The organism is Pontibacter roseus DSM 17521 (assembly GCF_000373265.1).
Taxonomy (GTDB): Bacteria; Bacteroidota; Bacteroidia; order Cytophagales; family Hymenobacteraceae; genus Pontibacter; species Pontibacter roseus.
Genome location: NZ_KB890761.1, coordinates 1,201,030 through 1,316,372, shown reverse-complemented (window position 1 = coordinate 1,316,372; position 115,343 = coordinate 1,201,030). Strand labels below are relative to the sequence as shown.

Sequence of the window (115,343 nt, the reverse complement as noted above, 5' to 3'; positions counted from 1 at the left end):
GCCCGGCAACATGCAGGACAAGGTATACACGATTCGCTACCAAGGGCAGATGGCGGGCATCATCGGTTTCAAGGCCATCGACCGTGTGAACAAAAGGCTGGAGATAGGCTACTGGCTAGGCGAGGATTTTCAGGGAAAGGGCATCATGCTGCGGTGCTGTCAGGCGCTGCTGGCACAGGCCTTCGACCACCTGCACATGAACCGCATTCAGATACGGGTGGGCGTAGGCAACCACAAAAGCAGCGCCATACCTAAAAAACTCGGCTTCCAACTGGAAGGTATAGAACGGGCAGGGGAATGGCTGCGGGGCGCGTTCATCGACCTGGAGGTATACAGCCTACTGAAGCGGGAATGGGAGCAGCAGAAAGCCTGATTTACTTTTTTAGCACCTTGTTTACCACTGCCGGTTTTGGCTGTTTCACGTGGCTGCCCAGCAACAACGACAACGGCCTCAGCTCCCTGTGCTTGTCGGCGATAAGCTTGAGGATGGCCAGGAACGGCACGAACAAAATCATGCCGGAGGCTCCCCACAGTATGCCACCCGCCACAATGGCCAGCAGCGTGAACAGCATGTTGACCTGCAACCGGTAGCTCACAGCCCAAGGGAAAATGAGGTTCGCCTCCAGGTACTGCACCACCGAGAACACGATAACCACCCCAAGCGGGTACCACACCGAGTCGTACGTAATCCAGGCTACGGCCATAGGCAGAATAGCCCCGATGGAGATGCCCACATAAGGTATGAACGTCAAGAGAGAGGCCACAATCCCAAAGAAGAAAGCGTGCGGTATACCCAGTAGCAGCAGGCCCAGGCTGTTGAGCAGGCCCACCACGGCGTACACGATGAGCATCCCTTTGATGAAGTTGTAATACGTGGTGATGGTTTCGCGCAGGATGCTGCTGATGGTGCGGTGCTCTGACTTGGGGAACATGGAGAAGAGCGCTGCGGCCAGCTGCTCCCGGTTGTACAGAATGAGCGCGGCATAAAGCGGAATGAGCAGCAGTAACACCACCGACACAGCCGAGGTATAGAGCACCCCCTGCACCACGTTGAAGACTGTGGAAGTCGCGTCTGTCACCAGGCCCTCCATCCAGCTTACCCGCTGCACATCGTCCACCCCGAACTGCTGTTCCAGGTATAGACTCAACTTGCTCCAGGCACCCAATAGCTTTTGCTGCAGCGCAGGCCACTCCTGCCCGAAGTCCAGCATCTGGCGCACCAGGAGCCAGGCCAGCACCCCCACCAGCACGAAGAGGAGCAACAGACAGAACAGGATAGCTCCCCAGCGGGACCAGCCTTTCGTCTCCATCCAACGCACGACAGGGTATAGCACAAAGCTGATGAGCAGCGAGAAGCTGAGCGGAACAAAAAGATTACGCCCAAAGTATAACAGCACCGAAACCAGGACAGTGTACTGCAGCAACTTTAGCCAGTTTACTTTGGGGCTGTTCTCCATAATTGCCTATATTGGACGGTCAGTTGGAATGCACTTTCCCAAGGCCGCTTTCACCCTGACAATATTCCTAAAAATTCCACAAAATCCTAATCGTGAATATCGCTATACCTATGCCCCGAAAGAAGCTGGTCGCAGCTGCTTTGTCCCTTTTTCTGAGCGCTTCCCTTTCCGCTCAGGACCTCACCGCCATCACCCAGGAAGATGCCAGCCGCATCCTCAAGACCCTGAGCGCCGATGACATGCAAGGCCGTGCCACCTTCTCCCCTGGCATTGAGAAGGCCGCTGATTTTATAGAGGAAGAGTTTCACCAGGCGGGCCTTGTTCCGCTCAACGGCAGCAGCTCCAGCCAAGGCCCTTCCTACCGCCAGACTTTTTACGTGTACCGGTTCAAACCCAAGCAGACGGACGTGAAGCTGGCAGGTAAAAAAATAGCGCCGGAAAAGGTGCTGGTCAGCAGTGGGCAGGAGCGCCTGGAGTGGAAGCAGAAGGACAAAAAAGAAATCATCCGTATCAAAGAGGGCGACAACTTCAGAACGGCTTTCATGGAGGCCAACGCCAAGGAGCAGGACGCGCTGGTGCTCATCCACCCGAGCCATGCTGAGGCCTTCAACATGTATAAGAACCGACTGGACCGCGGCAGCATCAAGCGGGAGACAGGCAAAGGGAGCAGCAAGGTATACCTGCTCACCGACCAGACATCGGCCAAAAAATACCAGGTCAAGTTCGAGAACACCGTGGAAAGGCTGGAACTCTCCAACGTGGTGGGCATGATAGAAGGAAAGCGCAAAAACGAATTCGTCGTATTCTCGGGTCACTACGACCACATTGGTATACAGAAGCCCATTGATGGCGACAGCATTGCCAACGGAGCCGACGACGATGCCTCTGGCACCACGGCCGTGATGCTGCTGGCCCGTCACTTCATGGCACAGCCCCAACCCGAGCGTACCCTCATTTTCGCGGCTTTCACTGCCGAGGAGATTGGCGGCCACGGTTCCCGCTACTTTTCTGAGAAGCTCAACCCCGACCAGATTGTGGCCATGTTCAACATCGAGATGGTGGGCAAGCCCTCTAAGTTCGGTCCCAACAGCGCCTACCTCACCGGTTTCGAGAAGTCGGATATGGGTAAGCTGATGCAGAAACGCCTGCAGGGTACCAGCTACAGCATCCACCCAGACCCTTACCCGGAGCAGAACCTGTTCTACCGCTCCGACAACGCCACCCTGGCTCGTTTGGGTGTGCCGGCTCATACGATTTCTTCGGTGCAGATAGACCAGGACAAGACCTACCATACCGTGCAGGATGAGTTCGAACTGCTCGACATGCCGCACTTCACCAGCATGATTAAAGCCATAGCACTGGCAGCCCAAGGCGTGGTTTCCGGCGAGGACACGCCTCTGCGCGTGGACAAGGCGCTGGTGAAGTAAAGAGGCTTGAATGGTATTGCAGCAGGCATTTTGGCGGCTCCGGGTCCAACCACCCCTGCCCCTACTAAGTAGGGGACTCCCCTGTACGAATCCCATCAAGCATTATTGTCATTCACGAAAGGAAGAATCTCACGTCCTACGGGCCGAACATCCAACGCCAGCGCAGATGCGGCTTTTCTGAGGAGAAGGGAACAGAGGAACAACCTAGGTGCAAAATAGTCCGCATCTTTCACCACCGGTTCCCGCTGCGCTCGCACCGGCGGTGGCTATGGTAACAGATTCCTCCTTTCGTCGGAATGACAGAACGGGTGGAATAATGAGAGAGTGGAGTGACAGGTGTTGCAAGGCAAAGGACAGGGAGTAGGTATAGCCTTAACACCCCTCTTACTCCCCTCAAGGGGAGAGTTTCCACAGCAGCCAAGCAGCAGCGGCATCAGCTAGGTGCACCTACTGACGATTTTTTGTTTGAGCGTCAGCGAGTTTAAAATCGTCTTGATTTTTTTGCTTACTTTTTTCATCAAGGAAAAAAGTGAGGCCCCGCCGGCCAGGCGAAGCGATGCAACAACAAAGGTATAGGTATAAAAAGGATAGCAGCTACGAAACAAGATGAACACCATCATAAACCAGAAGGTCCAGCCTGTACCAGGTTGGACCTTCTGGTTTGATATACAATCTGCTATACCTCTAATTCCTCACCGCTATCATCAACCCCAACTCCTTATAACGCATCCCGAACCGCTTGGCGATTTGGGAGTTAGTCAGGCTGCCTTTGTAAATGTACACACCGCTGCGGTAATGCTCATTGGTGAACAGCACCTCGTTGATGCCCCCAAACTTAGAGATTTCGGTGAATATTGGCGTGAAGATGTTGCTCAGCGCGTTAGAGGCCGTTCGGGGAACCCGCGAGGCGATGTTCGGCACACAATAGTGAATGATGTCATACTTGCGGTATACCGGACGGCTGTGCGAAGTCAACTCGGAGGTCTCAAAGCAGCCTCCCTGGTCAATGCACACGTCGATGATGATAGAACCCGGGTTCATCTGGGCCACTACCCCTTCCTCTACCATACAGGCCATACGCCCTTCCTCTGCCACCAGGGCTCCTATCACGACGTCGGCCTGCTTCAGTTCGTTGTACAGGATAGATTTGTCGAGCGTAGAAGTAAAGATTTGTGCCCCGATGTTGTGCTTCAGGCGGCGCAGTTTGTAGATGTGGTTGTCAAACACTTTCACCTCGGCGCCAAGGCCCAGTGCAGCGCGGGCGGCATATTCGGCTACGGTGCCGGCGCCCATGATGACCACTTTGGACGGCGCAACCCCTGTTATACCTCCCAGAATAACGCCCTTGCCATCGTTGCTGCTGCTCAGGAACTCGGCTGCAATCAGCATCACGGAGCTGCCTGCAATCTCGCTCATGGCACGCACCACCGGCTTCGACTCCGACTTGTCGCGAATCAGTTCAAACGAAATGGCGTTGATTTTCTTGCGAAGCAGGGCATTGACATAATCAGCGGTCAGGTTGCCGAAATGGAGGGCCGAAATCAGGGTCTGGCCGGGGCGCAGGAACTCAATCTCGTCGTAAGTAGGCGGCGCGATTTTGAGTACGATGCTGGCCTGGTAAACCTCCTCGGTAGAGTACACGATTTTGGCGCCGGCCTCTGAATAGTCGTTGTCAGAGTATTTGGATGGACTTCCAGCTCCGGTCTCAATCCATATTTTGTGTCCGTGGTCGCACAACTGCTTCACGGCGTCAGGAGTGAGGCCGATACGGTTCTCCTGAAAAGACGACTCCTTGGGGAGCCCGATGAACAGGCTGCGATGGCGCTCCTCCACTGCCAGCATCGACTCCTTTGGGTAAAGGGCAGGGCTGGCTGCCAGTTTTCCTAGCTCAACGGCGAATCTCTCCGTCATATCATACGCGGTTTATAGTCATGGTGCGCTCCTCGCCTTCGGCTGCTGGCTGCAGCGAAACAAGCAGGTAATGCTCCGGCAATAGGTTGGGAATCAGAGAGGGCCACTCAATCAGGCAGGTATGGCCGGAGTCAAAATACTCCAGCGCCCCAATGGCAAGTGCCTCTCGCTCCTCGTTAATCCTATAAAAGTCAAAATGGTAAATTAGGTTCCCGGTGTTGGTCTCGTACTCGTTCACCAAGGCGAAGGTGGGACTGCTTACGTTCTCCTCTACCCCCATTTGGCGGCACAACTCCTTGATAAAGGTGGTCTTGCCGACCCCCATGGGCCCCTCAAACAGTATAACCGGCTCCTGCCGGGACTCCTCTAAAAGCACAGAAGCCGCCGCTGGTAAATCCTCCAACGACGACATCCTGAAACTTGCCTTTTCAACTCCTGTGTTATACATTCTTAGGCGTCAGCGTGACAAAAGGTATGATACACTCCTCCAGTGACACACCTCCATGCTGAAAGGTGTCCTTGTAGTAGTTCACGTAGTAGTTATAGTTGTTTGGGTAGGCGAAGAAGTAGTCCTCAATCGCAAACACAAACGTAGTGGAAACATTGGCTTTTGGCAAGAAAAATCGCTCTGGCTTTCGTACTGTGAATACGTCCTTATCGGTATAGCCCAGGTTCTTACCGTGCTTATACCGGAGGTTGGTGTTCGTCTGCCTGTCACCGATGATTTTGAAAGGCCTTTTCACCCGGATGGTGCCGTGGTCGGTGGTGATGATGAGGCGGGCCTTGCGGTCGGCTATCAGCTTCAGCGTCTCAAACAGGGGCGAGTGAATGAACCAGGATTTGGTGATGGAGCGGTAGGCCGACTCATCCGGGGCCAGTTCGCGCACCATGTTGCTGTCGGTCCGGGCATGTGACAACATGTCCACGAAGTTGTAGACAATCACATTGAGCTTGTTGTTGTCGAGGTTGTTGAACTTGCCTATCAGGTCCTTGCCGGCAGCCGGATTGGTGATTTTGTGGTAGCTGTGCTTGTCGGTGATGCGGTTCTGCTGCAGTTGTATCTCCAGAAAATCCGGCTCGTTCAGGTTCTTGCCCTCCTCCTCATCGTCGCTCACCCACAGGTTCGGGTACTTCTTAACGATTTCGGTTGGCATCATACCTGAGAAAATGGCATTCCGGGCATAGGCCGTGGTGGTAGGCAGGATAGAGTAATACATCTCCTCCGAGTCTACGGTAAAATAGTCAGAAATGAGCGGCTCCAACACCTTCCACTGGTCGTAGCGCAGGTTGTCAATCAGCAGAAAGAAGACCGGCTTGTCCGATTCCTTCATCATAGGTATGACACGCTCTTTGAACAGTTGGTGCGACATCAGCGGCGCATCGTCCGAATCCTTGTTAATCCAGTCTTCATAATTGTCCATGATGAACTTGGCAAAGTTGGAGTTGGCCTCGTCTTTCTGCATGTTGATGACATCGGCCATGCTCTTGTTCTCCGTCTCGTCTATCTCCAACTCCCAGAATACCAGCTTTTTGTAGATATCAGCCCACTCGCCCGGACTCAGGCGCTCGCCAAAGGCCATGCCCAGCTGGCGGAAATCGCGCTGGTAGCTCGAATTGGTTCGCTCCGACACCAGGCGCTTGTTCTCCAGCACCTTCTTCACGGACAACAGTATCTGATTGGGGTTGAGCGGCTTGATAAGGTAATCGGTTATTTTGGCCCCAATGGCCTCCTCCATGATATGCTCTTCCTCGCTCTTGGTAATCATAATCACAGGCATGGCCGGGCGGATGGTCTTTATCTCGTTCAGGGTCTCCAATCCGCTGATGCCGGGCATGTTCTCATCCAGGAACACCACGTCGTAGCCCTGCTCCTGCACCTTCTCGATGGCATCGGCGCCACTGTTCACAGGGGTGATGTCGTAGCCCCTCTCCTCCAGGAAAAGAATGTGTGGCTTGAGCAGGTCGATTTCGTCATCGGCCCATAAAATCGTATATCTTTGCATAGTTTTATTTGGTTGCGTGCTTACGGCTAATTGGCTTGTCAGTTAAATGGTTGTAAAGCGAAAACTGGTTCTTTCGTGCAGTTTCACTGGGTAGTGGTACTATAAGTTTACTGTAGCCTGCGCGTTAGGTTACCTCATACCTACGTATTCAACCGCATGTGGTCTGCATTGGTGCTGCGCTGAACAACTCATTACTGAATAGCAATTTAACGATTAAAAACCTCGGTTCTCTGTGAATAAGAAAAAAATATTGAACGACCCGGTTTACGGCTTCATCACGGTGCCGACCGAATTGCTGTTCGACATCATAGACCACCCTTACTTCCAGCGCCTGCGCCGCATCAAGCAATTAGGCCTTACCGAGATGGTATACCCGGGGGCTTTGCATACCCGTTTTCACCACGCCCTAGGCGCCATGCACCTCATGAACACGGCCCTGCAGACGCTGCGCAGCAAGAACAACGAGATATCCGACGCGGAGTTTGAGGCTTCGCTCATCGCCATCCTGCTGCACGATATCGGCCACGGTCCCTTTTCCCATGCTCTGGAGACGGCCATTTTCCAGGAGGTGCACCACGAACACTTGTCGCTGCACATCATGCACCTGCTCAACGAGGCCTTTGGGGGCAAATTGAGCCTGGCCATCCAAATATTCACTGATACCTATGAGCGCCGGTTCTTCCACCAACTCGTCTCCAGCCAGCTGGACGTGGACCGTCTCGACTACCTCAACCGCGACAGCTTCTATACCGGGGTATACGAGGGAAAGATAGGCGCCGACCGCATCATCAAGATGCTGGACGTGGCCAACGACAAGTTGGTAGTGGAAGAGAAGGCCATCTACAGCATCGAGAACTTTTTGGTGAGTCGCCGCCTCATGTACTGGCAGGTATACCTGCACAAAACCGTTATCAGCGCCGAGAACATGGTGCTGCGCACGGTGCAGCGAGCCCGCGAGCTGCTGCAACAAGGTATAGAAGTGCCAGCCAGCCCCTGCCTGACCTTCTTCCTGTCCTCCAACCTTACCATGCAGGACTTCCTATCAGACAACACCATCCTGGAGCGTTTTGTATCGCTTGACGACCACGACGTATGGAGCGGCATTAAGCAATGGGCCTCTCACCCCGACCCTATCCTCTCCTACCTGTCCACGAACATACTGCACCGCAGGCTGTTCAAGGTGATAATAGCAAGCAAACCGATTGACGAGGAAATGATGCTAGGTATAAGTGAGTTGGTGCAGGAGCGATTCCATGTGACCCCGGAAGAAGTAAAATACCTGATGATATCGGGCAAAATCAGCAACAACGCCTACCAGGCGGAGGGCCAGTCCATTGACATGCTCACCAAAACGGGTTACGTGATGAATATTGCCGATGCCTCTGACCTACCTAACATACAGGCTCTGAGCAATAAAGTGGAGAAGTATTATGTCTGCTACCCGAAAGAGGTGGCGGCTCTTTAGTTCCTTTCTTTAGGTTATATCCGGCAAGGTATACCTTCGCCTATACCTGAATTAGCGCATCTGATTTTAGGGGAATCTGCATGGTGTTTGCTTCGCTTCCCCACAATCTAGTGGCGGAATGTGGCGGTGCTGCCCGAAGTTTTTGTTAAGTTTGCGCCCCCAAAGCATTAGCACATTTAATTTTTTGCTCTAATTTTACAAGATGGAATTTACTGTTCAACAGATTGCGGACCTATTGCAGGGCAAGGTTGAGGGAGACAATTTAGTAAAGGTCAGCACATTAGCCAAAATAGAGGAGGCCACTTCGGGTGCCCTTGCATTTCTGTCTAATCTGAAATACGAATCCTATTTATATACCACCGGAGCAAGCGCTGTCATTGTTTCCGATACGTTAGAGCTCAAAAAACCGGTTTCCGCTACGCTCATCCGTGTAGGGGACCCCTACTCCGGTTTCTCCACCTTGCTAGCTTACTACCAGCAGGCTGTCCTGGCCTCCAAGACAGGCGTTGAGGAACCATGCTTCCTGGGCGCAGGCAGCACCATCGGCCAGAACCATTACCGCGGTGCCTTCTCCTACATTGGGCAGAACTGCCAGATAGGTGAGAACGTGCGCATCTACCCGCAGGCCTACATAGGTGACAACGTGAAGATTGGCGACAACACCACCATTTTTGCAGGGGCCAAGCTATACGCCAACACCGTAGTAGGCAGCAATTGCACCATACATGCCGGGGTTGTGCTTGGAAGTGATGGCTTTGGGTTCGCGCCGCAGCCGGACGGCAGCTACAAAGCCGTACCGCAAATAGGCAACGTGGTGCTGGAAGACAACGTGAACATCGGCGCCAATACCACCATCGACTGCGCCACCATGGGCTCCACCATCATCCGCAAAGGCACCAAGATTGACAACCTGGTACAGATAGCACACAATGTGGAGGTTGGCCAGCATACGGTCATCGCCTCCCAGACCGGCATCTCCGGTTCAGCCAAAATCGGCAACAACTGTGTGATTGCGGGACAGGTAGGTATAGTAGGCCACATCAACATTGCCGACAAAACCACGATAGGCGCGCAATCGGGTGTATCTAAATCTGTTAAGGAAACCGGAACCATTATTCAAGGTTCCCCGGCATTCGACTACAAGCAGAATCTCAAAGCCATCACAGTGTTCCGCAAACTCCCAGACCTGCAGCGCGTTCTGGACGAACTCAAGGAAAGAAAGTAACCCCTTATCATACCTGCTGTCTGTCAAATAAAAAATTGGCAGGCAGTGTATAAAGTCTTAAGTTTGCAGGCGCAATGTATGTAGCACCTGTGACTCAGCCTGTAAACTGAAACCCACAGTGCTCTCCTGCGCTGCTAGGAAAAACATTTATAAATTAATGAATTATAAACAGCACACCATCAAGGCTCCGGTTACCGTATCGGGCGTTGGTTTGCACACAGGTGTTGTGTCCAACATGACCTTCAAGCCTGCTGCTGCCAACCACGGCTACAAGTTCCAGCGCATTGACCTGCCTGGTCAGCCCATTGTGAATGTAGACGTGGAAAACGTAGTGGACCTTTCCCGCGGCACCACCATCGAGCAGAATGGCGCACGGGTGAATACGGTTGAGCATACCCTGGCGGCGCTGGTTGGCTTGCAGGTAGATAACGTGCTGATTGAACTGGACGGTCCAGAACCTCCTATCATGGATGGCTCTTCCATCGAGTTCGTGAAGGCACTGCTATCTGTGGGGCTGCAGGAGCAGAATGCCCTGCGCAACTACTTTGAGATAACAGAAGGCATCAGCTATAAAGACGACAAGCGTGGCGTGGAAATCGCCGCACTGCCACTCGACGACTACCGCCTCACCGTGATGGTGGACTATAACTCCCCTGTTCTGGGCAGCCAGCATGCTTCTATCACAGACATGAGCCAGTTTGAGGAGCAGATTGCTCCTTGCCGCACGTTCTGCTTTCTGCACGAACTAGAGGCGCTCTATAAGCAGAACCTGATTAAAGGTGGCGATTTGAACAACGCCATCGTGATTGTGGACCGTGTAGTGGAAGACGGTGAACTTACCTACCTGGCCGACCTGCTGGGCAAGCAGAAAGTAACCGTAGAAGAAGAAGGCATCCTGAACAACACGGAGCTTCGCTTCCGAAACGAGCCGGCCCGCCATAAGCTGCTGGACCTGATGGGTGACCTTGCCCTTATTGGCCGCCCTATCAAAGGACAGATTCTGGCTGCTCGTCCGGGACATGCCGCCAACATCGCGTTTGCACGCCGTGTCAAGAGACTGATTCAGGAGGCTTCTATCAAAAACGTACCTACCTACGACCCGAAGAAGCCACCGGTGATGGACATTAACCAGATTGCGGCCACACTGCCGCACCGGTACCCTTTCCTGCTGATAGATAAAATCATACACCTAGACGAAACCACGGTGACGGGCGTTAAGAACGTGACCATGAACGAGCCTTTCTTCCAGGGCCACTTCCCTGGCAACCCCGTGCTGCCAGGCGTGATTCAGATTGAGGCTATGGCGCAAACGGGTGGCATCCTGGTGCTCAACACGGTGGAAAACCCAGAGGACTACTGGACTTATTTCCTAGGTATAGACCGCTGCCGCTTCAAGCGCAAGGTGATTCCTGGCGATACAATTATTTTCAAATGTGAATTGCTTGCCCCTGTGAAGCGGGGCATTGCCAAGATGTCTGGCCAGGCATTTGTGAATGGCCAGTTGGTGATGGAGGCAGAGATGTCAGCAAGTATAGTAAAGAAAGACGCATGANCCAGCCGTTAGCATACATCCACCCCGAGGCTAAAATCGCCCAGAATGTGGTAGTAGAGCCTTTTTCGACCATCTACAAGAACGTAGAGATTGGAGAGGGCACCTGGATTGGCCCCAATGTGACCATCATGGAAGGAGCCCGCATTGGCAAGAATTGCAAAATCTACCCGGGAGCCGTTATCTCCTCTGTGCCGCAGGACCTCAAGTTCGCTGGCGAGGAGACGACCGCCATCATCGGAGACAATACAGTTATCCGGGAGTGTGTGACGGTGAGCCGTGGCACCATCGACAAGATGAAGACTGTGATTGGCAGCAACTGCCTGATTATGTCATATGCCCACATTGCGCACGACTGCATCGTGGGCGACAACTGCATTGTGGTGAATGCCGTGCAGATGGCAGGCCACGTGGAGATGGGGGATTACGCCATCATCGGTGGTTCGAGCGCGGTGCACCAGTTCGTTAAAATCGGGGCGCACGCCATGGTTTCAGGCGGTTCGTTGGTGCGCAAAGACGTGCCTCCTTATGTAAAGGCCGCCCGTGAGCCACTTACCTACGCTGGTATCAACTCCATTGGGCTGCGTAGAAGAGGCTTCAACAGCGAGCAGATAAACGAAGTGCAGCAGATATACCGCATCCTGTTCATGAACGGCCTCAACAACACCGAGGCGCTGGACAAAATAGAACTGGAGCTGGCGCCAAGCCGCGAGCGCGACGAGATTCTGAACTTCGTGCGCAACTCAGGCCGTGGCATCATCAAGAGCTACTTTGCAAAAGATGCAAATTAACCTAAGCAATTTAGGTAAACGATACAACTACGAGTGGATTTTCCGGAACCTGACCTATACCTTGGAGTCAGGCACCTCTTATGCCATTTTGGGGCATAACGGTTCCGGGAAATCCACTCTTCTTACTGTTATAGCCGGCCACAACCTGCACAGCGAAGGTGACATTACCTATCTGCTGGACGGCAGCCCTGTGGCCCCTGAAAAAGCTTACCGGCAGCTGTCCCTCACGGCGCCATACCTGGAGTTGGTGGAGGAACTCACCCTGCTGGAGATGCTGGCTTTCCATACCCGCTTCAAGCCCCTCCGTGGCAACCTCTCCCACATAAATTTGGTGGAGCGGATGGGCCTTCAGAAATCGCGCAACAAGTTCGTCAAAGACTTCTCCTCAGGCATGAAACAGCGCCTGAAGCTGGGCCTGGCCATCTACTCCGACACGCAGCTGTTGATTCTGGATGAGCCCACAACCAATCTGGACCAGGAAGGTATAGCCTGGTATCAGGAGCATGTGGAGCAGAACAAGGCCGGCCGATTGATTATTGTCGGCTCCAACATAGCCCACGAGTACAGTTTCTGCGAACAGCACCTCTACATCACGGATTACCATGCGCCAACGCGGCAGGCGAAAAGCCGCCTGGATGCGGACACGTGAGCAGGTATAGGCGCAAACACATAAGGATTTTAGCGGAAGCAGTACCAAATTAGAGCGAAGCTCCCTAAATTTGCCATACATATACTTAACCAGACACCATGGGAAGAGCATTTGAATTCAGAAAAGCCCGCAAGTTCAAGCGTTGGGACAAAATGTCGAAGGCGTTTACGCGCCTGGGCAAAGAGATAGTGATGGCGGTGAAAGAAGCTGGTCCTAACCCGGAAACCAACTCCCGACTCCGTACGGCCATCCAAAACGCGAAAGGCGTGAACATGCCGAAGGACCGGGTAGAAGCGGCCATCAAACGTGCCTCTTCCAAAGAAGAGAAAGACTACGAAGAAGTAGTATATGAGGGCTATGGTCCGCATGGTATCGCTATTCTGGTTGAAACTGCCACAGACAACATCAACCGCACCATCGCCAATATGCGTGTTTACTTCTCGCGTGCAGGCGGTGCCGTAGGAAAAACCGGCTCGCTGGACTTTATATTCACCCGCAAAGGCATTTTCAAGATAGCGTCCGAAGGACTTGACATCGAAGAGCTGGAACTGGAGCTGATTGACGCCGGCGCAGACGACATTTACGAGCATGAGGGTGAAATCATTGTGGAGACCGCCTTCACAGACTTCGGAGCGATGCAGAAAACCTTGGAGGAGAAGGGCCTAAACGTAATCAGCGCCGAGCTGCAGCGCATCCCTAACACCCGCACTGAACTGACAGACGAGCAGGCAGAGGAGATAGAGAACCTGGTGGAGAAGATTGAGGAAGACGACGACGTACAGGCTGTGTATCACAACATGGCATAACTCCCAAGCTACGAACAAAGTATAGGAAAGGCTGTCAGGCAAATGCTTGGCAGCCTTTTTATTTGGTTCTTCTTGTAACGGTACTTTGTTTCGGCCCTAAACCAATCCCATACCCTCAGTTATGCTACTCTACATCTTGTTCATACTTGGTTTCGTGTTTTTGATAGCAGGAGCAGACATGTTGGTTTCAGGCGCCTCTTCGCTGGCCAAGCGTTACAATGTGTCGGACATGGTGGTGGGGCTGACTATCGTTTCTTTCGGCACCTCGCTCCCCGAGCTCATTATCAACATCCTATCAAGTGTACAAGGGCAATCTGAGCTAGCCATTGGCAACGTGTTTGGCAGCAACGTGGCCAACCTGTTGCTCATCATTGGCATCACGGCCATCATTTGTCCACTTCCCATCAGGCGTAATACCATCCTCACCGAAATCCCCTTTTCCCTTATTGCCACGCTCTTGGTAGGTTTTTTGGCCAATGCCGTGCTGTTTGGCGACAAGACCAGCCTCTACATCAGCCGGGCAGATGGAGGTATACTCCTCTTCTTCTTCGTGCTGTTCATGGCCTACATCTACAACATCGCCAGGACCAACAAAGACGAAGTGCTGCCGGAGGAGGGAGTGGCCATGATGCCTATACCTAAGTCTGTCCTGTACATAGTGCTGGGAGCTATTGGGTTGTTCCTGGGAGGCAAATGGGTGGTAGACGGCGCCGTGAGCATCGCGCAGTACTTTGGCCTCAGCGAGTCTTTCATTGGACTGACGGTAGTGGCAATAGGTACCTCACTTCCTGAATTGGTTACGTCCGCTATGGCCGCTTTCAGGCGCAACATCGATATTGCAGTGGGCAACGTGATTGGTTCCAATATTTTCAACCTACTCTGGATACTAGGTTTAAGCGCCCTTATCAACCCGCTGCCCTTCAATGTGGTGAGTAACTTCGATATCATGATGATGATTTTCGCGAGCACATTGCTGGTGCTGGTCATCCCCTTGGGCAAGAAAAACAACATTGACCGCTGGAACGGCGTGTTCTTCCTGTTGGTGTACATTGGCTACATTGTGTTTCTGGTGCAAAGGGGATGAGAGAGTTTGGGTTGAGGAGTTATCAGGTTAACCTTTAAAGTGTTTAATAAACGGGGAAGGCCCGGCATGAATGCCGAGCCTTCCCCGTGAGAAGCCTTTTACCCCTAATTCTTTAACTCCTCAACTTCTAATAGTTCCAGGGGTATAGCTCTGGTTCCTTGGCACCCCGTGTTTTCATGTGGAGCGGGTGCACACCTTCGGTTTCGTCAAAGTACAGGAAGGCGTCGTAACGCTCGGGTATGATGGTGGGTACATAGTTGCCGAACTGCTCAAACTTGGGGTCATACACCACCCCGATGGCCCGGTGTGCGATGTGCTGTTGCAGCTCTGGCACGCTCCGGAGGTCTTTTGATAGAATGATTTTGTCGTCGGTGCTCATTTCGTGCAGCATGTACTCCCAACTCCCTTTGCGGGCAGGAGGCACCTCCATCTTCTGCATGGGCGCTCCCCAGGATTTGCCCGCTATCACGGTGCCCTGGTAGGTACCAAAACCCACAAGTTTCACCTGCTCCCGGCCATATTTTTCCCTGGCCAGCTGCCCGATGTTATACATGCCGTCGTTGGCCATATCGGTATAGCTGGCATCACCAATGTGCGTGTTGTGCTCCCAAACAATGGCCTTAGAGTTTGGCCCATGGAAGTCGAGCAGCCGGTCCAGTGTCTCCATCATGTGGGTATCCCGCACGTTCCAGGAGTTGGCGCCGCCCCTAATCATGGCCCGGTAGTACTTCTCGGCATTGACAGCGACCAGCGCGTTTTGGGTGGCGCTGAACTCATGCTCTGGGTCGTCGGGATAGATGGGCCGTTTAGACACCTGCTCCAACAGGCGCACCACCTCCTCCTCACAATCCGTGGGCACGAAGGCAGTGGCTTGGGCATAGGTCTGCGGGTCTCGGTTGAAGGGTTCGAAGCACTGCACCGCGTGTCGGGCCGCTTCTGCCGCCTTCCCGTTCTTCTGTTCCATATATTTGAGTACCTGCTCCAGCGATTCCCACAGGCTGTACACATCCAGTCCATAGAAGCCTGCTTTCTCGTTTACGTTACGGAGGTGGTTGAAATCGCGTATCCACTCCACCAGGGCCGCCACCTCCCAGTTGGCCCACATCCAGGTTGGCCAACGGCGGTATACCTCCAGCACCTCGGCTATCTTGCGTCCTGAGTTCTGGTAGCCCTTCACGAAGCGGTTCACGGCATAGCACTCCGGCCAGTCCCCTTCCACCGCTATAAAGTTGAACCCCTTGTCCTCAACCAGCCTCCGCGAGATGGCTGTGCGCCAGGTATAGTATTCAGAGGTGCCATGCGAGGCCTCTCCCAGCATGACGATGCGTGCATCCCCAATCTCCTCAATCAGGATATCCAAATCCTTCTCTTTGGTGATGGGGCTATATTTAAACAGTTTGTTTTCCATAAGTGGGAGCAGTTAAACTACTAGGTAGCTGAGAACTAAAAATTTGCTGTATTGTACTTTTAATACAAGTTTTATGTTTTGCAAAAAAAATGCCTGCTCCCCTAGACGAGGGAAGCAGGCATTGGATAGTGACTCAGGTATAGCCGCCTAAGACTGGTTCTGCTGGGAGAACACGCGGCGCAGCAGCTCCGTGGTGCGGGCAATCGGGTTCTCGCGGATGTTCGCCTCCTCCTGCGCAACCAGCAGGAAAAGCCCATCCATCGCCTTCTGGGTCGCATACTCATCCAAGTTCGGGTTCACCTTCTGCACCAGCGGAATCTGGTTGTACTGGTTCACCAGGTCGGCGTAGTATTTGGTTGCGTTCGTCTTCTCCAGCGACTGCCGTATCACCGGCATAAAAGCGTTCTGCAGCTGTGTGGAGGTGGTGCGCTTCAGGTACTGGGTGGCCGCGTCTTTGTCGCCTTTCAGTATGCCCCAGGCATCCTGGATGGTCATCTGCTTGATGGCGCTCACAAAAATAGGCACAGCGCTCTTGGCCGCGTCCTCGGCACCCCGGTTCAGCGTCATCACGAAACGGTCCACCTCATTGCCGAGACCCACCTTGCGTAGTGTGTTCTCCACTTTCTGCACATCTGCCGGGAACGGGATGCGTATGAGAGAGTTTTTGTAGTAGCCGTCGGTCTGCGATGCCTGGCTGGAGCCTTTCTTGATGCCGACCTCCAGGGCCTGCCGCAGCCCAGAGGCCACTTCCTCGCGGGATAATGTGGTGGCTCCACCAGTGCCGGCTATGACGCCATCCACGGTGCGCTGCACTTCGGCCACAGTACAGGCCGATGCTCCCAGCGTAAGGGCTATGAGGGAAGAGTAAACGAGTCTTTTCATATGAATTGGTTTTTAAAGCCAAGTGATGGCTGGGCTATACCTGCAAATATGGATGAAATTAGAGAAAATAACCGCAGGCATAGGCCATATCACCCGAACATCTTTAACTTGAAACAGTTTTTCATACCTACGCACAAATCAGACCAAATTTAAAGCCATGGAAGCAGTACATGCAGAAATAATAACAGTGGGCGATGAAATCCTGTTCGGGCAAATAGTGGACACCAACTCCGCCTGGATGGGCACCGAACTGACCAAAATAGGGGTCAGGGTAAAGCAAATCACCTCCATATCCGATAATGCCGAACACATTGTAACAGCCCTCGATGACGCCAGAACCCGCGCAGACATCATCCTGATAACAGGCGGCCTCGGCCCCACCAAAGATGACCTCACCAAAAACGTGCTGGCGGACTACTTCCATACAGAGCTCAAATTGCACAAACCTTCCTTGGCCGATGTGTCGGCAATCTTCAAGAGCCGCGGTTATGAGCTAACGGAGCTGAACCGACAGCAGGCCTTTTTGCCCGCCTCCTGCACCCCGGTGCGCAACGTGCTGGGCACAGCGCCAGGTATGTGGTTCGAGGACCAGGGGAAAGTCTTCGTGTCGATGCCAGGCGTACCCTTTGAGATGAAGCGGATGATGGAAGACATCGTATTGCCGCAACTCAAGGCCTATTTCAAAACGCCGGAGATTATACACAGAGTCATACAGACAGTGGGTATACCTGAGTCGATGCTGGCAGAAAAGCTGGAGGACTGGGAAGACAACCTGCCGCCGCACATCCGGCTGGCCTACCTGCCCCACCTGGGCGGCGTGCGCCTCCGCCTGACTGGCACAGGGGAAAACAAGCAGCAGTTGGAGCAGGAACTGGACCAGGAGGTAGCCAAATTGACGGCACTTATACCTAAGTCCATCTTCGCCTATGGCGAAGTGCCGCTGGAGGAGGCGCTGGGGCAGCTGATGAAAGAACGAAAACTGACCATTGCCACCGCCGAAAGCTGCACGGGCGGCTATCTGGCCCACAGAATAACCAGCGTTCCGGGTAGCTCGGCCTACTACATGGGCAGCATCATCGCCTACCACAACGACGTGAAAATACAGGAACTGGGTGTGAAACCTGAAACCCTTCAGCAGCATGGCGCCGTAAGCGAGGCTACCGTGCGCGAAATGGCCGAGAACGTGCGCGCTAAGCTCAAGGCGGACATTGGGGTGGCCACCAGCGGCGTAGCCGGGCCAGACGGCGGTACGGCCGAGAAGCCGGTTGGCACCATCTGGATAGCCTATGCCGACAAGAATGGCACAAAAGCAAAACTCCTCCAATACAACAAAAACCGTCAGCTCAATATTGAGTATACTGCCTTGGCCGTGCTCAACCTCATCCGCCAAACTTTGAATATAGCGGTTGAGGAATAGGCTAAAATCACTAACTTTGTCTGGGTTTTGCAGAAAAAGACCTTATTGACCAAGGATGCAAGCTGTAGGTGAATCCCCTATCTCTTCTGTCCGGCATCTTTATACCTAAATCAAAAAAGACCAAAATAAAATATGGCACTTGTAGAAATGGTGATGCCCAAAATGGGCGAAAGTATCATGGAAGGTACCGTCTTGAAATGGCTCAAAAACGTGGGTGACACCATTGAGCAGGACGAATCGGTGCTGGAAGTAGCTACAGATAAGGTGGATACGGAAGTACCTGCCATCCAAGGCGGTGTGCTGAAAGAGATACTGGTAAAAGAAGGTGACGTGGTGGCCGTAGGCGCGCCGATTGCCATCATCTCTACCAATGGCGAAGATACAGCTGCGGCCCCTGCTGCCGCTCAGGCTCCAGCCGCCGCACCTCAGGTGGATGCACAGCCCGCAGTTGCCGCTTCGGCCCCTGCCACCGCTTCGCTAGCGAAGCTTGACCAGCCTGCCTCTAGCCGTTTCTACTCCCCGCTTGTGCTCAACATAGCCCGCGAAGAGGGTATTTCCATGCAGGAGCTGGAATTCGTGCCAGGTACCGGCAGCGAAGGCCGTGTATCCAAGAAAGACATTCTCGCCTATGTAGAGAGCCGCAAAAACGCACCGCAGCAAGCCGCTGCTCCACAGGCCCAGCCACAAGTTCAAGCTCCAGCTGCTGTGCCTCAGCCTGCTCTGGCACCTGTTGCTCAGCCTCAGGCTGCCCCTGTCGCCGCCAAGCCGGCTGCTTCTTACAGTGGCAACGTAGAGATAATCGAGATGGACCGCATGCGCAAGATGATTGCTGACCGCATGGTGGACAGCAAGCGCATCTCCCCGCACGTGACTTCGTTTGTGGAGGCCGATGTGACCAACATCGTGAACTGGCGCAACAAGTGGAAGAACGACTACAAGCGACGCGAAGGCGAGAACCTGACCTTCACGCCTATCTTCATCGATGCCATTGCCAAGGCGATTAAAGACTTCCCGATGATTAACGTGTCCGTGGACGGTGGCAACATCATCCGACACAAGGACATCAACATAGGTATGGCGGTGGCCCTGCCAAGTGGCAACCTGATTGTGCCGAACATCAAGAACGCCGACCAGCTCAACCTGAACGGCCTGACCAAGAAAGTAAATGACCTGGCGAACCGCGGCCGCATCAACAAACTGACGCCGGACGATTTGGCTGGCGGTACCTATACCGTCTCCAACGTGGGCTCATTTGGCAACGTGATGGGCACGCCTATCATCATGCAGCCGCAGGTAGCTATCATGGCCGTGGGTGCTATCAAGAAGAAGCCAGCCGTGATTGAGACGCCGGAGGGAGACCTGATAGGTATACGCCACTTCATGTTCCTGTCGCACTCCTATGACCACCGCGTGGTGGACGGCTCTCTGGGCGGTATGTTTGTGCGCCGCGTGGCGGACTACCTGGAGAACTTCGACGTGAACCAGAGCATCTAAGGTATAGAACATCCCATAGACCCTGCCCCGGTAAACCGGGGCAGGGTTTTTTGTTGCCTTTGCAACCCTTTTATTTTAATCCCCGAATCTTACAACTGCCACAATTCACTAACTTAGCTGCCGTAAATCTTCAACACCCGATTCCCGTTTACAGGAGATATCACTAACTACCCAACACTATGAGAAATGCCATTGCCTGGATTGTGGCGGCTGTTTTTCTTTTCGCCGCCCTGTATTTCTATTGGCAAAAGAATGAAGCGGAAAGCCGCCTGCGCATAGCCGATAATAAGCTAGCTGAAACTGACCAGCAACTGGAGCAGGAAGAAGCCGAAACTGACTCGCTGGAGGAGATGGTGCTCCCGCCGGATACCATGGCCGTGGTACCTCCCGGAGGAACTGAATTTGTGGATGAACTGGGTAGCTTGAGTGAGATCGACATACAGAAACTCAGACAGAAAGGCCTGCGCAACCCCGAAGCAGATTTAATGAACGACTTGAACCGGAAACAAGGCCAGTTGATTCCTGCAGAGGGAGTATTGGGCGGCAAGATGGCCATACGCGACAGCCGCATCCTGAACGACCGCTATGCCATGGCCTACTTTGAAGACGGACACAACGGCGGCTATATGGTTCTAAAGTATGAGGTAAAAGACGGGAACATCACCTGGAAAGTAGTCGACAGCTCCCGGCTGTAGCCTCTAGCACAGAATTTGAGTATAGGAAAAAGGCACCAACCCTACTGACATGATTCACCTTCACACGCTTCTCCCTGTACTCCTTTCCTTTCTTCTTTACCAGGTAGCTGACCTGCAGCTGGCACGGGACATCAACAAGGATGCCCAGATACTGGACAGCACCTCCGTCTACATCAGCGATAATGCCTCGCTGAGCCCTTCCCTACAAACCGTAGCCAACGACCTGCAGCTGTTCCAGGTGATGGCAAGCATAGACCTGTCTCAAAGCGGGTACACCAGCCAGCAACGCGGCAAGCACCTGGTCCATACCTGGCGATTCGGTGAGGGTCCTATCAAGGCCATCCACCAAATTGAGACCGCCATCGCCTTAGACACGGTGGTGACGCAGCGCTACCTCGAGAACCGGGCACCTACGCAGCAGCGCATCATGAACAAATTCACGTTCAGGACTTATGCTGTTTCTACAGCTGCTGCTCCTATCAAACTCTACTACCTTACCGAGGAGGAGCAGGGACTCCTGGAATATAAAATAGATGAACGCCAAGTGGAACTCATATATCCCAAGAAAAAGCAAGGCCTGAGTGACATCATGCCGAAGCTGAAGGATGAACTGGACAGGTTGGTAGTGGAGCTGAGTAAGGGGGGAAAATAGCGAGTTACTGACTGTCGTTGGTGGCTGACCTTCGTTTCATAGCTTCTGCTGTTCTAATGCCTTAGCACCTTTTGTTCCTTTGCTTTGGCTTTGGCATTCCATCCGTGGGTGCTTAGTACCTAGTCTAAATAATTGTTCCCGCTCTGTTTAGCCCTGAAATGCCGGGTCCACCCTCCTGCCCCTCCTTGTTTAAGGAAGGGAGTCTGCCGTTACTGCTGGCTAGGTATAGGAGTTGTAGCGATGGTTTTGTGCACGATTGACATCCCCCTGCCCCCTTCGAAGGGGGACTTTCTGCCGCTGCAGTTCGTCACATCGAAGCGTTGTAGTGCATGAACACAGCCAGGCATAGCATACATTCTTGCTCTTCCGCTACGGAGCAGCGGCACCGGCCAGGCGCACCTTCCGGCGCTCCACTGTTCGAGCGTTCAGCGAGTGGGGGTAGGGGCCCTCGAGAAAGGAGCGCCTTTTCTTTTTTGCCTCCTTTTTGTGTCAAGGACAAAAAGTGAGGCCCGCCCGGCCAGGGCAAGCTACGGAGCAATTCAGCGGGCAAACTGTAAGGGCTGCCGCTACTCCAGCAAAAGCAGGTATAGGAACAAAACAACAGCGGCCGTTCCCAAACGAGAACGGCCGCTGCCATTAACTAATGCTATACCTTAAAGCGACGCCAAACTCTGCTCAATCGCATGGATTTTAGCCTCGGCATCCGCCTGTTTCTTCCGCTCGTTGGCGATGACCGCTTCCGGTGCTCCGCTCACGAAACGCTCATTGCTCAGCTTTTTCACCACTGAATTTAGGAAGCCTTTGGTGTACTCCAGTTCCTTCTGCAGACGCTCGCGTTCGGCCTCTACGTCAATGTTGCCCTCCATCGGGATGAAGAACTCGTCACCGGCCTCCACAAAGCTGATAGCACCTTCCAGATTCTCCTTCACAAAGGATATCTCGTTGATGTTCGCCAGTTTGCGGATGATGCTGAGGAAATGCTCATACCCATCTTCGTTCATCACCTTGATGGCCAAGTCTAGCGACTTGGTGTGCGGGATGTTCTTGGAATTGCGGATGTTGCGGATAGCGGCTACTACCTTGAGCACACTCTCCATCTTATCCGTCAGCTTCTTATCGAACTTCTCCTGTTTCGGCCAGGCCGCCACAATCAGGTACTCTTTGTCCTTGCGCTCCCTCAGGTCGTGCCAGATTTCCTCCGTGATGAACGGCATGAACGGATGCAGCACCTTCAGTACCCGCTCCAGGTACTCCACCGTCGTGTCTATCGTCTGCTTGTCGATAGGTTGCTGGTAGGCGGGCTTAATCATCTCCAGGTAGCTGGAGCAGAAGTCATCCCATACCAGTTTGTACACCGCCAGCAGCGCGTCCGAAATGCGGAACTTGCTGAAATGGTCCTCAATCTGAACGAAGGCCTCGTTGAAGCGGGAATCGAACCACTGCATAGCCGTCTCATTCGGGCAAGGCAGGCTCTCGTCCACTTCCCATCCTTTTATCAGGCGGAAGGCATTCCAGATTTTGTTGCTGAAGTTACGGCCCTGCTCCACTAGTTTCTCATCAAACAGCAGGTCGTTGCCGGCTGGGGAGCTGAAGAGCATGCCTGCACGCACGCCATCGGCGCCGTACTGGTCAATCAGGTCAAGCGGGTCGGGCGAGTTGCCCAGCGACTTGGACATCTTGCGGCCCTGCGCATCGCGCACGATGCCTGTCAGGTATACGTTGCGGAACGGCGGCTCCTTGCGGAACTCGTAACCGGCCATGATCATACGCGCCACCCAGAAGAAGAGAATCTCCGGAGCCGTCACCAGGTCATTGGTCGGGTAGTAGTACAGGATGTCTTTGTTGTCCGGGTCTTTGAAGCCATCAAACACCGAGATGGGCCATAGCCAAGACGAGAACCAGGTATCGAGCACATCTTCGTCCTGGCGCAGGTCGCTCAGTTGCAGCTGCTCGTTTCCATTTTCCCTACGGGCCAGTTCCAGAGCCTCTTCGGCCGTTGTGGCTACCACAAACGAGCCGTCGGGCAGGTAGAAGGCAGGTATACGCTGTCCCCACCACAGTTGGCGCGAAATGCACCAGTCGCGGATGCCTTCCATCCAGGAGCGGTACATGTTCTTGAACTTGGGTGGGTGCAGTCGGATTTCGTCGTTCATCACGGCATCCAGGGCTGGCTTGGCCATGGCATCCATCTTGCAGAACCACTGCATGGACAAACGTGGCTCAATCACGGCACCCGTACGCTCTGAAGTCTGCAGTACGCTGGCGTACTCCTCCATCTTCACCAGCAGTCCTGCTTCCTGCAGGTCCTTCACGATGTTGCGGCGGGCTGCAAAACGGTCCTGGCCCACGTATAGCTGCGCCTGCTCGTTCAGGGTGCCGTCGTTGTTCAGGATGTCAATGATAGGCAGCTTGTGCTTCTGACCCAGTTCGTAGTCGTTCAAATCGTGCGCTGGCGTCACCTTCAGGGCACCCGTACCGAACTCAATGGACACATATTCATCCAAAATCACCGGAATCTCTTTGCCGAGCAACGGGATGCGCACTGACTTGCCGTGCAGGTGGGTATAGCGTGGGTCGTTCGGGTTCACGGCCACGGCCACGTCGGCCATGATGGTCTCCGGGCGCGATGTGGCCACTGTGATGTATGTTGGTTCCGAAGCACCTACCACTTCGTAGTTCAGGTGGTACATTTTGGCCATGGTGTCCTTCGGGATTACCTCTTCGTCCGATAGAGCGGTACCGCCCAGCGGGTCCCAGTTCACCATGCGCACACCGCGGTAAATCAGGCCTTTGCGGTACAGGTCCACGAACACTTCGATTACGGCAGCAGACAAATCGTCTTCCATTGTGAAGCGGGTGCGGTCCCAGTCGCAGGAGGCGCCCAGTTTCTTGAGCTGCTCCAGGATGATGCCGCCGTACTTCTCTTTCCACTCCCAGGCATAGGTCAGGAACTCCTCGCGGGAGATGTCTTTTTTGTCGATGCCTCTTTCCTTGAGCATGGCCACCACTTTCGCCTCAGTGGCGATAGAAGCGTGGTCGGTTCCCGGCACCCAGCAAGCCTCCTTGCCCTTCATGCGCGCACGGCGGATGAGCACGTCCTGAATCGTGTTGTTGAGCATGTGGCCCATGTGCAGCACGCCCGTTACGTTAGGCGGCGGTATGACGATGGTATAGGGCTCTTTCTTCGGGTTGGGCTTGGAGCGGAAGAAGCCGCGCTGCATCCAGCTGCTGTACCACTTCTCCTCTACTTCTCTGGGGTTATATTTGGTTGAAATCGACATCGTATGGGATCATCTAATGGGAGGACAAAATTAGGAAATTTGAAGCAATTATAACTCACCTATTCCAGCATAGTAGCTAAGCGAAGTTGTAGGTTGCGCCTCAGGCTATTGCCTTATGCGACAGCGGCTTACTCTATCCGGATATCATACTTGGACAAGAGCCCGCTCAGACCGCTTTGAGAGAACCTGGCTTTCCGGATGCTGTTCACTTCCGGGTCGATGGTATAATTGTAAGCCGTAACCAGGTCGGCTTCGTTGAGCTGCGTCCGCTCGAAGACCGCACCGGCCAGGTCTGTGTTGTCAAAGACGGCCTTCGTGAGCGTTGCCTGTTCAAACACGGCGTTCTTCAAAGATGTGTTGAGGAATTGGGTTTTCGGCATTTTGCGCTTCAGGAAAGAGGCATAGTCCAGCAGGCATCCTTCGAAGCGAACCGTGAACAGAAACTCCTCCGTCTCGCCGAAGCTTATACCCGTCAGTTTGCATTCTTTGAACGTCACGTTGTTTAGCGTGGACCTGTTCAGCTTGAGCATGGCGAGGTTGCAGCCTACGAACTGGCAGTCGGTGAAGCGGTTCTGGGAAAAATCCCCGTTGGAGAAATCACAGTTCTTGAAAACACAGTCTTCAAACTCCCTGCCCTTGATTGGCTTGCCGGGGTATAGGACTTTCTCGAATGTCTTGTTCTGATGCAGGAGCTCGTTCATGGGTTTTGTTTTAGGTCCTTGAAAATGCAAAAGCCCGCCGGAGAGGCAGGCTTCTGTGTTTTGGTTTGTGCTATACCTAGCTGGCCTGGTGCAGCCAGTCCTTCTTAGCCAACAGCTCTTCCTCTGTCTCGCGGTAGTCCGGGTCATCGACGCAGCAATCCACGGGGCAGACAGCGGCGCACTGCGGCTCCTCGTGGAAGCCCATGCACTCTGTACACTTATCAGACACAATGTAGTAATACTCATCCGAGATAGGAGGCTGTGGGGCATCGCCAGGTATCACCTCGCCGCCGTCAATCTCCACTTCCTTCAGAGCCGTGCCACCGCCCCAGGTCCACTCCGCACCGCCTTCGTAAATGGCAGTGTTCGGACATTCTGGTTCGCAGGCGCCACAGTTTATACATTCATCTGTGATCATTATCGCCATAATCGTATCTCCTGTATATTTTTAGTACTTTTGTATCTAGTTTGCTTATTCTCGAACAAAATTAGGAACATTAAGTATCCCTATCAAATAAATTTTAAACCACGGCAGGCCATGACACTAGAGAACAGGATTGAAGCTTTCGTAAAACTGGGCAATCAGCTGCGGGACATGACGCCGGAAGAGCGCAAAGCCCTGTCTTTTGTGGCACAGGCCCGGAACCCGTGGTTCGACGAAGAGAACGTTTCAGCTGCCCTGCATGGCGTTACCCTGTTGCTCGATGAGCAGTACCTCCGTGAATGGCTTTACCCGTACCACCTCAAACAGGTTACACCAAAGAAGGTTGGCGTGGTCATGGCAGGCAACATACCCATGGTGGGTTTCCATGATTTTCTGTCGGTGCTGCTGAGCGGCCACCACCTGCTGGCTAAGTTGAGTTCCGATGATGATGTACTCATGCGCCGCCTGGCCAGCATGCTGGTGGCCATTGAGCCGGCCTTTGCCAACCGGTTTGAGTTCGTGGACATGCTCAAAGAGGCCGATGCCATCATCGCGACTGGCTCTGACAATACGGCGCGCTATTTCGAGTACTATTTTGCCAAGCGCCCGCACATCATCCGCAAAAACCGCACGAGCATAGGCATACTGACTGGCCACGAGGAAGAGGATGACTTGCGTAACCTGGGGGAAGATGTTTTCCGCTACTACGGCCTGGGATGCCGCAACGTGTCCAAGCTGTATGTGCCGGAGGGCTATACCTTTGACAAGTTCTTTGAAGCCAATGAGCACCACAAAGGTATATTGGAGCACCACAAGTACCACAACAACTACGACTACAACAAGTCCATCCTGCTGGTGAACCGCGAGCCGCACTTCGACAACGGCTTCATGCTAGTGCAGCCAAGCCAGCAGCTCGTGTCTCCTATTTCCGTGCTGTTCTACGAGACCTTTGACTCTCTGCCGGACCTGCGCCAGAAACTGACTGCTGTTAAAGAGAAGACGCAGTGCGTGGTATCCGCCCACGGCTGGCTAGAGGGTAGCATTCCGTTCGGTGACGCCCAGTGCCCTATGCCATGGGACTATGCTGATGGTGTGGACACGATGGCGTTTCTGCAGAAGTTGTAACGAGACCCAAAGTATCTCATGCGTAGATGGCTAGTTTGGGCTTTTGTAGTCTTCATCGCCTCCACCCTCACAGGATGGTGGGTATACAATATATACAAACCAACCTATACCTTCACTAAACCAGCTCAAGCGGCCCTTGTCATTAGTTTTGATGACCGCTATGTCGAGGCGTGGCATAAACATCGTGACCTCTTCAAGAGGTATGGCGTACGGGCCACCTTTTTCATTACCGTTACTGACCAGCTGACAGCAGCAGAAGTACAGATGCTGCGTGATTTGTCAGCTGATGGACATGAAATTGCCAGCCACAGCTTCACACATATTAATGCTCCAAAATTTGTTAAGCAGGAAGGCATGGCAGCTTATGTGGAGCAGGACATTATACCTTCTATTAAAACTCTCCAATCACAGGGATTTTCCCCTGTTACTTTTGCATACCCCTACGGTGCCAGGAGCAGAGAACTAGACCGCGAATTGTCTAAATACTTTTACCTCCTCCGGGGAGATTCTTGGAAGGATGCAGGTAAAGGTATAGACGAGCTTGATAGGATTTACTACACTTTTAGTGGCAGGCGCGTCATACACGCTTTAGGTATAGATGCTAACAGCGGTGTCAGTTTGCAAGACCTTGAGGCAGGATTCGCACGCGCCTCACGCAACAAAGAGGCTATTAATATTTATGCTCATAATATTTCCGAGGATTCGGCAGGGTATAGTATTTCACCTCACACCTTGGAGAAAATATTTAAACTCGCGAAGCAATACCAGCTCCAGTCACTCACCTTTCGTGACCTAGTATTGTAAAACAACTAGGATTTTCTGTTTGCTCATTCAAGCATACCGGTTTCTGTTGTCTCTTCTTCCGGCCAACTCCTTTGTTGTTGATAGGATTTCATAAACCCGGCTGCTGCAGAACCAATGTGGCTCCATGGCTTGTTTTGTGGTTGTATATTCGCCATCACTAAGCAGCATGACTATGAAGAGAACAGAAAAGAAGGCAAACCTGATTGAGAAGGAGCGCATCCCGATGCTCCACTTCAGCCAGGAAGATGTACTCAAAGACCCCGCCGCGCGCAGCATCCGCTACTACGAGGCAAACCGCGCCACCATACTCGGAAATGTGTACCACAACAAGGCCCTTATCACTTTCTGCACCGACGACGGCGATGTGAAGCAAGTGGAAACCACCATCTGGAGCTACGATGACAAGTTCGTGCTACTCAAATCCGGCACGTTCCTCCCCCTTAAGTCTATTCTAAAGATAGAGAACTGCTAGAATTGCAGGTATAGGCACTAATGAAACAGCCCGCAGAGAAAAGCTCCTCTGCGGGCTGTTTGGATTTGCTTCCATTCAATTAACTGCAAAATGAGTTTGTAGCAATGTCAAAGGTGCTCCACATTGCCTGGTACTCAACTATACCCTATCCAGCACTTTCACAATCAGACTATCTATCACCTCTTCACTGTTCGTTGCAAATTCTTGGGTGATGCGGTTGGCCACAATGGCATTGAGCGACAGCATCTCGTGGCCCAACAGACGGCCCATGGCGTAATAGCCAGCGGTCTCCATCTCAAAATTAGTAAGCTGGAAGTCGCAAACCCGGAAGTCCTGGTATACCTGGAGCAGGTCGGGGTTGCGCAAACCGGCTCGCAGCACACGGCCCTGCGGCGCATAGAAGCCAGGACAGGTCAGCGTGTTGCCAGGCGCCATGTCAAAGGCAATCTTCTCAATCAGGCTTCTGGAGCCGTTCACGCAATAAGGACGGAAGCCAACACCCAGTTGCTCCTGCAACGCTCTGGCGATGCTCTGCTCGTTCTCGTCCTGCTCCAGCGGGTAGAACTCCATGAGCGAATCTAAGCCTACGCCATAGTGTGAAGCCAGGTGGCTGCCTAGCGGAATCTGCTTTTGCAATGAACCGGAAGTACCCACTCGGATAATCTTTAGGGCTATCTTCTCCTCGTTCGGCTCCCGCGACTGGAAGTCAATGTTCACCAGAGCATCTAGTTCGTTCATCAGGATGTCGATGTTGTCGGTGCCCATACCGGAGGAGATGACAGTGAGGCGTTTGCCTTTGTAGTAGCCGGTATGCGTCACGAACTCGCGCTTAGTCACCTGCACTTCTATCTCATCAAAGTACTTGCTCACCATAGGCACCCGGTCCGGGTCGCCAACCGTGATGATGGTATCGGATATGTGCTCCGGCAGCAGGTTGAGGTGGTACACGGTGCCGTTCTTGTTGATGATTAATTCTGATTCTGGAATAACCATGGTTCGTCTGTTGATTTTGGGGACAGGTATAAAACAAAGAAAAGCGTGGCTGGTAGGCACACGCTTTCCTGAGCTTTAGAGAATACTTAATTAGATACGTGAGAAGTCTTGCGGCGGTTAAATCCCTTGAGCGGGTTGTAGCCGTTCATCTGCTTCTGGTAATAGCCGGTGCCGTCGTAGGGACGCTTTTCCGGGTGCTCTTTGCACTCGGTGGAGCAGGCGCCATCCAGTTCCCAACCGCATTTCTCGCAGATAGGCACGTGCAGGTTGCATACCGGGTTGGCGCAGTTCACCATGCGGTCCTCTTCGGTGCCGCACACATGGCACTTCGAAATCACCTTCGGGTTCACGGTGTTCACCTCCACGGCCACGCGGTTGTCGAACACGTAGCATTTGCCCTCAAAATCCTCACCACCAGCCTCCATACCGTACTTGATAATGCCGCCATGCAATTGGTATACGTCCTCGAAACCTTGCTCCAGCAGGAAGGCGCTGGCCTTCTCGCACTTGATGCCGCCGGTGCAGTAGGTCAGGATTTTCTTGTCCTTGTACTTCTCCTTCAGTTCGTTCACCTTCTCCGGAAACTCGCGGAAGTTCTCGATGTCGAGTGTCACGGCATTTTTGAAGCGGCCCACGCTATGCTCGTAGTCGGAGCGCACGTCCAGCACCACCACATCCTCGCGGTCCTTCATCTCCTTGAACTCCCTTGGGGAAAGGTGCTTGCCGGTGCGGGCGTTCGGGTCGATGTGCAGCAGGCCGGAATGTACAATCTCAGATTTGGTGCGCACATGAAGCTTGGTAAAAGCATGCGTCTCGGAGAAATCCACCTTGAAGTCGGTCTTAGCGAAGCGCGGGTCGGCATGCATGATTTGCATGTACTTATCGCAATCTTCTTTCAGGCCAGAGATGGTGCCGTTCAGGCCCTCTTTGGAGATGATGATTCGGCCGAGCAGATTCAGCTCCAGGCACAGCAGGTGGTGCTCCTCTCGGAACGCCTCAGGGTCTGCTATCGGGGTATAGCAGTAGTACAGTAGTATGCTGTAGGGTTTTTTCATAACGGCTTAGTTTCAGCTAAGTGTTAAAATTGATTGATAATTTTTTTATTGTCGTATCGCTGGATGGCTGAAAAGTCAAATTGGGGTTCCCTTCAAACAATCCGACCATCCGGCAATTCAACGGCACAAAGGTATAGGCTGCCGCTATACCTGAAAATGACCTAAATCAGTTTTGTAACAGCGCCGGCAGGTAGAAAAGTTTATTTCACGGGCGCAGCCGGGTTGCCGAACACAGTGGCTTTGGCGGGCACGTTGGCCACCACCACCGAACCAGCTCCCACACGGGCGTTCTTGCCGATTTTCACGCCGGAAACAATCACCGCACCCGTACCGATGAAGGCGCCTTCCTCTACCACCACTTCTGCGTTAATGATGGCACCGGCACCAATCTGCACGAAGTCTGCTATCTCGGCCTTTGCGTCTATCACGGCACGTGACTCAATCACGTTGTAGTTGCCGACTTTGGCGTTATTGTTGATGACAGCACCTGCCGCTACCATGTTGCCGTGGCCCAGCCAGGCGAACTCCGACACGGAGCTGAACTTATGGATAGCATTCACAGGCACCACCTTGTACTCGTCTTTCAGCATCTTGATGAGGCCTTTGCGGGCTGCCGAGTCCTCCACGGCCACGAAAACATCGCATTTCTTGCCGACGAGCTTCAAAAACTCGTTGTCCTCGGTGCTGCTCATCACCGACACATTGTTCAGCTCCTGCTGCTGCAGGTCCTTGTTATCGTCGAGGAAGCAGTAGACCACCACCTCATTGCTGTTGAAAATATCGAGTGCTGCCGTACCCAGTTTCTGGGCACCTAGTATGATTACCGGATTTTGCATAGCCTGTTTCAAATGAGGGGCAAAGGTACGAAAAGTAGCGCTAATCTGCTGAAACGAAAAGGTTTTTGTTGGTAAAGGCGCTCTGCCTGTTAGCGCACCCTTTCTTGCTGAACGGGGAGTTCGTCCTCCTCCTGCATACCCTTCGGCATGATGGAACGGAGGAAGGTATAGCTCGTGTCGCACAGCAGCAGCAGGTATACCACAAAGGGCAGCACCACCACGCGGTATCGGCTCAGCGTACCGAGGTTCGGCATGCTGTATGCCAGCAGCACGCCCATCACGAATACGTATACCAACACGGCCAACAGCAGGTAGCCGTGCGTTCTGTTCCAGCGGCTCTCCTGAAACAAATCGCGCAGGAAGGCGAAGACGAGCACCAGCAGCAGCGTGTTTTCCAAAGCCGCCAGGAAGGAGCGCAGGTTGTATACCTCCCACAGGAACGGCCGGAAGAGAAAACCAGCGAAAGCGAGCTGGGAATGCAAAGCGAAACTCAGGTAGGTGGGCTCCAGAAAAGGGAAATCTATCCGGGGCTTGTCCTGCGTGGCCCGCAGGCTCAGCTGGTGGTTCTTGTAGATGGCTTCCGGCAGCGCCTCCGGGTACAGGTTGGGGTTGAGCTGCAAGCCAACATAGGCCACGCCTGAAAACAAGAGCATCAAGACAATCGCTTTAACAGCCGGGTGGATGTGGCGCAGCTTCTCGGTGTAGAAAATCGCCTTGAGCAGCAGGGCCAGCACCAGCATCAGAATCAGCGCTACGGCCACGAAATACTTCACCAGCCAGACCACATATACCCCTACCACAAACAACACCAGGTAAAGCAGCTGCCTTTTCCAATCACCAACATAGAGCAGGTGCAGAAAGCTGCCCAGCAGCAGCCCCGTGCCACCCATGATGAAGCTCTCCTTCGCTACGCCCGATGACCAGTACAGCACCGATGGAAACAACAGAAAAGCGATGAGCGCAGGTATAGCCGTTGTGGGAAAATAGCGGGATAAGGCATTCACCAGGAACCACAGCCCCGCGAAGCTGAACAGTGACAGGTATAGCGAGCTGACAAAGTAATTGCCCTGCGTAAGCACCATAGGGATGCTGAACAGCTTGGACATGTTCCAGGCGCTCTCATAAATGGGCCGCTGCAGGCCTTCCAGTTGGGTGCCGGAGGCGTCGTTCAAGAGAAGGTAACGCAGGTAAGTGTCTATACCTTGTTCCGAAGCGACCTCGAGCATCAGCTGTGCCCGCCCGAGGTATAGAAAGGTATCGCCCTTCTGCAGCACGTATAAACTTACTACCCCGAACAGAAGCCCACAGCCCAGCTTGAGCAGAAGCGCCGGAATGAGGTATGGCCGTAGCCGAATTTCCCAGTCTTGTTTCCAGAGCCACCAGGCCAGCCCGGCCAGCACCAGCAGGTTCAGGCTGATTATCAGTATACTCACGCAGTGGGTGTGTTTTGCTTCATGATTTTGTTGCCGATAGCGCAGCGCAGGCAGTTCACTGGCTGGCAGTAGCGTTGGTAGAGCCCCAGAGCGGCCTGGTTATCGGCGGCCGAGGCGGCTTTCCAGCCTAGCTCCTCATACTGCCGCGTAACGCGATTGGAGGCTTCCTTCAGCTTTTCCAGAAGTTCCACCGCCTTATCCAGGTAAGTGAGCTCCTGGGTATGGCGGGCATAAGCCGCCAGCAGGGGCACCGCCACGTTGACAGTCAGGTTCTGCGCGCTCGACTTGCCCAACTGCACCTGCACCGCCTTCGACTCTGCTCCAAAGGTATAATGTTTTTGCCAATAAGCCGACACCGGGGCCTGCCACACTGCCTCATAGGCTTTGGCATCTTTGGTATGCATTATGGTGGAGAACAGACTTCTCTGACTGACGAGCAAAGCAGCCAGTTGCGCTAGCCGTACCGTCGGGAAGTTGGCCGGGCGCATGCGCAGGAAATTCCAGTGGTGGCGTTGCATGGCCTGCTCCTGTAACTGGTACTTCTTACTTAGGTAGGCATGCTCCCTGGCCAGCGAGGTACTGTAATCATCCACCGGCTCCGCCAGAAAACCTGCTTGCCCGAACAGCAGCGCCTCCAGCTGAAACTGGTTCGTCTGATGTTTGCGAACCACCTGCACCGGCAACGCCCGGGCCAGCCGCTCAAACGGTTCCTGGTTTATCTTAAAGCCAAAGCCCCTGCACAAGAGTTGGTAAGCCGTAGCTTCCCAGTCGGTGCCCAACTGGCGGTATACCTGCAGCACCTCCCCCCCTTTCTGCTCCAGCCGTTCGGTGAGGGCGCGGCCCAGCATCATGGTCTTGGTGATGTCGGGAACCAGCGGCCAGAAGCCGGCACAGGGTATAGCAAAAGGTGCGCGCCGCAGCTGTTCGTAGGTATGCAGCAGCGCTGGGTTGACCCGGTTTTTCAATTCCACCGTAGGGATGAGACTGCCATCAGTGCGGTATACCTGCGCGTCGGCTTCCCACACCACATGCAGCAGCACCTGGTTGTACTTGAAGTCGAGCTGGTGCTGGTGCCGCCGCCAGTCGGATGCCCGCAGGTGTATCTCCACACTCCCCGACCACTCCACCTCTCCCACCTTCAGCAGCGCCTCCTTGAAGTCCGGGCCGGCATCGGTGTTGTATACCCCCACCCGCAGCACCTGCACAGGCTTCCCTTCCACCGTCCGCAAATCGGCCTTGTCGAAGTACTGGTGCTGCCAGATGTAGTGCAGAAAATCCTCTTTCATGGGCGGTGGTTTTGCAATGGGAATGTTTACGAAGGAGGATGGTGCAGGGGTGCCGTGTAGTGAAATGCATTTCCTTCTTGTCATTCCGACCAGCGGGAGAAATCTTATACAAGTCAATCTGGATAATGTGTGTAACAGATTCCTCCTTTCGTCGGAATGACAGAACCTGTCGAACACTTGTAATGCGGGGGTACCCAAAATCTATACCTGCCATGGAATCTTTTCCTGTTGCCCACGCTTTGAGAAAGGAACCGCTGCTATACCTGCTTTCGATAGCAAAAAGGAGTAGGAACAGGAAAATACACTATCTTTGCAGCCTTAAAATTAAACGATTATGATTTCAGTTGACGCGGTAAGCGTGGAGTTCAACGGGGCGGCTCTTTTCAGCAATGTGTCCTTCAACATCAACGAAAATGACCGCATCGCCCTCATGGGGAAAAACGGCGCGGGCAAATCCACCCTGCTCAAGATAATAGCGGGGGCAAGCAAGCCCACCCGGGGCAAGGTGTCGGCTCCGAAGGACGCGGTCATTGCCTACCTGCCGCAGCACCTGCTCACCGAAGACAACTGCACCGTGTTTGAGGAGGCCTCCAAGGCATTCGCCAAGGTGCTGGACATGAAGAAGCAGATGGATGCGCTGAACGCAGAATTGGAGACCCGCACCGACTACGACTCCGATGAGTATTACAAAATCATTGAGCAGGTATCGGAGTTGGGCGAGAAATACTACTCCATCGAGGAAATCAACTTTGATGCGGAGGTAGAGGTAACGCTCAAAGGGCTGGGCTTCTCCCGCGAGGACTTTACGCGCTCTACCAACGAGTTCAGCGGTGGCTGGCGCATGCGCATCGAGTTGGCCAAAATCCTGCTCCAGAAGCCCGACCTCATCCTGCTCGACGAACCGACCAACCACCTGGACATTGAGTCCATCCAATGGCTCGAAGATTTCCTTGTGAACAACGCCAAGGCCGTGATTGTGATTTCGCACGACAAGACCTTCGTGGACAACATCACCAACCGCACCATTGAGGTGACCATGGGCCGCATCTACGACTACAAAGTAACCTACAGCCAATACCTGCAGCTGCGCAAAGAGCGCCGCGAGCAGCAGCAGAAGCAGTTCGACGACCAGCAAAAAGAGATAGACGACATCCAGACTTTCATCGACCGCTTCAAGGGCACTTACTCCAAAACCCTGCAGGTGCAGTCGCGAGTGAAGATGCTCGAGAAGATGGAAATTGTGGAGGTGGACGAGGTGGATACCTCGGCACTGAACATCAAGTTCCCGCCAGCGCCCCGCTCCGGCAACTACCCGGTGATTGTGGATGGCCTGACCAAGAAGTATGGCGACTATACCGTGTTCAAAGACGCTTCCATGACCATCAACCGGGGTGAGAAAGTTGCTTTTGTGGGCAAGAACGGCGAGGGTAAGTCCACGCTGGTGAAGGCCATTATGAACGAGATTGACTTCGAAGGAAACCTGCAACTGGGCCACAACTGCATGATTGGCTACTTCGCCCAGAACCAGGCCTCCCTCCTCGACGAGAACCTGACTGTGTTCCAGACCATTGATGAAATCGCCATTGGCGATGTGCGTACGCGCGTGAAAGACCTGCTGGGTGCTTTCATGTTCAGCGGTGACACCATCGAGAAGAAGGTGAAGGTGCTGTCAGGCGGTGAGAAGACCCGACTGGCCATGATTAAACTCCTGCTGCAGCCTGTGAACCTGCTCATCCTGGACGAACCGACCAACCACCTCGACATCAAGACCAAGGACATCCTGAAGGACGCGCTCCGGGCTTTTGATGGCACCCTGATACTCGTATCGCACGACCGCGACTTTCTGGACGGACTCGCTGACAAGGTGTTTGAGTTCGGCAACAAGCGCATACGCGAGCACTTCGAAGACATCAACGGCTTCCTGCGAAACAAGAAAATGGAGAACCTGCGTGAAATTGAACGTACCGTAGCGAAATAAAATAAGGCCCCGCAACAGGGGCCTTATTCATTCCAGCCATACCTACCCAGGACAGAACAACTATACAAAACCTTGCTTTAACAGAAGAGTAAGACCGTTACATGAACCCCACTATCAGGCAAGTCATAAGCGCGGAGCTCAAGTCTTTGTTTGAGCTGAAAAAGACGGAGCGGCTCTGGCATGTACCGGTGCTGGCTTCTTTGTGCGTGGGTTTGCCCCTGCTGGCCGGGTATGCCATCAACCGGCTCGACTACGGTATATTGGGCTGTATGGGCGGCCTGGTGATACTATACCTGCCCTCCAACGCCACGCTGGCACACCGCATGCTGACGCTCATCGCCTCCTCCTTCGGCTTTATGGTGTCCTATGCCATTGGCATTGGCTTCAGCTTCAATCCTTTTGTGTCTTCGCTGGCCCTGGGTCTGTTTGCGCTGGGTGTGCACTGGGTGGTGAATTTCTTTGCCATGAGGCCACCGGGTAGCTTCTTTTTCATCATGATTGCCTCCATTGCCAGCGCCACTCCTTTTGAGCTGGAGAGCATCCCTACCCGCATCGGGCTGATAGGTATAGGTACTATGCTGGCTTGCGTGCTGGCCTTCTTTTACAGTCTGCTCCTGTTCCGGAAACAGAAGCCTGCCACGGAACTGCTGGTGGTGAAAAAGAGTGCATCTTCCAACCTGGTGGAGTCAGTGGTGGTGGGGGTGTTTATGGGCGCTTCCCTGCTCACGGGGCACCTGCTGCAACTGAGCAACCCCTACTGGATACCTATTTCCTGCCTGGCCGTGATGCAGGGGGTGAGCATCCGGCACGTGTGGCAGCGGAGCTTTCAGCGTATTCTGGGCACTTTCCTGGGGCTGGGGCTCGCCTGGCTGCTGCTCCCGTTTTTCCCCACGCCCCTGGCCATCTGCATCGGCATTATTGTGCTGCAGTTCATCATTGAGATGCTCATTGTGCGGCATTATGGCCTGGCGGTGATTTTCATTACGCCCATGACCATTCTGCTAGCCGAAGCTGGCAGCGCTATGGCCGCTGACCCGAACACGCTCATATCATCCCGCTTTACCGACATTGTGCTGGGGAGCCTGATTGGGGCTGTGGGCGGGGTGTTCCTGTACCACCAGAAGCTGCGCCACCAAGCGGTGCGGCAAATCCGGAAGACAAAGGTAGCCATCCTGAGGAGGCAACCCGGCCGCTCTGCCTAGTACAGGCGCTGCCCATGGCTTCGCTTTGCTGCTTTTGTCTGGTTTGTAACGGACTTGGCCATAAGGCGGCGCAGCTGGCTTATGGGTGTGGTTAGCAGTAGGGATTCTTTTCATTGCCTCAGTTTCTTTTTAAGCTCTAATTTTCCTTCTTCTTTCAGTTTTTCGAATTCAGAATAGTTATAACTCTTATCTAGAGGTTCTGAGTCGGTTACTTTATAAATCTCAATATTCTTATCGTCCCACCAGTCATTCGTGTCGATTGTATCTAGTTTGTTTACTACATAAAATCTGGTCCAAGTTTTCTTTATCTCCCCCAATTCCTTTGTTTGATGATTGACAACAATGTCCCCTTGTCGAGACCTATAAAAAATGTCTTGGTTGTCACCATATCTGTCTTCAATCTCCATTCCATAAAGTCCGATTGCAATGAATAAAGCCATTCCTACTACTATTAGGCTTAGGGTTACTAATATGATTTTAAACTTTTTATTCATTGTTAGTTTGATACTAGCGCCTTACTGCTAACGTTACTCGTGCATAGTGTGGGGAGGCGTAGCCGAAACTAAACTATGAACCTTGTTGGTGGAAGTTGTTTTTTTATCTTTAAATCAAATCAAGTATAGTTCTAATTATCACAACTATACCTATCAAGCAAAATCCGAAAGAAGCAAAGTACATTTTGATGTTGCCACCATACTTGTCTTCATACCCACGCTTATTATCTTTTTGAATATCCCTGAAGATTAAAATTCCAATAATTATCGATAATAAGCCAGCTGCTAAGAGTATTACAGGCATTTAAATTTCATTATTGTTCTTACACTAAATTACACTGTGATGGCTTTCCCCTTACTTTTCATAGTTCACTATTACCACCAACTACTGTATACACGTCACTATGACGTTTATCTGCACTATGTACGTAGGCTTATTTCTAAGTCTAAATTTAGATAGAGTGATTATATTCAGCTATTCAGACCTCGTTAGCCGCATGTTGATTATTAATTCAATATATACAATATACCGATTATAGACGATACTTCTTGAGTCTTAAATAAAACACCATGAAAGAGGCAACCCAGTAGGACGCACAATGGGCCCTTATGCTGATTAGAACTTCTACATAGCCCTGCTATTTTGCCTTTTTCTAATGCACCACACTATTTAAGACAGCTTTAAAACCAACTAAATAGCCGTATATAAGCGCGTAATAACACGAGTATACACGGATGGATACACACGGGTAACCTTCTGCAAAAGGCTACATGACCGATTAAAAATCAGAGCATTAAGAAAAAAAAGGCGAGAAAACCTCTGAAACATCCGATGTGCGACTTTGCCACCTATTGCACCATTTCAATACTCCCTCCAACAAAAAAACCGCCATACCCCTGCTATAAGGCACAGGTATGGCGGTTGTGTATTGAAGAAAGCAGCAACACCTGCTGCACTGTGTTACAAATGCGTTACATACTGCTCCAGGTACTGCTCCATTTCGCGTTGCACCTCCTGGGCTGCTTCTCTGGCACGGTCAGCGAAGTCGCGGCCAGCGGAGGCGTAGATGATGGCACGGGAAGAGTTGACCAGCAGGCCGCACTGCTGATTCAGGCCCAGCCGCGAAATCTCTTCCAGGCTGCCGCCCTGTGCGCCCACGCCAGGCACCAGCAGGAAGTGGTTCGGCACGATGGCCCGCACGCGCTCAATGTGCTCGGCTTGCGTAGCCCCCACTACGTACATCATCTGACCGGTGCTGGCCCAGTTGGCGCTCTCGCGCAGCACCTGCTCAAACAGGTACTCTTCGCTGCCATCCGATAACCGGAGCATCTGGAAATCCTGGCTGCCGGGGTTGGACGTCAGCGCCAGCAGGATTACCCAGCGGCCAGGCTGCACCAGGAAAGGCTTCACCGAATCAGAACCCATGTAGGGAGCCACTGTCACGGCGTTGAAGTCCATGGTCTCGAAGAAGGCTCGGGCGTAAAGCTCCGAGGTATTGCCGATGTCGCCGCGCTTGGCGTCGGCTATCGTGAATATCTCCTGCGGAATGTGCTGAAGCGTCTTCTCCAGGCTTACCCACCCTTTCGGCCCCTGCGCCTCATAAAAGGCGATGTTCGGCTTGTAGGCCACGCAGAGGTCGGCGGTGGCCTCTATAATCTGGCGGTTGAACTCGAACACAGGGTCTTCGTTGTCCAGCAGGTGCTGCGGCAGGCGCTTGGGGTCGGTGTCCAGGCCAATGCACAGATAGGACTTCTTCTGGAGGATTTGCTCAAACAGCTTTTCTCTGGTCATAACAGGTATAGGAGCTAAGGTTCAGGTATAGCAAAGCTACGTTTTTACGGGCAGGCGCAAAAGTTTTTATACCTGCGTTGGCCTAAAATGGCGCTGTCCAGATAAATCGGCCACAGGCCTTGCAACCTTTCTCCTTCAAATGGAATCGTTATATTAGCTAATCATTTCAACTCCACCGCTCCTATGGTCCGAACACTCTGCATTTTCGCCCTGTTTCTGCTCTCCGCCTTCAGCTGCTCCAAAGAGGAGCCCATACCCACGCTGCAGGAGCACCCGGTGCCGGTTACACGGGTAGATGCCCCTGCAACAGCCCAGGCAGGCGCTACCGTGCCGGTAGACGTGTATTTCACCGTCAACAACGGCTGCGGCCAGTTCGGCTCTTTTGCTGTAAACGCTGCTGGCAAGGAGCAGGAGATACAGGTGATGGCGGTATACAAAGGAGAAACCTGCACCGACGACCTGCCCACCCGCAAAGTCACCTATACCTTCCGGCCAACTGACTCGGGCACCTATACCCTGCGCTTCAAGTCCACGCCTTCGGAAGGGTATATCACCAGAACCATAGAGGTAGGCAACCCACGCTAAACCGGAGCAAAACCATACACTATACCATACTTCTATGAAAAAACTGCCTATCCTGCTCGCCCTCTCCGCACTGTCTTTCATGGGTTGCAGCAAAGACGAGGAGCCCGCTGCCCCGGAAAACTGGGTAAACAACACCGGCAGGCTGTATGAGCAGAACAGCAATAAGGTCACTGTTGACCAGGGCATCTCCGGCACCCTGACTTTGACAGAAGGCAACTGCATGCCTATCATTGATTATACTAAGTGCAAGGAGTACCCGGTGAAGCGCAAAATCATGGTATACCCTTACACGACCATACAACAGGCCAGCAGCCGGGAGGATTTTGTGTACTATACCTTGGCCACTGCTCCGTTGGCAACAGTAGAGAGCGATGCCACCGGTTTCTATGAGGTCCGCCTTGCGCCGGGCACTTACTCGGTGCTGATACAGGAGCAGGGGAAACTTTACGCCAATGGCTCAGATGGGCATGGAGGTATAAACCCGGTGGAGGTCAAATCAAAAGAAGTAAGTCAATTGAACCTGCGCCTGGACTTCGCTACGCATTAAAAAAAGCAAATACGCCTGAACAAAAAAGAGCTGCCCCACACGGAGCAGCTCTTTTCATGTATCATAAATAGTTGGGTTATCTTAGGTCCACTACCTGCACGCCTTTGTACTTGGCTTTGTTGAAGCTGAAGGCATCAGTAGCCAGCGTGGGGTTTGCCTGGAAATTCTTGATGGTGTAGGTATAGCGGTTGCCGTTGTTGCGGAACATCTGCCAGCTCTTGAGTGTCTTGTCTTTCTGGCTGATGTAGAGGCGCACCTTGAAAATAGGGTTGTTGCGGTCTTCCGGCGCCAGTTCAATCACGTCCATCACCTCAGCACCCTGTTTCTCGGTACCGGCGTAGGCATACTTGTAGCCTTTCTTGTACATATCGAAAATCTTGCTCGGCGCCATCGCCTCCGCCTCAGCATCGGTCTCTGTGATGGTCACTTCGTTCACATCCTTCAGGTATGTCCACATGAGCTTGCCATCGCTGATGACCTCCTGGCCGCTCACCGCCAGCCTGTACTTGGGGCCGCTCACCATGATATCACCTTCCATGGTTTCCTTTACCTTGGCAGATGGGTTCTCGAGTGTCTGTGCAAAAGTGGCTTTAAAGGCCTTCATGCTTCTGTACTTCTGGCTCATCTGGTCCAGTATCTTGCCTGCCTTAGGGTCCTGCTGCGCTTGCGCCAGGTTAACAAATAGCATCAGGGCCAGCAGGAGAGAGAATACTCTTTTCATATTATAGGTGTCTTTTCTTCTTATTTCTACAACGTATTCAATAACTGTTCCAAACTATACTCATCCGGAATTAAAACCTCGCGGGCCTTACTTCCCTCAAACGGACCCACTATACCTGCGGCTTCTAATTGGTCAATCAGGCGGCCGGCGCGGTTGTAGCCCAGCTTGAGGCGGCGCTGCAGCAGCGAGGTGCTTCCCTGCTGGTGCTGCACAATGATGCGGGCGGCCTCCTCGAACATCGGGTCTTTGGAACTCGGGTCGAAGTCGGCTTTTTCGTTGCCACTCTCGTCGCCCACAAACTCCGGCAACAGATAGGCGTCGCTGTAGCCCTGCTGCTCGCCAATGAAGTCGCAGATGCGGTCCACTTCCGGCGTATCCACGAAGGCGCACTGAATACGAATCATATCCGAACCGATGGAGAAGAGCATATCGCCCTGGCCAATCAACTGGTCGGCACCGCCGGCATCCAGAATCGTGCGTGAGTCAATCTTGGAGGTAACCTTGAAGGAGATACGTGCCGGGAAGTTCGCTTTGATGATACCCGTAATCACGTTTACCGACGGACGCTGCGTGGCTACTACTAAGTGTATGCCAATGGCACGGGCCAGCTGCGCCAGTCGGGCAATCGGGGTTTCCACCTCTTTGCCGGCTGTCATCATCAAGTCAGCCAACTCGTCAATCACCAGCACGATGTAAGGCATAAACTTGTGCCCTTTTTTCGGGTTGAGGCGGCGCTCCACAAACTTACGGTTGTACTCTTTCAGGTTACGGCAACCGGCGTCCTTCAAGAGGTCGTACCGCATATCCATCTCCATACAGAGCGAGTTGAGCGTGTTCACCACCTTCTTGGTATCCGTGATAATGGCCTCTTCGCTATCAGGCAGCTTGGCCAGGAAGTGGCGTTCTATTTTGTTGAACAGCGAGAGTTCCACCTTTTTCGGGTCCACGAGCACGAACTTGAGCTGCGACGGGTGGCGCTTGTACAGCAAAGAAGTCAGAATGGCGTTGAGGCCAACGGACTTACCCTGGCCCGTGGCACCCGCCATGAGCAAGTGCGGCATTTTGGCCAGGTCGGTGATGAACACCTCGTTGGTGATGGTCTTACCGAAGGCAATCGGCAGGTCCATCTCGCTCTTCATGAACTTCTCTGTCGACAGGATAGACTTGATGGACACCATTTCCTTTTTGGTGTTCGGCACTTCTATACCTATCGTGCCCTTACCAGGTATAGGAGCGATAATGCGTATACCCAAGGCAGCCAGGCTCAGGGCGATGTCATCTTCCAGGTTCTTGATTTTGGAGATGCGCACCCCCGCATCCGGCACAATCTCATAGAGCGTTACCGTCGGGCCGATGGTGGCTTTGATGCTAGCTATACCTATGTTATAGTGGCCGAGCGTGGCTACAATCTTGTCTTTGTTGGCTTCGAGCTCCTCTTTGGTCACCGACACTTTGGTAGCGCCGTAGTCGTTTAGCAGGTCAATGGTCGGGTATTGGTAGCGGGCCAAATCCAGCGTAGGGTCGTAGTTTTCAGTGGCCAGCACATCAGCGGCCTCTTCTTCCGGCGTTCGCTCCACTTGCAGGTCCAGCTCATCGTCGCCTTCCACGGTGTCGAATTCGTCCTCGGCCAAATCCTCTTCCAGCTCATCCTCGATGTCCAGTTCCAGCGCAGGGGCGGCCGGCGCGGCAGGTTTGCGAGGCTCTGGCTTCAGGGAGCTCAGTTCCATCTCCAGGGCTCGGTTGATGGCCTCTTCTTCCTCATCCTCCAGGTATAGCTCATCGTCTTCCTCATCGTACAGTTCCTCTTCTCCCTCGGCATCTAGTGAGGCGGTTGGGTCGGCTGTGTGATTGATGTTATGACGGGTAGAACCATGCACGACATCGCGCAGCGAGGACGCGTTGCCTCTGTCGATGGCCACGTCTTCGTCCTCCTCGTCAGCGGTTGACCTACTCCAGTTGATGCTGGTGATGTTGAAGAAGAACACCAGGAAGACGAGCAGCAGAAAGCCCAGCAACAGGCCACTGCCCCAGCCAATGAGGCTGCTGAGCCAGATGGCCGTCTCAATGCCGATGCCTCCCCCCAGGAAACCCAGCGACTCCACCGTGTTGGTAGACAGCACGATGTAACCCAGCGTCAGGCTCAGCCACAGCATGGAGAAGGTGCACAAGCCCAGCACGTAGGACATGGAGACCGATTTCCAGCGGAACACGATGCGACTACCGGCAAAGAAGAATATAGGCACCAGGAAGAAGGCGCCTAAACCTAACAAGTTGAATATAAAGAAATGCGATACCCAGGCGCCAAACAACCCGAGCCAGTTCTCCGCCTCCTGTCCCGACTCTTTCAGGCCGGTACCTTCCACCGACTCCACCACGCTTTGATCGGCCGCCCCTGTGAAGAGGTAGGATACGAAGGCTATAATCAGGAAAAAGGAAATCAGCATGGAGGAGAAGCCAATGAACAGCTTGAAGCGCCTGTCTGTCAGGAAAGCAGGCAGCTTCAGGCGCAGCCGGAACGACGGCAGCTTGAAAGGTTTCTTTTGTTTCTTCGGTTTAGTCTTTTCGGCAGGGGGTGCGCTGCTACCGCGTGGTTCGTTACGGCCACGTACCTCATTCTTCGCCCTCCCCGTGCTCACCGCATCGTTTCTGTAAGTGTTCTTTGCCATTCCCTCGACTGATTAGAATTCCAAATTTACATTTTTTCGGCACATACCGCTCAGCAATTCTAAAGCCTTTTCAGGAAATGTTCTAAAAGAGGAGAGTTGGGGAGTTAGGGAGTTTAAGAGCTGAGGTGTTGGGGAAAAGTGGGCCGAAATGGATATATGCTCTAGATTCTGCCCCGGGTCCAACCACCCCTGCCACTCTTGTCTTCTTCCAAGCCCCTGCCTCTAGGAGGGTGCTCTGCTACTGCCATTTGTCAGGTTTATTTACTGTAGGTGCTGTTTCACTTCTATCTCCTGCTACTAACCAACCTGCCCCTGCCTCTCCGAGGAGGAGAATCCTCTGCACGAATCTTGACAGGCAATGTTGTCATTCCAATGAAAGGAGGAATCTCACGCCCTACTGGCCTCCAATCCAGCGCCAGCGCAGATGCGGCTTTTCTGAGGACGAGAAAGGGAGGAAGTGGAGGAAAGCGACAGGAGCAAATAGGCCAGCAGGCTTCACCGCCAGTTCCCGCTGCGCTCGAACCGGCGGTGGGTAGGTTAACAGATTCCTCCTTTCGTCGGAATGACAGTAGGAGAAGGAATGACTGGAGCGTGAGCAGGTATAGCAGGCGAGGTATAGGTATAGGTATAGGTATAGATAGGTATGGGTATGGGATAGGTAGCCTGGTTCCACCACCCCTGCCCCTCTCGTGAAAGAATCTGGAACGATTACATCCCCTTGCCCCCTTCGAAGGGGGATTTTCTGCCATAGCTTTTTCTAAGGTATAGGCGCTGTAGCACACAATTTGGCAGGTATAGCAAGACAAACTTACAACAGCAGATACAGGCCAGCGGCATCGGCCAGGTGAACCCATTGGCGCTCCACTGTTCGAGCGGTCAGCGAGTTTGGAGCGTCTTGGCTTTTTTGCCTACTTTTTTTGCCAAGAAAAAAAGTAGGTGCCCGCCGCACAGGCGAAGCTACAAAGCAACTCAGCGAACAAACAGCAAAGCCAACAGCTACAAAGGTCAGAGGCCCAGCGATAGCCGTCACGAGCTTCCTTGAGAGTCTACTTCTCCAGTAGCCTCCTGTTGATATCAGCAACCAAAGCAGGGCCTTCGTAGATGAAGCCGGTATACAGCTGCACCAGGTCGGCGCCGGCTGCGAGCTTCTCGGCTGCGTCTTCGGCCGTCATGATGCCACCCACGCCTATGATTTTGATGTGGTGCGGCAGGTGCTGACGCAAATAGCGGATGACTTCGGTGGAATGTTGTGTGAGCGGTTTGCCACTGAGGCCGCCCGCTCCTATTTCTGTTACCCGTGAGCCAGGGGTATGGAGCCCTTCGCGACTGATGGTGGTGTTTGTGGCAATAATGCCACTTAAGTTCGCTGCTATGGCAATCTCGATAATATCATTTAATTGAGCCTCGTTCAGGTCTGGGGCTATTTTGAGCAGCAGCGGCTTGGGCTTGGCCATACGGTTGTTCTGCTCCTGCAGTGCCATGAGCAGTTGCTGTAGCGGCTCCTTTTCCTGCAGCGCGCGCAAATCGGGGGTGTTGGGCGAGCTTACGTTCACCACAAAGTAATCCACCACGTCGTAGAGTGCTTTGAAGCAGTAGAGGTAATCGTTCAGCGCCTCCTCGTTGGGGGTCACCTTGTTTTTGCCGATGTTGCCGCCCACGATGATGTTGCTCTTACGCTCGCGCAACCGTTTCACAGCCGCCTCAACGCCCTCATTGTTGAAGCCCATCCGGTTGATGATGGCCTGGTCTTCGGGCAGACGGAAGAGGCGCGGTTTGGGGTTGCCCTCCTGCGGCTTAGGCGTCAGCGTACCTATTTCGATGAAGCCGAAACCCAACTCAGCTAGCTCGTCTACCAGTTTGGCGTCTTTGTCAAAACCTGCGGCCAGCCCAACCGGATTGGGAAACTTCAGCCCGAACAACTCCCGTTCCAGCCGCTTGTCCTGCACCTGGAACATACTCCTGCTGAGACCCTTGGCAAAGGGAAGTCCGAAGGCGGTACGGAGGGCATCGGTGGTGAGGTAATGTACTTTCTCGGGGTCCAGTTTGAAGAGAAGCGGGCGAATCAGGCTCTTGTACACGGCAGCGGGCTTTGGTTAGGTGTTTGCTGCCGGCAAAGATAGAAAGCGAAACCATACAACGCTTGATAATTGTGATTTGCTTCGGATGCAGGAGCTGAACACTGCGCGACCTAAAGTTTCGCTAGCTATTCAATATCCTGAGAGGGTCTTTCTATTCTGCCAGCAGGGCATCTATTTTCGCCTGTATCCCCTCGCGCTGGAACACATACTCCGTTTCTCCCTGCGCATTTTGCTTTATCTCAACAGGCAGCGTCCCTACTTGCACGTCCCGCACTATACCTGCTTTGTCAATCAGTATGGTCTGAGGTATAGTGCTACCGAAGTTGACCATGTACCGCGCATTGTCAGGCAACACCACGAAATCAAAGGCCTGTTTCTTCAGGAATCGCTTTACGGTGAACTTATCCTCCGGGGTCATGGAAAGAAAAACCAAGTCCTTTCCTGCATAATCCTGCTTGAGCAGGTTCAACGCTGGCATCTCCAAAATACAGGGTTTACAGAAGGTAGCCCACAGGTTCAGCACCACTACTTTCCCGCGCAGTACTTCTAATGTATGCCTAGCGCCCTGCAGGTCCTGAGCGGCAAAAGGTATAGCCGGAGTTCCAATATACTTACTAGCCGATTGCTGTTGCGCCTGGGCTGCAAAGGCCAGAAGTATGGCGAAAAGGATAAAAAGTTTTTTCATGATGAATCTCGTTGCTCCTCTTGTTGCAAAGCGGTTGCAATGCCTAATTTTTCAATTGTTGCCAGAGTTGCTCCAGTTGCGGGTTGGGTTGATGCACCTGCTGCCCCTCCCCTATTTTCTGTTCTATGGTTTGGATGCGCTCGTCTGTGTTGGGGTGTGTACTCAGGAAGGCCAGCATTTCGGAACTGTCGCCGCTTTGCAGCCGCTCCAGCAGCCAGACCATACCTTGTGGGTTCAACTGGTTTTGGCGCAGCAGCGCCAGTCCTTCCTCATCGGCCTCCTGCTCTAGACTGCGGCTGTATTCCAGGTTTCGTAGCGCAGAGGCATTGTCTACAATCACGGCGGCCACCCCGCTCACATCACCAAACAGCAGCGAGGCCAGCATATAATAGGACAGGCTACGGGTGATAGCTCGCAGCGAGTGCCGATTCCGGACGTGCGCCAGTTCGTGCCCCATCAGTGCCGCCAGCTCCTCATGCCGCTCCATTTTATCCAGTATACCTGCATGCACCACCACAAAGCCACCAGGTATGGCGAAGGCGTTTACCTCATCATCCGTCACCACGGCAACGGTTATGGGGTAGTCCAACTGGGTATCCAGCTCCTCCAGGTAATCCTTAAGCGCGGCTGATTTCTCCGCGTCCATCTCATATCCTTGCAGCATCTGCTGGTAAAGCTGTTCGCCCAGCTGCCGCTCGTAATCCCTCGGGAAGAACAGCGCCGCCCTGTCGGCCAGCGCGGGTACGCCCCATATCCCAAAGGCCACAAACAGGCTGAGCATCAGAGTACCCAATAGGGCCAGACCGGTGCAGCCCAGGTTCAGCACCGCCTTGTAGTTCGATTTCAGGAACGTCGCCCCACGGTACTGCCGCTGCAGCGCCTCCTGAAACCGCTTGTCTACGACCGAAATACTCTGCTGGGGGAAATGACCATAGCGCAGCAGGGTGATGGCATCGTTGAACTCCGACTGGTGAATGTTCTCCAACTGCCAGAACACGGTGCCCTGCTCCTCTCCTGTATCGTGCGCAATCAGGATGCCATCTGGCTCCAGCGTGATGTGCGCAGGTATACCCTTGGAGGTATGGCCGTTGTAGTATTTCCCCTCGAACATCATGGTTTGTTATATCACCCCGATATCCATCATATCGGTCATGCTCTCATATGTGGCCGAGTCGTAGGCCTCCTCGGTCTGCACCAGGGCATCGGCATCGAAATGGCCGCTCATCACCGTTTTGTGCAGCAGCAGCGACATGGTGCGCGTAGTCGCCCACGGAATAGCCAAGCCCAGCGTGAACACCACGATGAACAGGTTGCCTACGGCCAGTTTCAGGTAATCCCAGCCAGTCACGTGGCACTGCAGGCGGCTGTAGGTGCCGTCTTCCTGCACCACCACAATGTTGTTGATGTAGAAATTCAGCAGGTCTTTCATGTACCAGAACAGGTAAATGCCCAGCGTAAAGATAGACAGAAAGTAACCTTTGACGTGTAGCAGCAGCAAATCAGACCCCTCGCCTACATAGCGCAGGCGCACGTTGCCAAAGCGCACGTTGTCCAGCATCTCTTTGCGGAGGCTCACCACAAACCAGGGACCGTAGATGCCCAGGGTGACAACCGACAGAATGAAACCCATCAGGTACTTGGATACCATATCAGACAGCTCGCCGCGGTAGCCCATGTGGATGCCGCGCCAGGAGGTGCGGGAGGTGCGGTACTTCATCATGCCATGCAATGCGACCGGCACCAGCACCAGGAAGCCCACCAGGAAGATGAAGAAGAAGAGCACCTGGACAAAGACTGCATCTGCCATACCTGCCAGAAACAGGAAGGTATAGAGCAGCACCATCACCCCAATGCCTTTGATGAAGCCGATGAACATCTCTTTTCCTGTGCCGTGGAAGACGAAGGGCGTGCCGGCCATCTCGGTCTTGCGGTACAGGTACTGCAGCGTTTTGGCTTTCGCCCAAGGGTAGTACAGCCCCAGCGTGACCAGGGTCAGCGCAAAGTTGACGATTTCGATGGCGAAGAGCTCCGAGCCTTTGCCGGTGAAAGAGAAAACGGTGGTTTGTTTCTCTGTTTTCTGTAAAGTTGTTGTCATAAAAAAGTGAACGGTGGGTTTAGAAAAGCATAACACAGACCGCGCGCTTTACGCAGCCTGTGTTATTTTGTCTCTAAATATAGCAATAAGCTGATATTTATGCTCACCGATTCGCTTTTTATTTCAATGCCTCTTTCTCCGCCGTCCACTGCTCATAATTGGGGAAGTAATGGGCCTTCCAGAAGGTATAGCGGGGTATAATGGCGGTTTTCAGCCTTCTCTTGAAGTCAGCAAAATCCCTTTTCTCGCGCGGCGACCATAGCACCTCACTCAGCGCCGTCATACGCGGGAAAACCATGTACTCCACCTTGGCCGTGCTGCCGATGTACTCGGTCCAGAGGTTGCCCTGCGCCCCGATGATGTAATGGTCCAAGTTCAGTTTGCGCAGCGTGTCCGGCACCGGCTCGAAGTTGTATACCGCATCCAGAGGATTGTAGCCGTGTATAGCCAGGCTGTCGTTGGGGTCTTTGGATTGGTAGTGGTCGAAGTACAGCGGCCTGCCCGGCGACATGATCACCTGGTGGCCACGTTTGGCGGCGGCTATACCTTCCTTCTCGCCGCCCCAGTTCATGATGAGCGTAGAGGTGCTCAGGTCGCCTTCCAGAATCTCGTGCCAGCCAATCACTTTCTTGCCTTTCTCGGCCAGGTAGCCAGCCACTTGCTCCACGAAATAGGTCTGCAGGCCTTTCTCGTCTTTCAGGTTATGGTCTTTGATAAACTTTTGAGATACCGGGTCGGCCTTCCACCACAGTTTGCTGGTTTCGTCGCCGCCCAGGTGAAAGTACTCCGACGGGAACAGCTCCGCCACTTCCTGGAAGACTGTCTTCAAAAACTTGAATGTGGCCGGGTTTGGCTGCAGCACGTTGTTGTGGCGGTTGTACATGCCCCAGGTGGTGGCCACGCTCCAAGTGGAGTCGGGTCGGGTGCTGAGTTCGGAGTAGGCCGCAATGGTGGCGCGGCTGTGGCCGGGTATGTCAATCTCAGGGATGATGTTGATGCCGCGCATAGCAGCGTATCGGATTACCTCGCGCACCTCGTCTTTGGTATAGAAGCCCCCGTAGCGGGTGGTGTCATATCGGGCCGGTGCCGCCTTGAAGTGGCCAATGAGGGTGGAGTCGCGCCATGAACCGATGGAGTTCAGCTTCGGGTAGGACTCAATTTCGATGCGCCAGCCCTGGTCATCGGTGAGGTGCCAGTGGAATGTGTTCATCTTGTGGAAGGCCAGGTAATCGATGTACTTCTTGATGAAATCCAGTGGGAACATGTGCCGCACCACATCCAGGTGCATGCCCCGGTAGGCAAAACGCGGATAATCTCTGATTTCCACATCCGGAACCTTCACCTCCTGCACCGGCTTGAGCGGAAACAGCTGCAGCAGCGTCTGGATGCCGTACACCATGCCGCCGGTGTCCTTAGCCCGAATGGTCACGTCTTTGCCCGCCACGACCAAGGTATACATCTCGTCCCGGTCGATGGCCTTGGCGTCGTAAAGCAGTCGGATGTTGTGAGGCGCTTTGCTGATGGTCTGGCTGCTTTCCTGCGATTTCAGCTTCAGTCCAGTCTGCCCGACCAGCATCTCTTTCAGGTATGCCGCCTGGTTAGCGAACTGCTTGTCGAACACAATCTGGGCATCCCCGTCGATGGTGACATGGCCCCGGCGCGCCTTCTTCACCTCGGCAGGTATAGGCGTGATATCGTCAACGGACTGAGCCGTGGCGAGCACAGGTATAGCCAGGAGCAAAACAGCCAGAATAAGAGAGCGGCAATGGGTCAGTTTCATTTGTCGGTTTATGGGTTAAGCGGGATGTAGAGGTTTGGGTATAGTCTGGTTAGATAACGGCTTAGAATGCAACGTGGTTTAAGTACTGCTAGTATGCATGTGCTACTACTGCCCCACACGCAAGGGCATTGGGCAGGCGCTGACAGCTTCAGAAAGTTCAACCTTCTATGCCCTCTCTGATTGACTTCGTTTTATTGGATTTCCCAATTCGGTGACAAGCCAACTTTACACCTGCGAAACGCGAGCAAGGGCATCAATCAAATGCAAGTACGCCCGCGCTATACCTTACACCTTTCTAACTTTCTAATTCCCGAACTCCTCAACTCAAATCAGCTTCTTGGGTGGTAATCCTTTATGACCTGTTTCAGGTAATCGCGGTCGAGGTGGGTATAGATTTCGGTGGTGGTGATGGACTCGTGGCCTAGCATCTCCTGCACGGCACGCAGGTCAGCGCCGCCTTCTATCAGGTGCGTGGCGAAGGAGTGGCGGAAGGTATGGGGACTCACCGTTTTCTGTATACCTGCTTTGGCGGCCAGGTCTTTGATGATGGTGAACACCATGACCCGCGTCAGTTTGGCGCCCCGCCGGTTCAGGAACACATAGTCTTCATGCCCTTTTTTGATGGTGAGGTGGCAGCGCACGCCGTCGCGGTACAGCTGGATGTGCTTGAGTGCATCGCGCCCAATCGGCACCAGCCGCTCCTTGTCGCCTTTACCGGCCACTTTCAGAAAGCCCATGTCTTCGTAGAGGTTGCTCAGTTTGAGGTCCAGCAGCTCGGACACACGCAGGCCGGAGCTATACAGTGTCTCGAGCATGGCGCGGTTGCGTGTGCCCTCTGGCGTGGAGAGGTCAATGGCGGCCAGCAGTTGCTCTATTTCATGGAAGTGCAGCGTGTCGGGCAGTTTGCGGCTCAGCTTGGGGGCCTCAATGGTCTCGGTAGGGTCGGCGGTGAGCATGTCCTCCATGATGAGGAACTTGTAGAAGGCGCGTATACCGGACAGCGTGCGTGCCTGCGAGTGCGGCGTCATGCCCAGTTCGGCAATCCACTCGAGGAACTCGCGCAGCACCGGCGGTGTCATCTGCTCGGGCTGCACCTGCATGCCCCGGATGTCCAGGAAATCGGTGAGTTTCCGGATATCGCGCAGGTAGGCCTCCACGGAGTTGCCGGAAAGCGACTTCTCCAGGCGCAGGTACTGTTCGAATTGGGTGATGCAGATGGGCCACTTCATAGGCTGGTAGAAGACTATTGATTTTGGAGGAAGGTTCGTAAGGAATGCCCATCATCCCCCTGCCCCCTTCAAAGGGGGACACCCAACATGCGTACACTTTAAAAATGTGACTACATAATTGAGGAAAATCCCCCTTTGAAGGGGGCAGGGGGATGACAATCGTGCACTGTTATACCTTACAAAACTTTCTTTTGTCAAAAAACAGAGCAAAGATAGTTAATCCTTAAATTGCAGCCTCTGATTTTAGCTGAAAACGCAACACACACGCACGATGAAAATACTGATTCTGAATGGCCCGAACCTCAACCTGCTGGGCGTCCGAGAAAAGTCCGTCTATGGCACCGAGTCCTTCGAGTCCTACTTCGAGGAACTCAAGGAGGCATTCCCAGCCATGGAGCTGGTCTATTTCCAGTCCAACTCGGAGGGCACTCTTATCGACAAGCTGCACGAGGTCGGTTTCAGCTACAAAGGCATTGTGCTCAACGGGGGCGCCTATACCCATACCTCGGTGGCTATCTCAGACGCCATCAAGGCGATAGAGGCGCCAGTGGTGGAGGTGCACATCTCCAACGTGTACGCCCGCGACGCCTTCCGGCACAAGAGCATGTTCGCGCCTTTCTGCAAAGGCGTTATCACCGGATTCGGGCTGGAGAGCTACCGCCTGGCACTGCAGTACTTTGAGCGCATGAAACCGAAGCAGATAGGTTTCGGCTCCAAAAAGTAATACCGCAACGGTAGTTTACGTTCACTAAATATTTGGCACTTTATATAGTAGCGATACTATACTTTCTCTATATTACCCTCCATGTTGAATTTCTATCCAGGACCATCCAAGCTATACCCGGAGGTGCGCACCTATCTCACAGATGCGTACGAGGAGGGTATACTGGGGGCTCCGCACAGGGGAGAGCAGTTTGTGCAGCTTTCCCGCACGGTGGTGGGCTCGCTCAAGCGACGGCTCAACATTCCGCAGGACTACTACATCTTTTTCACCTCCTCCGCTACGGAGTGCTGGGAAATCCTCATCCAGAGCCTCACCAAAAAGAAGAGCTTCCACATCTACAACGGCTCGTTTGGGGAGAAATGGTACGAGTATGCCAAAAAGCTGCGCTCGGAGGCAGAGGGGTTGCGCTTTGATATAAACGAACCCATGCCGGTGGACCAGCTCGACGTCAGCACCGACACCGAATTGATTTGCTTCACCCAGAACGAGACATCCAACGGCACGCAGGTATCAGCCACGACCATACTCAACCTGCACAACCGCTACCGCGACACGCTCACCGCCGTGGACGCCACCTCCTCCATGGCCGGGCTCAACCTCAAGTACATCAAGGCCGATATCTGGTTTGCCTCGGTGCAGAAGTGCTTCGGGCTGCCGCCGGGGCTGGCGGTGCTGGTGTGCTCGCCTCGGGCCATTTTCAGGGCCAAGCAGATGAACGAGCGCAACCACTACAACAGCCTGGTGTTTATGTATGAGAAGATGCTCAACTACCAGACCACGCATACACCCAACGTCCTGAACATCTACCTGCTCAAGCGCATGCTCGAGGACCGCTCTTTCATCAAGCAGATTGACATAGACCTGACGGACCGGGCCAACGAGCTGTATGAGTTTTTTGGGCAGTTCACGGAGTTCAAGCTGCTGGTTGAGAACGAGGAGGTGCGCTCCAAGACCGTGCTGGCGCTGGAGGCGAACGAACGCCTGGTGGAGGATATCAAGAAGCGCGCCCTGCACCACAACATTCGGTTGGGCAACGGCTACGGCCCCTGGCAGCGCAACACCTTCCGGATTGCCAATTTCCCGGCCATCGGCAACGAGGAGTACGAAGAGCTCAAGCGGTTTTTCCTGCATTATTACGCCTAAGAATCCTACCTTTGCGGCTTGTTGAAAGATTTCGCTTAGCGATTTGCCGGTTACCTATACCCTATCGCTTTCGATTCCAACAATTTAACAGTCAACAGTCAAACAATTTAAAAGATGTTCAGCCTCACGGAAATCGCCTCGGTTACGCTTACCCTGTTTGCGGTTATCGATATCCTCGGTTCCATACCCATCATCCTGGACCTCCGCAAGCGCGAAGGCAAGATTGAGTCGGAGAAGGCCACCATCATCTCAGGCATCTTGATGATTGTGTTCCTGTTTGTAGGGGATGGTATCCTGAAGCTGTTTGGTATTGATTTCCAGTCTTTTGCCATGGCCGGCGCCTTCATCATCTTTCTGATTGGCCTGGAGATGATATTGGGCAAAGACCTTTTCCATTCTGACCCGGAGGTGAAGAGCGGCTCCATCGTGCCGCTTGCTTTCCCACTGATTGTCGGGGCCGGCACCATGACCACACTGCTCTCGTTGCGGGCCGCTTACTCGCTGCCCAACGTGCTCATCGGCATCATCCTCAACCTCATTTTCGTCTACATCGTTTTAAAGGCTTCGCCCTGGTTGGAGCGCAAGCTGGGCAAAGCGGGAGCCAATGTGCTGCGTAAGGTGTTTGGGGTCATTCTGCTAGCCATTGCCATCAAGCTGTTCAAAACAAACCTGCCTTTATAATTCTGATTGAGTAATTAACTGAGATGACTTCATCCGTGCTGTCTCCATAGATTCAAGATTCTCAGTCATTCACTCATTCTTACATTCAAAAGTAACTGATGATAGAGCTTTTTACAGACGGTGCCTCGCGAGGTAATCCGGGTCCGGGAGGGTATGGCACGATTCTGCGCTGGAAAAACCACGAGAAGGAACTGACTGCAGGCTACCGCAAAACCACCAACAACCGCATGGAGCTGCTGGCCGTGATTGTAGGCTTGGAGGCCATCACCAAACCAGGTATACCTGTGACCGTGTACTCCGATTCTAAGTATGTGGTGGACGCTGTGGAGAAGCGCTGGGTTTTCGGGTGGCAAAAGAAAGGCTTCGCCGGCAAGGCCAACGGTGATTTATGGGCCCGCTTCCTGCGGGTATACTCCAAGCACAGTGTGCGGTTCGTCTGGATTCGCGGCCACGCTGGCCACCCAGAGAATGAACGCTGCGATGAATTGGCCGTGGCCAGCGCCCTCTCCCCTAATCTGCTGATTGACGAGGGGTTTGAGTCGGGGCTGTATAACTCGAAATAACGCTGAATGCTGAGTTATGAATTATCAATGAAAGTACTACGCTAGAGCGGCTATTCGTAATCACAGCCCATTCGTAATTCGTAATTATAAGAAATGCCCAACACCTACTTCCAATTCAAGCAGTTCCGGGTGAACCAGGACCTATGCGCTATGAAGGTCTGCACGGATTCCTGCGTGTTTGGGGGCTATGTAGAGGTGGGACAGGCAAAGCGGATTCTGGATATTGGCACGGGTACCGGCCTGCTGGCCCTGATGGCGGCGCAGCGGTCTGAGGCGCTGGTGGAAGCAGTAGAAATAAACCCGGAGGCGCAGGTACAGGCAACTCAAAATTTCGCTGAAAGCCCATGGGATGAAAGGTTGCAGCTACACCCCATGCCGCTGCAGGGATTCGCGCAGGTATGCACCCAGCAATATGATGTCATCCTCTCGAACCCTCCTTTTTTCCTGGCATCACTGAAGTCGGATAACGCCGCCAAAAACACAGCCAAGCATACAGGAGATTTGCTATTTGAGGATATCCTGTCCTTTGCGCAAAACCACCTGACACCAGAGGGAAAGCTATACCTGCTCCTGCCGCAGGCTGAGGCAGGGCATTTCGCGGAGCTGGCCCAGGCGCACCGGCTATACCTGGCCGAGACGCTGGAGGTATACACGCGCACCGGCGGCAAGTGCATCCGCCACATCCAGACCTATACCTTTGCGCCTGCGGCGGCCGCTGTCCGCACACTAGACATTCGGAAGGAGGATGGCACGACCTATACCGACGGCTTCACAGCCTTGCTCCAGGCGTACTACCTGAATCTCTGAGCCATACCTGCCTCTCCCACGGCGGGTTTCACCCGTTCCTGCTCCACAAAGTCTATTCCGTAAGCTTTCAGTTCCTCCAGCACAGGCTCGTACAGCTCCAGGTGTATTGGGATAATCACGCCACGTCTCTCTATCTTGCCCTGTAGCAGGAGTTTGGCCAATATAGCCACCGGCAAGCCTACGGTTTTGGCCATGGCGGTTTGCACGACATCGTCGCCCAACACCACCAGGGAAGAGGTGAGTTCGTGCTGCTCGCCGTTCAGTTCGTACTCGAAGAGGTGTTGCATCACAATCATGTCTTTGTCGCTGGGCTCCAGTTTCCACTTGCCCACGAGTATCTTCTCCAGCACCTGGGCAGGTGTGGCGGCCTGCAAGCCAATAGGTGTCTCTTCGAACAAGCCCAGCCACTCCAGTTTCTGCAGCACCTCGCCCTCGGCAGACACAGACAGGTAGCGGCACAGGCGCTGCTGCAGCGTTTCGCTGGGTGAGACCGCCGGTGGTACAAAAGCCTCTATGAAGCTGCGGTTGGTCATGTTCCCTACGCCCTCCAAGGTATAGCTGTCGTCGGTGAGGCCGAGTTGCACGAACACATCCCAGGCGGCGCAGTAGCCAATACGACGCAGGGTGCCGCGCAGCATCGTCGGGATGTCGTGCAGGCCGTATGGCTCGCGGTATGAGAGGGAGTCTCGGTTGGCGTAGCCGTCGAAATGGCCGTAGCCCTCCACGTATAGCATATCGGTGCGGCGGAACAGCTGGTGATAAGGGATGTACTTGTACTCGCCGTTTTGGATGTACTTGGCCGTCCCCTGTCCTGCCAGCACCACGTTGCGTGGGTTCCAGCTGAACTTGTAATTCCAGGGGTTGTTGTCCGACTCCGGCGCCACCAGTCCGCCGGTATAGGACTTGAAAGACGTGATTTTGCCGCCCATACCCTGCACGCGCTGTATCACCGCCATGGCCGACATGTGGTCTATACCTGGATCAAGTCCCGATTCCATCAGGATGGTCAGATTCTTCTGCTTCGCCTCCTCATGCAGTTCCCTGAACTCTGGCGTCACATAGGAGGCCGTAATCAGGTGCTTCTCTTGTTTCAGGCATTCCCGTGCCACCTCTATGTGGAAAATGGCCGGCAAAAGCGAAATCACCAGGTCGGCCTGACCTACCTCTGCTGCACGTTGCGTCTCGTTGTGCACGTCAAATTGGATGGCATTGGCAAAGTCCAGCGGAGCCAGCTGCTCCTGCAGGTGGTCTACCGTGATGTCGCCTATGGTGAGTTGCCAGTCCTCGGCAGGGGCGTGTTGCAGCAGGTAGTGTATCAGGGCGGAGGCGGAGCGACCGGCCCCAAGCAGCAGAATCCTTTTCATAGCGTCGTGTGGTTTTGCCTGAATTTACCAATTACCTACCGCAAGGCAAACCTCTCACATTGATTTATCAGAATATTACGTTAAATTTATAGCCCTTTTCTAATTTTTATACCTATAAGGTCCTAGATGGCAAGTGAGCTGAATATAAATATCTGCATCGATGTATTGGACTCGATGGACGAGTTGAGTGAACAGGAGCGCCAGGCGATGGAGTTGGCTCAGCAAGCCGCCAACGACGCGTATGCCCCTTATTCCAACTTTTTGGTGGGCTCGGCGCTGGTGCTGGAAGATGGCACTCTATTCAAAGGTAGCAACCAAGAGAACGCGGCTTACCCGTCTGGTCTCTGTGCCGAGAGAACCGCCCTTTTCGCGATGAGCGCCTACCACCCCAACAAGAAAATAAAGTTGATTGCCGTGACGGCACGCCGCCGGAGCGAGCAGCACTTTTTGCCAGCCATGCCCTGCGGCGCCTGCCGACAAGTAATGGCCGAGTACGAGCACAAGCAGCAGGAGCCTATTCCGGTGCTGCTGCAGGGCCCGGAAGGCAAGTTCTACCGATGCCGCAGCGTAGGCGACCTACTGCCCTTCCAGTTCACAAAAGACCATCTGTAGGAGTTTGGGAGTTGAGAATTTGAAAGGCAGGCTCCTTGGTTTCGTAACACCGTTATGTCGTTTGTTCATAGAAAAGAGGCTGGTTAGGACTTTTTTGATTGAGCACTTAACAGCTAACTATCAACAAGCAACAATTTAAAAGATGCAGGAGCATAAGCTAGTGGTGCCGCGAACGGCCCGTTACTATACCTTAGGTACGCCTTCGGGACACATCCAAAACCTTTGGGTGGTATGCCATGGCTATGGGCAGCTGGCTCGCTTCTTTCTGCGCCACTTCTCCGTGCTGGACGACGGTACAACCATAGTGGTGGCTCCTGAAGGCCTGTCCCGCTTCTACCTGGATGGCTTCTCGGGCCGCGTGGGTGCCACCTGGATGACCAAAGAGGACCGCTTGTCTGAAATAGATGACCAGGCCGCTTTCCTGAACCTGTTGCTACAAGAACTGCTACAACAGCTGCCTGCCGAGGTCAAAGTGCATGTGCTGGGGTTTTCACAAGGAGGCGCCACCGTTTGCCGCTGGCTGGCTAGCGGTCAGGTGCCCTGCCACCGCCTCATCCTTTGGGCCGCTTCTTTCCCCGAGGACATTGATTTCGAGGTTGGCAAGGCTGCCTTCGCCCATCTCCCTGTCGAGATGGTGTACGGGACACAGGACGAGTTCATCACCTCTGAGGCCCTTGACCGTAAGCTACAACTGATGGCACAACTCGGCATAACACCTCTCGTCCATACCTTTGAAGGAGGCCATACCATCCACCCGGAACTCCTCGCCCAGCTAAGCCACCTTTCTTAGCATACCCTAGTCAATTTGCCTCCAAGAACGGAGCAAGCGTACCGTTACCCGGTAAACTAATACCCAATTCTGGGTATATTTCAGTTATATAGCTCCTTTTACATATTACTATTCAGAACTTACATGTAGGTTTGTCGAGAGTCGAAACCCAATAGGGACTTCCAACTGCATTGCTGTCGCAAAACAGTGATACCAGTATGCAACATCAGCGTAAAAGACGACGAGGGCTTTGAAGACTAGGGGACACCTCCTCAAGCGCTACGACGGCCTTATCGAAGGAATACAAGACGATTGCAGTAAGTTTTTTCTATATGATGTTAAAGCCCCGGAGTTACTCTGGGGCTTTTTTTATTTACCCCGCTCCCACATTCCTTCCATCACCACCTCCAACAGGTGCTCGTCCGGGTCGCGAAAGTAGAACGACAGGAAGCCGCCGCCCCAGTCGTACTCCTGCTCAATGGAGATGCCGCTGTCCTTCACTTTCACTTTCCAGCCCTCGTACGCGGTAGGCGCCACCTCAAAGGCCAGGTGCAACTGCCCTGAACCGAAGTGTGGCGGCAGAGAGCCTCCCTTTTTGGAGACCTCCGGCACAAAGCACAGCAGCACCGAGGCCCCGGCTCTGAAAAAGATGTGCCGCCCCTTCACCTCCCCTATCACGTCCAGCCCCAGTTTACCCTGGTAGAACTCTCTGCAGCGGTTCAGGTCAGTCACATAGAGGCAGGTCTCCTTGATTTTCTTTATTTCCATAGCCTAGGGATTTTCCGGGTAAGAACCCATTTGAGCAATTTCAACCTTTTACGCAACCGTGAAGCTTTCGCTTTCCGTTATAGGAGGGTGCCACGGCACGTTACCCCATACTCTATGAAACTCATGTTGAAAATAGCCGCCTTGTTCATACCTATACTTGTCATCATGTTCTACTTCCTGGGCAAGCCTTCTGACCCGGAGCCCGCGGCTGAGAATTCTTCGACGACGGCTTCTGCTGAGGGCCAGTTGCAGAAAATGGCCAGCCTTCCTGCACAGGTCAGCGAAAGCTCAGGAGTGGAGTACGTGGCCGACAAAAACGCCTACCTCACCCACAACGACGCAGGTAACAAACCGCTCCTATACCTTGTCAATGAGCAGGGCAAGCTGCTGCAGACCATCACCCTCAAACTGCCCAACGTAGACTGGGAGGACCTGGCCCGTGATGAGGCGGGTAACATCTACGTGGCCGACACCGGCAACAACGACAACAAGAGGCGCAGCCTGGCAGTGTACAAGCTGGACATCAACAACCCTGAGAAGATAGAGGCCATACGCTTCACCTACGAAGACCAAAAGGAGTACCCGCCGGCCAAGAAGGACATGAATTTTGATGTGGAGGCGATTTTCTGGCATAGCGGCAAGCTATACCTGGTGTCAAAAGACAGGGGCCGCGAACAGACGGCTAAGGTATACGAACTACCCGACACCGGTGGTCAGTACAAAGCAAAGTTGGTAGGCAAGCATGACCTGGGCGTGCCGGTGACAGGAGCAGCCAGTAGCCCGAGCGGCAGCCAAGTGGCCTTGGTCAGTGAAGGGATGCTGCACATTTTCCAGAATGTGGACTCGCCTGCCTCTTTCTTTGAAGGGGACTATCAGAAAGTGCCCATCAAGCGGGCTGGGCAAACCGAAGCCGTAACGTTCAAGGATGAGAAAACGCTGGTGATTACGAGCGAGGACGGAGGCATGTACCGCTATACCTTAAAGTAAGGCTCACCAGACCATCCCGCCAAAAGCAGAGAAGGCCGGCAATTGATGCCGGCCTTCTCTGTTACACCTTGCGTGTATCGGCTTTCTGCCGCCCATCGGGCTGGTCTTCTAGCCGGCCGCCAGGCAGGGCGGGCTTTGGGTTCTGCCATACCCTGAACAAGATGAACAGTCCCACCAGGATGAGCGGAATGCTCAATTGTTGCCCTATGTTCAATGCCATGGTCTCCTCTTTTTCTACCTGAACCTCTTTCAGGAACTCCACCACGAATCGGAAGCTAAACAGCGCCGTCACGAAAATACCGAAAAGCAAGCCCCTTGGCAGCGCCTCCTTGTATTTCTTCCAGAGCCAGTAAAGCAGCACAAAAAGGAGGAATACACTGAGAGATTCGTAAAGCTGCGTCGGGTGGCGAGGCACATGGGAATACTCGCTTTGACGCACAAAAATGAAGCCCCACGGCAAATCAGTAGGACGGCCAAAAATCTCAGAGTTCATCAGGTTGCCCAGTCGAATCAAGGCTCCGCCCAGCGCTACCACAATCACAATACGGTCCAGCACCCACATGTAATCAAACTTCTGCTTACGGCTGAAGAGCCACAAGGCCAGCAGAATACCGATGGTAGCGCCGTGGCTGGCCAGACCACCTTCCCAAATTTTCAGAATCTCGATGGGGTTGCTCAGGTAATACTCCGGCTGGTAGAACAAGGTATGGCCCAGGCGCGCGCCTACCACCGTTCCGATAATCATGTACAGTGTGATGACGTCCACATCGCCTTCTGTGCGGCCCTCGGCCACATATATTTTGGTGAGGATGCGCTGCCCAAACACGAAGGCAAGCGCGAACAGCAAGCCGTACCAGCGCACCTCAAAGGCACCAATCGAGAAGATGGAAGGGCTTACGTCCCAAGTGATATAGTTCAGAATGCTCATAAACGAAAGTGAGGTTCTCCCAAAGTTACGATAAATCAGAAAGGTAAAAAACCAGACTTGCCCGGCCACAGGTATAAATCTGCTCTACACGCAAAGGCGTCTGCAACACCTGCACATGACAGGTATGGCAGACGCCTTTTGCAAGCCTCAGACTCCGTTATTTAAGTTGCGCCAGCTCTTCCCGGAAGCCACCACTCAAGATGGGGAAGCGCAGCCAGCTGCGCGGGTCCAGGTTGTAGTCGTCGAGGTGGAAGGCTGGTGCGTAGCGCTCCCGTTTCCATTGGTTGCGTGCCCATAAGGTATAGAACTTGTGCACGTATTCTTTCAGGCTGGCGACCGGTGCCACGTTCTCTTGTGTGAGCAATTCCAGCACCTGCTGCGGCGAGAGGCGTTCATAAAAGGCCAGCCGTTCTATCCTGTTCAGGATTTCGTAGGGCATCAGGTCCTTCTCATCCGTCTGTGACTCAGAAGAAGGTCTCAGTTCCGCCGTTGGCTGTAGGTTGTTCACGTACTCCAGCCCCAGGTAGCCCAGTTCCTCCTGCATCCAAATCAGAAACTGCCGTATGAAGGCCTTGTCTATACCTGCTATCGGAGATATGCTGCCCGCCGTGTCGCCATCCATGGTCGCATAGCCCACGGCTGCCTCGCTGCGGTTAGACGTGGCTAGCAGCAGCGCCCCCTTGATGTTGGTGAGCATCCAGATGGCAGGGGCGCGCACCCGCGCCTGAATGTTCTGCAACGTGACATCGTCCTTCTCCCAAGTCAATTCCCTGGCAATGGCTTTCTCTATTTTTGAGGTATAGCCTACCACCTCCTCGTCAATGGTCCAGTCGTGGAACACGGCGCCAATGGACTCCGCCAGTTCCTTGGCAGAGGTATAGGTGGCATCGGATGAGTTGATAGTGCCTTGGTAGGCGCAGGTGAGAATACGGCCAACCAGTGCCTTCACCACCTGTTCCTGTGGCATCGCCTCAAAGTGCTCCGCCTCCTGGAGCGAGAACATCCGCGATTTGGTCACGAAGCCTGTCACGCCCAGGCTGTCCACACCCCGGCGCACCATCTCTGCCACTGCCACGGCGCAGCACGAAGAATCAGCCCCGCCGCTCAGCGACAGCACAAAACCCCGGCTGCGGCTCTTGCGCATGTAGTCAAACAAGGCCAGGCTAAGGGCGGCTATCAGCTCCGCGTTCTCGTCAATCTGAGGCAGGTACTCAATGGTCTCCTCTATCGTAGGGTTCTCCCCGAAGCATACCTCCGCACACTCCAAATCCACGTCCTTGAAGCAGAGCAGCTCGTTGCGCTTAATCAGCTTTCCGTTCTGGGCAATCAGCACTTCGCCATCGTATATCATCTTGCCAGCCTCGTTACCCAGCAGGTTGGCGTACAGGTAGGCACACTGGTATTTTTGGGAGGCCTCCACCACCAGCCTGTGCCGCACATCGGTTTTGCTCAGGGCAAAGTGACTGGCGCTTGGGTTAAGCATGAGCTGCACGCCCTTGGGCATATGCCGTTCCGCCGGCCGGTTGGGCCGCCAGGCGTCCTCGCATATCTCAAACGCATACTTGATGCCCTGTTCTTCATAGATGATGTCGCCAATCGGGTAGCGCTTGCCCAGCATCTCGAACTCCTCCACCACGTTGGCAGGCCATGGCGTGAACCAGCGAGGCTCGTAATGCACACCGTCCCGAGCCAGAAACTGCTTAGCCGTGAATCCCACAATCTCTTTGTTCTTGATGACGCAGGCGGTGTTGTAGACATCCTGCCCTATGATGACGTGCACACCCAGGCAGACCGTGATGTTGTCGCACCACTCCTTTACCTGCAGCAGTTTCCCGAATGTCTCTTCGGCGAACCAGGGGTGCAGGAACATGTCTTCGCAGCCATACCCGGTAATGCAGAGCTCCGGCAACAGCAGTATATCCGCGTTCTTGGTGATGGCCTCCAGGATGGCAGACCGTATATTCTGAAGGTTGGATTCCCAGTCAAGAGGAGTCTGGTTCAGGGCTGCCCCTGCCAGCATGAGTCTAGTTTCTTTCATATCGTGTTTTCTAACGCAACAACATGGAAGCAAGTTAAGCTTTGGCCCTCAAATAAAGAACCGTGCTAAACGTCAGGTATAACACTACACCTGGCTTGCCAATAAGAAATTCGAATATGGAAGAATAAAGGCACTGCGCCTGTTAGAGAGTAGTAACAGGTATAGGAAAGGGATGTTAGCTGATGTTCAGCACTTCCAGCGCCTTTTCGGCCGCCGCCTGGTCGGCTTTCTTTTTGGATAGGCCAACGCCCAGTGCCACGGGTTTGTCGTTTACATAAATCTCGCAGGTGAACTCCGTGGTGTTGCCTTGGTTCTTGCGGTTCACAATCTCAAAGCGTATCTCAACGTTCTGGCTCTGCGCCCACTCAATGAGCTTACTTTTGAAGTTGGAGGTGGTGTTGACGAGTTTGTGCAGGTCTACGTGTGGCTTGATAAGTTTGCCCAATATGAACTGCCGGGTGGTGTTGTATCCTTTGTCGAGGTAGATGGCCCCCACCAGCGCCTCCAGCGCATTGCCATGTACGGATTTGTGACGGGAACCCTGTCCACTGGTAGTGTCTACCTTCACGAGCAGGTTCAGTCCGATTTTGATGGCGATATGATTCAGGCTTTCCCGGTTCACAATCCGTGACCGCATCTCCGTCATAAAGCCTTCGTCTTCGTAGGGGAATTTCTTGAATAACAGTTCCGCCACCACAGCGCCCAGCACGGCGTCGCCCAAAAACTCCAGGCGCTCATTCGTGTCGTGCTTGCTGGCCAGGTTCTGCCGCGCAAAAGAGGTATGCGTGAGCGCGAGCTTGTACAGACGGATGTTGTCAGGCGTGCTGCCAATAATTCCGGCTACGGCGCGCACTAACTCTCTATCTCGTGTAAATAAGCTGTGATAGAAGCGCCGAACCGGTTTTATAGGACCAAACACCTAGTCGATAAATTGACGGAACAGTACAGAGGTGTTGTGGCCACCAAACCCAAATGTGTTGCTAAGTGCTACCTTCACCTCGCGCTCCTGCGCCTTGTTGAAAGTGAAGTTGAGACGGCTGTCAAAACTCTCGTCGTCAGTGAAGTGGTTTATGGTAGGCGGCACGATGTTGTTGCGAACGGCCATGATAGAGGCAATGGCCTCAATAGCGCCGGCGGCACCCAACAAGTGACCCGTCATAGACTTCGTGGAGCTGATGTTCAGGTTGTAAGCGTGGTCACCGAAGACCGTCTGGATAGCCTTCACCTCGCTCACATCACCCAACGGCGTGGAAGTACCGTGAACGTTGATGTAGTCTACCTCTTCCGGACGGATATTGGCATCGCGCAGCACGTTTTTCATCACATTGAGTGCTCCTAACCCTTCCGGGTGCGGCGCTGTGATGTGGTATGCGTCTGCTGACATGCCACCGCCTATCACTTCGGCGTATATTTTGGCGCCACGCGCCTTGGCATGCTCGTACTCTTCCAGAATCAAGGCACCAGCGCCTTCTCCGAGTACAAAGCCGTCACGGTCTTTGTCGAAAGGGCGGGATGCGGACTCTGGTGAATCATTGCGCTCTGAAAGGGCTTTCAAAGCGTTAAAGCCTCCGATACCTGCCTCGGTCACAGCAGCCTCAGAGCCTCCGGTCACCACCACATCGGCCATACCCAGGCGGATGTAGTTGAAAGAGTCAATGATGGCGTTGGTGGCAGAAGCGCAGGCAGAAACCGTAACGAAGTTAGGGCCTCGGAAACCGTACTTGATGGAAATGTGGCCAGCGCTGATGTCCGCAATCATCTTCGGGATGAAGAATGGGTTGAATCGCGGGGTACCATCGCCGTTGGCGAAGTTGACGCACTCCTCCTGGAACGTGCGCAACCCACCTATACCAGAACCCCAGATGACGCCTACGCGGTCTGGGTCATAATTTCCTTCGACCAGGTTCGCATCCTGTACCGCCTCATCAGCCACCACCAGGGCGAACTGAGAGAACAGGTCCATTTTGCGCGCCTCTTTCCGGTCAAAGTAATTCTCTGGAACGTATCCCTTTACTTCACAGGCAAACTGGGTTTTAAACTTGCTCGCGTCAAAGCGTGTAATAGGTGCAGCACCACTCACACCATTTGTCAATCCGGTCCAATATTCTGAAACGGTATTTCCAAGTGGCGTGAGTGCGCCTAGCCCTGTAACTACAACTCTCTTAAGCTCCATAAGCTGCTAGTAGAGGATAGATAGTAAAAATCACTTAATACAATAAGGTATTGGGAGGGGTATTACTTTGCGTGCTCTTCCAGGTAGCTAACAGCCTGACCTACAGTAGCGATATTTTCAGCTTGATCATCTGGAATAGAAACGTTGAATTCTTTCTCGAACTCCATGATAAGCTCAACAGTATCCAATGAATCGGCGCCAAGGTCGTTAGTGAAGCTCGCCTCCGGAGTAACCTCTGACTCTTCAACACCAAGCTTATCAATGATGATAGCTTTTACTTTTTCTGCGATTTCTGACATTTTTCTTATAGTTTATTAAAACACTGTGCAAAGAAATGTAATTAGGCAGACAATGTCAAAAAAAATTACGGTATTCATAATGTCATAAAAGTTTTTGCATAGAACCTCGTTTTCCATCTGTAGGTTTCTAATTTTGCAATTACGGTATACCTACACATGAAAACACTGCACCTGGACACGGACTATGATTTTGGATTCGCCCTGTATGGCGTGGTCTCTTCGTGCAAGGATTACAAGGTCGCCTGGTCCCTCAACCGCCTCTTGGGGCTCAACCTAATCCGGAAGCGCGACCTGTGCTATACCATGCCCGGTAGGGAGAAGCTGCTCATTTCCAACTATGAGCACAACGATGAACACAGCACGGTACGCCTGTTCCGCAACAAGGCGCTGGGCACCTCCACCCTCCCCAAGCCTTACCTCCTCCCTGACCTGAAAGATTACGACTACGTGCTGCAGATTGCCGGCTCCCTGCAGCAACTCCTATACCCGCAGGACCTCATCGGCAGGCTGCAGCGGCTCTCATTGGTTCAGTATGTGAAACAATTTGACCCACTCACACTTAAATTTAAAGAGAACCTTTTATTCTGATGTATGAAGATTATCTTCAATAAGACCAAAGTATTGGCAACGGTTGGTCCAGCCAGCAATACCTATGAGCGCCTTCTGGCCCTCGTGCAGGAAGGCGTGGATGCCTTCCGTCTGAACTTCTCGCATGGTGAGCACGAAGAGCACCTCAAAGTAATAGAGCACATACGTGAAATCAACAGGCGCTTTAACACCAACGTTTGTATCGTGCAGGACTTGCAGGGTCCTAAGATACGCATAGGCGAAGTGGAGAATGGCGGTGTGGAGATAAAAGAAGGGCAGCGCGTGGTGCTGCGCTGTGACGGCTCTGTGAGCAACCATGAGCATTTGGCTACCAACTATACTGAACTCGCTAAAGACGTGAGCGTGGGCGACACCATCCTAATAGACGACGGTAAACTGGAGCTGAAGGTGGTATCGACGGACAATCATCTCGTGGTGGAAGCTGACGTGAAGTACGGCGGTGTTGTGAAGCCGCGCAAGGGCATCAACCTTCCTGATTCCTCCGTGTCTGCTCCCTCACTGACCGAGAAGGACCTGCGCGACCTCCACTTTGGCCTGGACCATGACCTGGAGTGGGTAGCCCTGTCGTTCGTACGCCGTGTAGAAGACATCCTCGAAATCAAGCGCATTATACAGGAGCTCGGCAAAGACACCCGCGTGATAGCTAAGATTGAGAAGCCGGAGGCCATCAAAAACATTGATGCCATCATTGGCGCCTCCGATGCCCTCATGGTAGCCCGTGGCGACCTGGGTGTAGAGACAGGTATGGAGCGTGTACCCATGCTCCAGAAGATGATTGTGGAGAAGTGCAACAAGTCCGCCAAGCCTGTCATCATCGCTACGCAGATGATGGAAAGTATGATTGTGAACCCTAAGCCTACGCGCGCGGAGACAAACGACGTGGCCAATGCGGTGATTGATGGAGCCGATACATTAATGCTGAGCGCAGAAACGGCAGTGGGCGCGTACCCAGTGGAGACTATCCGCTCTATGAACCTCACCATCAGTGAGGTGGAGCGCCAGGCGGACATCTTCAACAAGAACTACATCCTGAACCCACATTCTGAGACGTTCTACAACGACAGCCTGGTGGCCAACGCCTGTTACCTGGCTCGCGACACCAATGCACGTGCCGTGATAGGCATGACCAAGTCCGGTTATACTGCCTTCCAACTGGCCAAGCACCGCACCAAGGCGGATATCTTCATCTTCACCGAGAACGAGCGGCTGCTCACCACGCTCAACCTAGTTTGGGGCGTACGCGGCTTCTACTACGACAAGTTTGAGTCAACTGACGCCACCATCACTGACATCAAGATGATGCTGTTGAAGGCGGGCTATCTCACCAAAGGTGACGTGTTCATCAACACCGCTAGTATGCCTATCAACGAGCAGAAGCGCACCAACATGATAAAGTTGAGTATCGCTTAACATTCTATTTCATTGTAAACAGCAAGGGCCTGCCACTTACCGTGGCAGGCCCTTGCTGTTAGGTGAGCATGGTTAATCACGGGTTGATTTTGTGGCAGGCGGCAACCCTGACACCTATACCTGCAGCAATCCAACACGCCCCGGTGAATAAACACAAAAAGCCTTACACGAGAGTGTAAGGCTTCGGAAAGGTATTCCAGCAAAAATTAAGCTGCAGCCAGGCTGTTGATATGCTTAGCCAGCTTCGACTTGTTGTTAGCCGCTTTGTTTTTGTGGATGATGTTTTTCTTGGCCAGACGGTCCAGCATAGAAGAAACTGTCTTGAACAGTTCTTGCGCCTCAGCCTGGTCAGTAGTGCCTTTCAGCCTCTTGATGAAAGTACGAGTGGTTTTCGCTTGGTATCTGTTACGAAGACGTTTCGCGTTGTTCGATCTGATTCTCTTTAATGCCGACTTGTGATTAGCCATGTTATTGTATACTAATTAAATATTTCGTTCCGTATATTGAATGAGTTTGCAAAGGTAAACCCTTTCCAATTAATTTCCAAAGTCTGCTGCCTATAAAAAGCAGTCGCCTGGAGTTTTACCTCCCGCGTAAGCAAAAGTAACACAATTATCGGCAACAAAAACGCCTGTCCTATATTTTAACTTCTACTGCCTGGGTTTAAGCGCAAAAAGACCGGGGCCGCAGCTAGATTGCTGCGGCCCCGGTCTTTCTTGTACCTAAAGGATGCCTTAGTTCTTCTTTCGGTCTACGTCTACATCCACGTCAATGCTGCCCAGGCGCTCCTGCACCTTATTCTCGGTGCGGTTCCAACGGTCTTTCACACGCTCCCAGCCATTGCGGGTATCGTCGTCCCAAGTATCGCTTTTAGCGTCCAACTCGGCTTCGCGTCGCTTGTATTCTGCCTTGAGTTCCTTCCACTCTTCTTCTGTAGCCGTTTCGGCCCTTGTGGAATTCGCATCCACCCAGGCAGAGAATTCGCTGTATTCCCTGTTGGCTTCAGCACCGGCATCGTTTAACTCTGCGTCGGCCTCATTCAACTCAGCATCAGCCTCGTTCAGCTCAGCGTTCACCTCAGTTTGCGCCTCGTCTACTTCGCTATTTGTTTCGGTGCGGGTCTCAGCATCACAGGCAAAGGTAAAGGCACCTACTGTAAGCACCAGACCCCATATTTTAAAGTTCGATTTAATATTCATATTCAATATATAGTTGGTTACTAATTGCTTATACGCTGCATTTATCCTGAAGAATATGAATATTCGAAGCAAAGCATATAAACATAAAATATAGTGGGCAAACGGCACTGCTATACCTGTGAATAAACATCTCAGCAGGGTAAGAGATTTGTTCAAGCACCAAACCTTCTAAGAAGATTACCTACTTACCCATGCTCCGCGCAAAGCTTTCAGCCGGTGCTAGGGCAGGGTGCTATCCGGCTCAACCTCGACGGCATTATCCCGAAAACGCGTCTCTGCCTTTCCCTCAGTCTCGCTCCAGCGTTCCTTCAGCACTTCCCACTCCCCCTTGGTTTTGTCGTCCCAGTCAGCGCTACTTGTCTCTATCTCTGTGGCCCGTCGGTTGTACTCGGCCTGCATCTCATTCCACTCCTCCTCGGTGGCTGTTTCAGCGCGCTCTGCGTTTTGCTCTACCCAGGTAGCGAACTCTTCAAAATCGCTGTTCGCCTCTTGGCGGGTGTCGGTGGTACAGGCCCCCATAGCTACCCACAGGAGGCAGGTGAGGCTGAAACTTTTTATCCCTGTTATAAACTTCATAGTTTTGCAGATTGTTGATTATGTGCATACGCTGAGAACACTATTAGGTACATAGCCTATAAAAAGCTGTATTAATTTTATAAATATTCGTATAATATTTATAAAGCAAGTAACGATTATTTCAACCATGCCAATTCTGCCTTCAAAACATAAGTCACCCTTTTACTTATTCAATGGGCATATACAGACCATTATTCCTAGTCTTTTCAGGCAAGTAGAAGGTATAGATTATCACCGGGAGCGCCTCATCACGCCGGATGATGACTTCATCGATGTGGATTGGTCACGAGTGGGTGCTAAGGCCTTGGCTGTGCTTTCGCACGGCTTGGAGGGTGACTCACACCGCCCCTACATCATGGGTATGGTGAAGGTGCTGAATGAGCGTGGAGTGGATGCTTTGGCCTGGAACTACCGCAGCTGCAGCGGAGAGCCCAACAAGCTGCTCCGCTCCTACCATCTGGGCGCCTCCGATGACCTGGATTTTGTGGTGCGGCACGCCCTGAACAACGGCAACTACCACACGGTATACCTGGTTGGCTTCAGCGCCGGCGGCAACATCAGCCTCAAGTATCTGGGTGAGGACCCTAAACAGGTACCTTCAGAGGTGAAGCGCGCCTCCGTGTTCTCTGTACCCATCGATTTGAAAGGCTCCGCCATGCGCATTTCGCGCGTGTATACGCAGCGCTTCCTCAAGACGCTTGGCCATAAGCTAGAGCAGAAGAAGGCGATGTACCCCGATGAACTGGACTTGAGCGATTACAGTCTGTTTTGGTCGTTCCCTGAGTTTGATGAGAAATTCACGGCTCCTATACATGGCTTCACGAGCGCCGATGATTATTACAACCGCGTCAGCAGCCGGCAGTTCCTGAAGCAGATTGAGGTCCCCACGCTGCTGGTCAACGCCAAAAACGACCCTTTCCTTTCTGAATCCTGCTTCCCGCTGGAGGAGGCGCAGCACAACCCGTACTTTTACCTGGAGACCCCGGAAGATGGAGGACATGTGGGCTTCGCCGAGGACCTGCGGAACAACGTGTATTACTCAGAAGCCCGCGCCGTGCGCTTCCTGCTGGATGGAGAGTAAGTTGATTGTTGATTGCCAGATTGTTAAATTGTTGTTTTTGTAGTTCGGGTATAGCTGTTGCTGACTTCTGACATCGGCTACAGTGTGCGAGCTATACCTCTTGCATATCCAATCACTCATCAGCCACCCAACAATTTAACAATGCAGCCATTTAGCCTTCCTTCACCCTACGGCATTGGCACCACCACCACTTTCTTCGTTTCAAAGAACTCCTCCGTAAAGTAATCTTTCAAATCGTAGGTCTTGGTGATGAGGCCTGATTCGGCCAGTTCTTCCTGCAGGTCGCCGCCTTTCAGATAATAGATACCCTTTCCTGGTGCCTTGTCTTTCTTGAAGCTGTTCATCACCCACGGGTAGAAGTTGGCCAGTCGGGTGACGGCACGGCTTACTACAAAGTCAAACTTCTCGCGCACCTGCTCGGCACGGGTCTGAGAAGCCGTCACGTTCTGCAGATGCAGCTCACGGGCTATTTCCTGCACCACGTGTATCTTTTTGCCGATGGAATCTACTAAATGGAACCGCACCTCTGGGAACATCACCGCGAGCGGCAGACCTGGCAGTCCGCCACCGGTGCCTACGTCCAGCACCTGGGTATGCTCCGGAAATTGGATAACTTTGGCTATACCCAGCGAGTGCAGGATGTGATGCACGCCCAGGTGCTCCATGTCTTTGCGCGACACCACGTTTATCTTCTCGTTCCACTCCCGGTACAGCTCCGCCATACGCTCATACTTGTCCAGTTGGTCTTCGGTGAGTTCAGGGAAATAGCCTGACAATAGCGTGCGGATAGCGATGGAATGAGACATGTTCAAAGTTAGAAAGTTGAAGTAATCAGAAGTTAGAAGGCTTTTTCTAGACAGTCACAAGGTATAGCACACCTGCCAGCAGTAACACGACAGCTACCACGGCAAAGGCCATCACGAGGTCGAAGAGCAGCACCAAACCGGCATTGCGGTACTCGCCCTCATACTTAGTGCGAAGCTCCCGCTCCACCCGTTCCCTACTCCTGTGGCGGCGGTGCAGGTATAGTCTGCCTATGCGGTTCAGCAGCCTGTCTGCCAATTTAGCTTTCTTCAATGTGCCTGTGTACTGCTCCTATACCTGCAAAAATATGAAATTGCTGCGTAAAGTGGCGCAAAACGTAAAGCCCCGGCCACACAAAGGCGACAGGGGCTTCACAACGTAATCAATATCTTTTATCCAATCATTAAATCAGGTGCTTCTTGTTTTTCACCATGTCATAGAGCAACTCACGGGCGCGGTGCAACTGGGCTTTCACAGTACCAAGCGGTGCATTCAGCTCGGTAGCTATTTCCTCGTAGGAGAGCTCGTTGAAGTAACGCAGGGTCACGAGGCGCTGGTATTTCTCGGGCAGCTTGGCCACCACATACTGCATAATCTCGATTTTCTGGTTCTTAATCGCCTCTTCCTGCGGGTTCAGGTTCTTGTCTTTGAAGTCTATCGTGATTTCGTCGCCGTTGTCAATCTTGATGGCTGAGTCGATGCTCATCGTCTTGATGCGGTTCTTGCGGATGAAGTCGATGCAGTTGTTCGTGGCAATACGGAACAGCCAGGTACTGAACGCGTATTCCGGGTTGAACTTGTGCAGGTTGCGGAACGCCTTGGCAAATGCCTCAATCGTCAGGTCCTCGGCGTCATCTGCGTTGCGCACCATCTTCAATACCACGTGGTATACCGGCTTCTTATAGATACTCATCAACTCGGCATAAGCTTTCTCATCGTTCTCTTCGACGGCTGCCTGTATCAGCTTGAAATCGTGCTTAGCTTTTGCGGAGAATTGTTTGTTTACTTCCATCTGATTCGTTTGTTCATTAAAACGGATACCCCAAGGAGCAGGTAACTAAAAAAATAGGCAATGTCGAGCAGCGGCATGAGCGGCAACGAGACTTCTTCCTCCAGTCTGCGTGCGGCAGCCACATACACCGGGAAAACCACCAGGTAGCGTAGGCCAATCAGCGCAGCCAATATAGCCAAATGGCTATGGAGTACAAGAAGAATAACACAGAGTGTGTAAAAAAGAATGTTCGATGAAATAAAAGCCCCTATCCTTCCTCTATCTGCCGTTGCGTACTGCCTGCCGGCAGCCATGTGCCTTCTTTTCTGTACCAGCCATTCCCGAAACGTCTTTTTGGGGATGCTGATTGTTTGCCCTTCTTTACTGATAACAATGCTTGCTGTACTATTGTTGACGGCATCTCGGACAAATAGGTCATCGTCGCCGCCAGTGGTCTTGATATGGGATGCAAACCCTTTGTTCCTAAAGAAACACGACTTGGTATAAGATAAGTTTCGGCCTACCCCCATGTACGCGTGTCCCCTGTTTGCATGAGACAGATACTGAATTGCTGTCACTAAGGTTTCATACCGGATAAGATGATTTAAAAACCCGTCCAATTTCTGGTAAGGCGAGTAACCTATAACCAGGTCAGCACCTGCACGATAGCCGCTCTGCATCTTTTCTATCCAGTGCGGGCTGCACGGCCGGCAGTCCGCATCGGTGAACAACAGGTGCTCGTACCGGGCCGAGCGGATGCCCAGCGCCAGCGCGTATTTCTTCGGGTTCAGGTACTCCGGCGTCTTCTTGACGGTCACTACCCTGAAGTTGCTGAACTGCCGCTCCAGCTCATACACATAAAACTCGGTATCGTCGTCAGAGCGGTCATTCACCAGAACGATTTCAAACTCCGGATATTGCTGGTCCAACAGCATGGGCAGCAGTTCCATGAGGTTCTCCAGCTCATTGTGCGCCGCCACAACCACCGACACCGGCCGCTGCACATCAGCTACCGGGTCCTGGTACTTGCTCAGGGGCAGGAAGTAAAAAAGGGCGTAATACAGCTGTACCAGCACACACAAAGCCAGCACTGCCAAGAGTATAAATGAAATCAAATTATTTTAATTGGTAGTGGCTGAATGGTTCATTTTCCGGTAGGCGGTCGTCACCAGCAAAGCAAAGGGTGAAACAGCCCAACAGACAGTCAAAAATAGGTATTCTTAAGCCATTTCTGAACAGAACCATGATTTAATAATTGTTTATGTTTTGTGGCGCCACCCTTTGTATCTTTGCAGATTATTTTGAAAACCATTTAGCAAGAAAAAGCGGCGGAAGAGGCCGCTAACCGGGTTGGCTCCATTCTTGCGAAGTAGAGCCGACATTCACACACTATGCAATTTTCATTAGTAGCGAAAGATATACAGTCCAAGGCGCGTGCCGGGGTGGTGCAAACCGACCACGGCGCGATTGAAACGCCTATTTTCATGCCGGTAGGCACGGCGGGTACCGTGAAGGCGGTACACCAGCGCGAGCTGAAAGATGATGTGAAGGCCGAGATTATTCTGGGCAACACCTACCACCTATACCTGCGCCCCGGCCTCAACGTGCTGGAGCAGGCAGGCGGCCTGCACAAGTTCAACGGCTGGGACCGCCCCATTCTGACTGACAGCGGCGGGTATCAGGTGTTCTCGCTGGCCGGAACCCGCAAAATCAAAGAGGAGGGCGTCAAGTTCAAGTCGCATATAGATGGTTCCACGCTCAACTTCACACCCGAGAACGTGATGGACACGCAGCGCACCATCGGGGCCGACATCATCATGGCCTTCGACGAATGCACTCCCTACCCTTGCGACTATACCTACGCCAAGAACTCCATGGAGCGCACGCACCGCTGGCTGCAGCGCTGCGTGGACCGCTTCGACAGCACTGAGCCCAGGTATGGCTTTGACCAGACGCTCTTCCCGATTGTGCAGGGCAGTACCTACAAAGACCTGCGTGTGCAGTCAGCTGAGACCATCGCCGGCTTCGGCCGCGAAGGCAACGCCATCGGCGGGCTATCGGTTGGTGAGCCGGCCGAGATGATGTATGAGATGACGGAGGTGGTGTGCGACATACTGCCGGCCGACAAGCCGCGCTACCTGATGGGCGTAGGCACGCCGGCCAACATACTGGAGAACATCGCGCTAGGCGTAGACATGTTTGACTGCGTACTACCAACCCGCAACGCCCGCAACGGCATGCTGTTCACCACGCAGGGAATCATCAACATAAAAAACAAGAAGTGGGCCGAAGACTTCAGCCCTATAGATGCTGAGTTAGGCGGTTACGTGAGCACGTTTTATACCAAAGCATACCTGCGCCACCTCATCCACAGCACCGAGTACCTGGCCGGGCAGATTGCTAGTGTGCACAACCTGACCTTCTTCCTGTGGCTGGTCAAGCAGGCCCGTCAGCGCATACTGGACGGAACTTTCCGCGACTGGAAAGACCTGATGGTAAAGAAACTAATGACGAGGCTCTAAGGAGTCAGTTAAAAGTTAAGATTTTAAAGTTGAACGTAGATTTATAATAATTCAGCTGCATCTGACTATTACCACGAAATAAAAACTCTTAACTCGTAACTTTTAACTCATAACTAAAGCGAAGCTTGAAGATACTCGACAAATATATCCTGAAGAAGTTCCTAACCACGTACGTGTTCACGGTGCTGATTATGGTCTCGGTGATTCTGGTGATTGACTTCACCGAGAAGAACGATGACTTCATCAAGCACAACGTGGCCATTTCAGAGATTATATTCGACTACTACATCCACCTGATTCCTTTTTACGCCAACATGCTGAGCCCCATCACGGTGTTCATCGCAACGGTGTTCGTGACGGCGAAGATGGCCTCGCATACTGAGATTGTGGCCATACTGAGCGGCGGCGTGAGCTTCAGGAGGCTGCTGGTGCCTTACCTGATTGGCTCTACCTTCATTGCGGGCCTCATCTTTCTGCTGATAGGCTGGGTTATACCTAATGCGAACAAAGAGAGCGTGGCGTTTCAGGTGAAGTATGTAAAGAGCCCCTTCACGTTTGACAACCGCAACATCCACATAAAAGTAGCACCGGACACCTATGTGTACATGGAGAGCTACAACGTAACGGCCCACGTAGGGTATAACTTCGCCATTGAGCAGATAAAGGGCACCGACCTGAGCAAGAAGCTCACCGCCAGCAGCGTCACCTGGGACCCGGACCTGGAGAAGTGGCACGTGGACCGCTATACCCTCCGCACCTTCGACGGCGAGAAGGAAACCATCTACCACGGAGGTGCGCTGGATACCACCCTCAACCTGCTTCCTAAGGACTTTGAGAGCACTTACAAATTGGAGCAGACCATGACCCTGCCGGAGCTCAACAACTACATCGCCGAGAAGATGGACCGGGGCGCCGATGACACCGAGATATACCTCATTGAGAAATACGAACGCTACTCCTACCCCTTCGCCATCATCATCCTGACGGTGATAGGTGTGATTGTGAGTGCCCGCAAAGCCCGTGGAGGCGTAGGCATCCAGATTGCCCTGGGCTTCTTCCTGGCCTTCGTGTTCATCATATTCGTGATTACGAGCCGTAGTCTGGCGCAGGTAGGCGACCTGGAACCGCACATAGCCGCCTGGGTACCTAGTATTATATTTACAGGAATAGGCTTCCTGCTTTACCGTTACATTCCCCGCTAATGCCTCGTTTCAAAGATTTCATCGAACTCCACTTCATCGTTTTCCTGTGGGGCTTCACTGCCATTCTAGGCAAACTCATCACCATTCCGGCTGTTGAGCTGGTGTTTCTGCGCACCCTGATTGCGGCGGCGGCTTTGGGGGCCATTATGTACAAACGCGGAACGCCGTTCTGGCTGGGCCAGGCCAACCTGTTCAAAATAATGGGCGTCGGCTTGATGATTTCCGCCCACTGGATACTTTTCTTCACTGCGGCCCGTATCTCCTCTGTCTCCCTTTGCCTGGTAGGTATGGCTACCTGCAGCCTGTGGACGGCGCTGCTGGAGCCAGCTTTCACGAGCAAGAAAATCAAGCTCCACGAGATTCTGCTGGCCCTTCTCATCCTGATGGGGCTCTACATCATCTTCCAGGCTGAGACGGAGTTCAACAACATGCTGGGTATAGGTTTGGCGGTAGGTTCTGCCCTATTGGGCGCGATCTTCACTATCATCAACGCCCGACTGGCGAAGAAGCATCCCTCTACCACCATCACGGCCTATGAGATGGCGGGCGCGTGCATCGGCACGGCCTTATTCTTCCCCATTTACATAGAGCTATTTGCGCAAGGAGGCACGCTGAACTTCAGCATGAACAACATGGACTGGTTCTACCTACTGGTGCTGGCGCTGGTTTGTACGGTATACGCCTACACCGCCTCGGTTCGCCTGATGCAGAAGATTTCGGCTTACACCATGAACCTGACCGTGAACATGGAGCCCGTATACGGCATCCTGCTGGCCTGGGTCATCTTCAACGAGGATGAGCAGATGACCTCTAACTTCTACATTGGGGCCGTCATCATCCTGCTGAGTGTGTTCGTGCACCCTGTTCTGGACACCTATTCTGAACGCCGCAAGAAACTAAAGCAATCCTTTCCAGAGGAGGTAGCCGTCAGGAAAGACTAGCTTGGCGGGCACTTCTGCTTTGAACAACCCATAGATGGCAGAGCCGGAACCTGTCATAGAAGCATAAATCGCCCCAGCCTCATACAGTTGCTCCTTGACAGTAGCTAGTTCCGGGTACTTCGGAAAGAGCGCCTCCTCAAAGTCATTCTTCAGTATGGTTTTCCATACCGCCACATCCTGCTTCAGGAATAGCTCAATGTCACAGTTTGGCTTTTGGGGCACAATGCTGCCATAGGCCTCTGCCGTGGTGATGTGGATGCCCGGGTACACCAGCACACAGGTATAGCCTTTGAGGTCAAGCTCAACAGGCCGGAACACATCGCCCCGCTCCACAGCCACCACCGGTTTGTTCCGGATGAAGAAGGCACAGTCGCTGCCAAGCTGGCGGGCGTAGTCTTCTAATTTATCTTCTGCCAGGTTAAGCTCAAACAGTGTGTTCAACTGCTTTAGGGTGAAAGCGGCGTCAGCGGAGCCTCCGCCTAGTCCTGCTCCCATGGGTATGGCCTTGTGCAGGTGCAGGTGCACGGGCGGCAGCCCAAAGTCCCGCTGGAGCAGGCGGTACGCCTTCAGGCACAGGTTTGTCTCCGGGTTGCCGGGGACAGGCAGTCCGCTCATCGTGAATTCCTCCTTCTCCGCAGGCAGTATCTCCAGGGCGTCGCACCACTGCACCGGGTAAAAGCACGACTCCAGGTTGTGGAACCCGTCGGGGCGCTTCTCGGTGACCAGCAGGCCGATGTTTATCTTGGCGTTGGGAAAATCGAGCATAGGTATGGGTTTGGGACCGCAAGGTAAGAAAAAGCGCGTTTCATGGCATCAGGCGCTGCCGCTTCAAACGAAAACCAGCAGGTACAGGACTTCCTGCTCTTTTTCCACAACCAAAACAGGGCTTGACAAGTAGGCAATTTTATGTATCTTATTAGTCGGAAAGCAAGGAGGAGCAGCCGTTGGGTGCTACGCACTCCTAACATATGACAGGTGATTTAGATTAGAGGTTATTTCCCCGAAATGCTGCTCACTTTTGACTCTCCGAAACTACCACCTCGCAACCGCATACCTGAAAACAACTTGACAGCCACTTTCCGCACTTAATCATTGGAACGCATGAACTACAGGCCCGGTAGAATCTTTTTGTCGGCTCCCCATATGGGTGGCCATGAGAAAAACTATGTGCAGAAAGCGCTGGAGGATAATTGGGTAGGCACCTCGGGGCCTAACCTGCCGGGGCTGGAGCACGACATCTGCCAGCACACCAACGCCCGCCACGCCGTTGTACTGAACTCCGGCACGGCTGCCTTGCACCTGGCCCTGCGCCTTGTAGGGGTAAAACCAGGCGACGAGGTGCTGTGCTCCACGTTCGCGCCTGTGGCCTCGGCCAACCCCATCCTATACCTGGGGGCTATACCTGTTTTCGTGGAAAGCGAACCCGATACCTGGAACATGTGCCCAGCCACGCTGGAGCAGGCGATAGAGGAAAGGCTGAAGACGGGCAGAAAACCTGCTTGCCTGCTGCTCGTGCATCTGTACGGCATGCCTGCCAAGCTGAACGAAATCCTGAAAGTGGCAGAACGGTATGCTATACCTGTCGTGGAGGATGCGGCGGAGGCGCTTGGCTCGCGTTATGGCGGCCACCAGGTCGGCACCTTTGGCCGTTTTGGGGTCTTTTCCTTCAGCGGCAATAAAATCATCACTACCTCTGGCGGAGGCGCCCTCATCACAGAGGAGCAAGAGGCGGCGGAACGCGCGCTATACCTGGCCACACAGGCCAAAGATGCTGCCCTTTATGCCCGACATGCGCAATTGGGCTACAACTACCGCCTCAGCAATATCAGTGCAGGTATAGGCCGCGGCCAGATGGAAGTGCTGGAGATGCGCGTCAAGCAGCGCCGCGAAGTATTCAATTTTTACAGAAATCAGTTGCAGCACCTGGGCTTCGAGTTTGTAGCGGAGCCGAAGAACTGCTTCGCCAACCGCTGGCTCACTACCGTGCTGCTGGACCCGGAACTGGGCAAAAAGCCCGAAGACATCATCACCGCGCTGGAAGAGCAAAACATCGAAGCCGCCCCGCTTTGGAAGCCACTCCACCAGCAACCCCTGCACCAGGGCTGCCTGTACTACGGCGACGGCCTCAGCGAAAGGCTTTTCGCGCGCGGCCTCTGCCTGCCTTCCGGAAGCAATCTATCGGATGAAGATTTGGAAAAGGTAGTGCAGTCGCTGAAACGGGCGTTGGCGTAGCGAGTTTACGAGAAGGCCAGGGAGCAGATGGCTATACCTCCTCCAGCGCCTGCGCCAGGTCCGCCAACAAATCCACCGTCTCCTCTATACCCACCGACAGCCGGATGACCCCAATGGTAATACCCAGCTTCTGCTGCTGTTCCGGGCTCAGGCTTCGGTGCGAAGTGCGCAGCGGGTGCGAGATGGACGTGCTCACGCCTGCCAGCGATGGGGCGAACGGAATGTGCTCCAGCGCCCTCATGAACCTGTTCACAGCTTCCTCATTGTCCTCCAACCTGAATGACAGCATACCCCCAAACAGGCCACAACCCTGAAGCCTGGCCAGCTTGTGCTGCGGGTGCTGCTGCAGACCCGGGTACCATACCTGCTTCACTTTCGGGTGGCGCTCCAGAAACTCGGCTATGGCCAACGCGTTGATGCTGTGCTGGCGCATGCGCAACTTCAGCGTCTTTAGGCCCCGAGCGGCCAGCCAACTCTCAAACGGGCTCAGGTTGAGGCCGTACACCCGCATGATTTGTTTCACTCGCTCACTGGCATCCGCTGTGCCCGCCACTACCACACCGGCCGTCACATCGCTGTGCCCTGACAGGTACTTGGTCACGCTGTGGATGACCATGTCTGCACCCAGGCTGAGCGGTTTGGTGATAACGGGCGAAGCAAAGGTGTTGTCAACCACCAGCTTTATGCCGACGCGCTTCGTTTCTTCAGCCAACCGTTCCAAGTTCACTACCTGCAGCAGCGGGTTGCTCATGGTCTCGGCGAGTAATAGCTTAGTATTTGAATGCACGTGGCTGTCCAGCGAGTAGAGTTCCTCACTGGGCACATAAGTCACCGTGATGCCCATGCGTGTCAGCTCCTGCGACAGTAGCGCCGCCGAGCCACCGTATATCTCCTCGGCACACAGCACGTGGTCTCCTGCCTGGCTATAAGCGAGAACGGCCGTCAGAATGGCCGACATACCCGATGAGGTCACGACCGCGCCTGCGCCTTCCTCCAATTTGTTCACCTCCTCCGCTAGTTCGTCGGAGTTAGGGTTGCCGTACCGGGTGTACATGTACTGTTGCCCCGGCTGTTCAAAGTACAGCTCCAGTTCGTTGAGGTCTTCAAAAGTAAAAACCGAGGTTTGGTAAATGGGCGTGGTTTTAGGCGTTATCTTCGTCATAAACAGGTATATTCTCGTCTTAAAGATAAGCAGGATTTGGAAATGGCTTTGTACCGGTAGCTATTTTTAGTCGTGGCCGTCCCCAAATCTTTTCCCCAACCTGGCACCGTATAGTAAGAGACCCTGAATCAGAAAGGCAACCTACATGACAAACCCGACAGCAGAGGGTAACACCCCTTATCATACCCTGACCATCAGCCACATCCGGGAGGAAGTGCCGGGCGTGAAAACCTTCTCCTTTACAGGAGGCGAGTCGCTTCCCTACAAGGCGGGACAGTACCTGACTTTGGTACACCATAGCCCCCATGGCGAAGTGCGCCGCTCCTACTCCATCACCTCCTCCCCTGCCTTGCAGGAGCCGCTCACCATCGGCGTGAAGCGCATCGAAAACGGTTTGTTCTCCCGCATGCTTGTAGACAATGCCCGCGTAGGCGACAAAGTGAAGACCACAGGGACCGCTGGCCTCTTTACTTTGCCTGATGACACCGCACTTTACCAGCAGGTGTTCTTTCTGGCGGCAGGAAGCGGTATAACCCCCATCTTCTCCCTGCTGAAGACGTTGCTCCATACCCAGCACCACCTGTCTGCCGTGCTCCTGTATAGCAACAGTTCCCCTGAGAAAGCCATGTTCATCGGGCCCCTGCAGCAGCTGGCCCAGGAGTTCCCGGACCGGCTCCACATCGAGTTCATCTACAGCAACTCACCTGACCTGAGCAGGGCGCGCCTGCACAAGGACCTGCTCCACCACTACCTGCATACCCTGGCCAAGGCTCCTATCGAACAACAGCTGTTCTACCTTTGCGGCCCCGACAATTACATGCGCCTCATGTCGTTTGCCCTACGACAGATAGGTATACCGGAAAGCAACATCCGCAAAGAGATTTTCAACACCGACATTCGAAAGCCTGCCAAGCTAATGCCACCCGACACAGCAGCGCGTGCAGTCACGCTATACCTGAAGGACAAAGCCTATACCTTCCGTTCCCGCTACCCACTCAACCTCCTGCAGAGCGCGCGGCAGGCAGGTATAGCCATACCCTACAGCTGCGAAACAGGCAAGTGCGGCAGCTGCCTTGCCCGGGTGCTGCAGGGCCAGGTATGGATGTCGTACAACGAGGTGCTCACGGAAAAGGACATCCAAAAAGGCCTGACGCTGACCTGTGTAGGGTTCCCGGTGGGCGGGGATGTGGAGCTGGAGATACTATAACCTCACTCAGCTGCTCCTGGCCATTTAGCTTTTTTGAAGAAAAGCTTTATCTTGTAAAGGAGCTGTATTGGCAAACAGGGCTTTCTGCCTTAAGCTTTAGGAACTCTGGATATTTGGCTAATAACAGGAACAGCTCCTTATACATGATAGTCAAGTTTGATAAAGGCGATTGCTGAATAAGAATACTTTTCTATAGTAGCTTACCTCTAGTTTCAAAGTCCAAGCCTATGAGTAATTCATTAAGAGAATACATGCCCGGACAAGTTTGGAGCTACCAAACTAGAAAAGGAGAAGAAACCTCTTACCTTACAATATTAAAAATAGAAGAATATCCTAAAGCAGGAACTGCCATCCACATAGCAGTAGACAAAGTAAATATATTAGGGCCACAATCAGGGGAGTGCTATGGGCAGACGATTAGCCATATGCCTTTCAGCCGAGAAGCTTTGGATAACAGTGTGACAGAGTTGAATGGAAAAGTTTCTACACTTCCAATATATGAAGAAGGCTATCGCGATTGGAAAGAACATTTTACCAATGGAAATGCTGGAATATTCTCAATTTCAGTGGCCGAGGCAATAGGTTTTATTGAGACAACCCTTGACAAATAGAACCAAAACTTATCCAACCATACCTTTACTGTAGCTACGCCACCCAATAGGCTAGTCTGACACATCCAACCTCCATTCCTCCCTTTTTCAATCCAAAGTCTATACGCCTTGACAGTATCCACACCACCTGAAAGTGATTTTTTCCTTCCTTTTGAGCAGGCCATAGCGGACTACGCTATACCTGATAATTTTACTTACCCATTTCACTATGAACCACACCCGCTGAGCCTACTAGCAGTTCAGCAACTACAGCATCGTCTCATCAGTCAGGAGTGGCATCATAACTTTGGTTTAGTACCCGGCATGACAGGGGCAATTATCGGAAAAATGTTCGGTGTGTTGGTAGTCAGAACAAAGCATGACCAAATAGGTTTCCTTGCCGCTTTCTCCGGGAAGTTGGCAGGCGGCTTCCACCACGACGGCTTTGTACCCCCAGTTTTCGATAGCCTGACCGAAGGCAGCTTCCTGAACCGCGGCATGACAGAGCTGACTCGCATTAATCAGCAAATCAAATTACTCGAGAACACAGATGCGGACGGAAACGCAGCGAAAATAGCTATGCTCCAGCAGCTACGCAAAACCAATTCAGCAGCCCTCCAAAGTAAACTTTATGACCAGTACCACTTCCTGAACCAGGCAGGCGAAACGAAAGGCTTGCGGGAGATTTTTACAAGCCACAACAACAGCAACCCACCTGCCGGAGCGGGTGAGTGTGCGGCTCCCAAGCTGCTGCAACATGCTTTCCAGCACAACATGCAACCCTTGGCTCTGGCTGAGTTCTGGTGGGGCCTGTCCCCAAAATCTAATTACTGGAAGCACGGCCACTTTTACCCCGTCTGCCGTGAGAAATGCGAGCCTATCCTGGCGCACATGCTGCAAGGTATAGCCCTAGATGCAAAGGCTGCGGAGACCGTAGGCTGGTAAAGCAAAAGCCCCTCCTGCTCTCGTCGAACAGAAGGGGCTCTTCCATGTTTTAGCTGGTGCTGTACTATTCGGTGGCCGATTCAGCCAACACGATGATTTTGTTGTTCAGCACTTCCACCACACCACCATCCACAGTGTAGAACGTTTGTCCCTGCGCGGTAGTGATACGGATTCTGCCATTATCCAAGGTGCTGATGAGGGGGGCGTGTGAGTCCAGAACCTCAAAAGAACCGTTGGTTCCAGGAAACTGAGCAGACTCTACCTCACCGGCAAAAACCTTTTTATCAGGTGTGATTATCTCTAAATACATTCCTATGAGTTATGAGTCTCGAGTTACGAGTCTTGAGTTATCTCCCGACATACTCGAGACTCAGAACTCTAGACTTGTTTAACCTATTTTGCTTCGGCCATCATCTTCTCACCTTTCGCTACGGCGTCTTCAATGGTACCTACCAGGTTGAAGGCTGCCTCAGGCAGGTAGTCGTACTTACCGTCCATGATTTCGTTGAAGCCACGGATGGTGTCTTTGATGTCTACCAGAACGCCGGCAAGGCCAGTGAACTGCTCTGCTACGTGGAACGGCTGGGACAGGAAACGCTGCACACGGCGTGCTCTGTGTACCACCTGCTTGTCCTCTTCAGAAAGTTCGTCCATACCCAAGATGGCGATGATGTCCTGAAGTTCTTTGTAACGCTGCAGAATCTCCTTCACGCGCTGTGCTGTACCATAGTGGTCTTCGCCCAGTACGTCGGCAGAAAGGATACGGGAAGTAGAGTCCAGTGGATCCACCGCAGGGTAGATACCCAACTCGGCAATCTTACGGGAAAGTACGGTAGTGGCGTCCAAGTGAGCGAACGTTGTCGCTGGAGCCGGGTCAGTCAAGTCATCCGCAGGTACGTAAACGGCCTGTACAGATGTAATGGAACCACGCTTGGTTGACGTGATACGCTCTTGCATGGCACCCATCTCCGTTGCCAGCGTTGGCTGGTAACCTACCGCTGATGGCATACGACCGAGAAGGGCCGACACCTCAGAACCCGCCTGCGTGAAGCGGAAGATGTTGTCGATAAAGAACAGAATGTCACGACCAGCACCGGTACCGTCACCGTCACGGAAGTTTTCCGCAATAGTAAGACCAGACAGCGCCACACGTGCACGCGCCCCAGGAGGCTCGTTCATCTGACCGAACACGAGCGTCGCCTGAGATTTCTCCAGTTCAGCCATGTCCACTTTCGACAGGTCCCATCCGCCAGCTTCCATCGAGTGCTTGAACTCGGCACCGTAACGGATAATGTCAGATTCCAAGAATTCGCGAAGCAAGTCATTTCCTTCGCGGGTACGCTCACCCACACCGGCAAACACTGACAGACCAGAATAGGCCTTGGCAATGTTGTTTACCAGTTCCATGATGAGTACCGTTTTACCCACACCGGCACCACCAAACAGACCAATTTTACCACCTTTTACATAAGGGGCCAGCAGGTCGATTACTTTGATACCAGTATAAAGGATTTCAGAAGAAGTAGCCAGGTCTTCGAAACGCGGCGCAGCACGGTGAATTGGCAGACGCGTAGTAGCAAGAGGCTGTGCAATACCATCAATCGCCTCGCCAATCACGTTGAACAGACGACCGTTGATAGAATTGCCAGTAGGCATCGTGATTGGGCCACCTAGGTCAATTACCTGTGTACCACGGGTAAGGCCTTCGCTGGAGTCCATCGCAATGGTACGCACACGATCTTCGCCGAGGTGCTGCTGCACTTCCAGCACGATGCGTTGGCCGTTTTCTTTAATTACCTCAAGTGCATCGAGGATATTTGGAAGTTTTGCGTTTTCACCCGCAAAGCTAACGTCCACAACCGGACCGATAACCTGGGTAATTCTGCCAATATTCGCCATTTGACTTTTTATATTGATTAACTGTTGTAACGGAGTTATTTCAGGGTGCAAAACTAATGTATAAAAGGGACAAATCCATACAACCTCCTAAAAAGTTTTAACCTACTCATAACCAAGGTATAGCACCCAAGGTACGAATTCCCTGCCGATACACCAGCATGCACTGCGGTATAACTTAGATGTAGGATGTTATTTCTTCCGGAATATTCTTTCTGGCCGTTAAACTTTAGCTTTGCAACGCAGTCTATACCCACATAACGGCCTATACCTGTTTTCTAAACTATCACCCAAACCAACCTTTTCATGAAGAAACTTTACCTTCTCGCTATTCTGCTGGTAGCGGGCTTTGGCGTGCAGGCGCAAACCGGCACACCGACAAAGGGAAATTACCAGTTGGCTTCCCGCTTCTCCCCCAAAAAACTGGAAAAACTCATCTTCACCACCACCCTGGACCCGCATTGGCTCAAGAACTCCAACCGCTTCTGGTACGAGTACGAGAACAGCAATGGTAAGAACTGGTACATCGTGGACCCGGCTACCAAGTCTAAAAGAGCCATTTTTGACACCGACAAAGTGGCTTCTGCTGTGACCATGATTGTGCAGGATCCCTTTGATGCACAGCACCTGCCCATCCAGAACCTGAAGTTCACAGAGGACGAGAAGAGCGTGCAATTCGAAATCAAGAGCACGATTGATGAGGTGAAGAAAGACCGCCTGGACAAAAAGGCCGCTGACTCCCTTCAGAAGAAGACGTTCTTCTTCCGTTACAACCTGGCTACTGGCCAAGTGGTGGAGCTGAAGGACTTCGAGAAACCCAAGCCGAAACCACGCTGGGCCTCCATATCCCCTAACCAGCAGGTGGTGATTTTCGCACGCGAACACAACCTGTACTGGATGGACAAAGCCAACTACGAAAAGGCCCTGAAGAACGAGAAGGACACCACCATTGTGGAGAACCAGCTCACCAAGGATGGCGTGGAGTACTATACCTACGGCGACACCCGCGGCGAAACGAACGTGGAGCGCGAGAAGAACAAGAAGAACCGCAAGCCGGCCTTCATCCTCTGGTCACCAGACTCCAAGCAGTTTGCCATGGTGCGCACCGATGAGCGCCATGTGAAGGACCTGTGGGTCATCCATAACACGGCAAACGGGAGACCGGCTCTGGAGACGTACAAGTACCAGATGCCAGGTGAGAAGGAAGCGCCACGCCGCGAGCTCATCGTGTTTGACTTCGCCGGCAAGACGCACCGCAAAATTAACACCACCGCCTTCAAAGACCAGGAGCTGTCGCTTTGGTCTGCCCCTGCCCTGCAGAAAGAGCGCGATGATGAGCATCGCCCGAACGTATGGCACGGCACCAAAGACAAGCTTTACTTCACCCGCACCAGCCGCGACCTGAAGAAGATTGACGTGTGCGAACTGGACATTGCTTCCGGCAAAGTGACGCCTGTGATTAATGAGCGCTTCAACACCTATGTGGAGGTGAACCGCATTGGCTTAGTGAACGGTGGCAAGGAACTCATCCATTGGTCTGAGCGTGACGGCTGGGGCCACTTCTACCTCTTCGACGGCGCCGGCAACCTGAAGAACCGCATCACTTCCGGCTCTTTCCATTCTGAGGACATTGTAGGTATAGACGAGAAGAACCGCGTACTCTACTTCACTGCCAATGGCCGCGAAAAGGGAGAAGACCCTTACCTGATGCACCTCTACCGCATCAACTTCGATGGCAGCAACATGCAACTCCTCAACAAAGGCAACTTCGACAACAGCATCAGCCTGAACGATGCCAACAGCTATTTCGTGAACACCGCCTCCCGCGTGAACACCGTTCCGGTGTCTGCGCTGTATGATACGAAGGGTCGCAAAGTGATGGACCTGGAGAAGGCGGACCTGAGCCGCCTGATGACGACCGGTTACAAGTTCCCGGAGCCGTTCCAGGTGAAGGCCGATGATGGCATCACCGACATCTACGGCGTAATGTACAAGCCATTCGACTTCGACTCCACTAAGACCTACCCGATTATCGCCTACGTATACCCGGGTCCGCAGACGGAGGCCGTGAACAAGGCCTTCGGCCGCAGCATGGACCGCATCGACCGCCTGGCGCAGTTAGGCTTTGTGGTGGTTACGGTGGGTAACCGTGGTGGCCACCCGGCCCGCTCCAAGTGGTACCATACCTACGGCTACGGCAACCTGCGCGACTACGGCCTAGCTGACAAGAAATCAGCCATTGAGCAGTTAGCGGACCGTCACAGTTTCATCGACATCGACCGCGTAGGTATAACTGGCCACTCCGGTGGCGGTTTCATGTCCACGGCGGCCATGCTGGTATACCCTGACTTCTTCAAGGTAGCCGTGTCGGGTGCTGGAAATCACGAGAACAACATCTACAATCGCTGGTGGAGCGAGAAGCACCACGGTGTGAAAGAGGTAGTTTCACCGAAGGGCGACACCACGTTCGTATATGCCGTGGAGAAGAACCCGGACCTGGCCAAGAACCTGAAAGGCCACCTGCTGCTGGCAACCGGCGACGTGGACAACAACGTGCATCCGGCCGGCACCATCCGCATGGCCAATGCGCTCATCAAAGCCAACAAGCGCTTCGACTTCCTGATGCTGCCAGGCCAGCGCCACGCCTTCGGCGACATGACCGAGTACTTCTTCTGGATGATGGGCGACTACTTCACCAAGCACCTGCTTGGCGACTTCTCGCAACCAGTAGACATCAAAGAGATTAACAGGGAGATTGAGAACGGAGGCGATAAAAAGCGCGGCAACGCCGTTGCGGCCCCTGATGGAGAATAACTAGCCAGAGACAAGGTAAAAATTAAGAAGGGCAGCCGGTGTATACCGACTGCCCTTCTTGTTTTAGTATGGCTGATGATTTTGTTTAATGAATGGGAATCTGCTGAGACTACTGAAGCTGCGCCCAGATAGCCCTGAAAATTCGGAAAGCTAATGAGTTATGCATAGGTAAAAAGGTAATTTAGGTAAAAAGTAAATAGCACTAAAGGTTCTTGAGCATCTCAATCTGCTCGTCGTTGAGCAGGATATACCGGTTGTTGAACGGGTTAGCATAGAACTTCTCCGCTATGACGTACTCCCCCGAGTTGAGTTTGTGGATGTTGTAGCTGAACAGGCTGTTGGATCGCTCTATTACCAACTCCGTATTGCTCAGGTCAAGTTGGCGGCCACAGGTAGTCGTAATCATATCAGGGTTGACGGTCGTCATGGTTGAAAGATACATATGCTATGCTTTTGCAGGATTCTTTACGCAGCCTTTCCGCAATGGTGACAGACGATTCTCAGAAAAGCTTGGATATTTATCCACACCTGCCATATCAGCAACCGCTATACCTGCCGTCCGCAGGGCAGCAGGTATGGCCTGAAACGCTGAGTGAGAGCAAAAACCGCAAGAAAGCTGTATTCTTATAGGATAAGTTCCTACTTTTGTTCATCCGTTTACCTAAGCCAGACAAAACGTGGAACAACAACTGACTACAGTAGAAACAGCACAGAAGCTCGGCCTTCTGGAGGAAGAATTTGAAAAGATAAAGCAAATCCTGGGGCGCACTCCGAACTTCACAGAGCTCAGTATATTTTCTGTTATGTGGTCGGAGCACTGCTCTTACAAGAACTCCATCGTCTGGCTCAAGACCCTGCCGAAGGACTCTCCACGCATGCTGGCCAAGGCCGGCGAAGAGAACGCGGGCCTGGTGGACATCGGCGACGGCTACGCCTGCAGCTTCAAGATAGAATCACACAACCACCCTTCCGCCATCGAGCCCTACCAGGGCGCCGCGACCGGTGTGGGAGGTATAAACCGCGATATATTCACGATGGGTGCCCGCCCAATTGCGCAGCTCAACTCGCTCCGCTTTGGCAACCCGCGCTCCGAGAAAACACAGCGCCTGTTACGCGGCGTAGTGAAAGGCATTGGTGACTACGGCAACGCCTTTGGTATACCTACTGTGGGCGGTGAGCTCTTCTTTGACGAGTGCTACAACATTAACCCGCTGGTGAACGCCTTCTCAGCAGGTATAGTAAAGGTGGGCGAAACGGCCTCTGCCACTTCCTACGGTGTAGGCAACCCGGTTTTCATTGTGGGTTCTGCCACTGGCAAGGACGGTATACACGGCGCGGCCTTCGCGTCCAAAGACATTACCGAGGATTCCGCCAAGGACCTGCCATCCGTTCAGGTAGGTGACCCTTTCCAGGAGAAGCTGCTGTTGGAGGCGACGCTCGAAATCATCCAGTCGGGCCACGTGATAGGTATGCAGGACATGGGTGCCGCGGGTATCACCTGCTCCACTTCCGAGATGAGCGCCAAAGGCGAACACGGCATGGAAATCTGGCTGGATAAGGTGCCTACGCGCCAAGCGAACATGGTGCCGTTCGAAATCCTGCTCTCCGAGAGCCAGGAGCGTATGCTCATCGTGATGAAGAAAGGCTATGAGCAGACTATCAAGGACATTTGCGACAAGTGGGACCTTTACTGCGAGCAGATTGGTGTCGTGACCGAAGGCGGCATGCTGCGCTACTACATGAACGGAGAACTGGCTGCTGAGGTACCAGCCCATGACCTGGTGCTGGGCGGTGGCGCTCCGGTATACCACCGGGAGTATCGTGAGCCGGCCTACTTCGCCGAATCCAAGAAATTCAACATAGACCAGGTGGCAGAGCCGGAGGATTACCAGGCTGTAGCCGAGTTCCTGGCCACGCACCCGAACATCGCTTCCAAGCGCTGGGTGTACCGCCAGTACGACTCCATGGTGGGTACCTCTACCATGACCACCAACGCCCCTGCTGACGCTGCCATCGTGAAAGTGAAAGGCACAGACAAGTCGATTGCCGTGACTGTGGATTGCAACAGCCGCTACGTGTACGCCGACCCGGAAGAGGGAACGGCCATCGCCGTGGCTGAGGCGGCACGCAATATCGTATGCTCCGGCGCTGAGCCGGTGGCCATCACTAACTGCCTCAACTTCGGCAACCCGTACGTGCCGGAGGTATACTGGCACTTTGTGGGCGCCATTAAAGGTATGGGCAAAGCCTGCACCGCCCTGGGCACGCCGGTGACTGGCGGAAACGTGAGCTTCTACAACCAGTCTTCCGATGAAGGTCCGGTGTTCCCGACCCCAACCATTGGTATGCTGGGCATACTGGAGGACAAGAGCAACAAGATGACGCTGGCCTTCCAGAATGCTGGTGACCTGATATATTTGGTGGGAGACTCACAGAACGACATCGCCTCATCGGAGTACCTGTACTCGTACCACAACGTGAAGCTCTCCCCTGCCCCTTTCTTCAATATAGACGCTGAGCTGAAGCTGCAGGACGCCATTCGGGAGGTGATTGCGGGTAGGCTGGTGCAGTCGGCGCACGACGTGGCGGACGGTGGTTTATACATCGCGCTGCTGGAGTCAGGTATGCCAAACGAGCTGGGCTTCGACATCGAGACCGATAGGAATTTCAGAAAAGATGCTTATTTGTTCGGTGAGAGCCAGAGCCGTGTAGTGGTTTCCGTTAAGCCGGAGCAACAGGCGGCCTTTGAGCAGGCGCTGCAAAATAAGGGCGTGAATTTCACTCAATTAGGCACAGTAACCGCCCACGACTGCCACATAGACGGGGAGCATTTCCATGGCGTGACAGTAGCCAAAAAGCACTACGACACAGCGTTGGAGCAGATTTTGGACTAAAATTTTAGAAAAAATCTCCGGCAAATGTTTGCAGTTTAAAATCGCCTGCCTATCTTTGCATCATCAAACGACAACGGTGCTTCGGCACGGAAGTTTAGTAGAGATTGTCCGATGGTGTAACTGGCAACACGTCTGATTTTGGTTCAGAAGAGTCCAGGTTCGAAACCTGGTCGGACAACTTAAAAAAGCAGCACTCCGCTAACGGGTGCTGCTTTTTTTGCTTTACGATTTCTGCTAACTAATTAAAAATCAGAAATATCAGATAGCATGTTTCAGGATTTTTGTAGCTTTGCGGGCATAATAGTCTAAACCTAACCCTTCAAACAATTAGCATTTAGCAGCCTTATGCCACAGGTAAAAATTTTCGCTGGTTCCGCCTCCAAATACTTAGCCGAAAAAATAGCTGCCGCTTACGGTACGCAGCTCGGCGACCTTGAGCTACTTCGATTTAGCGACGGAGAGATGGCACCACACTTCAACGAATCCGTTCGTGGTGCAGAAGTATTCCTGGTGCAGTCCACCTTTCCGCCAGCCGACAACCTGATGGAACTCATGCTGATGGTAGACGCGGCCAAGCGCGCCTCAGCCCACAAAGTGATTGTAGTGATGCCTTACTACGGCTACGCCCGCCAGGACAGAAAAGACAAGCCACGCGTTTCCATCGGCTCCAAAGTGCTGGCTAACGCCATACAGTCCGTAGGCGCTGACCGCCTGATGACCTGTGACCTGCACGCCGGCCAGATTCAAGGCTTCTTTGACATCCCGGTGGATCATCTCGACGGCTCGGCCATCTTCGTGCCCTACCTGCGCAGCCTCAACCTGGGCAGCGACCTCATCTTCGCCTCTCCTGACGTGGGCGGTGTGGTAAGAACAAGAGCCTTTGCCAAGAACTTCGGTGCTGAGATGGTTGTCTGCGACAAACACCGCAAACGCGCTAACGAGATTGCCTCTATGCAGGTAATCGGTGACGTGGAAGGTATGGACGTGGTGCTGGTGGATGACATGGTGGACACAGCCGGTACCATCACCCAGGCGGCCAAACTGCTGAAAGAAAAAGGCGCGAAAACGGTAAGAGCCATCGCGACGCACCCTGTGCTGTCAGGCCCAGCTTATGAGCGCATCGAGAATTCGGTACTGGAAGAACTGGTGGTGTCTGACACCATTCCGTTGCGTCAGGACTGCTCTAAGATAAAGGTGCTTTCCTTCTCCGAGCTGTTCGCCCGCGCCATCAACAACGTGGTGACGCACGAGTCTATCAGCTCGCTGTTTATTTAAGCTAGATTGTTATATAGCTCAATGGTTAAATTGTTGATTCTCTTAAAGAAACAAATCTTAACAATTAAACACCTAAGCCTTCAACAATTCTAAATAAAAGCCATACCTTTGTGGCCTGAAAATTTTAACAAATTCATTTTTATGAAAACTTTAGAGATTATAGGGTTTAAAAGAGCAAATCTCGGCAAAGCGCAGACGAAAGAGCTGCGTAATGAGTCTTATGTACCAGGTGTATTATATGGCGGCGCTGAGCAAATTCACTTCTACGCACCAGCTATCCTGTTCAGAGACTTAGTTTATTCTCCAGAAGTATACGAAGTAGACCTGAATATCGAAGGAACGCACTACAGAGCCATCCTTCAGGACATACAGTTCCACCCAGTGAACGAAATGCTGCTGCACGTTGACTTCCTGCTGCTGCAGGACGACAAGGCGGTTAAAATTGACGTTCCGGTTAAGTTTGTGGGCGTATCACCAGGCGTGTTGGCCGGTGGCAAGCTCGTGACGAAACTGCGCAAGCTGAAAATCAAAGCGCTTCCTGCATACCTGCCGGACGCTATCGAGGTCGACATTTCTGACCTGGAGCTTGGCAAGTCTATCAAAGTAAGCAAAATCGCGAAGGGTGACTACGAAATCCTGACCAACCCGCTTGCTCCGGTAGCAACCGTTACTATCCCACGTGCCCTTAAGAGCGCACAGGCTGAAGAGACACGCGGCAAGAAATAATTCCTGCTGCTCCAAAGGCAATCTAAATCCTGTCCTGCTGCGAGCAGGGCAGGATTTTTTTGTTTTTGATGGAAGGCTCGACTGTTTCATCATGAAATGGCTAAATTGCTTTTTCAATGCCTTGCCACGCGCATCAACAAGCTAACAATTGAGCAATACAACAATCAAGCGAATACAGCAGTGGCTGGGCCTTGAGCAGAGAGCCGCTGCTACTACCGAAGACACCAGTATGAAATACCTGATTGTGGGCCTTGGCAACATCGGCCCGGAATACGCGGAGACGCGCCACAACATTGGCTTTATGGTGCTGGACTACCTGGCACAGAAGTTTGACGGCAAATTCGACACCGGCCGCCACGCCTTCGTCACCGAGATAAAGAGCAAGGGCCGCACCTATGTGCTGGTGAAGCCCACCACGTACATGAACCTGAGCGGCAAGGCCGTGGGCCACTACCTGAACAGCCTGAAGCTGCCGCCTGAACAGATGATGGTGATTACAGATGACATCGCACTGCCGTTCGGCAAAATACGCATACGCGCCAAGGGCAGTGCCGGCGGGCACAACGGCCTGAAGCACATCGAGCAGACACTGGGCCACAACAACTACCCGCGTCTGCGTTTCGGGGTGGGCGACTCCTTTCACAAAGGCAAACAGGTAGACTATGTGCTCAGCACGTTCAGCAACGACGAGCAGGCCGAGCTGCAGACGCTGATTGAGAAAGCGGCCGAATCGGTGATTGCCTTCGGCAGCATCGGGTTGGAGCGCACCATGAACCAGTATAACACCAAATAATCAGCCACCAGCAGGCGGATAAAATGATTACTATGGATTTACTTTTCCTGACCTTCGGGCCCAACATCAAGAACCACTACCAGGCGAATTTCTGTATTCTGTCTTTCCTGAAGCAGCGGGAGAAGGTCAACTCCATCAACATCTACACCGACCACCCGGAGTTCTATACCCACCTGGGGCAGTTTGTGAACGTGGTGCCGGTGACGGAGGCGCAGCTGCAGGAATGGAAGGGGCAGCACGACTTTTTCTGGCGCATCAAAATCAAGGCGATAGAGGATTTCATGCTCAGGAGCGGTGGACAGCACCCGGTGGTATACCTCGATTCCGATACTTTTTTGTACCAGGACCTGGAGAACTTCCTCCAGAAGCTAGCGCAAGGAATAGCCCTCATGCATGAGCAGGAAGGGAAACTGTCGGAGTTGAAGAGTAAGACAGAGACGACCATGTGGAGCCAGGTGCAGGGCAAACCCTTCGGCGGCGTGACCATCACATCCGAAAGCAGCATGTGGAACGCTGGCGTGGTGGCTATACCTGCCCAGAAGAACCTGGAGGCCATCCGGCTGGCCCTGCACATCTGCGACGACATGTGCGCCGCCGGCGTGACTCGCCGCCTGATTGAGCAGTTCGCCATTGCCGTGGCCCTGGACCATACCTACGGCCTGCAGCCCGCCAGCCCCTGGATTGGTCACTACTGGTCCACCAAAGACGATTGGAACGAGGCCATCACGGCCTTTTTCCTGGAGTCGCTGCTCAAGTCCTATACCCTGGAGCAAGACATCCGGCGCATGGAGCAGTTTGATTTCAAACGATTGCCCATTCGCAAGAAGGTGAAGAACACACGCATCCGGCTACTGAAGCTGGTGGATAAGCTGTTCCCGGTAAAGCCTATCGCGTTTGTAAAAAACTAATACAGTATAATCACAAGGAGTCAAACAGCTGACGCATGCAGCGCAAGTCCAGTGGCGACATACCTGCTCCGGAACCAGACACTCCAACAACAGCCATGAAACGATTGCTCCTTCTTTACCGCAACGCCTTTGGGGGACTTTCCCGCCCCGCCTGGATGATGTCGCTGGTGATGTTCATCAACCGGAGCGGCGCCATGGTAACTCCTTTCCTGGCCGTATACCTGACCGAGGTGCTCGATTACTCCTTGAAAGAGGCGGGCATGATGCTGAGTATCTACGGGCTAGGCTCTGTGTGCGGCTCCTTTTTGGGCGGCTGGCTCACAGACCGTATCGGGCATTTCAAGGTGCAGTTCCTGAGTCTGACACTGGGCGGAAGCCTGTATTTTTTGCTGCTCAACCTGCGCCAGTTCGAGTACATGGCGGCAGGCGTGTTCATCCTCAGCCTCGTCAACGACACGCTGCGGCCTGCCAACTCTGCCTCCATCGCCTATTACGCCCGCCCTGAGAACGTGACCCGGGCTTTCTCGCTCAACCGCATGGCGCTGAACCTGGGCTTTTCCATCGGACCGGCGCTCGGTGGTTTCCTGGCGGCCATCTCCTACCGCTGGCTTTTTATTGCTGACGGTATCACTTGTATCTCAGCCGGAATTTTCTTTTTCATTTATTTCCGGAAGCAGCAGGGGCACCGGCCGCAGCGTCAGAAAAAGGAGCAGACGGCCGCATTGTCTTCTGCCCGCTCTCCTTACCGCGATGTTCCGTTCCTGTTGTTCACACTCTTGTGCTGCAGCTTTGCCAGCATCTTCTTTCAGTTCATCACCACGCTGCCGCTCTACTACCGGCAGGTATACAAGCTATCAGAAACAGGTATAGGAAGCCTGCTGGCCCTGAACGGGTTCATCGTGTTCATGCTGGAGATGATTGCTGTATACCTGATAGGAGATAAAGTCCGGAAGTCGGTGCTGATTGTATCGGGTATGCTGCTGCTGGGCGCATCGTATGTGCTGCTGAACCTTACGGAGCAGGTGAGCATCCTATATGCCGCCATGGCGCTGCTGAGCCTCTCCGAGATACTGGCCATGCCCTTCATGGCGACCATCGCGGTAGAGCGCTCCACAGAGGCCAACAGGGGCTCTTACATGGGACTGTATACCATCTCCTACTCGGCTGCCCATGTGGTGGCGCCATACCTGGGTACCACCATTGCCTCTAAGTATGGCTTCGATACCCTGTGGTGGAGCACGGGCGGCTTATCGGTTATAACCGCTTTGGGTTTTTACTGGGTGGTGCAGCACATGGAGCGACAGCGTCTGAACAGCCAACCTGCCGTAGCGGCGAGCGAGGCGGGCATCGTTGTGGGGTGACAGGTCCGGCAGATTTTCCGGAGCTAGGCATTCCTAATACTCACCCTGGAAATGGAGCTTGTTGGGTGAATTCATTTTCTCCAGTAGCTTCTGGTAGCGTGGGTCTGCTCTGACCGCGTCAGAGACCCAATGCTCGTGTTTGAGTGAAACAAGCAAGGGGTCGTGCTCATCATAACCCTTTTCAAGATAATAGAAGACCTCATCCAGATTATCATTCATCCAGCCTGCCGCTATACCTATCACAGTGCACACAATGTACTCATGTTTCGCCCTTTCCTTCAGGTTATCCAGCTCTTTGCGTGCTTCCTCCAGGTTCCCCATCTTGCACAACGTCATAACCAAGGCGCCATGCACAAAACTGTGTTTGTTTGATGCTTCCATTAAGTGGTGGAAACAGGCCAGTGCATCCTCGTACTGCTGCAGAAACAGGTAGGAATATCCTTCATACAGCAGGCACAGAAACGAATGGGGGTCGAGTTCCAATCCGGTTTTACAGGTTTCCAGCGCCTCTTTGAATTTTTCCCCGGCATGCAGAATCTGAGCATAGATACCGAAACAGATAGCGCTCAATGGCTCTAGTTTTATGGCCATCCTTCCGTGCTCCTCTGCCTTGGCAAATTCTCCCTTCATCCAGGCCAAGTAGTTCAGTCCATACCTGACATGTGCCGGCGCATAGCTCGGGTTGAGCTCCAGCGATTTCAAGAAGTTTTTCTCGGCCTTCGGTAGGTCCCAGACATAGCAGTAGTAGGAGCCGAGCGCACAATAGGTCTCGCAGAGCGAAGGGTTCAGCTTCAGGGCTGTCTCAGCCGATTGCTTTGCTTTGTACATCACCTGGTTTGGCGGCAAGAGCCCATACAGACCAGCCATCAGGTTGGCATCGGCATACTCGGCATGAGCCAGGGCAAATTCCGGGTCCAGCTCAATGGCCTGCTTCAGAAATTTTATGGCGGTTACAATAGACACGCCTCGCCTGTTCAGGAAGAACCTCCCTTTCAGGTATAGCTCATAGGCCTCGGTGTTGTGGGTAGAGGACTCCCTGATTTTGCTGCGGCTTTTCCCTAACAAAGTCACCTTCATCTTCTCGGTGATGGCGTTGGCGATTTTATCCTGTATCGCAAAAATGTCATCCATGTCCCCATCATACCTCTCAGACCACAAATGGAATCCATCGTCCACTTTGGTGAGCTGCACCGTAATCCGCAGCTTGTTTCCCTGTTTTCGTACGCTGCCCTCCAGTACGGTGCTCACACCGAGCTTCTCCCCCACTTCTTTCAGGTCAACGTTCTCCCTACCAAACTTAAAGGAGGAGGCCCGTCCTGCCACTCGTAGGTCCTTCAGGTTGGACAGCGCATTGATTATCTCCTCGGCCACACCATCGCTGAAGTACTGCTGCTCCGGGTCATTGCTCATATTCACGAGAGGGAGTACAGCAATGCTCTTAGCAGAAGGCTTTTTGGCTGTTCTTAATGTATTTCTCTTCTTTACTTCGGTTTTCCCTTTCAGGGAATTAGGGCTGGGCTTCACTAGTTCGTCATGGTCCAGGGCAAATACCTCCACCTTCCGCGCCACATTCTTGAACTGATAAGTCCCTACTGAGTAGGTTTTTATATCCGGGTGGTTTGCGATTTCAGCCTGTATTTTATCAGAAATTAGGACACTGCCCGCCACTCCCAAGGACTCGATGCGGGAGGCAAGGTTCACGCCATCCCCGAACAACTGCTCCCCATCAAAAACGACATCGCCCATGTGCAGCCCCATCCGGACGGGCACCTGTGGCTCCTGCCGGAACGCCAGCTGCATAGCCAGCGCGCACTCTACTGCCTCGACAGCACTTTGGAACATGCTCAGCGTGCCATCGCCGTAGTACTGCACGATTCGCCCATTATACAGTTGGTGCTCCCGCTGCAGGACCTGCCGATGCCGGTCCTTCAGTGCCAGTGCTTGCTGCTCGTTGTGCTGCATGATAGCAGTATACCCTTCGATATCTGTGAACATAATGGCTGCAAGTTGTCGAAACTGACTCATGATGCGGAAATTTACTAATGAACCAGATTAAATACAGACTGACATTCAATACTTTACATTTACGACGATACGGTCAAAACGAATACCAGTAGCAAACACATTCTTAACCAAACCTGTAGAGCAGATTTTCAAAGGCGTTTCACCAGTCTTCATTGATTTATATGGGGCTGCGGTGGCAGCACAAAATCGGCACATCACTATAAAATAGTGTACATCAACCAAATAACATCCGTGTTCACTAGGATAAAAATGAGCTAGAATTTAATTTACCTAACAAATACGAAATATAAACAATCACCCAATGCTCACTCTAAAGAAAAGGTAGCTGCGGTGAATGCCCAGATTAAGAGGAATTCTAAAATGATACGGCCATGATTGAAGATGATATCCTGGATAGAGCCAATGTCTTTGTAGAACACCGACTCCCAATAGCGGGAACAAATGAAAGTGTGGGATTTGACCTACAGCATACAAAGGCCTTGGTCGCCGTGGCAGAGGCCATCAGTAAGTTCTGTGACTTCAACGAGAACGATACCAAGCTGCTGTTGTTGGCTGCTTGGCTGCACGATTTGTATTATACTGAATCAGGGGAACTGCTGGAAGAGCAAAAAATACTGCCTGTCACGGAGTTCTTGGCGAGTTGCGGTCTGACCACGGCAGAAATACTGAAGATTTCCCAAACCATAGCAGCTACCCGCTACCCGCAGCAGCCAAATGATGTATTGGAGGAAGCTCTCTGCGATGCCGTAGCCAGCTTCCTGGCCTCAGACGATTATGTACCAAAGGCAGAAAAGAAGGCGGCGGATGCCAGTACAAAAGTCGGGCAGTATGATTGGATTGACAAGCACATAAGCCTCCTAAAAAAGCATTATTATTATACAAAATATGCCAAGCGTGCCTTCTCCGGTGGTAAAGAAGACAACCTGAAGCTGTTAAAGAAGAGGCGAAAGGAGCTGAGCAAAGACAACGCCGAACTGGAAACCCTGTGGGAGGAAAACAAGGAGTTGAAAAAAGACCTCAGGAAGGAGAAAGAGCAGAAAGTAAGCAAGGGGATCGAAACCATGTTCAGGACGACAATGGCCAGTCACCTTCAGCTAAGCGTCATAGCTGACAACAAGGCGAACATGTTGGTCTCAGTCAATGCCATCATCGCCTCTATCATGATTTCGTCCTTCTTTAACAAGTTTCAGGATGTGCCGCACCTGTTGCTGCCGTCCATCCTACTCACAGTGGTTTGCCTCATAACCGTCATACTGGCCATACGCTCCACTCGGCCGAACATCAAGAACGCAGCCATACCCGAGAACAAGGTAGATTTTCTGTTCTTTGGGGATTTTGTCCGGCTTGACTCCGGCACTTACAGAGATGGCATACGGAACATCATGCGTGACCACGACCTGCTTTACAACAGCATGGCTGACAATATTTACATACAGGGGCAGGTACTTGCCCGGAAGTATCGCCTTCTGAAACTAGCCTACACTGTTTTCGCGATTGGCCTAGGAGCCGTTCTGATTAGTTACATCGTTGCCTGGTTATTCCTAAGACCATAATCGGCGCTGTACTGGATATTGCTCTGCTGGAACACTGCTGCGGTTGAAACAGGACTTCCCTATAAAAACAAAGCCTCCCCTGTAAAGCTACAGAGGAGGCTTTGTGATGAAAAGTGGTTCCTTCTAGGACACCGTACCGCCGTTCTTCACCGCCTTGCTGGGCTGCACGAAAGCGAGTGAGCCATCGGCGTTCTCGGCCATGAGTATCATACCCTGGCTGGTGATGCCTTTGATTTCACGAGGGGCAAGGTTCACCAGGATGCTCACCTGCTGCCCGATGATTTCCTCCGGATTGAAGAACTCGGCTATACCACTCACCACGGTGCGCTGGTCTATACCTGTGTCTATCTTCAGTTTCAGCAGCTTCTTGGTTTTGGCCACTTTCTCAGCTTCCAAAATAGTACCGATGCGGATGTCCATTCTGGAGAAGTCTTCGAAGGAGATGTTCTCTTTGGCTGGCTCCACTACGGCGGTCTCGGCTTCGTTGGCCTTCTTTGTATCGAGCAGCTTCTGTACCTGCGCCTCTACGGCGGCGTCCTCTATCTTCTCAAACATCAATTCTGGAGTGCCAATCACATGGCCTACAGCCAGCAAGTCAGCAGAACCAGCGGCGCTCCAATTGCCAAGAGGGTGATTGAGCATGTTGGACAGTTTTTGGGCAGAAGTTGGCAGGAACGGCTCCATCAGGATGCTCAGGCTAGCCGAAATCTGCAGCGCGATGTTCATAATGGTCTTCACACGCTCCTCATCCGTCTTGATGAGTTTCCAGGGCTCGGTGTCAGCCAGGTACTTGTTGCCCAGACGGGCCAGGTTCATCAGTTCGCTCAGCGCATCGCGGAAGCGGTAGCGCTCAATGTAAGTGGCAATCACCATCGGCATACCTTCCAGCACGCCTAGCACCTCTCTGTCATAGTCTGTAAGCTCACCACGGGCCGGCACCTCGCCGTTGTAGTACTTCTGTGTGAGCACTACGGCCCGATTGATGAAGTTGCCTAGGATGGCCAGCAGCTCGTTGTTATTGCGGGCCTGGTAGTCTTTCCAGGTGAAGTCGTTGTCCTTGGTCTCGGGGGCATTGGCGCACAGCACGTAGCGCAGCACGTCGCCTTTGCCCGGAAAGTCCAACAAATACTCGTGTAGCCATACCGCCCAGTTGCGGGATGTGGATATTTTGTCGCCTTCCAGGTTAAGGAACTCGTTAGCCGGCACGTTGTCAGGCAGCACGTAGCCGCCGTGTGCCTTGAGCATGCTCGGAAAGATGATGCAATGGAAAACGATGTTGTCTTTGCCGATGAAGTGCACCAGCTTCGACTCCGGGTCTTTCCAGTAGGTCTCCCAATCCGGCGTCAAATCCTTGGTGGCGGAGATGTAACCGATGGGCGCATCAAACCACACGTAGAGTACTTTGCCTTCGGTGCCTTCCAGCGGCACCGGCACGCCCCAGTCCAGGTCGCGGGTAACGGCGCGCGGCTGCAGCCCTTGGTCTATCCAGCTTTTGCACTGGCCGTACACGTTCGGTTTCCAATCGCCTTTGTGGCCGTCCACAATCCACTCGCGCAGCCAGGCCTCGTAGTCGTTGAGCGGCAGGTACCAGTGTTTGGTTTCGCGCATCACGGGAACCGCGCCGCTCAAAGTGCTTTTGGGGTTGATGAGATCGGTGGCGTTGAGGGAGGTGCCGCAGCTCTCGCATTGGTCGCCATAGGCATTGTCGTTGCCGCACTTGGGGCAGGTGCCCACAATGTAGCGGTCAGCCAGAAACTGCTGCGCCTTCTCGTCGAAGTACTGCTGGGTGGTCTGCTCCACGAACTTGCCGTCGTTGTACAGCTTCAGGAAAAAGTCGGAAGCCGTTTGGTGGTGCGTCTGGGAGGAGGTGCGGGAGTAGATGTCGAACGATACGTTGAAGTCGGCGAAGGCCTGCTGCATGAGTGCGTGGTACTTGTCCACCACCTGCTGCGGCGTCACGCCTTCCTTTTTGGCGCGTATGGTAATGGGAACACCGTGCTCATCGGAGCCGCAGATGAACTTCACATCACGCCCCTGCGAGCGCAGGTAGCGCACATAAATGTCGGCAGGCAGGTATACGCCGGCCACGTGCCCAATGTGCACGGGTCCGTTGGCATAAGGCAAAGCCGCCGTTACGGTATATCGTTTATAGTTTTCAGCCATGGGTTCTGTTTAAGAGGACAAATATACGAAGACTGCCGGATTGCACCGCACCCGCCCGCCAATCCAAAAAAATGGCAGGTATAGCCGGACCAGCCCGCTGCTTTTCCGTAAACGATAAACCGGCTATACCCGGATACAGGTATAGCCGAGCAGGTATAGCATTGCATCTGGCGAAACCAATCTGGCACGCAGCTATACCTGTCTCAACGTAAACCAATTCATCCTGAACGCATGAAGAACAAAGATAACTTCCATGAGAAGAAGAGCGACAGCGGCCATCTGGGCGAGGACAAAGACCGGAACAAAGTGTCTGACAACCCGGCTCCTAAAGGCACACGGCCCAACCGCGAATCGGAGACCACCCCACCCGACAATGAAGTGTACGTAGACCTGGAACCGGATGAACTCCATCTGGGAGACGAGGACGAGATAGAAGACGTAAGCGACCTGAGAGACAAAAAATAAAAGAAGCGCTGCCCGATGAGGCAGCGCTTCTTGTTTAAAAAGCATGTAGTCTGTTACTGGTCTATCGGCCGACGGGTAGGGAGCGGACGAACTACCCGGTGCCGGGTCGTGTCGACGGGGGCATTGGGCAGCTGCTGTGGCCTCAGCTCAGGCGGTGTGGTAGCCGGCTCGTTTCGGTCAAACTCCTCGATGTTGCGTTTCCGGTTAATCTCGCTCGCCTGTCCCCCCATTTGCCGCCGCAGCAGCGTGTTGTCTGTGTTCCCCATGCGTACCCGCTCGGTATGGTTTGGATTCGGCGGCAAGGTACCGCCACTGCCCTCCGACAGCGACGTACAGCCTGCCATACCTAACATCGCTAGCCCTCCTATCCAATTTATATACTTTCTCATCGCTGTATCTTCTCAAAATAGTAAAATAAAGCCTCACTACAGAGACTCCTATACTATGTATACGAATGAAAAAGTATAAAAGCGGTATTTTTAACTCACGCCTTTATCCATGCTATTGTATCCAACTTGGGTGAGCATCAGCCCTTCTGGGGCAGGTGTCACGTAGGCAAGTTTGGTCAGGTGGTGCTCCGCCTCCTTCTGCACGTCTTTGTACTTGGGATAGCGCTCCTGCAGGTATGGGTATAGCTCCTGGTACTGCAGCACGTTTCCGGCCTCCAGGTTCTGCTCTTTAAAGGCATCCATGATGCACTGGGCCAAGTTCTCTATATTTTGGGATTCAGAGTGTAGTTCTGTCATGTCTGTGTTCTCGTTAGTGTTGGATAGAAAATACGGGCGAGGGAAGTAAGAGTTGAGGAGTTTGAGAGTTTAGGAGTTTGAGAAGGTAAGAGTAAAGAGGTAGACAGGTATGGCTTGTAAAAACAAGCCATACCTGTCCGAATCGTGCTCAAAGAACAATCAATAATTTAACCATCAACCATTCAACCTACTCCGACTTTTTGAAGCCCAGAGCGACAGAGTTGAGGCAGTAGCGCAGGCCGGTCGGTTTGGGACCGTCGTCGAACACGTGGCCCAGGTGGGAGCCGCAGCGGCCGCATACCACTTCCGTACGCACCATGCCCAGTTCCCTATCCTCCACCTCCTTCACATGCTTTTTAGAGATAGGTTTAAAAAAGCTAGGCCAACCGGTACCGGAGTCAAACTTGGTATCGGAGGTGAAGACGGGGTTTCCGCAGGCGCCGCAGGTATAGGTGCCCTTCTGTTTGTAGTCGTTGTACTTGCCACTGAAGGCCCGCTCCGTGCCTTTCTGCCGCAGCACATAGTACTGCTCCGGCGTCAGCTGCTTCTTCCATTCCGCCTCGGTTTTCACCACGGTATCCTGCATGGTGTCGCTGTTGAGGGCGTCGGTCTTGGCATCGCTCAAAGGCGCATCACCTGAAGTGGCGGTGGTATAGGCGCTGGCATCCACAGCTGGATTCTCCTGTTGGTTGCAGGCCAACATACTCATTAGTAATACAATAAAGAACATATAATATAGCTTCATACCTTGTTTTACGCAATAAGGAAGGCACCTGACTTGGGTCCCTCAAGTATTTCATCATATAATGAACAAAGAAAAGACCAACAATGTTTGCTCCATACCGACAGCCATAGGGCTTTGGGAGAAAAGTTTATTAATTACCTAACCTGTTTATTTCGAGCGGACTACTGAAGTCTAATCCCTTTTTTGTACATTTGCGGCTCGAAAAATCAATTCAATGCAAAATATTCGAAATATCGCGATCATCGCACACGTAGACCACGGCAAGACAACGCTCGTGGACAAAATCATCCACGCTTCAAAGCTGTTCGCTGACCATCAGCACTTTGATGACCTGATTCTGGACAACAACGACCTGGAGCGCGAGCGCGGAATCACGATCGTTTCTAAGAACGTATCAGTTCGTTACAAAGGCGTTAAAATCAATGTGATTGACACACCTGGTCACGCCGACTTCGGCGGCGAGGTGGAGCGCGTCCTGAAGATGGCCGATGGTGTACTCCTGCTGGTGGACGCCTTTGAAGGTGCCATGCCACAGACCCGTTTCGTACTGGGCAAAGCCATCCAACTAGGCTTGAAGCCAATTGTGGTGGTAAACAAAGTAGACAAAGAGAACTGCCGCCCTGATGAGGTGCACGAGCAGGTGTTTGACCTGATGTTCAATCTGGACGCGACAGAAGACCAGCTGGATTTCACCACGCTGTACGGTTCTTCCAAGCAAGGCTGGATGAGCACCGACTGGACACAACCAACTGATAACATCACGCCACTGCTGGATGCCATCATCGACGTGATTCCTGCCGCTCCATTCCGTGAAGGCACGCCACAGATGCAGATTACGTCACTTGACTATTCTTCTTTCGTGGGCCGTATCGCCATAGGCCGTGTGCACCGTGGCACGCTGAAGGAAGGTATGCCTATTTCGCTTTGCAAGGCGGATGGCAGCATCAAGAAAGGACGCATCAAAGAGCTTCAGATATTCGAAGGCCTGGGCAGAAAGTCGGTTGAGGAAGTATCAGCCGGTGAAATCTGCGCCGTGACAGGTATAGAGGGCTTCGACATTGGTGACACTATCGCCGATGCAGAGAACCCTGAACCGCTGGCACGCATCTCGATTGATGAGCCAACCATGAACATGCTGTTCACCATCAATAACTCTCCTTTCTTCGGTAAAGAGGGTAAGTTTGTGACATCACGCCACCTGCGTGACCGCCTGTTCAAGGAGACGGAGAAAAACCTGGCCCTGCGCGTGCAGGAAACCGACCGTGAGGACACGTTCCTGGTGTTCGGTCGTGGTATCCTCCACTTGTCAGTACTAATTGAGACCATGCGGCGCGAGGGTTACGAGCTTCAGGTAGGTCAGCCACAGGTAATCTACAAAGAAATAGACGGCCAGCGCCATGAGCCAATCGAGCAATTGGTAGTAGACGTGCCAGAAGAAACAGCCGGTAAGGTGATTGAGCTGGTATCGATGCGCAAAGGTGAACTGAACGTGATGGAGCCGAAAGGCGACCTGCAGCACCTGGAGTTCACGATTCCTTCACGTGGCCTGATTGGTTTGCGTAACAACGTCCTGACGGCTACTGCCGGTGAGGCCATCATGAACCACCGCTTCCTTCAGTATGAGCCTTACAAAGGTTCTATACCTGGTCGTAACAACGGCTCCATCATTTCTATGGAAACCGGTCCTGGTACCGCCTACTCTATTGACAAGCTTCAAGACAGAGGTACTTTCTTCGTTGATCCAGGTGTAGAGGTATACATGGGCCAGGTGATTGGTGAGCATAACCGCCAGAACGACATCACGGTGAACATACAGAAGGGCAAGAAGCTGACGAACATGCGTGCTTCCGGCTCTGACGACAACACCAAGATTGCACCTGCCAAAAACTTCTCTCTGGAAGAAGCCATGGAATACATCCAGAAGGATGAGTACCTGGAGGTGACGCCAAAGAGCCTGCGTATGCGCAAGATTTACCTCGACGAGAACGAGCGTAACCGCATGTCGAAGAAAGAAGAAGTGGCGTAGGTATAGCCCACTATGTTAATATTAAAAAAGGCCCTGCTCATGAGCAGGGCCTTTTTTATTGCCCTGCTTTCAGGTATAGCTGCTGATACGCTCGCTACAGCACCCGCTGCTTCACCTCGAAGGTATAGCGTCCGGAACCAGCCTTTCCATCTTTGGTAAGGCCTTGCACTTCCACTACATAAGTTCCCTCCTGGTCTGAGGTATAGAAACGGAGTTGCCTCTTCCCTTCTCTGTCCGTCTGCAAATTGGAAGACCAATAGAGCAGGTTGCGCAGGTCGGGTAGCTTGCTCTGGGCCTGCTCCTGGCTGTCATACTTCGGGCTGTAGAACTCGCGCTGCAACTGCATACCTTCATACTCTACCAACAGGGCTGTCGGGTCTATCTCCAGTCCAGCCATATCGCCGGCGTAAGTTATAAAACTCACCACGCCACTGTAGTCCTGCGTGCCATGGAAGTACTTGCGGGAGATAACCTCCAGTCGCTCCACTTTGCGTGGGTCCACAGCCATGATTTTGTCTGTGTCTAGTACCGGTATGCCATCCAGTAGTACCAGCGGCTCCTCCTCCATATAGGTATTGCGCGGGCCATCCAGCACGTAGAAGTGGTACTTGCCCTGTCGCTTGCGCACCATCACCGGCTGCACATACTCGCGCATCACCTCCTCCATCACCGGAAAGCGGGTATAGGCATCGAGTAGGAACACCCGGTCCGGTTTGCCATAAAACGCGGCGCTGTCTGTCACCGGTGCACTGAGCCTGTAGGAGGCTGGCGGAACATGGTGGTTTTGTACCTGCAGGTGTATACTACTGGCTTGAAGGTGCTGCTGCAGGCGCTCTGACAAATCGAACACTGGCAACTTAGTGGATGGGGCAGCAGCAGAGAACGGATTCTCTACCTGTACCTTATAGGTCGTGTCGCCTGAGGGGGCGGCTTGCAGCAGGATGTCGTTGCTGCCGTAGTAGTTCTTCACATCAAAAAGCACTTCCCCCTGCTGGTTGCTGCGGGAGTTGTAGAGGCGCACCATGCGCGAAGGGCTTGATAGGTAAGTCAGTACCCGCTGTGCCGGCTTGCCAGTCTTTGCATCCGTTACCTTGGCACGAATGAGGTGGCCGCCATATTCGGGAACATGGGCCAACGCCACAGGTCCGTTCTGCAGAACGTTCTCCCATTTGAAACGGCGCCAGCCGTGCGTCAGCATCAGGTTGTCCAGTGCAATGTCCGCTTCTGCTCCACGCTCTGTAAAATAATAGTCCGGAGTCTCAATGCTGCCTTTCAAGTCAGAGGTAAGCCAGAGGTAGCTCATGATGCCTTGTTGGCCGTAGGCATTAAGGGAATCCACTTTATACACCGCCACAGACATATCCGCCACCGCAGCGGTCCCCATCAGGCTGTTCGCTTCTAGCTTCAGGTCCACGGGAGCACGCAAGGCAAACTCTTTCCGGTCAGTGGCAGCCTGTATGCGAAGCCCTTGCTGCGGACGCTTGAAGTATAGCCGCTCGGCCAGCGGTTGCTTGGCTCCATTGAAAACGGTCAGGTGCGAAATACCTTCTCCAAGCGCGCTTTTCGCCACAGCGAAGGTGGCCTCGCCTTGGTGGTCGAGCAGGCGCATGTCGGCTACTTTGGCTTCGTGGCGTGTATGTGCGAGCAGGTATACCACCTGCGGTTCCAGGCCGGCGGTGGCAGGTATGGCGCGAACCGTTACCCGCAGTTCCTCCGGACCAGCCTCCGTCAGGTGCATGACCATACCCCTGTCATAGGCTTTAGGTAGTTCACGGGTGATAATCTGTCCTTCCGGCCCGTGCAGCACTGCTTTGTAGGTATCGCCCTGGGCGGGTGTCATGTAGAAATTACCAATCCCGAATTTGTGAGTATGCACATGGGCCACCGTGTCGTTACGCTGGTTAAGCACTATACCTTCGAACTTCAAACCTTTGCCGTGTTTGTCAACGGCCTTGAAGGCAACCCGGCTTTCCAGTCCGTTCACTAGCTGCCCGCCTTCCGGGAAAAACTGCACGTCGTAGGTCACAGATAGGTCTTCGGCACCCAAGCCCAACTTCTTAAAGGTATTGACTATCGTGAGTGGCTTCTCGAAGAAATAATCGCTGCTGAAGTTCTTCATCCAGTTGGTATAGGCCCTGATGACGTAGTTGCCTGAGTTGAGGGTGGCAGGCAGGAAGAGGCTTCCCCCGCTGTTGCCTTGGCTCATGGACACCTTGGTCTGCAGTACCGGATTGTTCTCTTTGTCGAGCACCTCCACGTAAGCCACCTTGCTCATGTTGATGGGGCTGTTGCTGATGGCATCTACATTGTAGAGCTTGAACCACATGGTCTCGCCGGCCAGGTAAGCTGACTTGTCGGTATGCATGTACAGCTTCTCCTGCAGCGTCTTGTTGGCATAGATTTCGAAATCAGCTTTCAACGACTTTAGCTTATCTTCCTGGCTATAGACTGACTGGCTACAAATCAGGTATAGCCCCAACAGGAGCAGGCTTTTAATAGGTATAAAGGTTCTCATATACATTTCTCTACTCCCAATAAACTGGTTTCCTGTTCTCTCCTCCAAGTACACGGCAGTCGGCACATGCTACAGGGGCAATAATGTAGGCTGGCCCGCCTCCCGGAGAAGGGGGTATTTCATCCAGAATGAGGTTGTAGTTCATGTATTCTGCCAACTGTCTAAAACCGACCGTTATGTAATCACAGCTTTGGTATTCCTTCTTGAACCCATGCGCTGAAAGCTCATCAACAGAAATAAACAGTCGCTTCGTGCTCATAGAACGGACGCTGAAGTAGCCGAACACCGACTCCTCGGGATTGCCTCCGTCCACGCGGGCTATGTTGCCTGTCACCTGCGAGGGTTGCGCATCGAAAAGCGAGCCTACGTTCTCCGTATTGCGCTTGAGCATCTGCCAGTATTCGAATTCCTCCCTGCTGATACCGTATTGCTTCACCAGAATGCTATACTTCTTGGAATATTTTCGGGAGTTGCCATTGCCGAAAGCAAGGGGCAGGTCCCGTATCACATCCTCCGCCAATTGCACACTCGTTCCAAGGTAGATGTTGGTGGAAGGTTCTGTCTTCCAGCAGGTGAAGATGCTCTCTGCTGGTGTTCTCCACCTTACCTGCCCTGCCTCATACAGCCAATTGGACTGCATTGCGGCTGTATACTCATAGGTTTCCTCGTACTCCCAGCGGTAGTAGCGGGTACTGTTGCGGGGGTCGTGGGTATTGAGACGCACCTGCACCCCCTCGCGCTCCACATTCCACGTCAGGCTGTCGATGGCAGGAGTCTTCTGGCTTGACACAAACTCAGAAAGGTATTCGCGTCCGCTTCTTGTCTTGATTCGCAGGCGGTATTTCTCGCCATATTCCAGCCGGATGCCAGTGAACATGTAGAGTCCGTCGTCATAAGGCTGGGCTATCAGGCCAGTGCTTTCCCCTTGCTCATTCTCCACGCTGACCTGCGCTCCCGTCTCCGCTGGCGGGGTTCCCTCCTCATTCAGGTTCTGGGTGCGCGTAAGCCGAACCATAGCCTGGCCCAGCTCCAGGTTAACGTGCCCGTCCACCACCAGCAGGCTCTCGTCCGGCGCCGACTCAGGCAGTTCGAAGGGCTCGACGCAGCCAGTGAGCAACGTCAGCGTAGCCACCCAGAGCGTTAACAGCTTGTAAATAGTATTCATCCTGTGCTAGAATTTGAAGTTGTAGGTGACTGTAGGTATAGGCTGGCCGAACACGGACATCTTATACCCTTTGATTTTGCCGTTCTCGGTGATGAAGTACACAGAGTAGGGGTTTTTGCGCCCTGTCAGGTTATAGACCGATACGGTCCAGGAGCTGTGGGCCAGCTTCTTGATTTTGTGGTTGCCTTCGATGTTGAGCGCTACGTCGGTACGGAAATAATCCGGGATGCGGAACTGGTTGCGGTCTGAGTAGTACACGCGCCTGGCGCCGCCAATCTCGTAATTGCCCATGGGCAGCGTGATAGGGCGCCCGGTGCTGTAGGTCACGTTAACGGAAGTGCTGAAGCGGCGGCTGAACCGGTAGTTGCCTACCAGTGTGGCATCATGTGGCTTGTCAAAGTTGCTCGGATAGTATCTGCCCTTGTTCACCACTTCCGGGGAGTTGGCATCGTTCGACTTCACCAGAGAGCGCGAGTAGGTATAGCTTACCCAGCCGTTCAGCTTGCCAGATGATTTGCGTACCATCGCCTCAACGCCGTAGGCCTGCCCTCTGGAGTTGATGATGTCCGTCTCGATGTGGTGGTTCATGATAAGCCTGGCCCCGCTCTTGAAGTCCAGGAAGTCGCGCATGGTCTTGTAATAGGTCTCCAGCGATACCTCGATGGTGTTGGCCCGCAGGTTGCGGAACAGGCCGATGGAATACTGGTCGCCCACCTGCGGTCGGATGTAAGAGTCACTCAGCTTCCAGACATCCGTCGGTGACACGGTGGTGGTATTGGTGAGGGTATGGATGTACTGGCGCATGCGGTTATAGCCGAACTTGATGGAGGTGTTCTCATTCAGGTTATACCTGGCAGAGAACCTGTATTCCGGCCCATGGTAGGTTTTGATGGCCTCTCCCGACCCATACGAAACAGTATCCACCACTGAGAATTCGCTTCTAGAAGCACCCGGGGCGTACTGCCGCACGTTTTTGGCACCCAGATAGGTATAGAAAGAATAGCGCAAGCCCACTGACACAGAGAAGCGCGGGCTAATCTCGTACTGGTCACTGATGTAGATGGCACTCTCCGCGCCCTGCTCCGGCTCCAGCACGTCCGGCTTCACCAGCGACTCAGCACCCTTTGGCAGGTAGCTGCCGGGCTTCATCCTGTACAGAATGGAGCTGGCTCCAAAGTCCACCACGTGCTTCGGGTTAGGGTAGTAAGTGAAATCAGCCTTTACATTGGATTGATTCAGGTCGTAGGCCAGGTCAAAGCCATTGACCGGCACCCGCTCACTTGCCACGTTGTACTTGTAGCTGCTATACCCGGCCGAGAACACGCCATACAGGCTGTTGGTGAATACCCGGTTCCAGCGGAGCGAGGCGCTCTGGTTCTGGTAGGTATAGAGGGTATCAGAGCCCAGCTTGAACTTGTCGCCGCTCATGTAACCGGAGGCGTACAGGCTGTTTTTTTCGTTTATCTCGTGGCTGATGTTGGCGTTCACGTCAAAGAACGAGGCTTTGCTGTTCTTGTACTTGTCGTTGGGCAGCTTTTTGAGCAGCCAGTCCGAGTAGGTGGTGCGCCCGCCAACCAGGAAAGAGGTCTTGTCTTTAATAATCGGACCCTCCAGTGTAAGGCGTGTGGACACCAGGCCTATACCTCCTGAGCCGGCGAATTTCTTCTTGTTGCCATCGCGGCTGGTGACCTCCAGCACAGAGGCCAGTCGGCCGCCATGCTTAGCAGGTATGCTGTTCTTGTAGAGTTCCACGCCTTTGAGCACATCGGGGTTGAAGGCTGAAAAAAAGCCGAACAAGTGCGAGGGGTTGTACACCGGAGCATCGTTGAAGAGAATCAGGTTCTGGTCAGTGGCACCGCCGCGCACGTTGAGCCCTGTGGAGCTCTCGCCCACGGATTTGACGCCTGGCAGGGTGAGCACCACCTTCAGCACGTCCGCTTCGCCAAAGGCAGTGGGCACCTGCTTCATGGTCTTGATGTCGAGCTTCTCCACGCCCATCATCAGGCCTGATACGTTCTTGTCTCGGTCAGCCTCCACCAGCACCTCCTTCAGCGACACTACATCCTCGCGCAGCTCCACGTTGAACTTGCCGTCGGAGTACAGTATGATTTGCCGCTTGGCCTCCTGCATGCCCACGCTCTTGATTTTAAGCTCATGCCTGCCGCGTGGCAGCGTGAGCGAATAAAATCCGAAGGCATTGGTGGAGACGGCCGTTAAAGGGTTTTCTATCAGCACGACAGCCCCTATCACCGGCTCTCCTGTCTTTGCGTTGACTACAGTGCCCGCAATGGTGGCATTGCCCGGCTTCAGGTTGTTTGTGCGGATGCCTATCTCATACAGCTTGCTATCAGAGCTGCCGATCAGCTTCTTGCCCGCAGCGCCCGCCATGAAATCAGGCACCTTCTCATCGCTGGCCTCCTCGTCTCCCCTGGCAAAAAAGCCTTCTGGAAGTGTTGCTTGCAAATCTGCGTTCTTCACCACAAACACCCGCTCTTGGGCATCAATGGCATACTGATAGGCAGTGCCCTGAAAAATCCTGTCCAACACCACTGGCAGCGGCTGTTGCTGTGCCTGCAGGTCTACAGTCAGGCTATCCAGAACGGTAGGGTTGTAATAGAACCTGTAATCCGTCTGGGCTTCAACCTGTGTTACGAACTGGGTGAAAGATAGCCCTGAGAAGCTCCCGCTGATGGTTTGCCTGGTTGTGCTCTGCCCTGCAGCCTCCTGCATGACCAGCATGCATGCGATGGAGAAAAGGAGTAGGCGGTAAAGCTGTTTCATTTTTACTTGTTTTGAAGAATATCGTATTGGGCTGCCAGGCGGACGATGGCATGTTCCCGGTCACCCTTGAAGTTTATCCCGTTGTCGCGCAGGTACTTTGAGAGCTCTTTCTTATGCTCTTTGAACAGCTTCAACACAGAAGCTTTGCTTTTCACGGCGTGGTACTGGTTATCCTTGCGAATGAAGTAACTGTCATCGACTGAGTAAACCAGCAAAGCCACCTCCTTTTTAGTGGCTTTGTGCCTTTTGGCTACCACCTTGGAGTCACCTGTATAGAGCATGTCATAGAAACCGGTTGCCATACCTGCGGCCGCGCTGTCCTGCTCCAGCCGCACGAAAGTATGCCCCTTGAAAGTGAAGCGCTGCACGCGGTCCAAATCCACCCGAATCTTGCTGAAAATACCCTCTGACACGTTCTGCAACGCAACAACCACCGCTTCATCCACCACATCGTACAGCATTGCAACACCCGCATACTCCATGCCGTCGAACTCGATGCAGCCTTCCCCCCAGTGGTTCATCAGGAAGAAAGGATGGCCTTCTGTTTGGTATTTATAGTCGAGGTACTCCGCACCTTTGAACAGGCTGGCTTGGCTGCCAATGGCCTCGTGGTACTTGCTGATAGCGTGATACAGGGGGCTTTTGGTAGCGGTGCTGTCGGAAGTTGAAGAAATGGCCCATGCCTTTGGCGCAATGCTGACCAGGCAGAACAGCAGGAAAAACGGAAAACGAATCATGAATTCTGGGGAAACGCAGAGTATTGCCTATAAATATATGGCTATATTTTAAAGTTTTAACCTTAATAGCAAAAAAACATATTCTCCTTTGGACTTGCCTGCAGCGGCTATGTGCCAAACTTATGGTACAGGTGCAGCTCCAAATCTTACTTGTGCGGCAGACGAAGACGTAGGCAACGACTACTTATGTTGTCGTCTGAGTATGAAGATGCAGGAATGAACAGGGACAAACCGGCCTGTATAGCGGGGGAGAATTGCACCAGAATGGCAGCCCTTTTTAGAATTATACTTCCGCTCCCCTGAAAACTTTATAAATGGATTACGTTAGATAGCACATATATAGCGATTGACATACCTTGTATGAAAAACCACCTGCTGCACGCTGCACTGTATGCGTGTATACTGACTTTAGCCTCTGGTTGCGCCAGAAGCAATTTCTTCACCCCCACTCCCATCACGGACGCTGAACAATACGAGAGACTCAAACAGACGAACCCATCGGATGTTGACAGCGTGACCATACAGGCCGGCCGGCATTACAAGCGCAGCGGGCTCCATACCTTCTTCTGGGGCAAGCATTACCGCGACGTATGGGCGGCTCCCGTAAAGGTAGAGGTGTTCGACATGACCCGCACGAGAGGCGGCCTTTCCATCGAAAAGCTTGGTGGCGGCATGCAGACCACCAGCCTGACTCTCGCCGACAAGGATGGCTTTACCTACGCCCTCCGCTCCCTTGATAAGGACCCGTTGGCGGTACTGCCTCCTCTCTGGCGCAAGTCGTTCGTCACCAATGTGCTCCGCGACCAGACTTCGGCCATAAACCCGTACGCAGCTTTGGTGCTGCCTCCCATGGCCGAGGCGGCTGGCATACCGCATTCCACTCCCCAATTGGTATATGTGCTTCCTTCTGACACCACATTTGGTGAACACCAGGACAAGTTCCAGGATGGCGTATACCTGATTGAGGAGAAGTACAACGATGAGAAATCCATACCTGACCAATTGACCGGAGAGGCAAAGGACATAGCCAGTTCTAAGAAGATGCTCAAAAACCGCTTCGGCGACGACGACCATTTCATCAACCAAAAGGCCTTCGCCAAGGCGCGCCTCTTCGACATCCTCATCAACGACTGGGACCGGCACGAGGGGCAGTGGGAATGGGCTGTAGCAGAGGAGGGCGGCAACACCATTTACAGCCCTATACCTAAGGACCGGGACAACGCCTTCTTCCAATTCGACGACGGCATTATTCCCTGGCTGTTCAGCCGCAAGTGGGCCATACGCAAATTCGAGTCTTTCGACAAGGAGTACAAAGATGTGTACGCGCTCATGATTAACTCCCAGTTCATTGACGCCCGCGCCATGACCGAGCTGAACTCTGAGGACTTCCAGGAGTTGGCCCGTGAGTTGCAAGCAGCGCTTACCGATGAAGTGATTGAGCGGTCTGTAAGGCAGTTCCCCGACTCGGTGCACCGGCTGGTTGGGCCAAGCACCGTCCAGAAGCTCAAGAACAGAAGGGACTTGCTTCCGGAGGCAGCACGGGAGTTTTACCTAAATCTTGCCAAAGATGCCCTCGTAATCGGCACAGACAAAGAAGACAAGTTTGAGGTGAAGCGACTCAACGGCGAGGAGACATCGGTCACGGTATACCGCTTGGATGACGACAAACAGGTATACCACCGGGTGTTCAAGCGCAGTGAGACAAAGCAAATCACCTTACATGGCCTGGCCGAGGACGATGAGTTCGAGGTAAGCGGCGAAGTGGACAGGGGTATAAAGGTGGTGATTGTGGGTGGACGAGGCGAAGACAAGATAGAAGATACCTCCCGTGTCCGGAAAGGGTGGTCGAGACACACCATCGTGTACGATACCAGCCGCGGAAACGAGATTGAATTCGGCCCTGAAACAAAGGACAAGACAACACACAAAGTCAAGGTACACGCTTTTGACCGGGAAGGGTTCTAAGCTATACCTGGTTGCTCATCCACGCTGGCTTCTGCGCCACTACTACTTGTGCATAGCCTTTCTTCTGACTATACCAGTAAACAAAACGAGCCGGCTATACCTAGCCGGCTCGTTTTGTTTACTGGTATACCTTGGGTTAGTCTTCTTTGCCTGTCTTGTTCTTGCCGCCTTGGCCACCTCCACCGGAGCCGCTTCTGCTACCGTTGCGGTTGTCGTGGTCTTTGGCGCCCCAGGAGCCTTGCCCCTGTTGCTGGCTGGCCGTCGCCTTAGTGCCATCTGTACCCAGGTCTACTGCTCCTTTGTGGTTCGCCGTATTGGAGTGATTGTCCGGCATGGGCTGTGCGTTGGCGTTACTGTTTGGTTTCTTATTCTGCTCGCTCGAGTTTTTCTTTTCGTTTGCCATCATAATTCAGTTTTCGGTCAACAACGGTCTGTATGCCTTACAGACTTCCCTCATTAGGTACGGGCCTGCTGAGGGAGGGGTTGTCCGGCTGAATGGCTACTGCTTGTGCACCACCGTGGCGGACGCCTGGGCAGCGGGTAGGATAAGCACTTCCGCCAGGTTCACATGGGCTGGCCGGGTTACCATGAACGCAATCAAATCAGCGATGTCCTCGGCTCTCAGCGGTTCATACCCCTGATAGACAGTGGCGGCTCTCGCTTTGTCACCTTTAAAACGCACCTCAGAGAACTCTGTCTCCACCAGTCCCGGGTTCACCTCCGATACTTTGATGCCTTCCTGTACCAAATCAATGCGCATGCCCTTGGAGATGGCATCCACGGCGAACTTGGAAGCGCAGTACACATTTCCGTTGGCGTATACCTCTTTGCCAGCGATAGAACCAATGTTGATGATGTGGCCTTTCTTCTGCGCCAGCATCAGCGGCAGCACGGCATGCGTCACATACAGCAGGCCTTTCACATTGATGTCCAGCATGGCGTCCCAGTCTTCCAAGGCTCCGTTTTGAATGGAGGAGAGCCCGTGGGCATTGCCTGCATTGTTCACCAGCACATCAATCGCCCTCCATTCTGTTGGTAAGCTGCTGATGGCTTCGCTCACCGCTGCTCTGTCACGCACATCAAACTGCAGCGTATGCACGGGCACCTCTGTGATTTGCTGCTGCAGTTCCTGCAGGCGTTCCGATCTACGGCCTGTTGCTATGATGCTGTACCCCTGTTTGGCCAGGGCAATGGCAGTGGCTCTGCCTATACCTGAGGTAGCTCCGGTAACGAGTGCGATACGGGACATGAATCTATTCGAAGAAAAGTATGAACGATATGTTGTG

At 53.1% G+C, this 115,343-nt stretch carries 105 protein-coding genes and 1 tRNA gene (2 of these 106 only partly in view); 50 read left to right on the top strand and 56 right to left on the bottom strand.

From position 1 onward, the window contains the following. On the top strand, positions 1 to 373 hold the 3' portion of the coding sequence (locus tag B051_RS0106105) for a GNAT family N-acetyltransferase (RefSeq protein ID WP_033316745.1). 194 nt of this gene lie to the left of the window's left edge; only the last 373 of its 567 coding nucleotides appear in the window; the start codon falls outside the window, past its left edge; its stop codon occupies positions 371 to 373. A gap of 1 nt (position 374) precedes the next feature. Here the strand turns inward: B051_RS0106105 and B051_RS0106100 are convergent, their stop codons facing one another. Further along, entirely contained in the window at positions 375 to 1,457 is a 1,083-nt protein-coding gene (locus B051_RS0106100) for an AI-2E family transporter (protein WP_018477299.1), read from the bottom strand. A 110-nt stretch (positions 1,458 to 1,567) separates the two neighbouring features. Here B051_RS0106100 and B051_RS0106095 point away from each other — a divergent pair, with 110 nt between their 5' ends. Continuing rightward, positions 1,568 to 2,884 carry a M20/M25/M40 family metallo-hydrolase gene (locus B051_RS0106095; protein ID WP_018477298.1) on the top strand — a complete coding sequence of 439 codons (1,317 nt, stop codon included), beginning with the start codon at positions 1,568 to 1,570 and terminating at the stop codon, positions 2,882 to 2,884. Between the two features lie 684 nt (positions 2,885 to 3,568). On the opposite strand, the gene B051_RS0106090 is transcribed toward B051_RS0106095, so the two are convergent. From B051_RS0106090 to porX, 3 genes are read right to left on the bottom strand one after another with little or no spacing between them, the layout of a single operon-like run. After that, complete coding sequence (locus tag B051_RS0106090) at positions 3,569 to 4,795, bottom strand: alanine dehydrogenase (protein WP_018477297.1); 1,227 nt, start codon at positions 4,793 to 4,795, stop codon at positions 3,569 to 3,571. A 1-nt stretch (position 4,796) separates the two neighbouring features. Beyond that, a complete protein-coding gene (gene tsaE, locus B051_RS0106085) occupies positions 4,797 to 5,243 on the bottom strand; it encodes a tRNA (adenosine(37)-N6)-threonylcarbamoyltransferase complex ATPase subunit type 1 TsaE (protein ID WP_245539587.1) in 447 nt (148 codons plus the stop codon). Then, entirely contained in the window at positions 5,236 to 6,798 is a 1,563-nt protein-coding gene (porX, locus tag B051_RS0106080) for a T9SS response regulator signal transducer PorX (RefSeq protein WP_018477295.1), read from the bottom strand. The genes tsaE and porX overlap by 8 nt, the downstream gene beginning before the upstream one ends. A 232-nt stretch (positions 6,799 to 7,030) precedes the next feature. Between porX and B051_RS0106075 the strand changes: the two genes are divergently transcribed. The 7 genes from B051_RS0106075 (at position 7,031) to B051_RS0106045 (ending at position 14,367) form a co-directional block, all read left to right on the top strand. Further along, positions 7,031 to 8,263 (top strand): HD domain-containing protein, encoded by a 1,233-nt coding sequence (locus tag B051_RS0106075; RefSeq protein ID WP_018477294.1) that lies wholly within the window; start codon positions 7,031 to 7,033, stop codon positions 8,261 to 8,263. Positions 8,264 to 8,465: 202 nt separating this feature from the next. Continuing rightward, positions 8,466 to 9,488, top strand: a complete 1,023-nt coding sequence (lpxD, locus tag B051_RS0106070; protein WP_018477293.1) for a UDP-3-O-(3-hydroxymyristoyl)glucosamine N-acyltransferase — start codon at positions 8,466 to 8,468, stop codon at positions 9,486 to 9,488. A 157-nt stretch (positions 9,489 to 9,645) separates the two neighbouring features. Then, a complete protein-coding gene (locus B051_RS0106065; protein WP_018477292.1) occupies positions 9,646 to 11,040 on the top strand; it encodes a bifunctional UDP-3-O-[3-hydroxymyristoyl] N-acetylglucosamine deacetylase/3-hydroxyacyl-ACP dehydratase in 1,395 nt (464 codons plus the stop codon). Further along, a complete protein-coding gene (gene lpxA, locus B051_RS0106060; protein ID WP_018477291.1) occupies positions 11,037 to 11,828 on the top strand; it encodes an acyl-ACP--UDP-N-acetylglucosamine O-acyltransferase in 792 nt (263 codons plus the stop codon). Before B051_RS0106065 ends, lpxA begins: the two co-directional genes overlap by 4 nt. Further along, complete coding sequence (locus tag B051_RS0106055; RefSeq protein WP_018477290.1) at positions 11,818 to 12,477, top strand: ABC transporter ATP-binding protein; 660 nt, start codon at positions 11,818 to 11,820, stop codon at positions 12,475 to 12,477. The genes lpxA and B051_RS0106055 overlap by 11 nt, the downstream gene beginning before the upstream one ends. 98 nt (positions 12,478 to 12,575) lie before the next feature. Then, the gene (locus B051_RS0106050) at positions 12,576 to 13,283 is read left to right on the top strand and encodes a YebC/PmpR family DNA-binding transcriptional regulator (protein WP_018477289.1); all 708 of its coding nucleotides are present in this window, start codon (positions 12,576 to 12,578) and stop codon (positions 13,281 to 13,283) included. Positions 13,284 to 13,404: 121 nt separating this feature from the next. After that, positions 13,405 to 14,367 (top strand): calcium/sodium antiporter, encoded by a 963-nt coding sequence (locus B051_RS0106045; protein WP_018477288.1) that lies wholly within the window; start codon positions 13,405 to 13,407, stop codon positions 14,365 to 14,367. 127 nt (positions 14,368 to 14,494) lie between these two features. Here B051_RS0106045 and B051_RS0106040 read toward each other — a convergent pair whose 3' ends face one another. After that, a complete protein-coding gene (locus B051_RS0106040) occupies positions 14,495 to 15,775 on the bottom strand; it encodes an erythromycin esterase family protein (RefSeq protein WP_018477287.1) in 1,281 nt (426 codons plus the stop codon). Positions 15,776 to 15,922: 147 nt separating this feature from the next. Next, positions 15,923 to 16,657 (bottom strand): DUF4197 domain-containing protein, encoded by a 735-nt coding sequence (locus B051_RS0106035; protein WP_018477286.1) that lies wholly within the window; start codon positions 16,655 to 16,657, stop codon positions 15,923 to 15,925. Between the two features lie 157 nt (positions 16,658 to 16,814). Between B051_RS0106035 and B051_RS0106030 the strand changes: the two genes are divergently transcribed. The 4 genes from B051_RS0106030 (at position 16,815) to B051_RS0106015 (ending at position 20,915) form a co-directional block, all read left to right on the top strand. After that, positions 16,815 to 18,074: a competence/damage-inducible protein A gene (locus tag B051_RS0106030; RefSeq protein WP_018477285.1), complete on the top strand. Its 1,260-nt coding sequence runs from the start codon at positions 16,815 to 16,817 to the stop codon at positions 18,072 to 18,074. Positions 18,075 to 18,206: 132 nt separating this feature from the next. Beyond that, positions 18,207 to 19,568, top strand: coding sequence for a dihydrolipoamide acetyltransferase family protein (locus tag B051_RS0106025; RefSeq protein ID WP_018477284.1), 1,362 nt, complete (start codon positions 18,207 to 18,209; stop codon positions 19,566 to 19,568). Positions 19,569 to 19,747: 179 nt separating this feature from the next. Further along, complete coding sequence (locus B051_RS0106020; RefSeq protein WP_018477283.1) at positions 19,748 to 20,263, top strand: hypothetical protein; 516 nt, start codon at positions 19,748 to 19,750, stop codon at positions 20,261 to 20,263. Between the two features lie 49 nt (positions 20,264 to 20,312). After that, complete coding sequence (locus B051_RS0106015; protein ID WP_018477282.1) at positions 20,313 to 20,915, top strand: hypothetical protein; 603 nt, start codon at positions 20,313 to 20,315, stop codon at positions 20,913 to 20,915. A gap of 653 nt (positions 20,916 to 21,568) precedes the next feature. Here B051_RS0106015 and B051_RS0106010 read toward each other — a convergent pair. From B051_RS0106010 to B051_RS0106000, 3 genes are all read right to left on the bottom strand, one after another. Beyond that, positions 21,569 to 24,196: a valine--tRNA ligase gene (locus B051_RS0106010; protein WP_018477281.1), complete on the bottom strand. Its 2,628-nt coding sequence runs from the start codon at positions 24,194 to 24,196 to the stop codon at positions 21,569 to 21,571. Between the two features lie 128 nt (positions 24,197 to 24,324). Then, positions 24,325 to 24,897, bottom strand: coding sequence for a pentapeptide repeat-containing protein (locus B051_RS0106005; protein WP_018477280.1), 573 nt, complete (start codon positions 24,895 to 24,897; stop codon positions 24,325 to 24,327). 76 nt (positions 24,898 to 24,973) lie between these two features. After that, on the bottom strand, positions 24,974 to 25,324 hold the full coding sequence (locus B051_RS0106000; protein ID WP_026236218.1) for a 4Fe-4S dicluster domain-containing protein: 351 nt from the start codon (positions 25,322 to 25,324) through the stop codon (positions 24,974 to 24,976). 111 nt (positions 25,325 to 25,435) lie between these two features. Between B051_RS0106000 and B051_RS0105995 the strand changes: the two genes are divergently transcribed. The 3 genes from B051_RS0105995 to B051_RS0105985 all read left to right on the top strand — a co-directional run bounded on the left by B051_RS0105995 (position 25,436) and on the right by B051_RS0105985 (position 27,722). After that, entirely contained in the window at positions 25,436 to 26,446 is a 1,011-nt protein-coding gene (locus B051_RS0105995; protein ID WP_018477278.1) for an acyl-CoA reductase, read from the top strand. 18 nt (positions 26,447 to 26,464) lie between these two features. Continuing rightward, positions 26,465 to 27,250, top strand: a complete 786-nt coding sequence (locus B051_RS0105990; RefSeq protein WP_018477277.1) for a polysaccharide deacetylase family protein — start codon at positions 26,465 to 26,467, stop codon at positions 27,248 to 27,250. Between the two features lie 172 nt (positions 27,251 to 27,422). Further along, positions 27,423 to 27,722 (top strand): hypothetical protein, encoded by a 300-nt coding sequence (locus B051_RS0105985; protein WP_018477276.1) that lies wholly within the window; start codon positions 27,423 to 27,425, stop codon positions 27,720 to 27,722. Positions 27,723 to 27,860: 138 nt separating this feature from the next. On the opposite strand, the gene B051_RS0105980 is transcribed toward B051_RS0105985, so the two are convergent. From B051_RS0105980 to B051_RS0105960, 5 genes are all read right to left on the bottom strand, one after another. Further along, a complete protein-coding gene (locus B051_RS0105980) occupies positions 27,861 to 28,715 on the bottom strand; it encodes a nucleoside phosphorylase (protein ID WP_018477275.1) in 855 nt (284 codons plus the stop codon). 86 nt (positions 28,716 to 28,801) lie between these two features. Next, entirely contained in the window at positions 28,802 to 29,770 is a 969-nt protein-coding gene (gene trhO / locus B051_RS0105975; RefSeq protein ID WP_018477274.1) for an oxygen-dependent tRNA uridine(34) hydroxylase TrhO, read from the bottom strand. A gap of 200 nt (positions 29,771 to 29,970) precedes the next feature. After that, entirely contained in the window at positions 29,971 to 30,606 is a 636-nt protein-coding gene (locus B051_RS0105970; RefSeq protein ID WP_018477273.1) for a NeuD/PglB/VioB family sugar acetyltransferase, read from the bottom strand. Positions 30,607 to 30,695: 89 nt separating this feature from the next. Continuing rightward, positions 30,696 to 32,039, bottom strand: coding sequence for a hypothetical protein (locus B051_RS0105965; RefSeq protein WP_018477272.1), 1,344 nt, complete (start codon positions 32,037 to 32,039; stop codon positions 30,696 to 30,698). Next, positions 32,036 to 33,325 carry a DUF2851 family protein gene (locus B051_RS0105960; RefSeq protein ID WP_018477271.1) on the bottom strand — a complete coding sequence of 430 codons (1,290 nt, stop codon included), beginning with the start codon at positions 33,323 to 33,325 and terminating at the stop codon, positions 32,036 to 32,038. The genes B051_RS0105965 and B051_RS0105960 overlap by 4 nt, the downstream gene beginning before the upstream one ends. 334 nt (positions 33,326 to 33,659) lie before the next feature. Between B051_RS0105960 and B051_RS0105955 the strand changes: the two genes are divergently transcribed. Continuing rightward, positions 33,660 to 35,303 (top strand): ABC-F family ATP-binding cassette domain-containing protein, encoded by a 1,644-nt coding sequence (locus B051_RS0105955; protein ID WP_018477270.1) that lies wholly within the window; start codon positions 33,660 to 33,662, stop codon positions 35,301 to 35,303. Between the two features lie 101 nt (positions 35,304 to 35,404). Next, on the top strand, positions 35,405 to 36,505 hold the full coding sequence (locus tag B051_RS0105950; RefSeq protein WP_018477269.1) for an FUSC family protein: 1,101 nt from the start codon (positions 35,405 to 35,407) through the stop codon (positions 36,503 to 36,505). Positions 36,506 to 36,615: 110 nt separating this feature from the next. Here the strand turns inward: B051_RS0105950 and B051_RS0105945 are convergent, their stop codons facing one another. Together B051_RS0105945 and pyrF are read right to left on the bottom strand one after the other, a co-directional pair. Continuing rightward, the gene (locus B051_RS0105945) at positions 36,616 to 36,999 is read right to left on the bottom strand and encodes a hypothetical protein (RefSeq protein WP_018477268.1); all 384 of its coding nucleotides are present in this window, start codon (positions 36,997 to 36,999) and stop codon (positions 36,616 to 36,618) included. A 961-nt stretch (positions 37,000 to 37,960) separates the two neighbouring features. Continuing rightward, positions 37,961 to 38,791, bottom strand: a complete 831-nt coding sequence (pyrF, locus tag B051_RS0105935) for an orotidine-5'-phosphate decarboxylase (RefSeq protein ID WP_018477266.1) — start codon at positions 38,789 to 38,791, stop codon at positions 37,961 to 37,963. A gap of 183 nt (positions 38,792 to 38,974) precedes the next feature. Here pyrF and B051_RS0105930 point away from each other — a divergent pair, with 183 nt between their 5' ends. Then, the gene (locus tag B051_RS0105930; protein ID WP_018477265.1) at positions 38,975 to 39,376 is read left to right on the top strand and encodes a hypothetical protein; all 402 of its coding nucleotides are present in this window, start codon (positions 38,975 to 38,977) and stop codon (positions 39,374 to 39,376) included. A gap of 34 nt (positions 39,377 to 39,410) precedes the next feature. Next, positions 39,411 to 39,923, top strand: a complete 513-nt coding sequence (locus tag B051_RS0105925; RefSeq protein WP_018477264.1) for a hypothetical protein — start codon at positions 39,411 to 39,413, stop codon at positions 39,921 to 39,923. A 76-nt stretch (positions 39,924 to 39,999) separates the two neighbouring features. Here B051_RS0105925 and B051_RS0105920 read toward each other — a convergent pair whose 3' ends face one another. The 9 genes from B051_RS0105920 to xerD form a co-directional block, all read right to left on the bottom strand. Next, positions 40,000 to 40,644 carry a LolA family protein gene (locus B051_RS0105920; protein ID WP_018477263.1) on the bottom strand — a complete coding sequence of 215 codons (645 nt, stop codon included), beginning with the start codon at positions 40,642 to 40,644 and terminating at the stop codon, positions 40,000 to 40,002. 26 nt (positions 40,645 to 40,670) lie between these two features. Further along, positions 40,671 to 43,310, bottom strand: a complete 2,640-nt coding sequence (locus B051_RS0105915; RefSeq protein ID WP_018477262.1) for an FtsK/SpoIIIE family DNA translocase — start codon at positions 43,308 to 43,310, stop codon at positions 40,671 to 40,673. Between the two features lie 394 nt (positions 43,311 to 43,704). Then, on the bottom strand, positions 43,705 to 43,983 hold the full coding sequence (locus B051_RS22390; RefSeq protein ID WP_157578529.1) for a hypothetical protein: 279 nt from the start codon (positions 43,981 to 43,983) through the stop codon (positions 43,705 to 43,707). A gap of 373 nt (positions 43,984 to 44,356) precedes the next feature. Next, positions 44,357 to 45,388 carry a quinone-dependent dihydroorotate dehydrogenase gene (locus B051_RS0105910; RefSeq protein ID WP_018477261.1) on the bottom strand — a complete coding sequence of 344 codons (1,032 nt, stop codon included), beginning with the start codon at positions 45,386 to 45,388 and terminating at the stop codon, positions 44,357 to 44,359. 151 nt (positions 45,389 to 45,539) lie between these two features. Beyond that, entirely contained in the window at positions 45,540 to 46,073 is a 534-nt protein-coding gene (locus B051_RS21930) for a TlpA family protein disulfide reductase (protein ID WP_018477260.1), read from the bottom strand. A gap of 43 nt (positions 46,074 to 46,116) precedes the next feature. Next, positions 46,117 to 47,187, bottom strand: coding sequence for a M48 family metallopeptidase (locus B051_RS0105900; RefSeq protein WP_083919420.1), 1,071 nt, complete (start codon positions 47,185 to 47,187; stop codon positions 46,117 to 46,119). A 6-nt stretch (positions 47,188 to 47,193) separates the two neighbouring features. Next, positions 47,194 to 48,168, bottom strand: coding sequence for a YjgN family protein (locus B051_RS0105895; RefSeq protein ID WP_018477258.1), 975 nt, complete (start codon positions 48,166 to 48,168; stop codon positions 47,194 to 47,196). Positions 48,169 to 48,286: 118 nt separating this feature from the next. After that, a complete protein-coding gene (locus B051_RS0105890; RefSeq protein ID WP_018477257.1) occupies positions 48,287 to 49,948 on the bottom strand; it encodes a beta-N-acetylhexosaminidase in 1,662 nt (553 codons plus the stop codon). A 329-nt stretch (positions 49,949 to 50,277) separates the two neighbouring features. After that, positions 50,278 to 51,177 carry a site-specific tyrosine recombinase XerD gene (gene xerD, locus B051_RS0105885; RefSeq protein WP_018477256.1) on the bottom strand — a complete coding sequence of 300 codons (900 nt, stop codon included), beginning with the start codon at positions 51,175 to 51,177 and terminating at the stop codon, positions 50,278 to 50,280. Positions 51,178 to 51,448: 271 nt separating this feature from the next. Between xerD and aroQ the strand changes: the two genes are divergently transcribed. The 5 genes from aroQ to B051_RS0105860 all read left to right on the top strand — a co-directional run bounded on the left by aroQ (position 51,449) and on the right by B051_RS0105860 (position 55,095). After that, positions 51,449 to 51,901: a type II 3-dehydroquinate dehydratase gene (aroQ, locus tag B051_RS0105880; RefSeq protein ID WP_018477255.1), complete on the top strand. Its 453-nt coding sequence runs from the start codon at positions 51,449 to 51,451 to the stop codon at positions 51,899 to 51,901. 81 nt (positions 51,902 to 51,982) lie between these two features. Further along, positions 51,983 to 53,044 (top strand): aminotransferase class V-fold PLP-dependent enzyme, encoded by a 1,062-nt coding sequence (locus B051_RS0105875; RefSeq protein WP_018477254.1) that lies wholly within the window; start codon positions 51,983 to 51,985, stop codon positions 53,042 to 53,044. Positions 53,045 to 53,158: 114 nt separating this feature from the next. Beyond that, positions 53,159 to 53,725, top strand: a complete 567-nt coding sequence (locus B051_RS0105870) for a MarC family protein (protein ID WP_018477253.1) — start codon at positions 53,159 to 53,161, stop codon at positions 53,723 to 53,725. 98 nt (positions 53,726 to 53,823) lie between these two features. Continuing rightward, positions 53,824 to 54,288 (top strand): ribonuclease HI, encoded by a 465-nt coding sequence (rnhA, locus tag B051_RS0105865; RefSeq protein WP_018477252.1) that lies wholly within the window; start codon positions 53,824 to 53,826, stop codon positions 54,286 to 54,288. A gap of 93 nt (positions 54,289 to 54,381) precedes the next feature. Next, on the top strand, positions 54,382 to 55,095 hold the full coding sequence (locus B051_RS0105860; RefSeq protein ID WP_018477251.1) for a tRNA1(Val) (adenine(37)-N6)-methyltransferase: 714 nt from the start codon (positions 54,382 to 54,384) through the stop codon (positions 55,093 to 55,095). On the opposite strand, the gene B051_RS0105855 is transcribed toward B051_RS0105860, so the two are convergent. Then, positions 55,080 to 56,459 carry a saccharopine dehydrogenase family protein gene (locus tag B051_RS0105855; protein WP_018477250.1) on the bottom strand — a complete coding sequence of 460 codons (1,380 nt, stop codon included), beginning with the start codon at positions 56,457 to 56,459 and terminating at the stop codon, positions 55,080 to 55,082. The two genes, B051_RS0105860 and B051_RS0105855, sit on opposite strands and share 16 nt — an antisense overlap. A gap of 126 nt (positions 56,460 to 56,585) precedes the next feature. Here B051_RS0105855 and cdd point away from each other — a divergent pair, with 126 nt between their 5' ends. After that, positions 56,586 to 57,071 carry a cytidine deaminase gene (gene cdd, locus B051_RS0105850; protein WP_018477249.1) on the top strand — a complete coding sequence of 162 codons (486 nt, stop codon included), beginning with the start codon at positions 56,586 to 56,588 and terminating at the stop codon, positions 57,069 to 57,071. Between the two features lie 142 nt (positions 57,072 to 57,213). Further along, positions 57,214 to 57,861, top strand: coding sequence for an alpha/beta hydrolase (locus B051_RS0105845; RefSeq protein WP_018477248.1), 648 nt, complete (start codon positions 57,214 to 57,216; stop codon positions 57,859 to 57,861). Positions 57,862 to 58,209: 348 nt separating this feature from the next. On the opposite strand, the gene B051_RS0105840 is transcribed toward B051_RS0105845, so the two are convergent. Next, positions 58,210 to 58,608, bottom strand: a complete 399-nt coding sequence (locus B051_RS0105840) for a VOC family protein (RefSeq protein ID WP_018477247.1) — start codon at positions 58,606 to 58,608, stop codon at positions 58,210 to 58,212. A 114-nt stretch (positions 58,609 to 58,722) separates the two neighbouring features. Here B051_RS0105840 and B051_RS0105835 point away from each other — a divergent pair, with 114 nt between their 5' ends. Next, entirely contained in the window at positions 58,723 to 59,595 is an 873-nt protein-coding gene (locus B051_RS0105835; RefSeq protein ID WP_018477246.1) for an NHL repeat-containing protein, read from the top strand. A 61-nt stretch (positions 59,596 to 59,656) separates the two neighbouring features. Here B051_RS0105835 and lgt read toward each other — a convergent pair whose 3' ends face one another. From lgt to B051_RS0105810, 5 genes are all read right to left on the bottom strand, one after another. Further along, complete coding sequence (gene lgt / locus B051_RS20960) at positions 59,657 to 60,523, bottom strand: prolipoprotein diacylglyceryl transferase (protein WP_018477245.1); 867 nt, start codon at positions 60,521 to 60,523, stop codon at positions 59,657 to 59,659. A 157-nt stretch (positions 60,524 to 60,680) separates the two neighbouring features. After that, the gene (nadE, locus tag B051_RS0105825; RefSeq protein ID WP_026236217.1) at positions 60,681 to 62,561 is read right to left on the bottom strand and encodes an NAD(+) synthase; all 1,881 of its coding nucleotides are present in this window, start codon (positions 62,559 to 62,561) and stop codon (positions 60,681 to 60,683) included. Between the two features lie 175 nt (positions 62,562 to 62,736). Further along, positions 62,737 to 63,414, bottom strand: a complete 678-nt coding sequence (gene rnc / locus B051_RS0105820; RefSeq protein WP_018477243.1) for a ribonuclease III — start codon at positions 63,412 to 63,414, stop codon at positions 62,737 to 62,739. Positions 63,415 to 63,480: 66 nt separating this feature from the next. Then, entirely contained in the window at positions 63,481 to 64,734 is a 1,254-nt protein-coding gene (gene fabF / locus B051_RS0105815) for a beta-ketoacyl-ACP synthase II (protein WP_026236215.1), read from the bottom strand. 62 nt (positions 64,735 to 64,796) lie between these two features. After that, positions 64,797 to 65,033 (bottom strand): acyl carrier protein, encoded by a 237-nt coding sequence (locus B051_RS0105810; protein WP_018477241.1) that lies wholly within the window; start codon positions 65,031 to 65,033, stop codon positions 64,797 to 64,799. A gap of 156 nt (positions 65,034 to 65,189) precedes the next feature. Here B051_RS0105810 and B051_RS0105805 point away from each other — a divergent pair, with 156 nt between their 5' ends. Then, entirely contained in the window at positions 65,190 to 65,621 is a 432-nt protein-coding gene (locus tag B051_RS0105805; protein ID WP_018477240.1) for an IPExxxVDY family protein, read from the top strand. A gap of 3 nt (positions 65,622 to 65,624) precedes the next feature. After that, positions 65,625 to 67,052, top strand: coding sequence for a pyruvate kinase (gene pyk / locus B051_RS0105800; RefSeq protein WP_018477239.1), 1,428 nt, complete (start codon positions 65,625 to 65,627; stop codon positions 67,050 to 67,052). Between the two features lie 206 nt (positions 67,053 to 67,258). Here the strand turns inward: pyk and rpsT are convergent, their stop codons facing one another. The 3 genes from rpsT to B051_RS0105785 form a co-directional block, all read right to left on the bottom strand. Then, on the bottom strand, positions 67,259 to 67,519 hold the full coding sequence (rpsT, locus tag B051_RS0105795) for a 30S ribosomal protein S20 (protein ID WP_018477238.1): 261 nt from the start codon (positions 67,517 to 67,519) through the stop codon (positions 67,259 to 67,261). A gap of 267 nt (positions 67,520 to 67,786) precedes the next feature. Continuing rightward, positions 67,787 to 68,251, bottom strand: coding sequence for a hypothetical protein (locus B051_RS0105790; RefSeq protein ID WP_018477237.1), 465 nt, complete (start codon positions 68,249 to 68,251; stop codon positions 67,787 to 67,789). A gap of 219 nt (positions 68,252 to 68,470) precedes the next feature. Continuing rightward, on the bottom strand, positions 68,471 to 68,827 hold the full coding sequence (locus B051_RS0105785; RefSeq protein WP_018477236.1) for a hypothetical protein: 357 nt from the start codon (positions 68,825 to 68,827) through the stop codon (positions 68,471 to 68,473). A 127-nt stretch (positions 68,828 to 68,954) separates the two neighbouring features. Between B051_RS0105785 and B051_RS0105780 the strand changes: the two genes are divergently transcribed. Next, positions 68,955 to 69,908: a YheT family hydrolase gene (locus B051_RS0105780; protein ID WP_018477235.1), complete on the top strand. Its 954-nt coding sequence runs from the start codon at positions 68,955 to 68,957 to the stop codon at positions 69,906 to 69,908. A gap of 167 nt (positions 69,909 to 70,075) precedes the next feature. On the opposite strand, the gene rsmG is transcribed toward B051_RS0105780, so the two are convergent. The 4 genes from rsmG to B051_RS0105760 form a co-directional block, all read right to left on the bottom strand. Beyond that, positions 70,076 to 70,714 (bottom strand): 16S rRNA (guanine(527)-N(7))-methyltransferase RsmG, encoded by a 639-nt coding sequence (gene rsmG / locus B051_RS0105775; RefSeq protein ID WP_026236214.1) that lies wholly within the window; start codon positions 70,712 to 70,714, stop codon positions 70,076 to 70,078. 46 nt (positions 70,715 to 70,760) lie between these two features. After that, complete coding sequence (locus B051_RS0105770) at positions 70,761 to 70,985, bottom strand: hypothetical protein (protein WP_018477233.1); 225 nt, start codon at positions 70,983 to 70,985, stop codon at positions 70,761 to 70,763. A 130-nt stretch (positions 70,986 to 71,115) separates the two neighbouring features. Then, positions 71,116 to 71,724, bottom strand: coding sequence for an RNA polymerase sigma factor (locus tag B051_RS0105765; protein ID WP_007659731.1), 609 nt, complete (start codon positions 71,722 to 71,724; stop codon positions 71,116 to 71,118). Next, positions 71,715 to 72,818: a glycosyltransferase gene (locus tag B051_RS0105760; protein ID WP_018477232.1), complete on the bottom strand. Its 1,104-nt coding sequence runs from the start codon at positions 72,816 to 72,818 to the stop codon at positions 71,715 to 71,717. The genes B051_RS0105765 and B051_RS0105760 overlap by 10 nt, the downstream gene beginning before the upstream one ends. Positions 72,819 to 73,094: 276 nt before the next feature. On the opposite strand from B051_RS0105760, the gene tgt reads away from it, so the two are divergent. From tgt to B051_RS0105745, 3 genes are all read left to right on the top strand, one after another. Continuing rightward, positions 73,095 to 74,225, top strand: coding sequence for a tRNA guanosine(34) transglycosylase Tgt (tgt, locus tag B051_RS0105755; RefSeq protein ID WP_026236213.1), 1,131 nt, complete (start codon positions 73,095 to 73,097; stop codon positions 74,223 to 74,225). A 125-nt stretch (positions 74,226 to 74,350) separates the two neighbouring features. Then, complete coding sequence (locus tag B051_RS0105750) at positions 74,351 to 75,427, top strand: LptF/LptG family permease (protein ID WP_018477230.1); 1,077 nt, start codon at positions 74,351 to 74,353, stop codon at positions 75,425 to 75,427. After that, on the top strand, positions 75,427 to 76,368 hold the full coding sequence (locus B051_RS0105745) for a DMT family transporter (protein ID WP_018477229.1): 942 nt from the start codon (positions 75,427 to 75,429) through the stop codon (positions 76,366 to 76,368). Before B051_RS0105750 ends, B051_RS0105745 begins: the two co-directional genes overlap by 1 nt. Here B051_RS0105745 and ispE read toward each other — a convergent pair. Next, positions 76,324 to 77,133 (bottom strand): 4-(cytidine 5'-diphospho)-2-C-methyl-D-erythritol kinase, encoded by an 810-nt coding sequence (gene ispE, locus B051_RS0105740; RefSeq protein WP_018477228.1) that lies wholly within the window; start codon positions 77,131 to 77,133, stop codon positions 76,324 to 76,326. The genes B051_RS0105745 and ispE overlap by 45 nt on opposite strands. Before the next feature lie 336 nt (positions 77,134 to 77,469). On the opposite strand from ispE, the gene B051_RS0105730 reads away from it, so the two are divergent. After that, positions 77,470 to 78,600, top strand: a complete 1,131-nt coding sequence (locus B051_RS0105730) for a DegT/DnrJ/EryC1/StrS family aminotransferase (RefSeq protein ID WP_033316652.1) — start codon at positions 77,470 to 77,472, stop codon at positions 78,598 to 78,600. Positions 78,601 to 78,631: 31 nt separating this feature from the next. Here B051_RS0105730 and B051_RS0105725 read toward each other — a convergent pair whose 3' ends face one another. Next, a complete protein-coding gene (locus B051_RS0105725; RefSeq protein WP_018477226.1) occupies positions 78,632 to 79,762 on the bottom strand; it encodes a trans-sulfuration enzyme family protein in 1,131 nt (376 codons plus the stop codon). Between the two features lie 145 nt (positions 79,763 to 79,907). Here B051_RS0105725 and B051_RS0105720 point away from each other — a divergent pair, with 145 nt between their 5' ends. The 3 genes from B051_RS0105720 (at position 79,908) to B051_RS20950 (ending at position 82,504) form a co-directional block, all read left to right on the top strand. Beyond that, a complete protein-coding gene (locus B051_RS0105720; protein ID WP_018477225.1) occupies positions 79,908 to 80,969 on the top strand; it encodes a ferredoxin--NADP reductase in 1,062 nt (353 codons plus the stop codon). 227 nt (positions 80,970 to 81,196) lie between these two features. Beyond that, positions 81,197 to 81,580 (top strand): hypothetical protein, encoded by a 384-nt coding sequence (locus B051_RS20955; RefSeq protein ID WP_071594848.1) that lies wholly within the window; start codon positions 81,197 to 81,199, stop codon positions 81,578 to 81,580. Positions 81,581 to 81,688: 108 nt separating this feature from the next. After that, the gene (locus tag B051_RS20950) at positions 81,689 to 82,504 is read left to right on the top strand and encodes a hypothetical protein (RefSeq protein WP_033316651.1); all 816 of its coding nucleotides are present in this window, start codon (positions 81,689 to 81,691) and stop codon (positions 82,502 to 82,504) included. 64 nt (positions 82,505 to 82,568) lie between these two features. Here the strand turns inward: B051_RS20950 and atpC are convergent, their stop codons facing one another. Together atpC and atpD are read right to left on the bottom strand one after the other, a co-directional pair. Then, a complete protein-coding gene (atpC, locus tag B051_RS0105705; protein ID WP_018477222.1) occupies positions 82,569 to 82,814 on the bottom strand; it encodes an ATP synthase F1 subunit epsilon in 246 nt (81 codons plus the stop codon). Between the two features lie 83 nt (positions 82,815 to 82,897). Then, positions 82,898 to 84,403: a F0F1 ATP synthase subunit beta gene (atpD, locus tag B051_RS0105700; protein WP_018477221.1), complete on the bottom strand. Its 1,506-nt coding sequence runs from the start codon at positions 84,401 to 84,403 to the stop codon at positions 82,898 to 82,900. Between the two features lie 303 nt (positions 84,404 to 84,706). Between atpD and B051_RS0105695 the strand changes: the two genes are divergently transcribed. Beyond that, entirely contained in the window at positions 84,707 to 87,214 is a 2,508-nt protein-coding gene (locus tag B051_RS0105695; RefSeq protein ID WP_018477220.1) for a S9 family peptidase, read from the top strand. A 202-nt stretch (positions 87,215 to 87,416) separates the two neighbouring features. On the opposite strand, the gene B051_RS0105690 is transcribed toward B051_RS0105695, so the two are convergent. Next, the gene (locus tag B051_RS0105690; RefSeq protein ID WP_157578527.1) at positions 87,417 to 87,656 is read right to left on the bottom strand and encodes a hypothetical protein; all 240 of its coding nucleotides are present in this window, start codon (positions 87,654 to 87,656) and stop codon (positions 87,417 to 87,419) included. A 235-nt stretch (positions 87,657 to 87,891) separates the two neighbouring features. Here B051_RS0105690 and purL point away from each other — a divergent pair, with 235 nt between their 5' ends. From purL to B051_RS0105650, 7 genes are all read left to right on the top strand, one after another. Continuing rightward, on the top strand, positions 87,892 to 90,108 hold the full coding sequence (gene purL, locus B051_RS0105680; RefSeq protein ID WP_018477217.1) for a phosphoribosylformylglycinamidine synthase subunit PurL: 2,217 nt from the start codon (positions 87,892 to 87,894) through the stop codon (positions 90,106 to 90,108). Positions 90,109 to 90,213: 105 nt separating this feature from the next. Continuing rightward, positions 90,214 to 90,286: transfer RNA gene (locus tag B051_RS0105675), tRNA-Gln, on the top strand. A 167-nt stretch (positions 90,287 to 90,453) separates the two neighbouring features. After that, the gene (locus B051_RS0105670; protein WP_018477216.1) at positions 90,454 to 91,383 is read left to right on the top strand and encodes a ribose-phosphate pyrophosphokinase; all 930 of its coding nucleotides are present in this window, start codon (positions 90,454 to 90,456) and stop codon (positions 91,381 to 91,383) included. Between the two features lie 141 nt (positions 91,384 to 91,524). After that, entirely contained in the window at positions 91,525 to 92,109 is a 585-nt protein-coding gene (locus B051_RS0105665; protein WP_033316738.1) for a 50S ribosomal protein L25/general stress protein Ctc, read from the top strand. A gap of 229 nt (positions 92,110 to 92,338) precedes the next feature. Further along, on the top strand, positions 92,339 to 92,902 hold the full coding sequence (gene pth / locus B051_RS0105660) for an aminoacyl-tRNA hydrolase (protein ID WP_026236212.1): 564 nt from the start codon (positions 92,339 to 92,341) through the stop codon (positions 92,900 to 92,902). A 32-nt stretch (positions 92,903 to 92,934) separates the two neighbouring features. Continuing rightward, positions 92,935 to 93,810, top strand: coding sequence for a hypothetical protein (locus B051_RS0105655; protein WP_026236211.1), 876 nt, complete (start codon positions 92,935 to 92,937; stop codon positions 93,808 to 93,810). 95 nt (positions 93,811 to 93,905) lie between these two features. After that, positions 93,906 to 95,171: an MFS transporter gene (locus tag B051_RS0105650; protein ID WP_051080643.1), complete on the top strand. Its 1,266-nt coding sequence runs from the start codon at positions 93,906 to 93,908 to the stop codon at positions 95,169 to 95,171. 33 nt (positions 95,172 to 95,204) lie between these two features. Here the strand turns inward: B051_RS0105650 and B051_RS20945 are convergent, their stop codons facing one another. Then, entirely contained in the window at positions 95,205 to 97,166 is a 1,962-nt protein-coding gene (locus B051_RS20945; RefSeq protein ID WP_018477211.1) for an adenylate/guanylate cyclase domain-containing protein, read from the bottom strand. Positions 97,167 to 97,567: 401 nt separating this feature from the next. Between B051_RS20945 and B051_RS0105640 the strand changes: the two genes are divergently transcribed. Then, positions 97,568 to 98,749 carry a Pycsar system effector family protein gene (locus B051_RS0105640; RefSeq protein WP_018477210.1) on the top strand — a complete coding sequence of 394 codons (1,182 nt, stop codon included), beginning with the start codon at positions 97,568 to 97,570 and terminating at the stop codon, positions 98,747 to 98,749. Positions 98,750 to 98,872: 123 nt separating this feature from the next. On the opposite strand, the gene metG is transcribed toward B051_RS0105640, so the two are convergent. After that, entirely contained in the window at positions 98,873 to 100,912 is a 2,040-nt protein-coding gene (gene metG / locus B051_RS0105635) for a methionine--tRNA ligase (RefSeq protein WP_018477209.1), read from the bottom strand. A gap of 231 nt (positions 100,913 to 101,143) precedes the next feature. Here metG and B051_RS0105630 point away from each other — a divergent pair, with 231 nt between their 5' ends. Next, positions 101,144 to 101,377, top strand: a complete 234-nt coding sequence (locus B051_RS0105630; RefSeq protein WP_018477208.1) for a hypothetical protein — start codon at positions 101,144 to 101,146, stop codon at positions 101,375 to 101,377. 53 nt (positions 101,378 to 101,430) lie between these two features. Here B051_RS0105630 and B051_RS0105625 read toward each other — a convergent pair whose 3' ends face one another. The 3 genes from B051_RS0105625 to msrB form a co-directional block, all read right to left on the bottom strand. Then, a complete protein-coding gene (locus tag B051_RS0105625) occupies positions 101,431 to 101,766 on the bottom strand; it encodes a hypothetical protein (RefSeq protein WP_157578525.1) in 336 nt (111 codons plus the stop codon). 90 nt (positions 101,767 to 101,856) lie between these two features. Beyond that, positions 101,857 to 102,123 (bottom strand): hypothetical protein, encoded by a 267-nt coding sequence (locus tag B051_RS0105620; RefSeq protein WP_245539586.1) that lies wholly within the window; start codon positions 102,121 to 102,123, stop codon positions 101,857 to 101,859. A 187-nt stretch (positions 102,124 to 102,310) separates the two neighbouring features. Next, a complete protein-coding gene (gene msrB / locus B051_RS0105615) occupies positions 102,311 to 102,868 on the bottom strand; it encodes a peptide-methionine (R)-S-oxide reductase MsrB (protein ID WP_157578523.1) in 558 nt (185 codons plus the stop codon). Between the two features lie 214 nt (positions 102,869 to 103,082). Between msrB and typA the strand changes: the two genes are divergently transcribed. Next, complete coding sequence (gene typA, locus B051_RS0105610) at positions 103,083 to 104,894, top strand: translational GTPase TypA (RefSeq protein ID WP_018477204.1); 1,812 nt, start codon at positions 103,083 to 103,085, stop codon at positions 104,892 to 104,894. A gap of 94 nt (positions 104,895 to 104,988) precedes the next feature. Here the strand turns inward: typA and B051_RS0105605 are convergent, their stop codons facing one another. From B051_RS0105605 to B051_RS0105590, 4 genes are read right to left on the bottom strand one after another with little or no spacing between them, the layout of a single operon-like run. Then, the gene (locus B051_RS0105605) at positions 104,989 to 107,409 is read right to left on the bottom strand and encodes a hypothetical protein (RefSeq protein WP_157578521.1); all 2,421 of its coding nucleotides are present in this window, start codon (positions 107,407 to 107,409) and stop codon (positions 104,989 to 104,991) included. A gap of 10 nt (positions 107,410 to 107,419) precedes the next feature. Beyond that, positions 107,420 to 108,574, bottom strand: a complete 1,155-nt coding sequence (locus tag B051_RS20940) for a DUF4249 domain-containing protein (protein ID WP_018477202.1) — start codon at positions 108,572 to 108,574, stop codon at positions 107,420 to 107,422. Positions 108,575 to 108,580: 6 nt separating this feature from the next. Then, positions 108,581 to 111,355: a TonB-dependent receptor gene (locus tag B051_RS0105595; protein ID WP_018477201.1), complete on the bottom strand. Its 2,775-nt coding sequence runs from the start codon at positions 111,353 to 111,355 to the stop codon at positions 108,581 to 108,583. 2 nt (positions 111,356 to 111,357) lie between these two features. Continuing rightward, the gene (locus tag B051_RS0105590) at positions 111,358 to 112,092 is read right to left on the bottom strand and encodes a hypothetical protein (RefSeq protein ID WP_018477200.1); all 735 of its coding nucleotides are present in this window, start codon (positions 112,090 to 112,092) and stop codon (positions 111,358 to 111,360) included. A gap of 360 nt (positions 112,093 to 112,452) precedes the next feature. Between B051_RS0105590 and B051_RS0105585 the strand changes: the two genes are divergently transcribed. Continuing rightward, complete coding sequence (locus B051_RS0105585) at positions 112,453 to 114,057, top strand: hypothetical protein (RefSeq protein WP_018477199.1); 1,605 nt, start codon at positions 112,453 to 112,455, stop codon at positions 114,055 to 114,057. Positions 114,058 to 114,193: 136 nt separating this feature from the next. On the opposite strand, the gene B051_RS0105580 is transcribed toward B051_RS0105585, so the two are convergent. The 3 genes from B051_RS0105580 to porT all read right to left on the bottom strand — a co-directional run. Further along, entirely contained in the window at positions 114,194 to 114,463 is a 270-nt protein-coding gene (locus B051_RS0105580) for a hypothetical protein (RefSeq protein WP_018477198.1), read from the bottom strand. Positions 114,464 to 114,556: 93 nt separating this feature from the next. Next, positions 114,557 to 115,306 (bottom strand): SDR family NAD(P)-dependent oxidoreductase, encoded by a 750-nt coding sequence (locus B051_RS0105575; protein WP_018477197.1) that lies wholly within the window; start codon positions 115,304 to 115,306, stop codon positions 114,557 to 114,559. A 4-nt stretch (positions 115,307 to 115,310) separates the two neighbouring features. Then, on the bottom strand, positions 115,311 to 115,343 hold the final stretch of the coding sequence (gene porT, locus B051_RS0105570) for a type IX secretion/gliding motility protein PorT/SprT (protein WP_018477196.1). It continues 735 nt past the right edge of the window; only the last 33 of its 768 coding nucleotides appear in the window; the start codon falls outside the window, past its right edge; the stop codon is at positions 115,311 to 115,313.

What these genes read in the sequence shown, in the direction of transcription:
- B051_RS0106100 (WP_018477299.1), bottom strand. Translation starts at nt 1,457, where the DNA reads ATGGAGAACAGCCCCAAAGTAAACTGGCTAAAGTTGCTGCAGTACACT.
- B051_RS0106095 (WP_018477298.1), top strand. Translation starts at nt 1,568, where the DNA reads ATGCCCCGAAAGAAGCTGGTCGCAGCTGCTTTGTCCCTTTTTCTGAGC.
- B051_RS0106090 (WP_018477297.1), bottom strand. Translation starts at nt 4,795, where the DNA reads ATGACGGAGAGATTCGCCGTTGAGCTAGGAAAACTGGCAGCCAGCCCT.
- tsaE (WP_245539587.1), bottom strand. Translation starts at nt 5,243, where the DNA reads ATGTATAACACAGGAGTTGAAAAGGCAAGTTTCAGGATGTCGTCGTTG.
- porX (WP_018477295.1), bottom strand. Translation starts at nt 6,798, where the DNA reads ATGCAAAGATATACGATTTTATGGGCCGATGACGAAATCGACCTGCTC.
- lpxD (WP_018477293.1), top strand. Translation starts at nt 8,466, where the DNA reads ATGGAATTTACTGTTCAACAGATTGCGGACCTATTGCAGGGCAAGGTT.
- B051_RS0106065 (WP_018477292.1), top strand. Translation starts at nt 9,646, where the DNA reads ATGAATTATAAACAGCACACCATCAAGGCTCCGGTTACCGTATCGGGC.
- B051_RS0106055 (WP_018477290.1), top strand. Translation starts at nt 11,818, where the DNA reads ATGCAAATTAACCTAAGCAATTTAGGTAAACGATACAACTACGAGTGG.
- B051_RS0106050 (WP_018477289.1), top strand. Translation starts at nt 12,576, where the DNA reads ATGGGAAGAGCATTTGAATTCAGAAAAGCCCGCAAGTTCAAGCGTTGG.
- B051_RS0106045 (WP_018477288.1), top strand. Translation starts at nt 13,405, where the DNA reads ATGCTACTCTACATCTTGTTCATACTTGGTTTCGTGTTTTTGATAGCA.
- B051_RS0106040 (WP_018477287.1), bottom strand. Translation starts at nt 15,775, where the DNA reads ATGGAAAACAAACTGTTTAAATATAGCCCCATCACCAAAGAGAAGGAT.
- B051_RS0106035 (WP_018477286.1), bottom strand. Translation starts at nt 16,657, where the DNA reads ATGAAAAGACTCGTTTACTCTTCCCTCATAGCCCTTACGCTGGGAGCA.
- B051_RS0106030 (WP_018477285.1), top strand. Translation starts at nt 16,815, where the DNA reads ATGGAAGCAGTACATGCAGAAATAATAACAGTGGGCGATGAAATCCTG.
- B051_RS0106025 (WP_018477284.1), top strand. Translation starts at nt 18,207, where the DNA reads ATGGCACTTGTAGAAATGGTGATGCCCAAAATGGGCGAAAGTATCATG.
- B051_RS0106020 (WP_018477283.1), top strand. Translation starts at nt 19,748, where the DNA reads ATGAGAAATGCCATTGCCTGGATTGTGGCGGCTGTTTTTCTTTTCGCC.
- B051_RS0106015 (WP_018477282.1), top strand. Translation starts at nt 20,313, where the DNA reads ATGATTCACCTTCACACGCTTCTCCCTGTACTCCTTTCCTTTCTTCTT.
- B051_RS0106010 (WP_018477281.1), bottom strand. Translation starts at nt 24,196, where the DNA reads ATGTCGATTTCAACCAAATATAACCCCAGAGAAGTAGAGGAGAAGTGG.
- B051_RS0106005 (WP_018477280.1), bottom strand. Translation starts at nt 24,897, where the DNA reads ATGAACGAGCTCCTGCATCAGAACAAGACATTCGAGAAAGTCCTATAC.
- B051_RS0106000 (WP_026236218.1), bottom strand. Translation starts at nt 25,324, where the DNA reads ATGGCGATAATGATCACAGATGAATGTATAAACTGTGGCGCCTGCGAA.
- B051_RS0105995 (WP_018477278.1), top strand. Translation starts at nt 25,436, where the DNA reads ATGACACTAGAGAACAGGATTGAAGCTTTCGTAAAACTGGGCAATCAG.
- B051_RS0105990 (WP_018477277.1), top strand. Translation starts at nt 26,465, where the DNA reads ATGCGTAGATGGCTAGTTTGGGCTTTTGTAGTCTTCATCGCCTCCACC.
- B051_RS0105985 (WP_018477276.1), top strand. Translation starts at nt 27,423, where the DNA reads ATGAAGAGAACAGAAAAGAAGGCAAACCTGATTGAGAAGGAGCGCATC.
- B051_RS0105980 (WP_018477275.1), bottom strand. Translation starts at nt 28,715, where the DNA reads ATGGTTATTCCAGAATCAGAATTAATCATCAACAAGAACGGCACCGTG.
- trhO (WP_018477274.1), bottom strand. Translation starts at nt 29,770, where the DNA reads ATGAAAAAACCCTACAGCATACTACTGTACTACTGCTATACCCCGATA.
- B051_RS0105970 (WP_018477273.1), bottom strand. Translation starts at nt 30,606, where the DNA reads ATGCAAAATCCGGTAATCATACTAGGTGCCCAGAAACTGGGTACGGCA.
- B051_RS0105960 (WP_018477271.1), bottom strand. Translation starts at nt 33,325, where the DNA reads ATGAAAGAGGATTTTCTGCACTACATCTGGCAGCACCAGTACTTCGAC.
- B051_RS0105955 (WP_018477270.1), top strand. Translation starts at nt 33,660, where the DNA reads ATGATTTCAGTTGACGCGGTAAGCGTGGAGTTCAACGGGGCGGCTCTT.
- B051_RS0105950 (WP_018477269.1), top strand. Translation starts at nt 35,405, where the DNA reads ATGAACCCCACTATCAGGCAAGTCATAAGCGCGGAGCTCAAGTCTTTG.
- B051_RS0105945 (WP_018477268.1), bottom strand. Translation starts at nt 36,999, where the DNA reads ATGAATAAAAAGTTTAAAATCATATTAGTAACCCTAAGCCTAATAGTA.
- pyrF (WP_018477266.1), bottom strand. Translation starts at nt 38,791, where the DNA reads ATGACCAGAGAAAAGCTGTTTGAGCAAATCCTCCAGAAGAAGTCCTAT.
- B051_RS0105930 (WP_018477265.1), top strand. Translation starts at nt 38,975, where the DNA reads ATGGTCCGAACACTCTGCATTTTCGCCCTGTTTCTGCTCTCCGCCTTC.
- B051_RS0105925 (WP_018477264.1), top strand. Translation starts at nt 39,411, where the DNA reads ATGAAAAAACTGCCTATCCTGCTCGCCCTCTCCGCACTGTCTTTCATG.
- B051_RS0105920 (WP_018477263.1), bottom strand. Translation starts at nt 40,644, where the DNA reads ATGAAAAGAGTATTCTCTCTCCTGCTGGCCCTGATGCTATTTGTTAAC.
- B051_RS0105915 (WP_018477262.1), bottom strand. Translation starts at nt 43,310, where the DNA reads ATGGCAAAGAACACTTACAGAAACGATGCGGTGAGCACGGGGAGGGCG.
- B051_RS21930 (WP_018477260.1), bottom strand. Translation starts at nt 46,073, where the DNA reads ATGAAAAAACTTTTTATCCTTTTCGCCATACTTCTGGCCTTTGCAGCC.
- B051_RS0105900 (WP_083919420.1), bottom strand. Translation starts at nt 47,187, where the DNA reads ATGATGTTCGAGGGGAAATACTACAACGGCCATACCTCCAAGGGTATA.
- B051_RS0105895 (WP_018477258.1), bottom strand. Translation starts at nt 48,168, where the DNA reads ATGACAACAACTTTACAGAAAACAGAGAAACAAACCACCGTTTTCTCT.
- B051_RS0105890 (WP_018477257.1), bottom strand. Translation starts at nt 49,948, where the DNA reads ATGAAACTGACCCATTGCCGCTCTCTTATTCTGGCTGTTTTGCTCCTG.
- xerD (WP_018477256.1), bottom strand. Translation starts at nt 51,177, where the DNA reads ATGAAGTGGCCCATCTGCATCACCCAATTCGAACAGTACCTGCGCCTG.
- aroQ (WP_018477255.1), top strand. Translation starts at nt 51,449, where the DNA reads ATGAAAATACTGATTCTGAATGGCCCGAACCTCAACCTGCTGGGCGTC.
- B051_RS0105875 (WP_018477254.1), top strand. Translation starts at nt 51,983, where the DNA reads ATGTTGAATTTCTATCCAGGACCATCCAAGCTATACCCGGAGGTGCGC.
- B051_RS0105870 (WP_018477253.1), top strand. Translation starts at nt 53,159, where the DNA reads ATGTTCAGCCTCACGGAAATCGCCTCGGTTACGCTTACCCTGTTTGCG.
- rnhA (WP_018477252.1), top strand. Translation starts at nt 53,824, where the DNA reads ATGATAGAGCTTTTTACAGACGGTGCCTCGCGAGGTAATCCGGGTCCG.
- B051_RS0105860 (WP_018477251.1), top strand. Translation starts at nt 54,382, where the DNA reads ATGCCCAACACCTACTTCCAATTCAAGCAGTTCCGGGTGAACCAGGAC.
- B051_RS0105855 (WP_018477250.1), bottom strand. Translation starts at nt 56,459, where the DNA reads ATGAAAAGGATTCTGCTGCTTGGGGCCGGTCGCTCCGCCTCCGCCCTG.
- cdd (WP_018477249.1), top strand. Translation starts at nt 56,586, where the DNA reads ATGGCAAGTGAGCTGAATATAAATATCTGCATCGATGTATTGGACTCG.
- B051_RS0105845 (WP_018477248.1), top strand. Translation starts at nt 57,214, where the DNA reads ATGCAGGAGCATAAGCTAGTGGTGCCGCGAACGGCCCGTTACTATACC.
- B051_RS0105840 (WP_018477247.1), bottom strand. Translation starts at nt 58,608, where the DNA reads ATGGAAATAAAGAAAATCAAGGAGACCTGCCTCTATGTGACTGACCTG.
- B051_RS0105835 (WP_018477246.1), top strand. Translation starts at nt 58,723, where the DNA reads ATGAAACTCATGTTGAAAATAGCCGCCTTGTTCATACCTATACTTGTC.
- lgt (WP_018477245.1), bottom strand. Translation starts at nt 60,523, where the DNA reads ATGAGCATTCTGAACTATATCACTTGGGACGTAAGCCCTTCCATCTTC.
- nadE (WP_026236217.1), bottom strand. Translation starts at nt 62,561, where the DNA reads ATGAAAGAAACTAGACTCATGCTGGCAGGGGCAGCCCTGAACCAGACT.
- fabF (WP_026236215.1), bottom strand. Translation starts at nt 64,734, where the DNA reads ATGGAGCTTAAGAGAGTTGTAGTTACAGGGCTAGGCGCACTCACGCCA.
- B051_RS0105810 (WP_018477241.1), bottom strand. Translation starts at nt 65,033, where the DNA reads ATGTCAGAAATCGCAGAAAAAGTAAAAGCTATCATCATTGATAAGCTT.
- B051_RS0105805 (WP_018477240.1), top strand. Translation starts at nt 65,190, where the DNA reads ATGAAAACACTGCACCTGGACACGGACTATGATTTTGGATTCGCCCTG.
- pyk (WP_018477239.1), top strand. Translation starts at nt 65,625, where the DNA reads ATGAAGATTATCTTCAATAAGACCAAAGTATTGGCAACGGTTGGTCCA.
- rpsT (WP_018477238.1), bottom strand. Translation starts at nt 67,519, where the DNA reads ATGGCTAATCACAAGTCGGCATTAAAGAGAATCAGATCGAACAACGCG.
- B051_RS0105790 (WP_018477237.1), bottom strand. Translation starts at nt 68,251, where the DNA reads ATGAATATTAAATCGAACTTTAAAATATGGGGTCTGGTGCTTACAGTA.
- B051_RS0105785 (WP_018477236.1), bottom strand. Translation starts at nt 68,827, where the DNA reads ATGAAGTTTATAACAGGGATAAAAAGTTTCAGCCTCACCTGCCTCCTG.
- B051_RS0105780 (WP_018477235.1), top strand. Translation starts at nt 68,955, where the DNA reads ATGCCAATTCTGCCTTCAAAACATAAGTCACCCTTTTACTTATTCAAT.
- rsmG (WP_026236214.1), bottom strand. Translation starts at nt 70,714, where the DNA reads ATGTCTCATTCCATCGCTATCCGCACGCTATTGTCAGGCTATTTCCCT.
- B051_RS0105765 (WP_007659731.1), bottom strand. Translation starts at nt 71,724, where the DNA reads ATGGAAGTAAACAAACAATTCTCCGCAAAAGCTAAGCACGATTTCAAG.
- tgt (WP_026236213.1), top strand. Translation starts at nt 73,095, where the DNA reads ATGCAATTTTCATTAGTAGCGAAAGATATACAGTCCAAGGCGCGTGCC.
- B051_RS0105745 (WP_018477229.1), top strand. Translation starts at nt 75,427, where the DNA reads ATGCCTCGTTTCAAAGATTTCATCGAACTCCACTTCATCGTTTTCCTG.
- ispE (WP_018477228.1), bottom strand. Translation starts at nt 77,133, where the DNA reads ATGCTCGATTTTCCCAACGCCAAGATAAACATCGGCCTGCTGGTCACC.
- B051_RS0105730 (WP_033316652.1), top strand. Translation starts at nt 77,470, where the DNA reads ATGAACTACAGGCCCGGTAGAATCTTTTTGTCGGCTCCCCATATGGGT.
- B051_RS0105725 (WP_018477226.1), bottom strand. Translation starts at nt 79,762, where the DNA reads ATGACGAAGATAACGCCTAAAACCACGCCCATTTACCAAACCTCGGTT.
- B051_RS0105720 (WP_018477225.1), top strand. Translation starts at nt 79,908, where the DNA reads ATGACAAACCCGACAGCAGAGGGTAACACCCCTTATCATACCCTGACC.
- B051_RS20955 (WP_071594848.1), top strand. Translation starts at nt 81,197, where the DNA reads ATGAGTAATTCATTAAGAGAATACATGCCCGGACAAGTTTGGAGCTAC.
- atpC (WP_018477222.1), bottom strand. Translation starts at nt 82,814, where the DNA reads ATGTATTTAGAGATAATCACACCTGATAAAAAGGTTTTTGCCGGTGAG.
- atpD (WP_018477221.1), bottom strand. Translation starts at nt 84,403, where the DNA reads ATGGCGAATATTGGCAGAATTACCCAGGTTATCGGTCCGGTTGTGGAC.
- B051_RS0105695 (WP_018477220.1), top strand. Translation starts at nt 84,707, where the DNA reads ATGAAGAAACTTTACCTTCTCGCTATTCTGCTGGTAGCGGGCTTTGGC.
- B051_RS0105690 (WP_157578527.1), bottom strand. Translation starts at nt 87,656, where the DNA reads ATGTATCTTTCAACCATGACGACCGTCAACCCTGATATGATTACGACT.
- B051_RS0105670 (WP_018477216.1), top strand. Translation starts at nt 90,454, where the DNA reads ATGCCACAGGTAAAAATTTTCGCTGGTTCCGCCTCCAAATACTTAGCC.
- B051_RS0105665 (WP_033316738.1), top strand. Translation starts at nt 91,525, where the DNA reads ATGAAAACTTTAGAGATTATAGGGTTTAAAAGAGCAAATCTCGGCAAA.
- pth (WP_026236212.1), top strand. Translation starts at nt 92,339, where the DNA reads ATGAAATACCTGATTGTGGGCCTTGGCAACATCGGCCCGGAATACGCG.
- B051_RS0105655 (WP_026236211.1), top strand. Translation starts at nt 92,935, where the DNA reads ATGGATTTACTTTTCCTGACCTTCGGGCCCAACATCAAGAACCACTAC.
- B051_RS0105650 (WP_051080643.1), top strand. Translation starts at nt 93,906, where the DNA reads ATGAAACGATTGCTCCTTCTTTACCGCAACGCCTTTGGGGGACTTTCC.
- B051_RS20945 (WP_018477211.1), bottom strand. Translation starts at nt 97,166, where the DNA reads ATGTTCACAGATATCGAAGGGTATACTGCTATCATGCAGCACAACGAG.
- B051_RS0105640 (WP_018477210.1), top strand. Translation starts at nt 97,568, where the DNA reads ATGATTGAAGATGATATCCTGGATAGAGCCAATGTCTTTGTAGAACAC.
- metG (WP_018477209.1), bottom strand. Translation starts at nt 100,912, where the DNA reads ATGGCTGAAAACTATAAACGATATACCGTAACGGCGGCTTTGCCTTAT.
- B051_RS0105630 (WP_018477208.1), top strand. Translation starts at nt 101,144, where the DNA reads ATGAAGAACAAAGATAACTTCCATGAGAAGAAGAGCGACAGCGGCCAT.
- B051_RS0105625 (WP_157578525.1), bottom strand. Translation starts at nt 101,766, where the DNA reads ATGAGAAAGTATATAAATTGGATAGGAGGGCTAGCGATGTTAGGTATG.
- B051_RS0105620 (WP_245539586.1), bottom strand. Translation starts at nt 102,123, where the DNA reads ATGACAGAACTACACTCTGAATCCCAAAATATAGAGAACTTGGCCCAG.
- msrB (WP_157578523.1), bottom strand. Translation starts at nt 102,868, where the DNA reads ATGAAGCTATATTATATGTTCTTTATTGTATTACTAATGAGTATGTTG.
- typA (WP_018477204.1), top strand. Translation starts at nt 103,083, where the DNA reads ATGCAAAATATTCGAAATATCGCGATCATCGCACACGTAGACCACGGC.
- B051_RS0105605 (WP_157578521.1), bottom strand. Translation starts at nt 107,409, where the DNA reads ATGAGAACCTTTATACCTATTAAAAGCCTGCTCCTGTTGGGGCTATAC.
- B051_RS20940 (WP_018477202.1), bottom strand. Translation starts at nt 108,574, where the DNA reads ATGAATACTATTTACAAGCTGTTAACGCTCTGGGTGGCTACGCTGACG.
- B051_RS0105595 (WP_018477201.1), bottom strand. Translation starts at nt 111,355, where the DNA reads ATGAAACAGCTTTACCGCCTACTCCTTTTCTCCATCGCATGCATGCTG.
- B051_RS0105590 (WP_018477200.1), bottom strand. Translation starts at nt 112,092, where the DNA reads ATGATTCGTTTTCCGTTTTTCCTGCTGTTCTGCCTGGTCAGCATTGCG.
- B051_RS0105585 (WP_018477199.1), top strand. Translation starts at nt 112,453, where the DNA reads ATGAAAAACCACCTGCTGCACGCTGCACTGTATGCGTGTATACTGACT.
- B051_RS0105580 (WP_018477198.1), bottom strand. Translation starts at nt 114,463, where the DNA reads ATGATGGCAAACGAAAAGAAAAACTCGAGCGAGCAGAATAAGAAACCA.
- B051_RS0105575 (WP_018477197.1), bottom strand. Translation starts at nt 115,306, where the DNA reads ATGTCCCGTATCGCACTCGTTACCGGAGCTACCTCAGGTATAGGCAGA.